Origin of the sequence: Spirilliplanes yamanashiensis (assembly GCF_016863475.1) — a bacterium.
Taxonomy (GTDB): Bacteria; Actinomycetota; Actinomycetes; order Mycobacteriales; family Micromonosporaceae; genus Spirilliplanes; species Spirilliplanes yamanashiensis.
Genome location: NZ_BOOY01000029.1, coordinates 1 through 111,094, shown reverse-complemented (window position 1 = coordinate 111,094; position 111,094 = coordinate 1). Strand labels below are relative to the sequence as shown.

The 111,094-nt window shown below is 75.4% G+C and carries 112 protein-coding genes (1 of these 112 cut by a window edge); 46 read left to right on the top strand and 66 right to left on the bottom strand.

From position 1 onward, the window contains the following. On the bottom strand, positions 1-251 hold the beginning of the coding sequence (locus Sya03_RS20485) for a hypothetical protein (protein ID WP_203939958.1). The gene continues 451 nt to the left of window position 1, outside the view; only the first 251 of its 702 coding nucleotides appear in the window; it begins with the start codon at positions 249-251; its stop codon lies off the left edge, out of view. Between the two features lie 257 nt (positions 252-508). Here Sya03_RS20485 and Sya03_RS20480 point away from each other — a divergent pair, with 257 nt between their 5' ends. The 5 genes from Sya03_RS20480 to Sya03_RS20460 all read left to right on the top strand — a co-directional run bounded on the left by Sya03_RS20480 (position 509) and on the right by Sya03_RS20460 (position 6,008). Then, positions 509-2,149, top strand: coding sequence for an ABC-F family ATP-binding cassette domain-containing protein (locus Sya03_RS20480; protein ID WP_239107712.1), 1,641 nt, complete (start codon positions 509-511; stop codon positions 2,147-2,149). Positions 2,150-2,154: 5 nt separating this feature from the next. Beyond that, on the top strand, positions 2,155-3,183 hold the full coding sequence (locus tag Sya03_RS20475; RefSeq protein WP_203939956.1) for a S66 family peptidase: 1,029 nt from the start codon (positions 2,155-2,157) through the stop codon (positions 3,181-3,183). A gap of 28 nt (positions 3,184-3,211) precedes the next feature. Then, positions 3,212-4,138, top strand: a complete 927-nt coding sequence (locus Sya03_RS20470; protein WP_370872166.1) for a tyrosine-type recombinase/integrase — start codon at positions 3,212-3,214, stop codon at positions 4,136-4,138. 62 nt (positions 4,139-4,200) lie between these two features. Continuing rightward, entirely contained in the window at positions 4,201-5,037 is an 837-nt protein-coding gene (locus Sya03_RS20465; protein WP_203939954.1) for an undecaprenyl-diphosphate phosphatase, read from the top strand. Further along, entirely contained in the window at positions 5,034-6,008 is a 975-nt protein-coding gene (locus tag Sya03_RS20460; protein WP_203939953.1) for a DUF3626 domain-containing protein, read from the top strand. The genes Sya03_RS20465 and Sya03_RS20460 overlap by 4 nt, the downstream gene beginning before the upstream one ends. Here the strand turns inward: Sya03_RS20460 and Sya03_RS20455 are convergent. The 5 genes from Sya03_RS20455 to Sya03_RS20435 all read right to left on the bottom strand — a co-directional run bounded on the left by Sya03_RS20455 (position 6,005) and on the right by Sya03_RS20435 (position 11,800). Continuing rightward, on the bottom strand, positions 6,005-6,370 hold the full coding sequence (locus tag Sya03_RS20455) for a GntR family transcriptional regulator (protein ID WP_203939952.1): 366 nt from the start codon (positions 6,368-6,370) through the stop codon (positions 6,005-6,007). The genes Sya03_RS20460 and Sya03_RS20455 overlap by 4 nt on opposite strands. Further along, positions 6,370-7,749 carry an MFS transporter gene (locus Sya03_RS20450; protein ID WP_203939951.1) on the bottom strand — a complete coding sequence of 460 codons (1,380 nt, stop codon included), beginning with the start codon at positions 7,747-7,749 and terminating at the stop codon, positions 6,370-6,372. The genes Sya03_RS20455 and Sya03_RS20450 overlap by 1 nt, the downstream gene beginning before the upstream one ends. A gap of 96 nt (positions 7,750-7,845) precedes the next feature. Then, positions 7,846-8,511, bottom strand: a complete 666-nt coding sequence (locus Sya03_RS20445) for a hypothetical protein (RefSeq protein WP_203939950.1) — start codon at positions 8,509-8,511, stop codon at positions 7,846-7,848. Then, complete coding sequence (locus Sya03_RS20440; protein ID WP_203939949.1) at positions 8,508-10,268, bottom strand: dynamin family protein; 1,761 nt, start codon at positions 10,266-10,268, stop codon at positions 8,508-8,510. Before Sya03_RS20440 ends, Sya03_RS20445 begins: the two co-directional genes overlap by 4 nt. Continuing rightward, positions 10,265-11,800, bottom strand: coding sequence for a dynamin family protein (locus Sya03_RS20435; RefSeq protein WP_203939948.1), 1,536 nt, complete (start codon positions 11,798-11,800; stop codon positions 10,265-10,267). The genes Sya03_RS20440 and Sya03_RS20435 overlap by 4 nt, the downstream gene beginning before the upstream one ends. A 195-nt stretch (positions 11,801-11,995) precedes the next feature. Between Sya03_RS20435 and Sya03_RS31605 the strand changes: the two genes are divergently transcribed. The 3 genes from Sya03_RS31605 to Sya03_RS20420 all read left to right on the top strand — a co-directional run bounded on the left by Sya03_RS31605 (position 11,996) and on the right by Sya03_RS20420 (position 15,313). Beyond that, positions 11,996-14,464: a helix-turn-helix transcriptional regulator gene (locus tag Sya03_RS31605; RefSeq protein ID WP_275411465.1), complete on the top strand. Its 2,469-nt coding sequence runs from the start codon at positions 11,996-11,998 to the stop codon at positions 14,462-14,464. Next, entirely contained in the window at positions 14,461-14,991 is a 531-nt protein-coding gene (locus tag Sya03_RS20425) for a LuxR family transcriptional regulator (RefSeq protein WP_203939946.1), read from the top strand. The genes Sya03_RS31605 and Sya03_RS20425 overlap by 4 nt, the downstream gene beginning before the upstream one ends. 127 nt (positions 14,992-15,118) lie before the next feature. After that, positions 15,119-15,313 carry a transcriptional regulator gene (locus Sya03_RS20420; RefSeq protein WP_203940046.1) on the top strand — a complete coding sequence of 65 codons (195 nt, stop codon included), beginning with the start codon at positions 15,119-15,121 and terminating at the stop codon, positions 15,311-15,313. A gap of 141 nt (positions 15,314-15,454) precedes the next feature. On the opposite strand, the gene Sya03_RS20415 is transcribed toward Sya03_RS20420, so the two are convergent. Next, complete coding sequence (locus Sya03_RS20415) at positions 15,455-16,339, bottom strand: EamA family transporter (protein WP_203939945.1); 885 nt, start codon at positions 16,337-16,339, stop codon at positions 15,455-15,457. A 69-nt stretch (positions 16,340-16,408) separates the two neighbouring features. Here Sya03_RS20415 and Sya03_RS20410 point away from each other — a divergent pair, with 69 nt between their 5' ends. Continuing rightward, positions 16,409-17,335, top strand: a complete 927-nt coding sequence (locus Sya03_RS20410; RefSeq protein WP_203939944.1) for a LysR family transcriptional regulator — start codon at positions 16,409-16,411, stop codon at positions 17,333-17,335. A gap of 21 nt (positions 17,336-17,356) precedes the next feature. Here Sya03_RS20410 and Sya03_RS20405 read toward each other — a convergent pair whose 3' ends face one another. Then, positions 17,357-18,175 carry a lysophospholipid acyltransferase family protein gene (locus Sya03_RS20405; RefSeq protein ID WP_239107711.1) on the bottom strand — a complete coding sequence of 273 codons (819 nt, stop codon included), beginning with the start codon at positions 18,173-18,175 and terminating at the stop codon, positions 17,357-17,359. A 64-nt stretch (positions 18,176-18,239) separates the two neighbouring features. Beyond that, on the bottom strand, positions 18,240-18,893 hold the full coding sequence (locus Sya03_RS20400) for a hypothetical protein (protein ID WP_370872039.1): 654 nt from the start codon (positions 18,891-18,893) through the stop codon (positions 18,240-18,242). Between the two features lie 377 nt (positions 18,894-19,270). Between Sya03_RS20400 and Sya03_RS20395 the strand changes: the two genes are divergently transcribed. From Sya03_RS20395 to Sya03_RS20385, 3 genes are all read left to right on the top strand, one after another. Continuing rightward, complete coding sequence (locus Sya03_RS20395) at positions 19,271-20,827, top strand: collagen-like domain-containing protein (RefSeq protein WP_203939942.1); 1,557 nt, start codon at positions 19,271-19,273, stop codon at positions 20,825-20,827. A gap of 185 nt (positions 20,828-21,012) precedes the next feature. Next, positions 21,013-21,411: a hypothetical protein gene (locus Sya03_RS20390; protein ID WP_203939941.1), complete on the top strand. Its 399-nt coding sequence runs from the start codon at positions 21,013-21,015 to the stop codon at positions 21,409-21,411. Positions 21,412-21,769: 358 nt separating this feature from the next. Beyond that, a complete protein-coding gene (locus tag Sya03_RS20385; RefSeq protein ID WP_203939940.1) occupies positions 21,770-22,750 on the top strand; it encodes a tyrosine-type recombinase/integrase in 981 nt (326 codons plus the stop codon). Positions 22,751-22,753: 3 nt separating this feature from the next. Here the strand turns inward: Sya03_RS20385 and Sya03_RS20380 are convergent, their stop codons facing one another. Next, on the bottom strand, positions 22,754-23,545 hold the full coding sequence (locus Sya03_RS20380; RefSeq protein ID WP_203939939.1) for an endonuclease/exonuclease/phosphatase family protein: 792 nt from the start codon (positions 23,543-23,545) through the stop codon (positions 22,754-22,756). 139 nt (positions 23,546-23,684) lie between these two features. On the opposite strand from Sya03_RS20380, the gene Sya03_RS20375 reads away from it, so the two are divergent. Together Sya03_RS20375 and Sya03_RS20370 are read left to right on the top strand one after the other, a co-directional pair. Beyond that, on the top strand, positions 23,685-24,449 hold the full coding sequence (locus Sya03_RS20375; RefSeq protein ID WP_203939938.1) for a sulfite exporter TauE/SafE family protein: 765 nt from the start codon (positions 23,685-23,687) through the stop codon (positions 24,447-24,449). A 19-nt stretch (positions 24,450-24,468) separates the two neighbouring features. Beyond that, a complete protein-coding gene (locus Sya03_RS20370) occupies positions 24,469-24,951 on the top strand; it encodes a heme-degrading domain-containing protein (protein ID WP_203939937.1) in 483 nt (160 codons plus the stop codon). A 52-nt stretch (positions 24,952-25,003) separates the two neighbouring features. Here the strand turns inward: Sya03_RS20370 and Sya03_RS20365 are convergent, their stop codons facing one another. The 6 genes from Sya03_RS20365 to Sya03_RS20340 form a co-directional block, all read right to left on the bottom strand. After that, complete coding sequence (locus Sya03_RS20365) at positions 25,004-25,882, bottom strand: sigma-70 family RNA polymerase sigma factor (protein WP_203939936.1); 879 nt, start codon at positions 25,880-25,882, stop codon at positions 25,004-25,006. Between the two features lie 139 nt (positions 25,883-26,021). Next, positions 26,022-26,819, bottom strand: coding sequence for an alpha/beta fold hydrolase (locus Sya03_RS20360; RefSeq protein ID WP_203939935.1), 798 nt, complete (start codon positions 26,817-26,819; stop codon positions 26,022-26,024). 2 nt (positions 26,820-26,821) lie between these two features. After that, positions 26,822-27,568, bottom strand: a complete 747-nt coding sequence (locus tag Sya03_RS20355) for an SRPBCC family protein (protein WP_203939934.1) — start codon at positions 27,566-27,568, stop codon at positions 26,822-26,824. Between the two features lie 3 nt (positions 27,569-27,571). Continuing rightward, complete coding sequence (locus Sya03_RS31600; protein ID WP_203939933.1) at positions 27,572-28,168, bottom strand: ArsR/SmtB family transcription factor; 597 nt, start codon at positions 28,166-28,168, stop codon at positions 27,572-27,574. A 31-nt stretch (positions 28,169-28,199) separates the two neighbouring features. Beyond that, entirely contained in the window at positions 28,200-30,824 is a 2,625-nt protein-coding gene (locus Sya03_RS20345; RefSeq protein ID WP_203939932.1) for a phage tail protein, read from the bottom strand. Between the two features lie 80 nt (positions 30,825-30,904). After that, a complete protein-coding gene (locus Sya03_RS20340; RefSeq protein WP_203939931.1) occupies positions 30,905-31,345 on the bottom strand; it encodes an endonuclease domain-containing protein in 441 nt (146 codons plus the stop codon). A gap of 233 nt (positions 31,346-31,578) precedes the next feature. Between Sya03_RS20340 and Sya03_RS20335 the strand changes: the two genes are divergently transcribed. Together Sya03_RS20335 and Sya03_RS20330 are read left to right on the top strand one after the other, a co-directional pair. Continuing rightward, positions 31,579-33,180 (top strand): SLC13 family permease, encoded by a 1,602-nt coding sequence (locus Sya03_RS20335; protein ID WP_203939930.1) that lies wholly within the window; start codon positions 31,579-31,581, stop codon positions 33,178-33,180. Positions 33,181-33,185: 5 nt separating this feature from the next. Next, positions 33,186-34,235, top strand: a complete 1,050-nt coding sequence (locus tag Sya03_RS20330) for a tartrate dehydrogenase (protein ID WP_203940044.1) — start codon at positions 33,186-33,188, stop codon at positions 34,233-34,235. Between the two features lie 14 nt (positions 34,236-34,249). Here the strand turns inward: Sya03_RS20330 and Sya03_RS20325 are convergent, their stop codons facing one another. Then, positions 34,250-34,636: a VOC family protein gene (locus Sya03_RS20325; RefSeq protein ID WP_203939929.1), complete on the bottom strand. Its 387-nt coding sequence runs from the start codon at positions 34,634-34,636 to the stop codon at positions 34,250-34,252. 66 nt (positions 34,637-34,702) lie between these two features. Here Sya03_RS20325 and Sya03_RS20320 point away from each other — a divergent pair, with 66 nt between their 5' ends. Both Sya03_RS20320 and Sya03_RS20315 read left to right on the top strand, forming a co-directional pair. Further along, a complete protein-coding gene (locus Sya03_RS20320) occupies positions 34,703-35,845 on the top strand; it encodes a hypothetical protein (RefSeq protein WP_203939928.1) in 1,143 nt (380 codons plus the stop codon). A 234-nt stretch (positions 35,846-36,079) separates the two neighbouring features. Beyond that, on the top strand, positions 36,080-36,418 hold the full coding sequence (locus Sya03_RS20315) for an RNA polymerase-binding protein RbpA (protein ID WP_203939927.1): 339 nt from the start codon (positions 36,080-36,082) through the stop codon (positions 36,416-36,418). Between the two features lie 72 nt (positions 36,419-36,490). Here Sya03_RS20315 and Sya03_RS20310 read toward each other — a convergent pair whose 3' ends face one another. The 9 genes from Sya03_RS20310 to kdd form a co-directional block, all read right to left on the bottom strand. After that, positions 36,491-37,021, bottom strand: a complete 531-nt coding sequence (locus Sya03_RS20310) for an FxsA family protein (RefSeq protein ID WP_203939926.1) — start codon at positions 37,019-37,021, stop codon at positions 36,491-36,493. Between the two features lie 91 nt (positions 37,022-37,112). Then, on the bottom strand, positions 37,113-37,910 hold the full coding sequence (locus Sya03_RS20305; protein WP_203939925.1) for a polyprenol monophosphomannose synthase: 798 nt from the start codon (positions 37,908-37,910) through the stop codon (positions 37,113-37,115). After that, on the bottom strand, positions 37,907-39,550 hold the full coding sequence (gene lnt / locus Sya03_RS20300) for an apolipoprotein N-acyltransferase (protein WP_239107722.1): 1,644 nt from the start codon (positions 39,548-39,550) through the stop codon (positions 37,907-37,909). The genes Sya03_RS20305 and lnt overlap by 4 nt, the downstream gene beginning before the upstream one ends. A gap of 474 nt (positions 39,551-40,024) precedes the next feature. After that, positions 40,025-41,344: a glutamate mutase L gene (locus Sya03_RS20295; protein WP_203939923.1), complete on the bottom strand. Its 1,320-nt coding sequence runs from the start codon at positions 41,342-41,344 to the stop codon at positions 40,025-40,027. Continuing rightward, positions 41,341-41,706, bottom strand: a complete 366-nt coding sequence (kal, locus tag Sya03_RS20290; protein ID WP_203939922.1) for a 3-aminobutyryl-CoA ammonia lyase — start codon at positions 41,704-41,706, stop codon at positions 41,341-41,343. The genes Sya03_RS20295 and kal overlap by 4 nt, the downstream gene beginning before the upstream one ends. Then, entirely contained in the window at positions 41,703-42,434 is a 732-nt protein-coding gene (kamE, locus tag Sya03_RS20285; protein ID WP_203939921.1) for a lysine 5,6-aminomutase subunit beta, read from the bottom strand. The genes kal and kamE overlap by 4 nt, the downstream gene beginning before the upstream one ends. Continuing rightward, on the bottom strand, positions 42,431-43,984 hold the full coding sequence (gene kamD / locus Sya03_RS20280; protein WP_203939920.1) for a lysine 5,6-aminomutase subunit alpha: 1,554 nt from the start codon (positions 43,982-43,984) through the stop codon (positions 42,431-42,433). The genes kamE and kamD overlap by 4 nt, the downstream gene beginning before the upstream one ends. 2 nt (positions 43,985-43,986) lie before the next feature. Then, positions 43,987-45,510, bottom strand: a complete 1,524-nt coding sequence (locus Sya03_RS20275) for an amidohydrolase (protein ID WP_203939919.1) — start codon at positions 45,508-45,510, stop codon at positions 43,987-43,989. A 5-nt stretch (positions 45,511-45,515) separates the two neighbouring features. After that, on the bottom strand, positions 45,516-46,565 hold the full coding sequence (gene kdd, locus Sya03_RS20270; RefSeq protein WP_203939918.1) for an L-erythro-3,5-diaminohexanoate dehydrogenase: 1,050 nt from the start codon (positions 46,563-46,565) through the stop codon (positions 45,516-45,518). Between the two features lie 141 nt (positions 46,566-46,706). Here kdd and Sya03_RS20265 point away from each other — a divergent pair, with 141 nt between their 5' ends. Continuing rightward, positions 46,707-48,065 (top strand): KamA family radical SAM protein, encoded by a 1,359-nt coding sequence (locus Sya03_RS20265; protein ID WP_370872038.1) that lies wholly within the window; start codon positions 46,707-46,709, stop codon positions 48,063-48,065. Positions 48,066-48,128: 63 nt separating this feature from the next. On the opposite strand, the gene Sya03_RS20260 is transcribed toward Sya03_RS20265, so the two are convergent. After that, positions 48,129-48,320 carry a CsbD family protein gene (locus Sya03_RS20260; protein ID WP_203939916.1) on the bottom strand — a complete coding sequence of 64 codons (192 nt, stop codon included), beginning with the start codon at positions 48,318-48,320 and terminating at the stop codon, positions 48,129-48,131. Positions 48,321-48,450: 130 nt separating this feature from the next. Between Sya03_RS20260 and Sya03_RS20255 the strand changes: the two genes are divergently transcribed. Then, positions 48,451-48,654: a hypothetical protein gene (locus Sya03_RS20255; RefSeq protein WP_203939915.1), complete on the top strand. Its 204-nt coding sequence runs from the start codon at positions 48,451-48,453 to the stop codon at positions 48,652-48,654. Between the two features lie 17 nt (positions 48,655-48,671). Here the strand turns inward: Sya03_RS20255 and Sya03_RS20250 are convergent, their stop codons facing one another. The 3 genes from Sya03_RS20250 to Sya03_RS20240 are packed head-to-tail and all read right to left on the bottom strand — an operon-like array spanning position 48,672 to position 51,329. Next, entirely contained in the window at positions 48,672-49,769 is a 1,098-nt protein-coding gene (locus tag Sya03_RS20250; RefSeq protein WP_203939914.1) for a baeRF3 domain-containing protein, read from the bottom strand. Between the two features lie 39 nt (positions 49,770-49,808). After that, positions 49,809-50,303: a hypothetical protein gene (locus Sya03_RS20245; protein ID WP_203939913.1), complete on the bottom strand. Its 495-nt coding sequence runs from the start codon at positions 50,301-50,303 to the stop codon at positions 49,809-49,811. A 42-nt stretch (positions 50,304-50,345) separates the two neighbouring features. After that, positions 50,346-51,329 carry a TerC family protein gene (locus tag Sya03_RS20240; RefSeq protein ID WP_239107710.1) on the bottom strand — a complete coding sequence of 328 codons (984 nt, stop codon included), beginning with the start codon at positions 51,327-51,329 and terminating at the stop codon, positions 50,346-50,348. Between the two features lie 293 nt (positions 51,330-51,622). On the opposite strand from Sya03_RS20240, the gene Sya03_RS20235 reads away from it, so the two are divergent. Further along, on the top strand, positions 51,623-51,928 hold the full coding sequence (locus Sya03_RS20235; RefSeq protein WP_239107709.1) for a helix-turn-helix transcriptional regulator: 306 nt from the start codon (positions 51,623-51,625) through the stop codon (positions 51,926-51,928). A gap of 42 nt (positions 51,929-51,970) precedes the next feature. Here the strand turns inward: Sya03_RS20235 and Sya03_RS20230 are convergent, their stop codons facing one another. From Sya03_RS20230 to Sya03_RS20210, 5 genes are read right to left on the bottom strand one after another with little or no spacing between them, the layout of a single operon-like run. After that, positions 51,971-52,900 (bottom strand): serine/threonine dehydratase, encoded by a 930-nt coding sequence (locus Sya03_RS20230; protein WP_203939911.1) that lies wholly within the window; start codon positions 52,898-52,900, stop codon positions 51,971-51,973. Positions 52,901-52,919: 19 nt separating this feature from the next. Beyond that, a complete protein-coding gene (locus Sya03_RS20225) occupies positions 52,920-53,075 on the bottom strand; it encodes a hypothetical protein (RefSeq protein ID WP_203939910.1) in 156 nt (51 codons plus the stop codon). A 43-nt stretch (positions 53,076-53,118) separates the two neighbouring features. Continuing rightward, positions 53,119-53,607 (bottom strand): Lrp/AsnC family transcriptional regulator, encoded by a 489-nt coding sequence (locus Sya03_RS20220; RefSeq protein WP_203939909.1) that lies wholly within the window; start codon positions 53,605-53,607, stop codon positions 53,119-53,121. A gap of 20 nt (positions 53,608-53,627) precedes the next feature. Next, positions 53,628-54,770: an acyl-CoA dehydrogenase family protein gene (locus tag Sya03_RS20215; protein ID WP_203939908.1), complete on the bottom strand. Its 1,143-nt coding sequence runs from the start codon at positions 54,768-54,770 to the stop codon at positions 53,628-53,630. 9 nt (positions 54,771-54,779) lie between these two features. Beyond that, entirely contained in the window at positions 54,780-55,805 is a 1,026-nt protein-coding gene (locus tag Sya03_RS20210) for a DUF4037 domain-containing protein (protein ID WP_203939907.1), read from the bottom strand. An 18-nt stretch (positions 55,806-55,823) separates the two neighbouring features. On the opposite strand from Sya03_RS20210, the gene Sya03_RS20205 reads away from it, so the two are divergent. Continuing rightward, on the top strand, positions 55,824-56,792 hold the full coding sequence (locus tag Sya03_RS20205) for an aldo/keto reductase (RefSeq protein WP_203939906.1): 969 nt from the start codon (positions 55,824-55,826) through the stop codon (positions 56,790-56,792). A 4-nt stretch (positions 56,793-56,796) separates the two neighbouring features. On the opposite strand, the gene Sya03_RS20200 is transcribed toward Sya03_RS20205, so the two are convergent. Then, a complete protein-coding gene (locus tag Sya03_RS20200; protein WP_203939905.1) occupies positions 56,797-58,032 on the bottom strand; it encodes a putative hexosyltransferase in 1,236 nt (411 codons plus the stop codon). 667 nt (positions 58,033-58,699) lie between these two features. Between Sya03_RS20200 and Sya03_RS20195 the strand changes: the two genes are divergently transcribed. Continuing rightward, a complete protein-coding gene (locus Sya03_RS20195) occupies positions 58,700-59,626 on the top strand; it encodes a 5'-3' exonuclease (RefSeq protein ID WP_203939904.1) in 927 nt (308 codons plus the stop codon). Here the strand turns inward: Sya03_RS20195 and Sya03_RS20190 are convergent. Further along, on the bottom strand, positions 59,623-60,396 hold the full coding sequence (locus Sya03_RS20190; protein ID WP_203939903.1) for a HEAT repeat domain-containing protein: 774 nt from the start codon (positions 60,394-60,396) through the stop codon (positions 59,623-59,625). The genes Sya03_RS20195 and Sya03_RS20190 overlap by 4 nt on opposite strands. After that, on the bottom strand, positions 60,397-63,168 hold the full coding sequence (locus Sya03_RS20185) for a DEAD/DEAH box helicase (protein WP_203939902.1): 2,772 nt from the start codon (positions 63,166-63,168) through the stop codon (positions 60,397-60,399). It lies immediately after the preceding gene. A 107-nt stretch (positions 63,169-63,275) separates the two neighbouring features. Here Sya03_RS20185 and Sya03_RS20180 point away from each other — a divergent pair, with 107 nt between their 5' ends. Then, positions 63,276-64,019: an HAD family hydrolase gene (locus Sya03_RS20180; protein ID WP_239107708.1), complete on the top strand. Its 744-nt coding sequence runs from the start codon at positions 63,276-63,278 to the stop codon at positions 64,017-64,019. Positions 64,020-64,058: 39 nt separating this feature from the next. Here Sya03_RS20180 and Sya03_RS20175 read toward each other — a convergent pair whose 3' ends face one another. The 3 genes from Sya03_RS20175 to tatA are packed head-to-tail and all read right to left on the bottom strand — an operon-like array spanning position 64,059 to position 66,315. Further along, positions 64,059-64,946, bottom strand: a complete 888-nt coding sequence (locus Sya03_RS20175) for a diacylglycerol/lipid kinase family protein (protein ID WP_203940042.1) — start codon at positions 64,944-64,946, stop codon at positions 64,059-64,061. Between the two features lie 40 nt (positions 64,947-64,986). Continuing rightward, complete coding sequence (gene tatC, locus Sya03_RS20170) at positions 64,987-65,922, bottom strand: twin-arginine translocase subunit TatC (protein WP_203939901.1); 936 nt, start codon at positions 65,920-65,922, stop codon at positions 64,987-64,989. 9 nt (positions 65,923-65,931) lie between these two features. Then, entirely contained in the window at positions 65,932-66,315 is a 384-nt protein-coding gene (gene tatA / locus Sya03_RS20165; RefSeq protein WP_203939900.1) for a Sec-independent protein translocase subunit TatA, read from the bottom strand. Positions 66,316-66,612: 297 nt separating this feature from the next. Between tatA and Sya03_RS20160 the strand changes: the two genes are divergently transcribed. Continuing rightward, positions 66,613-67,044, top strand: coding sequence for a hypothetical protein (locus tag Sya03_RS20160; RefSeq protein ID WP_203939899.1), 432 nt, complete (start codon positions 66,613-66,615; stop codon positions 67,042-67,044). Between the two features lie 494 nt (positions 67,045-67,538). Here Sya03_RS20160 and Sya03_RS20155 read toward each other — a convergent pair whose 3' ends face one another. The 4 genes from Sya03_RS20155 to Sya03_RS20140 all read right to left on the bottom strand — a co-directional run bounded on the left by Sya03_RS20155 (position 67,539) and on the right by Sya03_RS20140 (position 70,954). Continuing rightward, entirely contained in the window at positions 67,539-67,826 is a 288-nt protein-coding gene (locus tag Sya03_RS20155) for a hypothetical protein (RefSeq protein WP_203939898.1), read from the bottom strand. Positions 67,827-67,835: 9 nt separating this feature from the next. Then, positions 67,836-68,804, bottom strand: a complete 969-nt coding sequence (locus Sya03_RS20150) for a helix-turn-helix transcriptional regulator (protein ID WP_203939897.1) — start codon at positions 68,802-68,804, stop codon at positions 67,836-67,838. After that, positions 68,801-69,805: a helix-turn-helix transcriptional regulator gene (locus tag Sya03_RS20145; RefSeq protein ID WP_203939896.1), complete on the bottom strand. Its 1,005-nt coding sequence runs from the start codon at positions 69,803-69,805 to the stop codon at positions 68,801-68,803. The genes Sya03_RS20150 and Sya03_RS20145 overlap by 4 nt, the downstream gene beginning before the upstream one ends. A gap of 75 nt (positions 69,806-69,880) precedes the next feature. After that, positions 69,881-70,954 (bottom strand): hypothetical protein, encoded by a 1,074-nt coding sequence (locus tag Sya03_RS20140; protein ID WP_203939895.1) that lies wholly within the window; start codon positions 70,952-70,954, stop codon positions 69,881-69,883. A 70-nt stretch (positions 70,955-71,024) separates the two neighbouring features. Here Sya03_RS20140 and Sya03_RS20135 point away from each other — a divergent pair, with 70 nt between their 5' ends. Continuing rightward, positions 71,025-72,101, top strand: coding sequence for a DUF3866 family protein (locus Sya03_RS20135; protein WP_203939894.1), 1,077 nt, complete (start codon positions 71,025-71,027; stop codon positions 72,099-72,101). Here the strand turns inward: Sya03_RS20135 and Sya03_RS20130 are convergent. The 9 genes from Sya03_RS20130 to arc all read right to left on the bottom strand — a co-directional run bounded on the left by Sya03_RS20130 (position 72,094) and on the right by arc (position 81,607). Continuing rightward, positions 72,094-72,267: a hypothetical protein gene (locus tag Sya03_RS20130; protein ID WP_203939893.1), complete on the bottom strand. Its 174-nt coding sequence runs from the start codon at positions 72,265-72,267 to the stop codon at positions 72,094-72,096. The genes Sya03_RS20135 and Sya03_RS20130 overlap by 8 nt on opposite strands. Positions 72,268-72,282: 15 nt before the next feature. Beyond that, a complete protein-coding gene (pafA, locus tag Sya03_RS20125) occupies positions 72,283-73,641 on the bottom strand; it encodes a Pup--protein ligase (RefSeq protein ID WP_203939892.1) in 1,359 nt (452 codons plus the stop codon). Between the two features lie 320 nt (positions 73,642-73,961). After that, positions 73,962-74,783: a proteasome subunit alpha gene (gene prcA / locus Sya03_RS20120; RefSeq protein WP_203939891.1), complete on the bottom strand. Its 822-nt coding sequence runs from the start codon at positions 74,781-74,783 to the stop codon at positions 73,962-73,964. A 53-nt stretch (positions 74,784-74,836) separates the two neighbouring features. After that, a complete protein-coding gene (gene prcB / locus Sya03_RS20115) occupies positions 74,837-75,676 on the bottom strand; it encodes a proteasome subunit beta (RefSeq protein WP_203939890.1) in 840 nt (279 codons plus the stop codon). Continuing rightward, on the bottom strand, positions 75,595-76,278 hold the full coding sequence (locus Sya03_RS20110; RefSeq protein WP_203939889.1) for an endonuclease VII domain-containing protein: 684 nt from the start codon (positions 76,276-76,278) through the stop codon (positions 75,595-75,597). The genes prcB and Sya03_RS20110 overlap by 82 nt, the downstream gene beginning before the upstream one ends. Before the next feature lie 5 nt (positions 76,279-76,283). Next, positions 76,284-76,499 (bottom strand): ubiquitin-like protein Pup, encoded by a 216-nt coding sequence (locus Sya03_RS20105; RefSeq protein WP_203939888.1) that lies wholly within the window; start codon positions 76,497-76,499, stop codon positions 76,284-76,286. Between the two features lie 113 nt (positions 76,500-76,612). Beyond that, positions 76,613-78,130: a depupylase/deamidase Dop gene (gene dop / locus Sya03_RS20100; protein ID WP_343949910.1), complete on the bottom strand. Its 1,518-nt coding sequence runs from the start codon at positions 78,128-78,130 to the stop codon at positions 76,613-76,615. Positions 78,131-78,305: 175 nt separating this feature from the next. Then, positions 78,306-79,697 carry an acyltransferase family protein gene (locus tag Sya03_RS20095; protein ID WP_203939887.1) on the bottom strand — a complete coding sequence of 464 codons (1,392 nt, stop codon included), beginning with the start codon at positions 79,695-79,697 and terminating at the stop codon, positions 78,306-78,308. Positions 79,698-79,825: 128 nt separating this feature from the next. Continuing rightward, on the bottom strand, positions 79,826-81,607 hold the full coding sequence (gene arc, locus Sya03_RS20090; protein WP_203939886.1) for a proteasome ATPase: 1,782 nt from the start codon (positions 81,605-81,607) through the stop codon (positions 79,826-79,828). A gap of 220 nt (positions 81,608-81,827) precedes the next feature. On the opposite strand from arc, the gene Sya03_RS20085 reads away from it, so the two are divergent. Continuing rightward, positions 81,828-82,115, top strand: a complete 288-nt coding sequence (locus tag Sya03_RS20085) for a ferredoxin (protein ID WP_203940040.1) — start codon at positions 81,828-81,830, stop codon at positions 82,113-82,115. A 19-nt stretch (positions 82,116-82,134) separates the two neighbouring features. On the opposite strand, the gene Sya03_RS20080 is transcribed toward Sya03_RS20085, so the two are convergent. The 3 genes from Sya03_RS20080 to Sya03_RS20070 form a co-directional block, all read right to left on the bottom strand. Beyond that, a complete protein-coding gene (locus Sya03_RS20080; protein WP_203939885.1) occupies positions 82,135-82,722 on the bottom strand; it encodes a hypothetical protein in 588 nt (195 codons plus the stop codon). Positions 82,723-82,827: 105 nt separating this feature from the next. Continuing rightward, on the bottom strand, positions 82,828-83,814 hold the full coding sequence (locus tag Sya03_RS20075) for a tRNA (adenine-N1)-methyltransferase (protein WP_239107707.1): 987 nt from the start codon (positions 83,812-83,814) through the stop codon (positions 82,828-82,830). A gap of 30 nt (positions 83,815-83,844) precedes the next feature. Next, the gene (locus Sya03_RS20070; RefSeq protein ID WP_203940038.1) at positions 83,845-84,945 is read right to left on the bottom strand and encodes a M50 family metallopeptidase; all 1,101 of its coding nucleotides are present in this window, start codon (positions 84,943-84,945) and stop codon (positions 83,845-83,847) included. Positions 84,946-85,503: 558 nt separating this feature from the next. Between Sya03_RS20070 and Sya03_RS20065 the strand changes: the two genes are divergently transcribed. The 5 genes from Sya03_RS20065 to Sya03_RS20045 all read left to right on the top strand — a co-directional run bounded on the left by Sya03_RS20065 (position 85,504) and on the right by Sya03_RS20045 (position 92,149). Then, positions 85,504-86,613, top strand: a complete 1,110-nt coding sequence (locus Sya03_RS20065; protein WP_203940037.1) for a RecB family exonuclease — start codon at positions 85,504-85,506, stop codon at positions 86,611-86,613. Between the two features lie 85 nt (positions 86,614-86,698). Continuing rightward, positions 86,699-87,982 carry a sensor histidine kinase gene (locus Sya03_RS20060; RefSeq protein ID WP_239107706.1) on the top strand — a complete coding sequence of 428 codons (1,284 nt, stop codon included), beginning with the start codon at positions 86,699-86,701 and terminating at the stop codon, positions 87,980-87,982. 38 nt (positions 87,983-88,020) lie between these two features. Then, positions 88,021-88,692, top strand: coding sequence for a response regulator (locus tag Sya03_RS20055; RefSeq protein ID WP_239107705.1), 672 nt, complete (start codon positions 88,021-88,023; stop codon positions 88,690-88,692). A 161-nt stretch (positions 88,693-88,853) separates the two neighbouring features. Continuing rightward, positions 88,854-89,609 (top strand): ABC transporter ATP-binding protein, encoded by a 756-nt coding sequence (locus Sya03_RS20050; RefSeq protein WP_203939884.1) that lies wholly within the window; start codon positions 88,854-88,856, stop codon positions 89,607-89,609. Further along, entirely contained in the window at positions 89,609-92,149 is a 2,541-nt protein-coding gene (locus tag Sya03_RS20045; RefSeq protein ID WP_203939883.1) for an ABC transporter permease, read from the top strand. Before Sya03_RS20050 ends, Sya03_RS20045 begins: the two co-directional genes overlap by 1 nt. A 23-nt stretch (positions 92,150-92,172) precedes the next feature. Here the strand turns inward: Sya03_RS20045 and Sya03_RS20040 are convergent, their stop codons facing one another. The 3 genes from Sya03_RS20040 to Sya03_RS20030 all read right to left on the bottom strand — a co-directional run bounded on the left by Sya03_RS20040 (position 92,173) and on the right by Sya03_RS20030 (position 94,158). Next, a complete protein-coding gene (locus Sya03_RS20040; RefSeq protein WP_203940034.1) occupies positions 92,173-92,820 on the bottom strand; it encodes an HAD family hydrolase in 648 nt (215 codons plus the stop codon). Between the two features lie 105 nt (positions 92,821-92,925). Then, the gene (locus Sya03_RS20035) at positions 92,926-93,678 is read right to left on the bottom strand and encodes a neutral zinc metallopeptidase (RefSeq protein ID WP_203939882.1); all 753 of its coding nucleotides are present in this window, start codon (positions 93,676-93,678) and stop codon (positions 92,926-92,928) included. 75 nt (positions 93,679-93,753) lie between these two features. Beyond that, positions 93,754-94,158 carry a DUF3224 domain-containing protein gene (locus Sya03_RS20030; protein WP_203939881.1) on the bottom strand — a complete coding sequence of 135 codons (405 nt, stop codon included), beginning with the start codon at positions 94,156-94,158 and terminating at the stop codon, positions 93,754-93,756. Between the two features lie 103 nt (positions 94,159-94,261). Between Sya03_RS20030 and Sya03_RS20025 the strand changes: the two genes are divergently transcribed. Further along, complete coding sequence (locus Sya03_RS20025) at positions 94,262-95,242, top strand: aldo/keto reductase (protein WP_203939880.1); 981 nt, start codon at positions 94,262-94,264, stop codon at positions 95,240-95,242. A 23-nt stretch (positions 95,243-95,265) separates the two neighbouring features. Continuing rightward, positions 95,266-96,003 (top strand): YqjF family protein, encoded by a 738-nt coding sequence (locus Sya03_RS20020; protein ID WP_203939879.1) that lies wholly within the window; start codon positions 95,266-95,268, stop codon positions 96,001-96,003. A 4-nt stretch (positions 96,004-96,007) separates the two neighbouring features. On the opposite strand, the gene Sya03_RS20015 is transcribed toward Sya03_RS20020, so the two are convergent. Further along, complete coding sequence (locus Sya03_RS20015) at positions 96,008-96,907, bottom strand: serine hydrolase domain-containing protein (protein WP_203939878.1); 900 nt, start codon at positions 96,905-96,907, stop codon at positions 96,008-96,010. Positions 96,908-97,012: 105 nt separating this feature from the next. On the opposite strand from Sya03_RS20015, the gene Sya03_RS20010 reads away from it, so the two are divergent. Next, positions 97,013-97,474: a TIGR00725 family protein gene (locus Sya03_RS20010; RefSeq protein ID WP_203939877.1), complete on the top strand. Its 462-nt coding sequence runs from the start codon at positions 97,013-97,015 to the stop codon at positions 97,472-97,474. 3 nt (positions 97,475-97,477) lie between these two features. Here Sya03_RS20010 and Sya03_RS20005 read toward each other — a convergent pair whose 3' ends face one another. Further along, positions 97,478-98,371: an EamA family transporter gene (locus Sya03_RS20005; RefSeq protein WP_203939876.1), complete on the bottom strand. Its 894-nt coding sequence runs from the start codon at positions 98,369-98,371 to the stop codon at positions 97,478-97,480. Positions 98,372-98,456: 85 nt separating this feature from the next. On the opposite strand from Sya03_RS20005, the gene Sya03_RS20000 reads away from it, so the two are divergent. The 3 genes from Sya03_RS20000 to Sya03_RS19990 are packed head-to-tail and all read left to right on the top strand — an operon-like array spanning position 98,457 to position 99,991. Further along, entirely contained in the window at positions 98,457-99,344 is an 888-nt protein-coding gene (locus tag Sya03_RS20000) for a LysR family transcriptional regulator (protein ID WP_203939875.1), read from the top strand. A gap of 46 nt (positions 99,345-99,390) precedes the next feature. Beyond that, on the top strand, positions 99,391-99,666 hold the full coding sequence (locus Sya03_RS19995; RefSeq protein ID WP_203939874.1) for a hypothetical protein: 276 nt from the start codon (positions 99,391-99,393) through the stop codon (positions 99,664-99,666). Between the two features lies 1 nt (position 99,667). Then, positions 99,668-99,991 carry a hypothetical protein gene (locus tag Sya03_RS19990; RefSeq protein WP_203939873.1) on the top strand — a complete coding sequence of 108 codons (324 nt, stop codon included), beginning with the start codon at positions 99,668-99,670 and terminating at the stop codon, positions 99,989-99,991. Positions 99,992-100,009: 18 nt separating this feature from the next. Here Sya03_RS19990 and Sya03_RS19985 read toward each other — a convergent pair whose 3' ends face one another. Continuing rightward, positions 100,010-100,717 (bottom strand): hypothetical protein, encoded by a 708-nt coding sequence (locus tag Sya03_RS19985; RefSeq protein ID WP_203939872.1) that lies wholly within the window; start codon positions 100,715-100,717, stop codon positions 100,010-100,012. A 214-nt stretch (positions 100,718-100,931) separates the two neighbouring features. Further along, on the bottom strand, positions 100,932-102,944 hold the full coding sequence (locus tag Sya03_RS19980) for a hypothetical protein (protein WP_203939871.1): 2,013 nt from the start codon (positions 102,942-102,944) through the stop codon (positions 100,932-100,934). 69 nt (positions 102,945-103,013) lie between these two features. Here Sya03_RS19980 and Sya03_RS19975 point away from each other — a divergent pair, with 69 nt between their 5' ends. From Sya03_RS19975 to Sya03_RS19965, 3 genes are all read left to right on the top strand, one after another. Then, positions 103,014-103,943 (top strand): diacylglycerol/lipid kinase family protein, encoded by a 930-nt coding sequence (locus tag Sya03_RS19975; protein WP_203939870.1) that lies wholly within the window; start codon positions 103,014-103,016, stop codon positions 103,941-103,943. 94 nt (positions 103,944-104,037) lie between these two features. Then, positions 104,038-104,457 carry a YciI family protein gene (locus Sya03_RS19970; protein WP_203939869.1) on the top strand — a complete coding sequence of 140 codons (420 nt, stop codon included), beginning with the start codon at positions 104,038-104,040 and terminating at the stop codon, positions 104,455-104,457. Further along, complete coding sequence (locus Sya03_RS19965) at positions 104,457-105,761, top strand: RNA polymerase sigma factor (RefSeq protein ID WP_203939868.1); 1,305 nt, start codon at positions 104,457-104,459, stop codon at positions 105,759-105,761. The genes Sya03_RS19970 and Sya03_RS19965 overlap by 1 nt, the downstream gene beginning before the upstream one ends. A gap of 16 nt (positions 105,762-105,777) precedes the next feature. On the opposite strand, the gene Sya03_RS19960 is transcribed toward Sya03_RS19965, so the two are convergent. Continuing rightward, positions 105,778-106,341: a dihydrofolate reductase family protein gene (locus Sya03_RS19960; protein ID WP_203939867.1), complete on the bottom strand. Its 564-nt coding sequence runs from the start codon at positions 106,339-106,341 to the stop codon at positions 105,778-105,780. A 52-nt stretch (positions 106,342-106,393) separates the two neighbouring features. After that, on the bottom strand, positions 106,394-107,593 hold the full coding sequence (locus tag Sya03_RS19955; RefSeq protein WP_203939866.1) for an erythromycin esterase family protein: 1,200 nt from the start codon (positions 107,591-107,593) through the stop codon (positions 106,394-106,396). Between the two features lie 61 nt (positions 107,594-107,654). On the opposite strand from Sya03_RS19955, the gene Sya03_RS19950 reads away from it, so the two are divergent. The 5 genes from Sya03_RS19950 to Sya03_RS19930 all read left to right on the top strand — a co-directional run bounded on the left by Sya03_RS19950 (position 107,655) and on the right by Sya03_RS19930 (position 110,799). After that, on the top strand, positions 107,655-108,365 hold the full coding sequence (locus tag Sya03_RS19950; protein ID WP_203939865.1) for a TioE family transcriptional regulator: 711 nt from the start codon (positions 107,655-107,657) through the stop codon (positions 108,363-108,365). A 31-nt stretch (positions 108,366-108,396) separates the two neighbouring features. Then, positions 108,397-108,927 (top strand): VOC family protein, encoded by a 531-nt coding sequence (locus tag Sya03_RS19945; RefSeq protein WP_203939864.1) that lies wholly within the window; start codon positions 108,397-108,399, stop codon positions 108,925-108,927. Then, positions 108,882-109,715 (top strand): AraC family transcriptional regulator, encoded by an 834-nt coding sequence (locus Sya03_RS19940; RefSeq protein WP_239107704.1) that lies wholly within the window; start codon positions 108,882-108,884, stop codon positions 109,713-109,715. Before Sya03_RS19945 ends, Sya03_RS19940 begins: the two co-directional genes overlap by 46 nt. Positions 109,716-109,780: 65 nt before the next feature. Then, positions 109,781-110,362, top strand: a complete 582-nt coding sequence (locus Sya03_RS19935; RefSeq protein WP_203939863.1) for a dihydrofolate reductase family protein — start codon at positions 109,781-109,783, stop codon at positions 110,360-110,362. 8 nt (positions 110,363-110,370) lie between these two features. Then, positions 110,371-110,799: an NUDIX domain-containing protein gene (locus tag Sya03_RS19930; protein WP_203939862.1), complete on the top strand. Its 429-nt coding sequence runs from the start codon at positions 110,371-110,373 to the stop codon at positions 110,797-110,799. Positions 110,800-111,094: the final 295 nt, after the last annotated feature.

Here is a 111,094-nt window from a genome sequence, read left to right as displayed (position 1 = left end):
GCCGTGCTGAGCGGGAACCACAGCAGCCGCACCCGCCGGTCGTGGCGCAGGCGGCGGCGCACGACGGCGGCGGTGGCGGCGTCGTAGGGCAGCCGCAGGGTGGCTTCGCGGCTGTAGATGTAGGGCCCGGCGCAGGGGGTGTCGACCCATTCGGGGTCGGCGGTGCCGTCGGTGACGGCGAGGGCGGGCACGGTCAGGCCGGGCAGCGCGCCGGCGGGGATGAGCAGGTCGACGGCGCCTTCGGCCCTCACCGGGGGTGCCGTTTCGTGGTCATGGGACCAGTACAGCACCGGGCCGATCTTGGCTTGGTCGGCTGAAGGTCCGGGCGGGCCCGGTAATCGGGTTGCGGGGCCGGCCGGGGCGGGGGCAGGGTGGGATCCGTCGTCCACCGCAGGGAGTGATCGCGCAGCATGTGATGCCGCAGGCAACGCCGCGAGCGGACCGGTGTGCACCGGGGCCGCCGGCGTCGTGTCGTGGTCCGGTGTCTGTCCTGCCTGCGGAGGTTCCCGTGTTGAAAGCCGTCTCCCTGTCCGTCACCCACGACGGTGACCCGCTGGTCGAGGGCCTGGATCTGCTGCTGGGCCGCGGTGACCGGATCGGCCTGGTCGGCCCGAACGGGGCGGGCAAGACGAGCCTGTTGCGGGTGCTGGCGGGGCTGGCCGCGCCGGCGGCGGGGCACGTTGCGCGGGGCCCGGGCACCCGGGTGGGGTACGTGGCGCAGCAGGTGCCGGACCCGTCGAGCACGGTGGGGGCGTTCCTGGCCGGCGGGCTGGGTGAGGTGGGCGTGGTGACGGCCCGGATGCGGCAGCTGGAACGCGAGCTGGCCGATGGTGGCGGCGCCGGGGTGCTGGCCGACTACGGGCGGGTGCAGGACCGGTGGGCGCAGCTGGAGGGCTGGACGGCGCAGGCCCGGCTGGACGAGGTGCGCGACCGCCTGGACGTGGCGCACCTGGATCCGGCGGCGCCGCTGCACCGGGTGTCGGGCGGGGAGCAGGCGCGGCTGATGCTGGCGCGGGTGTTGCTGGACCGGCCGGACGTGTTGCTGCTGGACGAGCCGACGAATCACCTGGACGCGGACGGGGCGGCGTGGCTGGGGCGGTGGCTGGCGGGGTTCGGCGGGGCGGTGCTGACGGTGAGCCACGACCGGGCGTTCCTGGACGCGGCGGTGACCCGGGTGGTGGAGCTGGACGGGATCGTGCCGCGGGTGCACGACTACCCGGGCGGCGGCTGGACCCATTACCGGGCGGAGAAGGCGCGGCGCACGCAGCGGTTGCTGCTGGACTACGAGGCGCAGCAGAAGGCTCTGGCGCGGTGGCGGTCCGACATCGAGCGGACGAAGGGTCAGGCGCTGCACGTGGAGACGACGGTGCGTTCGGGGGTGGAGGCGCCGCACCTGCGGCGGATCGCGAAGAAGGTGGCGAAGAAGGCGAAGGTGCGGGAGCGGCGGCTGGAGCGGCAGATCCGGTCGTTGCGGTGGATCGCGGAGCCGCGGTCGCGGCCGGCGTTGACGCTGGCGTTCCCGGCGGACGCCGCCGCGGCGGAGGGCACCCTACTGGCGGGTGACGGGCTGACGGTGCGCCGGGGCGGGCGGGTGCTGCTGGACGGCGCGGACGTGCGGGTCGAGGCGGGTGACCGGATCCTGGTGACGGGCCGCAACGGGGCGGGCAAGTCGACGTTGCTGCACGTGCTGGCGGGCCGGTTGGCGCCGGACGCGGGGGTGCTGCGGGTGGGTGCGCCGGTGGAGTTGCTGCCGCAGACGTCGGACGGGTTGCGCACGGGCGTGCCGGTGCTGGAGTTCTTCCGGTCGCGGGTGGCGGTGTTCGCGGAGGACGCGGAGCGGTTGCTGGACGCGCACCTGTTCGGCCCGGAGTTCTGGGGTGCGCCGGTGCGGACGTTGTCGGCGGGTGAGTTGCGCCGGTTGCTGCTGGCGGTGCTGGTGAACCTGCCGGCGTCGGTGCTGCTGCTGGACGAGCCGACGAACCACCTGGACACCGACGCGCTGGACGTGGTGGAGGAGGCGTTGCGGGCGTTCCCGGGGACGCTGGTGACGGTGACCCACGACGCGTATTTCGCGGCGGCGGTGGGGCACACGCGGCGGTGGCGGGTGGAGAACGGGGTCGTGCGGGAGGCGGCCGGTGCGGTGAAATGAGCGGCATGCGTCCTGTGTTCGCGGAGTTGCCGCCGGTGCGTCCCGGCGACCGGGTGGCGGTGGTGTCGCCGTCGTACGCGGCGCCGGCGGATTTCCCGGCGGTGCACGAGCGGGGGCTGGCGGTGCTGCGGGGGCTGGGCCTGGTGCCGGTGGAGTATCCGACGACGCGCCGGCACAGCGGCCCGGCGCAGCGGGCGGCGGATCTGATGGCGGCGTTCGCGGACGACTCGGTGCGGGCGGTGCTGGCCACGATCGGCGGTGACGACCAGTTGACGGTGCTGCCGCACCTGGACCCGGCGGTGATCAGGCCGAAGCCGTTCGCCGGGTACAGCGACAACACGAACCTGCTGAACTGGTTGTGGAATCTGGGGGTGCCGGCGCTGCACGGCGGGTCCACGATGGTGCACCTGGGCCGGGCGGGTGGCCCGCACCCGGATTCGCTGGCGTCGTTGCGGGCGGCGTTGTTCCGCACCGGTGACGTGGTGCTGCGCCCGGCGGCGGTGTTCGCCGAGGAGGACACGGACTGGGCGGCGGCGGACCCGCGGCCGGCGCCGGTGGTGGCGCACCCGGGGTGGAGCTGGCATCAGCCGTCGCGGGTGGTGACGGGGCCGGTGTGGGGCGGCAACCTGGAGATCCTGCACTGGAATCTGGCGGCGGGCCGGTGGATCCGCCCGGCCGCCGACTACGCGGGGTGTGTGCTGCTGCTGGAGACGTCCGAGGAGACGCCGTCGGCGGCGGAGGTGTACCGGATGTTGCGCAACGCCGGGGAGCGGGGGTTGCTGGGGCGGTTCCCGGCGGTGCTGGTGGGGCTGGCGCGGGCGTGCCGGCTGTTCGCCCGCCCGCCGGCGCAGGAGCGGGCGGCGTACCGGGCGGATCAGCGGGCGGCGGTGCTGCGCGCGTTCGGTGAGTACGCCCCGGACGCGATGATCGTGTTCGACGTGGACGTGGGGCACACCGACCCGCAGTGGGTGCTGCCGTACGGGGGGCTGGTCACGGTGGACGGCCCGGCGCGGCGTGTCACCGCGCACTGGTGAGCGGGGCACGATGAACGCCGTGGAGACGATCACGGCGCTGGTGCCGCGGCAGGCGGGTGAGGTGGCCGCGGTGGGCGCCGCGGAGCAGGTCACGGAGGCGTGGCTGGCGAACCGGCGGTTGTCGGAGCACACCCGGGCGGCGTACCGGCGGGATGTGGCGGGCTGGCTGGCGTGGTGCGCGGAGCGGGACCTGGATCCGTTGCGGGCGTCGTTTCTGGACGTGAACGCGTACGCCCGGGGTCTGGAGCGGACGCTGACGGCGGCGACGGTGGCGCGCAAGCTGTCGGGGGTGTCGTCGTGGTACGCGTTCCTGGCGAAGCTGCGGGCGGTGGACGCGAACCCGGTGGGTGGCGCGGACCGGCCGCAGGTGTCGCGGGACCATTCGGCGACGGTGGGGCTGACCGGCCCGGAGGTGGCGGCGTTGCTGGCGGCGGCGGCCGTGCGCACGGGCCCGACGGCGGCGCGGGACCTGGCGGCGGTGACGCTGCTGGCGGACCTGGGGTTGCGGGTGGGTGAGCTGTGCTCGCTGGACGTGACGGACCTGGGGGTGGAGCGGGGGCACCGGGTGGTGCGGTTCACCGGCAAGGGTGGCCGGGCCCGCCGGCGGGTGCTGACGCCGGGTGCGGCGGCGGCGGTGGACGCGGTGCTGGCCGGCCGGGCGGCGGGGCCGCTGCTGGTGACGTCGGGTGGTGGGCGCCTGGACCGGCACGCGGTGTTCCGGCTGGTGCGCCGGTTGGCGCGGGACGCGGGCATCGCGGGGTGGGCGCGGTTGTCGCCGCACTCGCTGCGGCACGCGTTCGCGACGGCGGCCCGGGACGCGGGGGTGGCGCTGGAGGACGTGCAGGACGCGATGGGGCACGCGGATCCGCGCACGACCCGCCGGTACGACCGGGACCGGCACAACCTGGACCGGGACCCGGCGTACACGATCGCGGCGGCCCGCGCCCGGGGTTGAGGCGGGCGCCCCCTACTATTCGTCCGGTGCGCCCGGCCGATCACGAAACGGGGTAGTAGGGCTTGAACATCTTTGAGGCGATCCTGCTGGGCGCTGTCGAGGGCTTCACCGAGTTCCTTCCCGTGTCGTCGACGGGGCACCTGACGATCCTGGAGAAGCTGCTCGGCCACAAGATCGACGACCCGGACATCACCGCGTTCACGGCGATCATCCAGTCGGGTGCGGTGCTGGCCACGGTGATCTTCCTGCGCAAGGACCTGATCCGGATCGTGACGGCGGTGCTGCGGGGGCTGGTGCACCGGGACGAGCGGGCGAACCCGGACTGGCGGTTCGGCTGGGCGGTGGTGCTGGGGTCGATCCCGATCGGCATCGTCGGGTTGCTGTTCCAGGACGCGATCGAGACGACGCTGCGCACCCTGTGGTTCGTGGGGTCGTCGCTGATCCTGTTCAGCGGGGTGATGTGGTTCGCCGACCGGGCCGCCACCCAGGTGCGCCACGAGGCCGACGTCACCTGGAAGGACACCCTGATCATCGGGGTGACGCAGTGCCTGGCGCTGATCCCGGGCATCTCCCGGTCGGGGGCGACGATGTCGGCGGGGCTGCTGCGTGACCTGGACCGGGTGACGGTGACGAAGCTGTCGTTCTTCCTGTCCATCCCGGCGCTGCTGGGCGCCAGCGTGCTGCAGACCGCCACCGAGTACGACAACATCTCGGCCGGGGTCGGCTGGCCCGCCACGATCACCGCGACCGTGGTGAGTTTCGTCGTCGGGTACGCGGCGGTGGCGTGGCTGCTGAAGTTCATCGCCCGGCACTCCTACACGGTGTTCATCGTGTACCGGGTCATCCTGGGCACGATCGTGCTGGTGCTGGTCGGCACGAACACCATCTCGGCGACGTGATCCCGCCGGCGGTCGCGCACGTGCGGGCCGCCGCCCGGTCGGCCGGCGCCACCGCCCCAGCCGACCTGCTCGCGGCGGTGCGCGCCCACGCCCGGGTCACCGTGCACTTCCACCCCGACCGGGTCGCCGCCGACGGCGGCACCGTCGCCGAGGGGCTGGCCCGGGACGGCCGGTACCGGTCGCAGTTCGAGACCGGCATCTCCAACGGCGGCCTGACGGCGTATCCGGGCGGGGACCGGGACCGGTGGGAGCACCGCCTGTTCGGCGGGGCCTACACCGGCGGGCCCGCCGCGGACCGGCCCGTGTACGGGGCGCTCGACCTGGCCGGGCACCCCGACGGGGCGGCCCCCCGGTTCGGGTCCTGCCACCTGCGGCTGACCGCGGCCGCCCTTCACCGGTGCACGTTCGCCGCCGCCGACAGCGTCACCGAACCGGCCGAGCTGGGCACGATCGACGCGTTCGCGCCGGTCCTGGCGGCGCTGCTGGCCCGGCCGCGGGCGTGCGGGGTGGCGGACCTGGCGGCCGCGCTGCGTGCCCCCGGCCCGCGCCCGGACGCGGGGCGCTGCCTGGACGACTACGTGGAGGCGCACGTGCACGGCGGGCTGGACCTGGGCCGCGACGTGGCGGCGGTGGTGGCCGACCCGTCGCTGCGCGGCACCGCCGCCGGCGCCGCCCTGGCCGGCCTGGCCCGCCGGTACGGGGTGCCGCTGCGCTGCCACCCGGGTTTCGCGCTGCCCCCGGCGGACGTCCCGGCCGGGTTCCGGGACCCGCGGTCGCCGCGGCTGGCGGCGCACGTCTGCGACCGGGCGGGCAGCGGGCTGCTGACCGCGGCGGTGATCGGGGCGGCGGCCGCGTCGGCGGTGCGCGACCCGGGCGGCTGGGCGGCGTGGGGGCCGCCCGCGGAGGTGTTGCAGCAGCTGAAGTACCTGTGGCACGTGCTGGTGGCGTTCGGCCACCCGTACCCGGGCTAGGCGGGCAGGCCGAGGGCGCCGCGGGCCAGTTCCAGCGCGGTCGCCGGCGCCACCCCGAGGGCGGTGACCCGCTGGGCGTACTGCTCGGCGAGCCGGCGCGCCTCGGCGGGCACCCCGGCGGCGCGGGCGGTGACGACGGTGCCGCCGCGGCCGCGGGTCTCGACCAGCCCGGCCTGTTCCAGTTCGCGGTAGGCGCGGGCCACCGTGTTGGCGGCGAGCCCCAGCTCCGCGGCCAGGGCCCGCACCGGTGGCAGTTTCGCGCCGGCGGGCAGCCGGCCGTCGCCGGCCTGGTCGGCGATCTGCGCCCGGACCTGCTCGTACGGGGGTGCGGCGGCGGCCGGGTCGATGTGCAGGCGCAGCATCACAACACCCGGGGCGGGGTGTTGCCGGCGGCGACGATGGCGCGGCGCACCGGGACGGCGAGCAGCAGCAGCCCGCCCACGACGAAGAAGATCAGCAGCGAGACCAGGCCGACGCGGTAGCTGTTGGTCAGCTGGAACACCAGGCCGAACGCGAGCGGGCCGAGCCAGCTGGTGCCCTTGTCGCTGATCTCGTAGAAGCCGTAGTACTCGCCCTCCCGGCCCTCGGGGATCATCTGGCTGAACAGCGACCGGCTCAGCGCCTGCGACCCGCCGAGGACGAGCCCGATGGCCGCGCCGAGGATCATGAACGGGACGGGGGCGCCCTCGGGCAGCCGGAACGCGGCGATGATGACGCCGGTCCACAGCACCAGGCTGAGCAGCACCGTCTTCCACGCGCCGATGCGCCCGGCCAGGGCGCCGAGCAGCAGCGCCCCGCCGAACGCCAGGAACTGCACCAGCAGGATCGTCACGATCAACGTGGACTGCCCGAGCCCCAGCTCCTCGGTGCCGTACTGGCTGGCCAGGGCGATGACGGTCTGGATGCCGTCGTTGTAGACCAGGAACGCCAGCAGGAAGAACAACGTCAGCGGGTACGCCTTGAGGTCGCGCACGGTGCGGCCCAGCTGGCGGAACCCGTCGAGCAGCAGGTTGCCGCCGGGGGCGGCCTGTTCGGGGCGTGGGTACTCGCGCAGCCAGCGCAGCGGCAGCAGAGTGAACCCGGCCCACCACACGCCCGCCGACACGATCATCCAGCGGGCCAGGTCGAGGGTGCGCTGCGGGTTGCCGTCCTCGCTGAACAGCTGCACCACCACCAGGTTGAGCAGCAGCAGCAGGCCGCCGCCCAGGTAGCCGAGGGCCCAGCCGCGGCTGGAGATGCGGTCGCGGTCGTCGGGGCCGCCGAGCTGCGGCAGGAACGAGTTGTACACCACGACGGCGGCGCCGAACGCCACGTTGGCGACGATGAACAGCAGCCCGCCCAGCAGGTACCGGTCGCCGGTGACGAACGCCATCGCCACGGTGGCGCCGGCGCCGGTGAACGCGGTGGCCGCCAGCAGCGGTTTGCGCCGCGCGGCCCGGTCGGCGATGGCCCCGGTGACGGGCAGCGCGAACACGGTGAGGAACACCGACAGCGACACCAGGTACGGGAAGTACGACCCGGCGGCGACGGTGATGCCCAGCGGCCGCACCGTGCCGTCGCAGGTGTCGGCGCCCAGCTCGCAGCCAGCGGCCAGCTCGGCGACGCTGGTCAGGAACGGGCCGAGGAACACGGTGATGACGGTGGTGGAGAACGCCGACATCGCCCAGTCGTAGGCGTACCAGCCGGTCCGTTCGCGGCGCCCCGACGCGGGCTGTGCAGGTGCGGGGGAGGCGGTGGTCATGCGGCGTCCTCGCGGTGGCGTCCAGTGGTGGCGGCCGTCACTATGCCACCTGCGCGCCGCGGGCGGATCAAGCGCGCCGGTGGCGCACCCCGCCGGTCAGGACGACACCGGCGGGTCGGGCAGCGGGTCGGGGGCCCACCAGCGGGCCAGGGCGTGGGTGGCCGGGTCGTCGGAGGCGGCGAGCACCGCCCACGGGTCGGCGTCGCCGGGCAGGTCGACGCCGGCGTAGGCGGCCAGGTCGGCGGCCAGCCCGGCCGGGTCGGGCAGCTCCGCCGGGTCCGGCAGGGCCCCGATGGCGGCGCCGCCGAGCAGGTCGGGGTCGGTCCACGGGAACCCGTCGACCGGTTCGGGCAGCGGCCCGCCGAGCGGGTCGCCGATCAGGTCCGCCGGGTCGAACGGGGCGGCCTCGGCGACCGGGTCCGGGTCGGCGCCGACGGGCCAGTCCTGCAGCAGCAGCCCACCGGCCGGCTCGCCGGGGCCCTGCCAGCCGGCGCCGGTGTCGCCGGTGTCGCCGGCCAGGTCGCCCAGCTCCGCCAGGTCGGCCTCCGCGTACCCCGGCCCGTCCGGGCCCTCCGAACCCAGGTCGGCGCCCAGGTCGCCGGTGTCCCAGCCGGCCGGGTCGGCCGGGTCGGCCGGGTCGGCCGGCAGGTCGAACCCCAGCGGGTCGCCGGGCAGGTCGAACGGCTCGGCGGGCAGGTCGCCGGCGTCGCCGGCGTCGCCGGACTCCCACGGGTCCCACGGGTCGTCGTGGTGGTCGGTCACGGGGTGGCCTCCTGGGGTGCGGCGGGGGCGAGGGCGCGGGCGGCGGCGAGGGTCTCGTCGACCTTCTTCACCTGGGCGCGCAGCGCGTCGCGGCGGGTCTGCAGCTCGGCGCGCAGGCGGGTGCGGGCGGCGGCGTCGGTGGCGGCGGCCCGGTCGATGTCGGCGATGTGGGCGTCGAGCTGGGCGAGGCGTTTCTCGATGGCCTCGTCCAGGGCGACGGTCAGGGCGTACTGCAGGTCGGTGAAGCGCTGGGTGAGCTCGTCGGACAGGGCGGCGCGGGCCTCGGCGAGGACCTCGCGCAGCCACACCCGGGCCTGCTGGCGGTCGTTCTGGACCCGCCGCCGGTACAGCACGAACGCGCCGGCGGCCAGGCCCAGGCCGAGCCCGGCGAACGGGATGAGCAGCCCCCCGCCGACCAGGCCGCCCGCGCCGAGCGCGCCGAGCCCGGCGGCGGCGCCGCGGCCGGCCATGAACGCCATGCCGCCGGCGCTCATCGCGACCATCACGTTGTCGGCGCCGCTGCCGCCGCCGGTGCGCGGCTGCCCGGTGAGGGCGTGCCGCAGGGTGGCGTTCAGGCCGGACATGACGTGGCGCAGCTCGGCCGGGTCGTCGAACACCCCGGCCAGGGCGTTCTCGGCGACGGCGGCGAACCGGCCGCGCAGGTCCTGCGACAGGCGCACCGCGACGGCCTGCAGGGCGGTGTCGACGGTGGCGGGCAGCGCGGCCAGCTCGTCGCCGCGGGCGGAGTCGATGACGGCGAGGGTGTCCTCCTGCACGGTGTTCAGTTCGGCGCGCAGCCCGGCGACGGCGGCGACCCGGGCCCGCTGGGTCTCCGCGGTCAGGGTCAGCGACCACTGCCGCGACTGGGTGCGTTTGCGCCCGGCCAGTTCGGCGCGGCGGTGCTTGGCGGCCTCGGCGGCGGCCGGGTCGGGTTCGGTGGCGCGTAGCCGCTCGCCCAGCGCCGCGTCGAGGCGGACCAGCTCGGTGCGGGCGGCGCGCAGCACGTTGGCGACCTGCAGCAGGTGGCCGTGCCCGGCGAGCTGCACCAGGGCGTGCTGCAGCGGCGCGATCCGGGCCGCCTCGGCCAGTTCGGCGCCGACCTCCCCGCCGGTGGTGACGGCGGCCTCGGCCAGCGTCGACGACACCGGGTACCAGGGTGCGGCGGCGAAGCGGGGGGCGTGGGCGCGCAGCAGGCCCCGGTTGTCCTCGGCGATGGTGCGCCACCCCGGGTACGCGTCGACCTTGGTGAGGGCGAACACGACGGTGTTGACGCGCCGCCCGGCCAGCGCCAGGAAGTCCAGCTCGGGGCGGCTGAGCGGGGCGGACGCGTCGGCGACGAACAGCAGGGCGGTGGCGTGCGCGGCGGCGTCGGCGGCGACCTCGGCGTGCGCCGGGTCGAGCCCGCCCACCCCGGGGGTGTCGACGAGGGTCAGGTACTGCAGCAGCGGCGCCGGGTGGGTGACGGTGCGCTGCCGCGGCTCGTCGTGCACGGCGAGGGTGTCGCCGGTGCGGAACTCGACGTAGCGGTCGGTGGTCACCCCCACCCCCACCGGGGACAGGCCGGGCACCCCGAGCAGCGCGTTGACCAGGCTGCTCTTGCCGCGGTTGGTCTCGCCGACCACCACCACCGACGGGCGCACCAGCCGCTGCCGGCGGGCCGCCTCCACCTCGGCGGCGGCGTCGGCGTCGACGGTGCGCAGGTACGCCAGCACCTGCTGCATGCCGGTGGTGAGCCGCTGGGCCAGAGCGTCGGTCATGACACCGCCGCCCGCAGGTTCTGCGACAGCAGGTGGAACCCGCGGTGCACGACGTGCGCGACGCGGGCCTGGGCGGGGCTGGCGCCGCCGACGGCGTACACCCGCCACCGGGTGGCGGCCTGCACGGCGGCGTCGGCGAGCGCCCACGGCGGGGCCTGCGGCAGCTGCAGGATCGCCGCAGGGTCCTGCAGGGTGGCCAGCCGGGTCAGTTCGTGGCGCATCGGCTCGGGCAGCGGCACCGCCCCGGTGGCGACCTGCTGCGCCGCCTCCAGCACCCGCAGCCGGTGGTAGGCGGGTTCGCGCAGCAGCCGTTCGATGGCGTCGCGCAGCAGTTCCCGGTCGGCGGGGTCGGCGGCGTGCCCGGCGAGGCGTTCCAGCGCCGACAGCGCCCACCCGGCCTTGATGGCGTCGGACCGCCACCGGACCTGCTCGTCGAGGGTCTGGCGCAGCCGGGGCAGCCCGGACACCTGGCACAGCAGCCGCACCAGGTCGCCGCTGGCCAGGCGGGGCTGCGCGGCAAGCTGGGCGAGGGCGAACCCGGCCCCGTACAGGCCGAGCAGTTCCACCAGCCGGCGCCGGCGGTCGGTGGCGACGGGGGCGGCGCGGCCGGTGAACAGGTCGACGGAGCTGAGCATCAGCAGCTGCTGCGCGGCGGGCAGCTCGGCGATGGCGCGCAGCGCCTCCACGTCGGCGGCGGTGAGCCGGCCCGCCTCGGCGGTCTCGGCGAGCAGCCCCACGACCGGCACCACGTCGGAGACGCTGCGGCGCAGCACCTGCGCCTGGTCGGCGGCGAGCGGCCCGGCCACCGGCCACGGGTCGGCGGCGCCCGGCACCAGGGTGTCGACCTTGCTGAGCACGCCGAGGGCGTTGAGCGGGTTGCTGGCCAGCCGCGCCGACGCCGCCCGGAACGCCTCCAGGGCCTGCACGTCGTCGGCGCGCACCCCCTGGCTGAACACGTACACGACGGCCTCGGCGCCGCTGACCGCGGCGGCGGAGTCGTCGTCGATGCCGTCGTCGAACGGCGCCCCGGTGGCCTGGCCGGTCGCCTGAGCTGTGGCGGCGCCCAGCACGGCGCGGGCGCGGTCGCTGACGGCGGTGCTGGTGGACGACAGCCCGGGGGTGTCGACCACGGTGAGGTCGCGCAGCCGGTCGCTGGTGACGTGCACGTCGACGTGCGCGACCTGCGCCGGCGGGACCCCGAGGCGCTGCGGCACCATCCCGTCGGCGTCCAGCGGCAGGCTGGTGCGGGTGCCGTCGCGGCGCACCACGTCGACCCGGTCGGCGGTGCCGTACCGGAACACGGTCACCACCCGGGTGCACTCGCCGGCCTCGGTGGGGGCGATGCGCCGGCCGACGACCGCGTTCACCAGTGTCGACTTTCCGGCTTTCAGGCGACCGGCGATGGCCACCCGCAGCGGTTCGTCGAGGCGGCGCCGCACGTGTCGTACCTGCTCGGCGGCCTGCGGGCCGGCCGCGGCGGCGGCCGCGTCACACAGCTGGGCGACCTGCGCGGACAGGGGTCCCGCCGTCACGACTCGCCTGCCACGCGTGCTGTCGGCGACAATGGCATGACCACGACGGACGTCCTCTCCCGGTCCCCACGGGCAGGGCGGGGCCGCCTGCCGTGCCACCCACCCTACGAACAACTCGTCGGCGCAGGATCCCAGGTTCGTGCCACCGCACCCGGCGGGCGGCACCGTGACAGGCGACGGGGGAGGAGGTCCGCGGTGCCGACCGGCCCGTACGGTCCGCCGGCGACGGCGCCGGCCCTGCTGCCGTTGCTGCGCGGCCCCGGCCTGGTGGTGGTCGCCGGGCCGCCCGGCTGCGGGCGCAGCACCCTGCTGCGCGACACCGCGGGAGCGTTCCCGGGGCCGGTGTTCGCCGGTGGTGGCCTGGCCGCGCTGCGCGGGGTGCCGGCGGTGGCGCTGGCGCGGGCGGTGCGGGCCCGGCTGCCCGCCGGTGACCCGCCGCTGCTGGCCGAGGCGGTGCGGTCCCGGGTGCGCGGCGGCCTGCTCGTCGTCGACGACCTGCACCTGGCCGACGCCGACACCCTGGCGGCGCTGCCGCTGCTGGCCGCGCACTGCCGGATCCTGGCCGCGGTGCGCACCCCGCACCGGCAACCGCTGGTCGACGCGCTGCGCCCGGCCGCCGCGCTGTGGGCGGCGGTGCCGCCGCTGTCCGGCGCGGCCGCCGCCGACCTGGTCCGCGCCACCGCCCCGCGGCTGCCCGACGCCGCGGTCGCCGCCGTGGTGGCCCGCGCCGGCGGGCTGCCCGCCGCCGTGCTGGCCCTGGCCCGGCACGCCGCCACCCACGGCCCGGCCACCACCCTCGACGGCTTCGCGGGAACCGGTGACACCGGTGACACCGGTGACGGCGACGACGTGGCCCGGGCCGTCGCGGTGTCCCTGGCCGATCTGGACCGGCCCGCCCGCACCGCCCTGGCCGCGCTCGGCCTGCTCGGCCGCCCCGCCCCGGCGGCCGCGCTGGGCGGCGGCGCGTCGCTCGTCGACGCCGGCCTGGCCGCGATCGACGCGGCCGGACTGCTCACCCCCACCTCCGGGTACATCGCCGAGGTGGCCGCCCGCATCCTCGACTCCGACGCCCGCCGCGCCCTGCACGCGCGCCTCGCCCCGCTGCTGCCGCCGGCCGAGGCCGCCCGGCACCACGCCGCCGCCGGCGACACCGCCGCCGCGTACGCCGCGGCCATGACCGCCGCCGCGGCCGCCGCCACCGGCGGGGAACGCGCCGACGCGCTGCTGCTGGCCTGCGACCTGCCCGGCACCCCCGCCACCGTCGAGGTGCGGCTCGCCGCGGCCGCCGCCGCCCTGGCCGCCGGCCGGCCCGGCGCCGCCGCCCGCGCGGTCACCGCCCCCGGCACCCTCGGGGTGCTCGGCGTCGAGGCCGACACCGTGCGCGGGGAGGCGCTGCTGCAGGCCGGCGACGTGGCCGGGGCCCGCGCCGCCGTCCAGCCCGTCCCGGACGCCGCCCCGCCCGCGGTGGTGGCCGCCCGCGACCGGGTGCTGCTGCTGTGCGACCTGCACACCGACCCGCCCGCCGCGACCGCCCGCGCCGCCGCTGTCGAGGCCCGGCACCGCGCCGACGTGCCGCCCGGGCTGGCCGCCGCCCTGGCCGCGGTGCGCGCCGCCCGCCGCGCCCCCGGCTGGGAACACGACCTGCAAGCCGTTGCCGGCGACGCCCTGGCGGTGCGCTGGTCGGCGTGGCTGCTGGTCACCCACCTGATCACCGACGGCCGGCTCACCGACGCCGCCGGCGCCGCCCGCGCGGCCGCCGCGGCGTGCGCCGCCGACCTGGCGTACGCGTGGCAGACCCGGTTCGCGGCGGCGGCGCTGTTCTGCGACGCCCTGCACGCCGGCGCCCCGCTCGACGAGGTGCTGCGCCGCGCCGCCGACCTGGCCGACCGGTCCCTGCCGGGCGACGCCCGCGCCCACACCGCCGCCGCGGCCGCCCTGGTCGAGGCCGACACCGGCCAGCTCACCGCCGCCCGGGCCCGGCTCGCTGCCGCGGACCCGGCCGCGCCCGCCGTGGCGTGGGTGGCCCGCGAGGCCGCCTGGCTCGACGGCCAACCCGCCCAGGCCGGCACCCCACCCACCGCCACATCCACCGCATCCGGTCTGCTGGCCGGGCTGCTGCACATCACCGCCCGGTGGGCCCAGCACGACGGCGCCCCCGCCCCCGCCCACCCGGTCACCGCGCCGGACGGCCCGGAACCGGTGCGGCTCACCCTGCACGCCTGGCGCACAGGTTCCGGGTTCGCCGCCGCCGCGCACGCCTGGCCGGGCACCGCCCGCCGCGAACAGGTGCGCTGCCTGCTCGCCGAGGGCGACCACCAGGCCGACCCGGCGGCCGCCGTCGCCGCCCTGACCGCCGCCGAGTCGCTCGCCGAGACCGCCGGGCTGGTCGTGCTCGCCGGCCGGGCCCGGCGGGCGCTGCGCCGGCACCGGGTGCACCGCGACGTGCGCGGCGCCCGCACCGACGGGATGTCGCTGACCGACCGGGAACACGAGGTCCTGGCGCTGGTGGCGCAGGGCAACCCGACCCGGCGCATCGCCGGGCAGCTCGGGGTGTCCACCGAGACCGTCGAGACCCACATCCGGGCGGGCATGCGCAAGCTGGGCGCCCGCACCCGCACCGAGGCCGCCGCCCGCGCGGCGCTTCCTCTGGTGGTGCGGCCGTGACCCGGCTGCCGGACGCCCCCCGGCACGTGGTGCCCGGCACCGCCGAGGCGTCGGCGGTGCTGCGGGCGCTGGTGCGCGACGGCTGGCACACCCGGGAGGGCTTCGCGCTGCCCGACCCGGCGTGGGACGTCACCGGCGCCAAGCTGGTCCTGTACGGGCGGGTGGCCGACCTGGACACCGTCCAGCTGGCGGTGCTGGCCGCGGCCCGCGGCGCCGGGGTGGTGGCGGTGGCCGACCTGGACGGCGTGGTCGGCCGGGCCCTGCTCGACGACCTGCGCAGGCTGGGCCCGGTGGAGACCGGCGGCGGCGACACCGCCGACGACCCGGTGGCCCGGCTGGTGCCGGAGCAGCGGGCCCTGCTCGAACGCCTCGCCGCCGGCGACACCATCGCGGCGGCGGCCGCGGCGGAATTCCTGTCGCTGCGCACCGCGAACCGGCGCATCGCCGAGGCCCGCGCCCTGCTCGGGGTGCGCACCACCCGCGAGGCGGTGCTGGCGTACCTGCGGCAACGCCGCCCGTCCCCCTGAGCAACCTCCGGGAGGACAGCCCGCCGATGACCACCCCCGTCTCCCCGCAGGACGCCGCCCACGCCCTCGCCCAGGTCCGCGACCTCGTCGTCGGGTTCACCGCCGTCTTCGTCGCCGGGATCGCCGCCTGCGTGGTCACCGGCCGGGGCTCACCACCCTCGACGAGGCCGGCTACGTCGACATCCGCAAGGGCTTCGTCGGCAAACGCCCCCGCACCACCGTGCGGCTCAGCCGGGCCCGCTACGAGGCGTTCCACCGGCACGTCGCCGCGCTGCAGCAGATCGTCGCCCAGGCCGCCACGACTGTGCTGCCCACCGCCTGACCGGCGGGTGACGGAGTTCGCCTGCGGGCGGCTCAGGCGTTTCGCCGGCGGATGGCGGCACCCGCTCGCGGGCGGCTCAGGCGTTCGCCGGCGGATGGCGTGCCCGCTTGCGGCGGGCTCAGGCGTTCGCCGACGGGTGGTTCAGGCGTTGACCGGGGCCGGTGCCGGCGCGGGTGCGGCCTTCGCCGGGCGGGACGCCGCCGCCACCGTCACCGCGTTCACCGTCACCACGATCGCGATGCCCGCCCACTCGTGGGCGGCCAGCACCTGACCCAGCACCACCAGGCCCGCCACCGCCGCCAGCACCGGGTGCACGCTCATGAACACCCCGAACAGCCGCGGCGGCACCCACCGCAACGCCACCAGGTCCGCCGCGTACGGCACCACCGAGCTGAGCACCCCGGCCGCCACCGCGTAGCCCAGCGCCGCCCCGCCCAGCCGGCCCTGCGCCAGCAGCACCACCGCCACCGGCGTGTACAGCAGCGCCGACACCGCCGTCGCCGCCGCCGGCGCCTGCAACCCCGGCAGCCGCGCCCCGACCAGCCGGTTCAGCACGATGTACGCCGCCCAGCAGCCGCCCGCCAGCACCCCCGACGCCACCCCCGCCCAGTCGCTCGACGGGCCCGGCAGCACCAGCACGTACACCCCGGCGCACGCCCCCGCCGCGCACAGCAGGTCGAGCCGCGACCGCGACGCCGCCAGCGCCACCGCCAGGGGGCCCAGGAACTCCAGCGTCACCGCCAGCGCCAGCCCGATGCGGTCCACCGCCCAGTACAGGCTCAGGTTCATCGTCGCGAACACCACCCCGAGCAGCAGCGTCGGCCACCACTGCGCCCACGTGAACCGGCGCAGGTCCGGCCGCGCCACCGGCAGCAGCACCGCGGCGGCCACGAACTGCCGCACCGCCACCACCCCGGCCGGGCCGATCGCCGCGAACGCGTGCGCGCCCACCGCCGCACCCACCTGGTTGCTGGCGCCGCTGGCCAGCATCGTCGCCACCCCGCCGAGCAGGGACCGCTCCCTCATGCCGCCAGTGTTCGGCCCCGCCACCCCGGCACGGAAATACGCGGCCCGCCCCACTTATACGCTGCACGCATGGATGTGCAGCTGCGCCAGCTCCGCACCCTCGTCGCGGTCGCCGACACCGGCACCTTCACCGAGGCCGCCGCCGTGCTCGGTGTGAGCCAGGCCGCCGTGTCCCGCACCGTCGCCGCCCTGGAGACCACCCTCGGCGCCCGCCTCGTCGACCGCACCACCCGCCACGTCGCCCTGACCGCCCTCGGCCACCGGGCCGTCACCACCGCCCGGCGCATCCTCGACGACGTCGCCCACCTGCACCGGCTCACCGCCGCACCCCGCCCCGAACTGCGCGTCGGCTACCACTGGGCGGCCCTGGGCAAGCACACCCGCCCGGTGCAGCGCCGCTGGGCGGCCGCCCACCCGGGCGTCCCGCTGGTCTTCGTCCAGTCCGCCACCCCGACCGCGGGCCTGGCCGACGGCAGCGCCGACGTCGCCGTGCTGCGCCGCCCGCTGGACACCCCCGACCCGGACCCCCGCCCCGACCCTCGCACCGGCACTCGCACCGACTCTTGGCGGCAGCCGGGGCTCGACCCGCGGCTGGCCACCGCCGTCGTCGGGCACGAGGCCCGCCGCGCCGCCGTCGCCACCGACAACCCGCTCGCCCGCCGCCGCAGCGTGACCCTCGCCGACCTGGCCCGCTACACCGTCGCCATCGACTTCCGCACCGGCACCACCACCCCCGGCCTGTGGCCCGCCGACGCCGCCCCGACCACCCGGCACACCCGCGGCCTCGACGAGTGGCTCACCCTCATCGCCGCCGGCCAGGCCGTCGGCCTCACCGCCGAGGCCACCGCCAACCAGAACCCGCGCCCCGGCGTCGCCTACCGCACCGTCCGCGACACCCCGCCCATCCCGGTCCTGCTCGCCTGGTGGCGCGACGACCCGCCCGAGCACCTGCCGGAACTGCTGCACCTGATCCGGACCACGTACCTGCCGGCCTGACCCGGCCCGGTCAGGCGCGCGTCAGGCGACCGGGGGAGCCGGGCGCCGGACCCGCGACTCGTCCGGCGGGCGCGTCACGTCCACGTACCGGGGCAGCTCCGGCTCGTCCGGGCGCAACGGCGCCAGCGTCTCCGCGATCGCCGCCATGATCCGCTCCGTCGCCCGCACCGCGTCACCCGGCACCGCCGGGTCCAGACCGGACAGGTCCACCGGCGCACCGAACCGCACCCGCACCACGGGACGGCGCCACACCGCCCGTGCCAGCGCACTCGCCAGCCCGCGCGGCGCCGTGTACGGCAGCACCTCGTGCGCGCCCCACTGCGCCACCGGCACCACCGGGGCACCCGTGGTCAACGCCAGCCGCGCCGTGCCCGTCTTGCCGCGCTCCGGCCACATCCACGGGTCCAGGCCGATGCGGCCCTCCGGGTACACCAGCACCACCGACGACTCCCGCAGCGCCTGCGCCGCCGCCGGCAGCGCGTTCGCCACCTCCGCCGACCGCCGGTCCACCCGGATGTGCCCGGCCGTGCGCATCACCCAGCCCACCACCGGCGCCCGGAACAACCCGCCCGTCGCCATGAACCGGGCCGGCACCCGCCGCCGCCCGCACACCGCCGTCATGATCACCGGGTCGACGGGGCTGACGTGGTTTGCCGCCAGGATCAGCGGCCCGCCCCGCAACTGCTCCGGCACGTCACCCACCACGCGCAGCCGCGCCACCACCCCGGCCACCGGCCGCGCCAGCCACAACAGGAACCGCCACAGCCACGGCGCCGGCCACCCGGACCGCCCGGCGCGCCCCCGCACCCGCACCCGCATCCGCACAGAAGTCGTCCTCATCAGGCCGTCGATGATGGCACGCCGCCGCACCCGCACGGGCCCGCCCCGCGGGCACGAACCGCCGTCAGCCGGCCTCCCGCAGCTCCGCCAGCCGGGCCTCGATCTCCGCCAGCTCCGCCCGCAGGCGGCGCGCCTGCTCCTCCGCCTCCGCCCGCTCCGCCGCCAGGATCGCCTCCACCGCCTCCTGCACACCCGGCACGTCCACCAGGCCCACCATCCGCAACGCCTCCGCCGGACGCACCACGTACGGCTTCGCCAGCACCTTCGCGCCCTGCTGCGCGGCCACCGTCCACTCGCCCTCGGCGTACGCCAAAGTGACCGTGAGCCCCGACGGGCCCTTCGGCTTCGGCGCGGCCTTCTTCGCCCGCGCCGCCGGCGCGGGAGCCGGCGTGGCCGGCGGGGGAGCGGGACGCGGCGCCGGCACCGGCTTGTCGATCACGAACTCCGGCTCGGGCCGCGGCGGCTCCGGCGGCGGCTCGGCGGCCTTGCGCGGCGGCGCGCCCTTCGGCGCCACCGCCAGCTCACCGGGGGAGAAGGGCAGCTCGTCGCGCCCGAAGCGCACCACCACGAAGTCGTCCGACTCCGCCGGATCCGTCAGCCCGACCACCTGGCCGACCTGGCCCGCCACCTGGCCCGCCGCGTCCGTGAACACCACCTTGGGCTTGCGGCCCTGCGCCAGCGCACCCCGGAAACCGTCCAGCTCACCCGCCGACAACATGCCAGCCCCACCCACCTTCGAACGTCTGTGCCAAGCGTTCTACCAGACCCCACCGACACGGCCCCGCCGCCATGACGGTGACGCTGCGAATTGACGCCATTACTACCCACCGTGACGGTCGCGACTCGTCGGCGTGACGAGCGGTGGTCAGCTGCGACGTTGCCGCCCAAACGCCCGAATAAAACGGCTGAATGCCGCGAACCGGCCGGCCGGAACCGGGACTTATGGCTTCCAATCCGGGCCAATCATTACGTAGCGTTACTTCCTGTCGGAACGAGTCGTCGGCTGAGAACCTCCGAGCAGCCGCTGAGCCCCCTCCGCTACGGGCGTCACCCCCGCCGCCCGTAGCCGCTCCCTCCCACCGGAAGGCCTGGCTGATGAACCGTCCCAAGAAGCGCACCGTCCTCGCCGCCGCCTCGGCGTCCCTGGTCCTGCTCGGCGGCGGCACCGCCGTCGCCGCCGTCACCCGCACCGCGGGCACCACCTCGGGCATCATCTACGCCTGCGCCGCCTACAAGACCGGCGAGGTCCGCGTCATCGACTACGCCGGCGGCAAGCGCTGCACCTCCAAGGAGAACCTCTTCTCCTGGAACCGCGTCGGCCCGCAGGGCGCCACCGGCCCGCGCGGCCTCCAAGGCCTGCAGGGACTCCAGGGCGTCCCCGGCACCCAGGGCCTGCAGGGCATCGCCGGCCCCCAGGGTCTTGCCGGTCCGCAGGGCATCGCCGGCGGGACCGGCGCCACCGGGGCCACCGGGGCGACGGGCGCCACCGGGCCGCAGGGGGTCGCCGGCGTCGACGGGCTCTCCGCCTTCGCGCTCTGGCTGCAGGAGGGCAACGAGGGCACCGTCGGCGAGTTCCTCACCTCCCTGATCGGCGAGCGCGGCGCCGACGGCCTCTCCGCCTACCAGCTGTGGCTCGCCAACGGCCACACCGGCTCGGTCGAGGACTTCCTCAACTCGCTGGTCGGCCCCCAGGGCGAGACCGGCGCCACCGGTGCCACGGGCGCCACCGGCGAGACCGGGGCGACGGGTGCGGCCGGCTTCGACGGCAAGAGCGCCTACGAGCTGTGGGCGCAGACCCACACCGGCACCGTCGACGACTTCCTGCTGTCGCTGGTCGGCGCCCAGGGCGCCCAGGGCGCCCAGGGCGCCCAGGGCGAGACCGGCGCGGCCGGCAAGGACGGCCTGAACGGCCTCGACGGCAAGGACGGCGCCAAGGGCGACACGGGGGAGACGGGTGCGGCCGGCGCGTCGGCGTTCGAGGTGTGGCGGTCGCTGGACGGCAACGCCAGCGGCACCGTGACCGAGTTCCTCGCCAGCCTGGTCGGCGCGCAGGGCGCCGTCGGCCCGCAGGGTCCGGTCGGGCCGCAGGGTCAGCAGGGTCTGCCCGGCGACAAGGGCGAGAAGGGCGACGCCGGCCAGTCCGGTCAGGCCGGCGCCGACGGCGCCAAGGGTGACACCGGCGAGACCGGCGCCATGGGCCCGGCGGGCCCGGCCGGCGAGAAGGGTGAGACCGGCGCGGCCGGCCCCGAGGGTCCGGTTGGTCCGGCCGGCCCGGCGGGCCCGGCTGGTCCGCAGGGGGAGCAGGGCGAGAAGGGCGACACCGGGGCCAAGGGCGACACCGGCGAGAAGGGCGACACGGGCGCCAAGGGCGAGACCGGCGCCAAGGGTGACACCGGCCCGAAGGGCGACACCGGCGCGGCCGGCGCCAACGGGGTCAGCGGCCACGTCATCGTCACCGCCTCCGGCACCAACACGGCCGTCGCGACCTGCCCCAGCGGCAAGAAGGTCATCGGCGGCGGCGGCGACGCCACCGGCACCGCGACCGTCAGCGCCAGCTACCCGTCCTCGTCCACCGCGTGGACCGCGACCAAGGCCGGCGGCACGAACTCCAACACCGTGACCGCGTACGCCATTTGCGCCACCGTCAACTGACCCACAACGATCACCCACAGTGCGGCACCGGCCACCCGCCGGTGCCGCACTGTCGTCGCCCCGAGGAGATGGGCCGAACGGACGGTGCCGGGATCACCCTCCCGTCGTCCCGTCCGGCCGAATGGTCTAAATTGCGAGCGCCGCTCACATTGCGGCGTACGTCCATTCCCCTCCGAAGGGACACCATGAGAATCCGCATCATCGCCGCGGCCGCGCTCGCCGCCGCCGCAGCCGTCGCCGCCGTCCCGGCGGCGCCCGCCCAGGCCGCCGCACCCCCGGCGCCCGTCCAGACCGGCGCCACCGCCACCTGCAACACCGAGGCGGGCACCTGGGACGTCACCTGGACGATCCGCAACAACCTCGGCGGCCCGGCGCTGACCATCCTGCTCGCCTCCACACCCGAGGGCCTCGGCACGCTGCCGTCGCTGCCGGCCGCCGGCGCGGTGGAGGTCACGCAGAGCGTCGACGGGACGAGCGCGGGCGCGCACCTGGAGTTCATCGCCGTCTGGTACGCCCAGTGGCCCACGCAGAGCTGGAAGAGCACCGGCGACTGGGTGGCCCCGGGAACCTGCGCGAAGGCCTAGACAACACGGCGATGCGGTGCCCGGCGGAGCCGATCCGTCGGGCACCACATCGACCGTCTTGGCGGGTCGATAATTGACATTATGTCAACCGACCCGGGTCAGGGCGGGTCGCGGGAAGGGGCTCGGGGCCACATCCATCAGGTGGTCGCCCGTGGCACAGGCAGGCTCCGATGCCGAGCCCCCTCGGCCCGGACGCCCATCGAGCCCGCGGCGCCGGCGTGAGTCGACGCATGTGGAAGCCCGACGCGGGTGGCAGCTCGGCGCGCGCACGTACCCGTGCGCATGACCGCGGCGACCAGCCGTCACGCCAGTCGGTCGCCCCTGGCCCCACTTCCGGGAAACCTGCATAATGTTCCTTATGCAGGACGAACGGGACGTTCCGGTACAGCAGCTGTTTGCGGAGTTCCTCGCCGCCCGCGCCACCCGCAAACCGTCCCCGCACACCCTGGCGGCGTACCGGCGCGACCTGGACGCCGTGCTGGCCCTGGTCGCCGGCGGCGATGACGCCCCCACTCCCCTGCGCGCCCTGACACCGCGGGTCCTGCGGGCGGCTTTCGCCCGGTTCGCCGCGGACCGCTCCCCTGCGTCGGTGCAGCGGGCCTGGTCGACGTGGAACGGGTTCTTCACGTTCCTGGTGGCCGACGGGCGCACGGACGGCAACCCGATGCCGGCGGTGGACCGGCCGCGGCTGGCGCCGCCGGCGCCGAAGCCGTTGCGGGGTGAGGACACCCCGGAGCGGTTGCTGGCGGCGGTGGCGCGCGGTGAGGAGATGCGGCAGCGGGATCCGTGGCCGGAGCGGGACGTGGCGGTGCTGGCGTTGGCGTTGTGTGCGGGGTTGCGGCTGTCGGAGCTGCTGGGGTTGCGGGTGGGTGACGTGGCGGGGCGCCCGGGTGAGCGGCGGGTGGAGGTGGGCGGCAAGGGTGGGCGGCCGCGGTCGGTGCCGGTGGAGGACGAGCTGGACGCGGTGCTGGAGGGGTTCCTGGAGAGCCGGCGGCGGCGGTTCGGGGCGCGGTCGGTGGCGCCGGGCGGGGTGTTCTTCGTGGACCGGCAGGGGTCGCCGTTGCGGCGAGGCGGGTTGCAGTACCTGGTGGAGTCGTGTTTCCGGCGGGCGGGGGTGACGGATCGGGTGCCGCGGGGGGCGCAGCTGCATGCGTTGCGGCACACGTTCGCGACGCGGTTGGCGGAGGACGGGGCGAACGCGTCGGAGATCATGCGCCTGCTGGGGCATGCGAGTTTGACGACGTCGCAGGGTTACATCGAGGTGACGGGGGCGCAGCAGCGGGCGGCGGTGCGCTCGTTGCGGACGAACCGCGCGTTGCGGGACCTCCATCAGGGGTGAGCGCTATTGCGGCCGGGGTTCGAGCTGGACGAGCAGGGGCCGGTGGTCGCTGATGGTGCTGGCGGGGGTGTCGACGGCGGTGACGTGGCCGAGCCGGTGGGCGCCGCGGGGGTCGGCGAGGATGTGGTCGAGCTGGGTGCGGGGCTGCACGGCCGGGTAGGTGGGGCGGCGGGCGAGGATGCGCCAGCGGGACACGGCGCGGGCGAGGGCGGCGGGCAGGTTGAGGTCGCCGAGCAGGATGCGCGGGGCGGGCAGCTGGGCGAGGGCGCGCACGGCGGTGCGCAGCTGGCGCACGTTCCAGCCGGGGACGAACGACAGGTGGGTGCAGGCGACGGTCAGGGGCCCGGTGGGGGCGTCGATGACGGCGGCGAGCAGGACGCGGGGTTCGTCGCGCAGCAGGATGAGGCCGCCGCCGGGGCCGGGTGCCCAGATGGGTGAGCGGACGGGTGCGGCGGGCAGTGGGGTGGCCTGCCAGCGCAGGACGGGCCAGCGGCTGACGAGGGCGATGCCGTAGGTGGGGTCGGCGCGGGCTTCGTCGGCGGCGGTCCAGGGCCGCCAGGTCTCGCCGGGGGTGCCGAGGACGGCGGGGGCGAAGCGGTGGCTGTGGGCGCCGAGGGCGTCGGCGGCCAGGGCGGTGAGGTCGAGGTGGCCGGAGCGGGGTTGGCCGTGGTCGACCTCCTGCAGGCCGAGGATGTCGGCGTCGAGGGCGGCGACGGCGGCGGAGACGCGGTCGGCGTCGACGCGGCCGTCGGTGAGGGATCGTCCGTGGAGCAGGTTGAACGTGGCCAGGCGCACCTGTCCGACCCTAGCGGCATAGGGTGCGGGTCATGCTGAAGGCGCTGGTGTGCGTGATGGTGGTGCTGGCGGTGGCCGGTCTGGCCGGGGTGTGGGTGCGCCGGGGCCGCGGCTTGTGATCGGCGACGTCGATCCGGCGGTGCTGGCGGGTTTGCTGGTGGCGGCGGCCGCGGCGGGCTGGGTGGACGCGGTGGTGGGCGGCGGCGGGCTGTTGTTGTTGCCGGCGTTGCTGATCGCGGCGCCGTCGCTGGGGGTGCCGGTGGCGACGATGCTGGGCACGAACAAGGCGGCGGCGATCGCGGGGACGTCGACGGCGGCGCTGACGTATGCGCGGCGCACGTCGGTGGACTGGCGGGTGGCGGGTCCGGCGGCGGGGTGCGCGGTGCTGGCGTCGGGGGTGGGTGCGGCGTGGGCGGGTGCGGTGCCGCAGGACGCGTACCGGCCGGTGGTGCTGGGTGTGCTGGTGGCGGTGGCGGTGTTCGTGACGTTGCGCCCGGCGCTGGGAGCGGCGCCGGATCCGCGGCGGCGGACCCGGGCGCGGGTCGTGGCGGCGGTGGCGGTGGCGGGCGGGGTGATCGCCTGTTACGACGGCCTGGTGGGGCCGGGCACGGGCACGTTTTTGGTGCTGACGTTCACGACGCTGGTGGGCGCGGACTTCGTGCACGGTTCGGCGATGGCGAAGCTGGTGAACGCGGGCACGAACCTGGGTGCGCTGGCGGTGTTCGCGTCCGGTGGGCATGTGCTGTGGTGGCTGGGCGGGCTGTGCGCGGTGTGCAACGTGGCGGGTGCGGTGCTGGGGGCGCGCACGGCGTTGCGGCGGGGGTCGGGTTTCGTGCGGGTGGTGTTGCTGGTGGTGGTGCTGGCGTTGATCGGGAAGCTGGGTTACGACCAGTGGGCCGGGTGAGGCTTGCGAGGATGGTGCGATGACGGACAGCGAGCTGAACGATCTGATCGGCCGGGTGGAGCAGCAGGAGCGGCGGCTGGTGTTCGCCCGGTTCGACAACGCGGACGCGTGGCGGCTGGGGTGCCTGCTGGTGGAGCTGGCGACGCAGCGGGACCTGCCGATCGCGGTGGACATCCGGCGCGGGGCGCAGCAGTTGTTCCATGCGGCGCTGCCGGGCTCGTCGGCGGACAACGACGCGTGGATCGCCCGGAAGGTGCGGGTGGTGGAGCGGTTCGGGGCGTCGTCGTACCTGGTGGGGCGGCGGCTGGCGGCGAAGGGGCAGGCGCTGGACGCCGGCATGGGGGTGGATCCGGCGTTGTTCGCGGCGCACGGCGGGGCGTTCCCGGTGCGGGTGCGCGACGTGGGTGTGGTGGGGGCGGTGACGGTGTCGGGGTTGCCGCAGGCCGAGGACCATGCCCTGGTGGTGGAGGCGATCGAGGCGCACCTGGCGGAGGACAGCTGAAGGGCCCGGCCGCAGGGGTGCGGCCGGGCCCGTGTCAGCAGTGCGGGGTGGGTCAGGCGGCGGCGGCCACCTTGACGCCGTGGATGTTGGTGACGGCGAGCCGGGTGTGCAGGGAGCCGCGGGCGGCGACCTGGGCGGCGTAGGCGGCGCGGCGGCGGGCGACGCAGCCGTCGGTGCGGTCGGCGACGAGCTCCGGGTTGAGGTGGGTGTTCATGCCCTCGCGGAGCAGGCCGAGGGCCTCGGTGCGCAGCTGGGAGACGCGGGACTCGCTGACGCCGAGCTCGTCGGCGACCTCGGACAGGGGCCGCTCCTCCAGGAAGGTGGCGGTGACGACCCGGTTGAGGCGCTCCGGCAGGGCCTGGATGGCGTCGTGCAGGTAGCCGATGCGCTCGCGGAACAGCAGCATCTCCTCGGGGCCGGCGGAGGTCTCGGTGACCATGTCGTCGGCGGCGGCGAAGCCCTGCAGGGACAGCACGGCGGCGCGCTGCACGTCGTCGTCGACGGTGTTGAGGTCGGCGACGCCGACGCCGAGCAGGGCGGCCAGCTCCTCCTGGGTGGGGGTGCGGCCGAGGGTGCGGGTGAGTTCCTCGCGGGCGGCGTCGGCCTTGCGGGCGCGGGACCGGACGGTGCGCGACGCCCAGTCGAGCTGGCGCAGCTCGTCGAGGAGGGCGCCGCGGACGCGGACGGCGGCGAACCGGCCGAACGGGATGCCGCGCTCGGGGTCGAAGGCGCGGGCGGCGGTGACCAGGGCGGCCAGGCCGGCGGAGGTGAGGTCGTCGCGGTGCACGTGGCCGGGCACCCGGGACAGCATGTCGCGCACGATGTGACCGACGAGCGGCATGTGCGCCCGGATCATGTCCTCCTGCTCGCGGGCCGAGATCGCGGTGGTGGTCGCGGTGGTGGTGGCCGGTGCGGTGGCGGTGATGGTCATTTCGGTTCCCCCCTGTCGTCCTGCTGACTGGGGGAACTTTTGTCACCGGCGGGTGCAGGAAGGGGTCACGCTCGGTTGCCGACCGGTTGCACTGCGAAAAAGCCTCAAGTGGGGGCGGGAGCCCCGCTCACCGGTCCGCTCATCGCTCGGCGAGGAACTCGGTGAGCTGGGCCTTGACCTGGCGGGCCTTGAGCATGTGGGTGGCGCCGGGCACCTCGGCGTACCGGGCGCCGGGGACCCGGTCGGCGATCTGCCGGTTGGCGGTGCGCATGGTGACGGGGCTCTTGGCGCCGGCCAGCACCAGGGTGGGGACGGTGACGGCGGCGTACGCGTCGAGCGGCAGGGGGCGGCCGGAGCCGGCGTCGCCGAGCACGGTGAAGTCGTACGGCAGGGTGGGTGCGGCGGCGGTGAGTTTGCGCCACACCGGCGTCAGCCGCATCAGGGCGAGGGCGACGCGGGGCACGCCGACGAGGCGCATGAACGTGGCGACGGCGTCGCCCGGGCGGCCGGCGTCGACGGCGGCGCGCAGCCGGGCGGCGATGTCGGCGGGGTACGGGTCGCGGCTGTCGTCGACGACGAACGGGGCCTCGAAGGTGACCAGCCGGCGCATCGGCACCCCGGCGTGGGCGGCGGCCAGGGCGAGGGCGGCGCCGGACGACTGGGCGAACACGTACGCGGAGCCGCCGGCGGCCTCGATGACGGCGCGCAGGTCGTCGATCTCGCGGTCGACGGCGTAGGGGGCGGTGTCGCCGGATTCCCCGCGGCCGCGCCGGTCGTAGCTGTGCACGGTGAACGTGTCGGCGAGCTGGGCGGTGAAGTCGGCGGCGGGTCCCATGGCGCGGCTGCACAGGGCGCCGTCGACGAGCACGAGGGCGGGCCCGGTGCCGGTGGCGGAGTAGCCGATGGTGGTGCCGTCCTTGCTGGTGACGGTGGGCATTGTCAGCTCCTGGTCGCGGTGAGCCACGCCTGCCAGGCGGCGGCGTCGGCGGTGGTGTCGGCGTGGTCGGTGGGGTCGAAGAGGTGGTGGGCGGCGACGAGCCGGCCGTCGGCGCCGCGCAGGAACCGCAGCAGGGCGCCGGCGGTGCGCAGGCCGAGGGTGTGCGGGTCGGCGTGGTAGACGACCGCGTCGGTGCTCGCGCCGCCGGGGCCGGTGAGGTGGGCGCGGTCGCCGGCGGCGACGGGGGCGGTCAGGCCGAGCCGGTCGTGCAGGGCGGCCCAGGTGGCGGGCCAGTCGGTGACGGCGGGCCCGAACGCGGTGACGGGGCGGGCGGCGCGGCCGGTGAAGTGGGTCAGGTACGCCACCAGGGTGTCGAAGAACAGCGCCAGGCCGTACCCCATGGCCTCGTACTCGTCGGCCCAGTCGTCGCCGGGCAGGAACCCGGAGGTGACGGTGCGCAGCACGGCGCCGCCGCCGGAGCGCCCGGCGATGAGGAACTCGTACGCCACGAACCGCCCGGACGCCGGGTCGCGGTCCTCGTAGGCGAGCCGCTCCCCCGGCTCCCACGCCAGCACGGGGTGGGCGGCGCGGTAGCCGCCGAACGCGGTGGTGATCGTGCGTTCGGCGTCGACGCGGGTGTTGCCCATGAACCAGCTGTCGATGCCGGCGCCGGTGGCGATGGCGTCCCACACCTGCTCGGGGGTGGCGTCGACGGCGGCCTCGCGGGCGACCTGGAAGTCCTTGCCCACGGCTCAGCCCTCCCGCGTGGGGGCGGGCACGGCGGGGTGGACCGCGACGACGACCCGGTGGGCGCGGCCGCCCTCGGCGGTGTCGTCGTGGTACTTGCCGACCAGCGTCGCGACCGCGGTGGCGAGTTCCTCGGCGAACGCGGCCCGGTCGGCGGCGGTGGCGAACCGCACCTCGGCGTCGGCGGCGAAGGTGGCGACCCGCTTGCCGGCCTGGGTGGCGCCGGTGAGCAGGGCGCCGACGTCGCGGACCAGCCGGGCGGCGACGGCGAGCAGCCAGCGCGCCGACAGCCGGTCCGGGGCGCGCGCCGGGTCGGGGGCGACCGCGGCCAGGGCGGCCGGGGAGATCACGTACGAGGCGGCGGTGGCGCGCAGCAGCCGCTCGGTCATGTTGCCCTTGCGGCGCTCCTCGACCAGCTCGACGAGGCCGTGCTGCTCGAGCGTCTTCAGGTGGTAGTTGACCTTCTGGCGGGCCAGGCCGACGCGGGCGGCCAGCATGGTGGCGGAGCCCGGTTCGGCCAGCTCGGCGAGCAGCCGGGCCCGGACGGGGTCCAGGGACACCTCGGCGGCGGCCGGGTCCTCGATCACGGCGACGTCCTGCATACCGGCAGCGTCTCACCGACAAGACAATTCGTCAAGACAAGAAAGTTCGTCGGTGTGCCGCTCCCCCGGACGCCCGGCGGCGGCGCACGACCAGCAGGGCCGCTGCGGCCGCGGCGACGAGCAGGCCCGCACCGAGGAGCCAGGCCGCGTGCCGCCCGGTCCCGCCCGGCGGGCCGGCCGCCGCACGCGCCGGCGGGGACGGCGACGACGACGACGGTGACCGTCCCGGTACGGAGGCGGCGGCCGTCGCGGACTCGACCGCCGGTGCGGCGGCGCCGGCACGGGCCGGAGACGACGCGGGCCCGGTAGCCGACGCGGACGGCACGGAGGACGGCACGGAGCGCGGCACGGAGCGCGGCACCGTGCTCGGCGCCGTGCTCGGCGCGACCGGCGGCGCAACCGGCGGCGCCACCGGCGGCACCGCGGGGGCCGGCGCAGGGCCGCCACCGGTGGGGCGGTCGTGGTCGTCGAACCAGCCGTCGCGGTGCCACAGCAGGCCGGCGTTCTGGGTCAGCAGGGCGGCCCAGGCGGTGCCACCGACCGCCGGCCAGACGTTGAACTCGTACGGCAGCGCCGGGGTCGGCGTGGTCACCTGGACGAACCCGCCCTGCGGGTCGGCGTCCTGCAGCCGCTGCATGCTCTGCAGGTCGGCGGTGACGTCCTGACCCAGCCGTATCTTGAGCAGGATGACGCCGAGGGTGCCCTCCGCCCACACCAGGTCCGGCGGGTTGGGGTAGCCCCGGTCGTAGGGCTTGTAGCCGTCGATCGGGCCCGGGTGGGCGTAGGCGCGGGTGGACCCGCCGGCATCGGCCGGGCCCGCCACCGTGGTCGCGTCGACCCGGAACCGCTCGACGTACTGCGCCGACTGTTGCGCCTTGGCGCGTTCCCCGATCGCCAGCAGGAACAGCCCGCCCCAGGATCCGACGTCCAGGGCGTCCGAGTCGTCCGGCCCCGACTCGGCGACGCCCTGGCCGAACCGGCCCTCGGCGCTGTTCCAGTGGTTCGTCAGCAGGCTCTGCTTGATCAGCGACGACGCCGCGGTGTACCGGTCGTCGCCGGTGAAGTGCCCCAGGTCGCGCAGGAAGAAGTACGCGTCGACGTTGTGCTCCGTGCTGGCCCACCGCATCTGCCCGGGCACGAAGTCGTAGTTGCCGTCGTAGCTGCCGATGCCGCCGAGCACGCTGCCGTACCGGCGGTCCCCGGGGGTGTGACCGTTGGCGGTGCTCACCTGCTGGGTGAGCAGGAAGTCGCCGAGCCCGGCGGCGAACGCCCGGAACCGGGCGTCGCCGGTCACCTCCTCGTACGCCAGGGCGGCCGTGCCCACCCAGGCGAGCGCCCCGGACCGGACGTAGCGGTCGAACAGCTGCCCCCGGTAGACGTCGTAGGAGAAGGCGAGGGTGCCGTCCGGCTCCTGCAGCGCGGCGAGCTGCGCCAGGATCTGCCGGGCCCGGTCGGTCTGCCCGGCGGCGGTGAAGGCGAGCACCGCCAGGGCGTCGTCGTAGATCCAGGACCGCTGCTCCAGGCGGTACCCGGTGCGGCGTTCGGCGCCGCCCTCGTAGCCGTACGCCGGGTCGTCGAACGGGATGCCGAAGGACCGGACGAGCCCGTGGAAGCTCGGCACGTCCGCCCACTCCGTCGAGTTCAGCACCCGGTCCGTGGCGGTGTTCACCAGGCGGGCGATCAGGGTGCCGGTGGCGGCGCTGACGCCGTCCACGGCGAACGTGCCGTCCGCGGCGAGCGGCGCCGTCGCCAGCAGGTAGTCCACGTCGGCCCGGGTGTAGATCTCGACGCTGACGCCGGCGACGACGTCGGCCGGCCCGCCCGAGCGCGCGACCCGTTCGCCGTCGGAGACCCGCACGAGGTACGCCGACTTGACGCCGGCGCTGACGCTGTCCGGCCCGCTGGTCCAGGTGCCGTCGGGGCGCAGCGGGTAGGAGCCCTGCAGGTAGTCGGTGTCGGTCCGGGCGTAGACGTCGACCCGGTAGTCCCCCGCCGGCGCCACGCCCGCCCAGGTGCCGTCGACCGGGCCGGTGTGGCCGGCCGGGTACGCCTGGCCGAACGCCACGACGGGGACGCCGACCGCGGCGGGCAGCTCGTCCACGTCCGCGACGCGGCCCTGCACCCGCCCCGAGAACGGCGTCGGGTACTGCTGGTCGAACGTGGTGCGGAAGCCCTGCGCGGCCTCCTGCTGGCGGACCAGCCAGGCCAGCGCGTCGGCCCGGCTGGCGGCGGCGTCATCGGTGGTCGTGACCCCGACGGCCGGCGACGCGGCGCCGACGCCGCCGTCGGCACCCACGGCCCGGACCCGGTAGTACAGCGTCCGGCCCGGGGTCTGCCAGTCGTCGACGAGCGTGGCAGCCGGCGCCGACGCCAGGTAGGTCGCCGCGTCGGCGCGCATCGCCGGGCTCGCCGCGCGGTACACCCGGTAGCCCGCCGCCCCCGCGACCGGGTGCCAGGTCAGCGTGACCGCCAGGCCCTGCGACTGCGACAGCGCGGCCACCCCGGTGACCGCCGGCACGGCCACGGCGGCGGCGGCCCGGTCGGCGACGCCGGTCGGCAGCACCGCCACGAGGCACGCCAGCAGGCACGCCAGCAGGCACAGGAACGCCCGGCAGGGGCGGCCTCCGCGCCGAGGCGGCCGAACACACGTACGCACGGATGGTCCTGTCGGCCGCCGCGGCGGTCACCTCAGGGAGTGTGGTTGCGATAACAACTATACGAGCGGCCGGGGTCCGGTCAGCGCAGCCCGTGCCCGCGCAGGTAGTCGCGCACCCGGTCGAGCAGCGCCGGGTGTTCCGCGACGGCCCCGGTGATCAGGTTGCAGCGGTGGCACAGCAACTGCCGGACCGCGCCGGTCCGGCGGTCGTGGTCGACCGCCAGGCGGCGCGGCCGGCCGCCGCGGCCCCGGGCGGTCTCCGGCTCGCCGCAGATCGCGCAGCGGCCGTCCTGGGAGACGAGCATCGCGTCGTACTCGGCGGTGGTCAGCCGGTACTTCTCGCGCAGCACCTGGGCGTGGGAGACGCGGTCGCCGTCGGCGGTGGCGTAGCGGGTGCGCTTGTCCGCCAGGATGCACGCCTTGCACGGCCGCCGCGGCGCCGTGGTGTGGCGCAGGTCGTAGAACGCGCTGCGCGGTTTCGTCTCGTCGCATCGGTGGCAGTGCACCAGCTCTTCCGGCATGGTTGCACCATACTAGTTGTGTGTTGTCACCACATAACTGTCATTATGGTGTGCCGTTTTCGCGCCTCGTCCCGGACACCTCCGAGCCCTTTATCGGATTACCGTTAATGGCAATCCAGTAATTGCCGAGCGCGGAACGACCGCGTGGAGACCGGTGGTTCCGGGTAGGCCGCCGGCGCCCGATCGGCCCTATCATCAAGTGACGCACGTCACTCGATGAGGGATGGTGGGCCGTGACAGAAGCACCTTCGAGCCGGGTGGACGTCGACCAGGCACTGCTCGGCGGCGGCACCTACCGCAGCCTCGGCGAGCAACGGCTGTCCGACACCGAGGAACGCTTCGAACGCGGCCGGCGCACCACCGGCCTGTTCCTCGCCCCGATCGTCACGCTGATCTTCCTGGCCCTGCCGCTGGACCTGCCGCCCAGCCAGCAGACCCTCGGCGGGCTGCTGCTCGGCGTCATCGTCCTGTGGGTGACCGAGCCGGTGCCCATCCCCATCGGCGGGCTGATCGGGGTCAGCCTCATCGTCATCATGGGCGTGGCGCCCGCCGCCGACGTGCTCGCCCCGTTCGGCTCCTCGACGGTGTTCACCTTCATCGGGGCGTTCATCCTGGCCCAGGCCATGCTGCGGCACGGGCTGGCCCGCCGGTTCGCGTTCCGGGTGCTGTCGCTGCCCGGGGTGGGCCGCACCACCGCCCGGGTCATCGTCGCGTTCGGCGTCATCACCTGCCTGCTGTCGGCGTTCGTGTCGAACACCGCCACCGTCGCGATGCTGCTGCCCACCGCGCTCGGCATCCTCGCCGTCATCGCCAAGCTCATGCAGGACCGCGGCCTGGCCGGCGAGGGCTTCGACCCGACCCGGCTGCGGGTGGGCGCCGCGCTGATGCTGATGCTCGCCTACGGCGCCAGCGTCGGCGGCCTGCTCACCCCGGTGGGCAGCCCGCCCAACCTGATCGGCCGCGGCCTGATCGAGGAGGCCACCGGCACCCGCATCTCGTTCGCCCAGTGGATGGCCGTGGCCGCGCCCATCTGCCTCGGCATGTTCGTCATCCTGGCGCTGGTGCTGCTGCTGCTCAACAAGCCGGAGATCCGGCGCATCGAGGGCGTCGAGGAGTACGTGGCGGCGGAACGGGCCCGGCTGGGCAAGCTGTCGCGGGCTGAGCGCAACACCCTGGTGGCGTTCGCCGTCACCGTCACCCTGTGGATCGTGCCGGGCATCGTGGCGCTGGTCGCCGGCAACGACTCCGCCGTCTACGAGACGGTCAGCGGCCGGCTCAACGAGGGCGTGGTCGCGGTGTTCGGCGCGTCGCTGCTGTTCCTGCTGCCCACCGACTGGGGGCGGCGCGAGTTCACCCTGAACTGGAGCGACGCCGCCCGCATCGACTGGGGCACCATCGTGCTGTTCGGCACCGGCATCATCTTCGGCTCCCTGCTCGACGACACCGGGCTGGCCGAGACGATCGGCACCTCCAGCGCCGGCGCGCTGGGCCTGGCCGGCACGTTCGCCATCACCGCGTTCGCGGTGGTGCTGGCCATCGTCATCTCGGAGACCACCAGCAACACCGCCTCCGCCGCCGTGGTGGTGCCGATCATCATCCCGATCGCGGTGGCGGCCGGCATCGACCCGCTGGTGCCGGCCCTGGCGGCCACGTTCGCCGCGTCGTTCGGGTTCATGCTGCCGGTGTCCACCCCGCAGAACGCCGTCGTGTACGGCTCCGGCGTCGTGCCGATCACCACCATGATCCGGTCCGGGGTGTCGTTCGACGTGCTCGGCGCCATCCTGATCCTGCTGCTGCTGCCGCTGATGATCGCCCTCGTCGGGATCGGGGGGTGAGCGCCGTGCAGCGCATCGCGGTCATCCCGGGCGACGGCATCGGCCGGGAGGTCACCGCCGCGGCGCACACCGTGCTCGACGCCGTCGCCGCCCGGCACCGCCTCGACCTGGCCTACGACGAGTTCGACTGGTCGTGCGAGCGGTACACCACCGAGGGGGCGATGATGCCGCCGGACGGCGTCGACCGGCTGCGCCCGTACGACGCGATCCTGCTCGGCGCCGTCGGCTGGCCCGGCGTGCCCGACCACGTGTCGCTGTGGGGGCTGCTGATCCCGATCCGGCGGGCGTTCCGCCAGTACGTCAACCTGCGGCCGATCCGCACCTTCGCCGGCGTCGCCAGCCCGCTGCGCGACGCCGCGTCCGTCGACTTCGTGGTGGTGCGGGAGAACGTGGAGGGCGAGTACAGCGAGATCGGCGGGCGGCTCAACCGCGGCTTCCCGGACGAGTTCGCCGTGCAGGAGTCGGTGTTCACCCGCACCGGCGTGACCCGGATCGTGGACTACGCGCTGGAGCTGGCCCGCGCCCGCCGCGGCTACCTGACCTCGGCGACCAAGTCCAACGGCATCGTGCACACGCTGGTGTTCTGGGACGAGGTGGTGGCCGAGCGCGCCGCCCAGACCCCGGACGTGCGCTGGGACGCCGAGCACATCGACGCGCTGGCCGCCAAGCTGGTGCTGCAGCCGCAGCGCTTCGACGTCATAGTCGCGTCGAACCTGTTCGGCGACATCCTCAGCGACCTGGCCGCCGCGGTCGCCGGCAGCATCGGCATCGCCCCGTCGGCCAACCTGGACCCGACCCGCACCCACCCGTCGATGTTCGAACCGGTGCACGGCTCCGCCCCGGACATCGCCGGCCAGGGCGTCGCCAACCCGGTCGGCGCGGTGTGGTCGGCGGCAATGATGCTCGACCACCTGGGCCACCCGGCGGCGGCCGCCGACGTGCAGGCGGCCATCGAGGCGTGCCTGGCCGACCCGGGCACCCGCACCCGCGACCTGGGCGGCACCGCCGACACCGCCGGGGTGGTGCGGGCCCTGGTGGCGCACCTCGGCGGCTGAGACAGCGGAGGAGGTCAGCGGCCGCGTTCGGCGTCGGAGCGTTCCACGCAGAACTCGTTGCCCTCCGGGTCGGCCAGCACCACCCAGCCGGTGCCGTCGCCGCGGCGCCGGTCGTCGACCTCGGTGGCGCCCAGACCGAGCAGCCAGGCGACCTCCTCGTCGCGGGTGCGCCCGGTCGGCACCACGTCCAGGTGCACCCGGTTGCGGGCGGTCTTGGCGTCCGGCACCCGCACGAACAGCAGCGCCGGCGCGCCGGGCGGCCCCGCCAGGTACGCCTCGTCCTCGCCGGGCTCGTTGGGCCCGTCCGGGTGCGGGCCGTACCCGGTCATCTGCTGCCAGAACTGCGCCAGCCGGTACGGGTCCCGCGCGTTGATCGTGATGTGGCCCAGGCGAACGGTCATGCCGGGCATCCTGCCCGCGGCGCGGCGGCCCGGCCACCGGTTTCGCCGCCCCTACAATCCGCGACGATGACCGAGGCGATCACCGAACCGACGCTGGAATCGCGGCCCTGCGCCCACTGCGGCCGGCCGGTGCCGCAGCGCGCCTCGGCGGGCCGGCCGTTCCGGTACTGCCGCGACAACGACGGCGAGTGCCAGCGCGCCTCGCGCAACACCCGCATGCGCCACCGCGCCGCCCCCGGCCTGGCCGGGCAGGTGGCCCGCACCTGGGAGGTCGTCGACCGGCTCGACCAGCTGGTGCAGACGCTGACCGAGTCGCTGCACGACGAGCTGTCCCCGGCCGGGGTGGAACGCCAGCTCGCCGAGATCCGCGCCGAGGCCGCGCAGCAGGCCGCCGCCGCACACGCCGAACGCGACGAGGCCCGCCGCGACGCCGACACCGCCCGCCTCGCCGCCGCCGAGGCCCGCGAGGCCGCCGCCGCGGCCGACGCGCAGGCCGCGCAGGCCCGCGCGAGCGCCGACGCCGCCCAGGCCGCCGCCCGCCGCGACGCCGACGCCCGGGCCCGCGCCGACGCCGAACGCGACGCCGCCCAGCAGGCCGCCACCGCCGCGCAGGCGCTGCGCGAGCAGGCCGACGCCGACCGCGACGCCGCCCGCCGCGACGCCGCCGGGCTGCGCCGGGAACGCGACGACGCGCTGCGCCAGCTCGCCGACGCCACCGCCGCCGCGGCCGCCGCCCGCGCCGACGCCGAACGGGCCACCCGGTCCGCGGCCGACGCCATCGCCCAGGCCGACCGGTTCCGCGGCGAGGCCGGCCAGGCCCGCGCCGCCCAGCAGCACGCCGAGCAGCAGGCCGCCGCCCGCGCCGCCGAGACCGCCGACGCCCGCGAGCGGCTGGCCGCCGCGCACACCGCCCGGGAGGCCGCCGAGGCGGCCGCGGCCGCCGCCGCCCAGGACGCCCGCCGGGACGCGGCCGCCGCCGACCGGGCCCGCCGCGACGCCGACGCCGCGGCCGCCCGCGCCGGCGACCTGCAGGCCCGGCTGGACGCCGCCCGCGCCGACGCCGCCCACGCCGCCGACCGGGTGGCGCAGCTGTCGGCGCAGGTGAGTGACCTGGCCGGCGCCCTGGCTAGGCTCGCCCCACCGGCCCCAGCACCGGCGGCGGCACCGGCGGCGCCGGCCGCCCGCGGTGAGGCCGTCACCGCCCCGTAACGCACGATCGGTCCCGGGGTGACCGATCTCGCACCCACGGCCGCGAGAAAATTCGCGCACAAATAGGATCATCGGGCGTTGCGGGGACGCCGGGACCGGCCGGTTGCGTCGCGGGCCAGCTACGCTCGAAGACGGTTAACACCGCCGACACACGGACGACGGCAGGGAATCACCTGGCGGGCCCTGTCGTTACACCGTTTTGAGACTGCACCACGACCGAGGGGAAAGCCGATCATGGGCGAGCGCATGCTGCGCGGCAGCCGACTGGGCGCCGTCAGCTACGAGTCCGACCGCAACACCGAGCTGGCTCCCCGGCAGACCCGCGAGTACCTGTGCGTGAAGGGCCACCAGTTCGAGGTGCCGTTCGCCGTCGACGCCGAGGTCCCGATGACCTGGGAGTGCAAGTTCGACGGCAGCGTCGCCCGGCTGGTCGACGGCAACGAGCCGGAGCAGAAGAAGGCCAAGCCGCCGCGCACCCACTGGGACATGCTGCTCGAGCGCCGCTCCATCTCGGAGCTGGAGGACATCCTCAACGAGCGCCTGCAGGAGGTCCGCACCCGCCGGGGTCGCTGACCTGCCGAAAGCCCGTCACCGGCGCCCCGTCCCGCACACCGCGGCCGGGGCGTCGCCGCGTTCACCGCCCGGTCAGGGGCGCGGGCCGGTGTCGACGATCTCGCCCTCGATGGCCGCTCCCGGCGCCGCCGGGGGCCCGCTCGGGGGCGGGGTGGGGGCCGGGTCGTCGACGGGGTCGCCGCGGCGCACCCGCACCTTGCGCGGGCCGAACACGGTGCCGGCGGCGACGGTGGTCATGCGGCGCTCGGCGAGGGCCTGCACCCGGTGCCGGGCCAGGGCCCGCAGCGGCGGCAGGAGCAGCAGCAGCCCGGCCAGGGCGGTGACGAACCCGGGTACCGCGAGCAGCAGGGCGCCGCCGAGGCCGATCACCCCGTCGGACACCTGCGCGCCGGGCGGGCGGCCACTGTCGGCGGCGGCCCGGAACCGCCGCCACGCGCGCATGCCCTCGCGGCGCAGCAGCACCACACCGAGCAGGCTGAGCACGGCGCCGGCCAGGACCGCCCAGCCGGCCCCGACGGCCTGCGCGACGGCGATGAACGCGGCGACCTCGGCGACGGCGGTGAGCAGCAGGGCCGGCGGCAGCCAGGCGAGACGGGAACGCATACCTCCAGGATGGCACGCCGTGTCAGGGCCGCCATCGGGGCGAACCCCGAACCGGCCGGCGGTTCTCGCCGCGCCACCGGGGCAAGGCCGGTCAGGGCCAGGTCTGGCCGGGCTGGGGGCGGCGGCCCAGCTTCGCGGCGATCGCGTCGCGGCGGGCCCGCAGGCCCCACACGCCGACGCGCAGGAACGCCTCCCGCACGATGTTCGAGCTCATCTTGCTGGCCCCGTGCTCGCGTTCGGCGAACGTCACCGGCACCTCGGTGACCCGGAACCCGTGCTTGATGGACCGCCACCCGAGGTCGATCTGGAAGCAGTAGCCCTGCGACTCGACGGACTGCACGTCGATCTTGTCGAGGACGTTCATCCGGTACACGCGGTAGCCGGCGGTGGCGTCGCGCAGGTCCACGCCGAGCGCCAGCCGGGTGTACAGCGACCCGCCCTTGGACAGGATCTCGCGGTGCAGCGGCCAGTTGACGACCTTGCCGCCGGGCACCCAGCGTGAGCCGATGACGACGTCGGCGTCGCGGGCGGCGTCGAGCAGCCGGTGCAGTTCCTCGGGGGCGTGCGAGCCGTCGGCGTCCATCTCCACCACGGCGTCGTAGTCGTGCTCCTTGGCCCACCGGAACCCGTGCAGGTAGGCGGCGCCGAGGCCCTGCTTGCCGGGGCGGTGCAGCACGTGGATCCGCGGGTCGGCGGCGGCGAGCTCGTCGGCGATGGCGCCGGTGCCGTCCGGGGAGTTGTCGTCGGCGATCAGCACGTCCACGGCGGGCACGGCGGCGCGCAGCCGGCCGGTGATGAGCCGGATGTTGTCCGCCTCGTTGTATGTGGGGATGATGACGACGACGCGGCCGACGCCAGGGTAGCCGTCCGACGGGTTGACGTCGTTCACCGTGCCTCCGGGTGCTCCGATGTGGGGGGTGCGGCTGCCGTGCCCGCGCGGCGGCCGGCGCGGCGGCGCGCACCCGCCCAGGCCAGGGCGGCCAGCGCCAGGACGGCGAGCACGACTTCCGGCCACGGGCCGACGCGCGTGGCTAGCGTAGTCGGTCCGCCGAGGGTCATGTCACGCAGCTCCACGGCCGCGGTGTTGAACGTGGTGGCCTGGTGGACGGCGCCGTTCGCATCGACGAACGCGGACACCCCGACGGTGGACGCCATCAGCGCCTGCCGGCCGTGTTCGACGGCGCGCAGCCGCACCATGGCCAGCTGCTGGCGGGCCTCGGCGTCGTTGAAGGTGGCGTTGTTGGTCTGCACGGCGAGCAGCTGGGCGCCGCCGGTGACGGTGTCGCGGACCACCTCGTCGTAGGCGACCTCGAAGCAGATGACGTCGCCGACGACCGGCCCGCCGGTGCGCACGATGCCGGGGGCGTCGCCGGCGACGAAGTCGGCGGTGACCCGGTCGACCTGGGTGGACACCATGCGGGCGATGCGGCGCATCGGCACGTACTCGGCGAACGGGACGGGGTGGCGTTTGATGTAGGTCTGGGTGAGGTCGGCGCCGGTGCCGGGCAGCCACAGCAGGCCGGCGTTGCGGACCTGGCCGGGGCCGGGGCCGCGCAGCACGGCGCCGAGCAGCACGGGCGCGCCGATGGCGTCGGTGGCCTGGCTGATGCGGGCGGCGGCGTCGGCGTTGCGCAGCGGGTCGATGTCGGAGGCGTTCTCCGGCCACACCACCAGGTCGGGCTGGGTGGCGCGGCCGGCGGCGACGTCGGCGGCGAGCCGTTCGGTGGCGGTGGCGTGGTTGTCCAGCACCCGGCGGCGCTGGTCGTTGAACTCCAGCCCGAGGCGGGGCACGTTGCCCTGCACGATGGCGACGGTGGCGGTGGGCCGGCCGGCGGTGTCCGGGGCGGGGATCAGGGCGGGCCCGGCGATCGCGGCGGCCGCGGCGGCGGCGTACAGCGCGGCCGGGCGCAGCCCCGGGCGCGGCGCCGCCCGCGGGGTGAACCGGCGCCAGGCCAGGGCGACCAGGGCGCCGCCGGCGACGGCGACGGCGAACGTGACCAGCGGGGCGCCGCCGAGCGAGGCCAGCCGCAGGGCGGGCGCGTCGCCCTGGGCGAACGCGAGTCGCCCCCACGGGAACCCGCCGAACGGAGCCCGGTCGCGCAGCGCCTCCTGCGCCACCCACAGCACCCCGGTCAGCGCCGGCCACAGCGGCCGCCACCGGTCTACCAGGGGCGACACCCACGCCGACGCGGCGCCCAGCAGCCCGACGATCGCGGCCTCAGCCAACGACAGCAGCACCCACGGCAGCCAGCCGGTGTGCAGGTTCGTCCAGGACAGCAGCGGCAAAAACAGCACCGCCCCGGCGACGAACCCGAGGCCGAACCCGGCCCGCAGCCGGCGCCGGTGCACGGCGGCGGCCAGCGCGGCCACCGCCACCGGCGCGAGGAACCACAGGTCGTACGGGGGGAACGCGACCAGCTGGGCGAGCCCGGCGGCGACGGCCAGGGCGAACGCGACGGGCAGTCGCAGGGGGCGCGGCGCGGCGGCCGGGGCCGGCTGCGCGTCGGGGCCGGCCGGGGCGCTGGTCACTGTCACCACCCGCGGAAGGCTACCCCGGGCCGGTCACGCCGCGGCAACAGCGCGCGAGCACCCGTACCTGGGCTGGGATCGGGGTGCGGCTGCGGGCCGCACCCCGGTGTTCCCAGGTCCTTCCCGGCCGGGCGGCGGGCGATCCCCCCGGTGACCTTCGGACCGGCGCGGCGCGGGCCGGCTGCCGCGCGTCCTCGCCGTTGTCTACTGGCCCCCGTCAACCTCTCGCCGTGGACCGTCGCGGTCGTCCCGCAGCGCCCCGCCGACCCCCACCCGATGGACCTGGTCGACACGGGCGCTCCCCGGCAGGAGAGCCCGTGGGCGGCCGCCCCCGTGGTGGGGCCGGCGCGCGGCCAGCGGGCGGAGGGACGTTGTGGTGCGGCCGCTTCCGGTGGTCGGACCCTCCGACCGTACGGCGCACCCCCCGGCGTGTGTCAACAGCCGCCCGGGCGGCACCGGCGTGTCGTTCACCGGTCACCGCGAGATGCTTCCCGCCGGGGTGAGGTGGGTGGTGAGGAGCCGGGCGGCGGCGGCCGGGTGGTCGGCGGCGAGCAGGCCGCCCGCGGCCAGCACGTACGCGGCGTCGACGACGGTGGTGGCCGCGGTGGGCGGGGCCCAGCCGCCGCCGGTGTCGCCGAGCACGGCGGCCAGCACGGCGTCGCCGCCGCCGTGGCGCAGCACCCCGCCGGAGCCGACGACCAGGGCGGCGTCGCGCAGGTCGCGCCCGCCCGTGCGCGGCTGCCCGGCGCCGGGGCTGTGGCCGCGGGCGTGCCGGCGCACCGCGATCGTGGCGGCCAGGGCGGCGAGGTGACGGTCGGTGTCCGGTCCGAAGGGCGGCCCGGCGGTCACCGCGGCGGTGAGGGCATCGGCATTGTCGGTCAGCAGGCGTTCGGCGTGGGCGGCCGCGACCACCCCGGGGGCGCCGACGCCGACGCCGAGGTCGCCCTCGACGGTGCGGGACCGCCACAGGGTGCCGGCGGCGTCCCGCCGCGGCCCGGCCTCCCGTTCCGGGTCGGGGATCAGCGCCGAGTACACGTCGGTGGTGGCGCCGCCGACGTCGACGACGAGCAGCCCGGCGCCGGTGGCGTCGGCGAGGGTCTCCACGCCGGCCAGGACGGCGTCGGGGGTGGCGGCGCGCACCAGCGAGCCGAACCGGCGCCCCCGCGACAGCCGTTTGCCGCCGATGACGTGGCGCAGGAACACCTCCCGGATGGCGGCCCGCGCCGGGCCGGGGTCGAGCACCCCGATGCGGGGCAGCACGTTGCCGGCCACCGTCACCGGCACCCCGCGGCCGGTCAGGGCGGCTTCGGCGTCCGGGCGGGCGTCGGCGTTGCCGGCCACCACCACCGGCACCCGCAGCCGGTTCGCGGCCAGCCGGCGGGCGTTGTGCAGCAGCACCTCACCGTCGCCGCCGTCGGTGCCGCCGACCAGCAGCACCACGTCGGGCCGGGCCGCGCGCAGCGCCGCCACCCCCGCCCCGGTCAGTGGGCCGGCGGCGACGTGCACCACCCGGGCGCCCGCGGACAACCCGACCCGGTGGCCGGCCTCGGCGGTGATGAGCTGCTCGTAGCCGGCCACCGCCAGGCGCAGCCCGCCGCCCGCCGACGAGCACACGTACCACGGACTGCCCGGCGGCGCAGCGCACGCCGCGACCGCCGCGTCCAGGCCGTGCAGCACGTCGGTGGCGGACGTGGTGGGGTGCTCGGCGCGGGCCACCAGGGTGGCGGTGTCCAGGTCGACCAGGCACGCCTTGGTGTAGGTGGAGCCGACGTCGGCGCAGACCGCGTACGTCACGGCTGGGCGGGCACGACCACGGTGCCGGTGGCGGTGACCGCCACCACCGGCGGGTCGAGGACCTGCGCGGCGGACCCGCCGGTGCCGCGGCACACCACCTGGGCGGTGAAGTCGACGGTGCGCGACCGGGTGCCCATCCGGGTCACCGTGGCCGTCACCTCCAGCACGTCGCCGGCCTGCACCGGGGCGCGGAACTGCACGTCGGAGTACGACGCGAACAGGCCCTCGTCGCCGTCGAGGCGGATGCACACCTCGGTGGCGACGTCGCCGAACAGGCCGAGGGCGTACGCGCCGTCGACCAGGTTGCCGGCGTAGTGGGCGTGCGCGTACGGCACGTACCGGCGGTGCGTAACCGTGATCATGGCTGTCTCCCGATCAGGGCGTGGACGAGGTACGAGGCGACCTCGGCGGGGGTGGTGCCGCGGCCGAAGATCCGGTCGACGCCCAGCTCCGCCGCCATCGTCTCGTCGAAGCGGGGCCCGCCGACGATCAGCAGCGGACGCTTGCCGCGCGGCAGCGCCTCCCGGAACGCCGCCGCCATCTCCCGGGTGTTGTGCAGGTGCGCGTCGCGCTGGGTGACGACCTGCGACACCAGCACCGCGTCGGCCTTCGCCGCCCGGGCCGCCTCCACCAGGTCCGGCACCGACACCTGCGCGCCCAGGTTCGTCACCGCCAGCTCCCGGTAGTACTCCAGGCCCTTCTGCCCGGCGATGCCCTTGACGTTGAGGATGGCGTCGATGCCGACGGTGTGCGCGTCGGTGCCGATGCACGCCCCCACCACACTCAGCCGCCGCCGCAGCCCCCGCTTCACGGCGGCGTTGACCTCCTTGGCGCTCAGCAGCGGGAAGTCGCGCTCCACCACCTGCACCGTGTCGGTGTCGACCAGGTGACCGACCCGGCCGTACACGACGAAGAAGGTGAACCCGCCGCCCATCGGCTTGGCGTGCACCAGCATCGCCGGGTCCATGCCCATCTTCGCGGCCAGCTGCAGCGCGGCGCCCTCGGCGCGCTTGTCGTGCGGCACCGGCAGGGTGAACGACAGCTGCACCATGCCGTCGCCGGTGGTGTCGCCGTACGGGCGGACGATCACGACGCCTCCAGGGCCGCGGTCACCGGGTTGAAGTAGCCGCTCTCGTGCGCCGCCACCCCGGACAGGCCCTTGCCCCGGTCCGCCGGCCGCTTCATGATCCCGAACGTGCCGTCGGCGATCGCCGCCAGCAGGGTGTCGCCGACGATGCGTTCCAGCAGTTCGACCGCCTCGCCGAGCACCAGGTGCGCCCGGTTCTGGATGAACCCGCCCGGCGCCGGCACGAAGTCCTCGTGCAGCCGGCCCGCCCCGCCCAGCACGTACCGCACGTTCTGCAGGGCGATGTCGCGGTCGCTCAGCCACGGCGTCACCACCGCCTCGGTCATCATGCCGACCAGCAGGATGCCCTGCCCGGTCAGCGCCCCCGCCAGGTTGAAGAACCCGTCGAGCAGGTTGCCGCGGAACACGTCGCCGGTCATGTGCTTCGTCGGCGGCATCCACTTCAGCGGCGCGTCCGGGAACAGCTCCCGGGCCAGCAGCGCGTGCGCCAGCTCCAGCCGGAACGAGTCCGGCAGGTCCGGGTTGATCTCGAACGCGTGGCCCAGCCCCAGCTGCCAGTCCGCCAGGCCCGCCTCGTGGGCGAAGAACTCGTTCAGCAGCTGCGACACCGTCACCGTGTGCGCCGCCTCCACCGCGTCCGCCGTCGTCAGGTAGTTGTCCTCACCGGTGTTGATGATGATCCCGGCGCGGGCGTGCACCTGCCGGGAGAACCGCTGGTCGACGAACGTGCGGATCGGGTTGATGTCGCGGAACAGGATCCCGTACATCGAGTCGTTCAGCATCATGTCGAGGCGTTCCAGCCCGGCCAGGGTGGCGATCTCCGGCATGCACAGCCCCGACGCGTAGTTCGTCAGCCGGATGTAGCGGCCCAGCTCCCGCGACGTGGCGTCCAGCGCCGAGCGCATCAGCCGGAAGTTCTCCTGCGTGGCGTACGTGCCGGCGAAGCCCTCCCGGGTCGCGCCCTCCGGCACGTAGTCCAGCAGCGACTGCCCCGTCGACCGGATCACCGCGATCACGTCCGCGCCGGCCCGCGCCGCCGCCTGCGCCTGCGGGATGTCCTCCATGATGTCGCCGGTCGCCACGATCAGGTAGATCCACGGCCGCTGCTTCGGGTCGCCGTACCGGCGGATCAGCCGGTCCCGCTCGGCCCGGCGCCGGTCCACCACCTTCAGGCCCGCGCCGGTCGCCCGGGACGCCGCCCGCCGCGCCGCGGTGGCGTCACGACCGGTGGGTACGCGGAACCGCACCGAGCCCGCCGCCGCCTTCTGCGCCAGCACCGTCACGTCGCCCAGCCCCTCCCGGGCCAGCGCGTCGAACACCGGCAGCGCCACCCCGTGACCCAGCCCCACGTCCGCGACCACCGCGTCGACCAGCCGGTTCACCCACGGGATGCCGTCCGGGTCGGCGCCGGACACCCCGGCGAACCGCAGCACCGCCCGCTCCACCGACACCGTCGTGTGCGACCGCGCCAGATCCACCACCGGCTGCCCGGCGCGCGCCGCGAGCGCCCGCGCCCGCGCCACCACCGCCGGATCCAGGCCCAGCTTGCCCATCGCTACCCCTCGTAGATCGTTCGTCCGCGCAGCACCGTCGCGCGGCACCGCGGCAGCTCCGGCGGCGGCGCGTCCTCGGCCGCCACCACCACCGGCAGCCCGTTGTGCACACCCGCCGGGGTCTCCCACACCGCGAACGTGGCCGGCGCCCCCACCGCCAGCACCCCGTCGCCGTCGCGCAGCGCCGCCCGCCACCCGCCGCGGGTGTGCGCCGCGAACGCCGCCCGCGGGCTCATCCGCGACGCCGCGTTGCGGTGCCGCACCGCCGCCACCACCGTCCCCCACGGGTCCAGCGGCGTCACCGGCGAGTCCGACCCGAACGCCAGCGCCACCCCCACCCCGTGCAGCTGCCCCAGCGGGTTCGACGCCAGCGACCGCGGCAACCCCAGCCGCTGCTCGTACATGCGGCCCGCCCCGCCCCACAGCCGGTCGAACGCCGGCTGCACGCTGGCAAGCACCCCGAACTCCACCATCCGGGCGATCATCGCCCGGTCGATGAGCTCCACGTGCTCGATCCGGTGCCGGCCCGAGCGCACCCGGTCCACCCCCACCGCCGCCGCGGCCGCCGCGAACCCGTCCAGCACCGTGCCGATCGCCGCGTCACCGATCGCGTGGAAGCCGCCCTGCACCCCGGCCGCCAGGCAGTCCAGCAGGTGCCGCGACACCTGCTCCGATGTCAGGAACGCCTCCCCGCACGTGTCGCCGTCGGCGTAGGCGTGGCTCAGCGCCGCCGTGCGCGACCCCAGCGCCCCGTCCGCGTACAGGTCACCCGCCGCGCCCACCGCGCCCAGCTCCTTCGCCTTGGCGGCGCCGCCCAGCTCACCCCAGTAGCCGTACACCCCCGGCAGCTCACCGCCCGACAGCGCCAGCACCGACGCGAAGTCCGTCTCCGACGACGTGCCCGGGCCCGCGCACTCGTGCACCGCCGCGATGCCGCGGCTCGCCGCCGTCCGCAACGCCGTGCGCTGCGCCGCCGTGCGCTGCTGCGCCGTCAGCGACGACAACGCCACCGCCCGCACCGCGTGGTGCTCCGCCTCCCGCACCCACCCCGTCGCCGAGCTGATCTGCGGGGCCGCCGCCAGCATCGCCGTGGAGCACAGCGCCGAGTGCACCGACGCCTGCGACAGGTACACCCGCCGGCCCCCCGCCGCCCGGTCCAGCTCCGCCGCCGACGGCGGGGTCTGGTCGGCCCACGTCGACTCGTCCCAGCCGTGGCCGTGCACCACCGCGCCCGCCGGCCGGCCCGCCGCGAACGCCGCCACCGCGTCCAGCAGCTCACCCGGCGACCGCACCGCCGACAGGTCCAGGCCGTCCACCGCCAGGCCGGTGTCCGTCAGGTGCACGTGCGCGTCCACGAACGCCGGCGTCACCAGGTCCCCGTCCAGGTCCACCACCCGGTCCGGCCGCGGCGCGTCAGCCGCCGCCCCCAGCCAGGCGATCGACCCGTCCCGCACCAGCATCGCCGTCGCCGCCGGATCCGACGGGCAGAAGAACCGGCCACCGCGCCACAGCACTGATTCAGTCATGGACGTCAGTGTCCCAGCCGGGAACCCAGCCGGGCCTCGAACAGCCGCCGCACCGCGGGCTCCGCGCGCAGCAGATCCAGCGCGAACGCCGCGTGCCCCGGCACGTACCCGTTGCCCACCAGCATCGTCACGTCCGCCGCCAGGCCCTCCGCGCCCAGCGCCGCCGCCGCGAAACTCGTCGCCATCGAGAAGAACACCACCGTGCCGCCGTCCGCGGTCGCCAGGATCGCCCCGTGCTCGCAGCCCGGCACGTCCACGCACACCACCGTCACCGTCGCCGCAGCGCCCAGCGCGCCCGTCACCGCCGCCGCCACCGCCACCGGATCGCGGGCGTCGGCCAGCGCCACCGCGTCGGCCAGCCCGGCCGCCGCCAGCCGGTCGCGCTCCGCCTCCGTCGGCACCACCCCGACCGTCCGGGCGCCCGCCCGGCGCGCCGCCGCCAGCGCCAGCGACCCCGACTTGCCGGCCCCGCCGAGCACCGCCACCGACACCGGCCCCGGCGCCTGGCCGCGCACCACCCGGTCGGTCAGCGCCGGCGCCCCGCACACGTCGAACACCGCCAGGGCCAGCTCCGGGTCCAGGTCGTCCGGCAGCACCGCCACGATCGACCGGGCGAACAGGATCGCGTGGCCGTCGCACGGCACCTGCTCGGAGCGGCCGTCCCAGTCGCGCAGCCCGTCCGCGATCGCCAGCGGCGTCAGCGTCAGACTGACCAGCGTCGCCACCCGGTCGCCCGGCAACACCTTCAGCGGCGACTCCGGGCCCACCTCCTCGACCGTGCCGATCAGCATGCCGCCCGACCCGGTCACCGGGTTCTGCATCTTGCCGCGCGCCGCCACGATGCCCAGCACCTCGGCGCGCACCGCCGCGCCGTCGCCGCCGTGCCGCTGCGCCAGCTGGCGGAAGCTCGCCGCGTCCAGGTTCAGCCGCCGCACCCGCACCCGCACCTCGTCGGGGCCGATCGCCGGCGACGGGTCCAGGCGCAGGGCGGCCTGGGGCAGCACCCCGGCCGGCTCGATCACCCGGTGCAGACCCACGGAACGCGCAGCCGTCATGACCCAATCCTCACAGGAAACAACCGGAACAGCGAGAACTTTCGTTGCTTCGCCCTGAAACCGCAAATCCTCCGTTCGACGGGTTCGCTGACAGGAGGATATTCCGGTAGCGTGAGCGGACACCGAGGAAGGGAGGCCGTCGTGCCCCACGACACCACCGGCCAGCCGTACGCCTACCGGCGCACCCACCTGACCGAGCCCGACTGGACCCGCTTCCCCGGCTGGGCCGACGTCACCACCGAACAGTGGGAATCCGCCCAGTGGCAGCGCAGCCACTGCGTCAAGAACATCGCGCAGCTCAAGGCCGTCCTCGGCGACCTCGTCGACGACACCTTCTACGACGACCTCGCCACCGACCAGCAGCGCCTCGCCACCATGTCCATGCTGGTGCCGCCGCAGATGATCAACACCATGGTGCCGGACCGCGCACCCGACACCGCGTCGTTCTACGCCGACCCCGTGCGCCGCTACATGATCCCCGTCGCCACCGACCGCAACCTCGACTGGCCGTCACACCCCAACGCCAGCCGCGACAGCCTCCACGAGCACGACATGTGGGTCGCCGAAGGCCTCACCCACCGCTACCCCACCAAGGTCCTCGCCGAACTCGTCGCCACCTGCCCCCAGTACTGCGGCCACTGCACCCGCATGGACCTCGTCGGCAACAGCACCCCCACCGTCGACAAGCTGCGCCTCACCCTCAAGCCCGCCGACCGGTTCCACCAGCACCTCGACTACCTGCGCTCGCAGCCCGGCGTCCGCGACGTCGTGGTCTCCGGCGGCGACGTCGCCAACGTGCCCTGGCGCCAGCTCGAGCAGTACCTCATGGGCCTGCTCAGCATCGACACCGTCCGCGACATCCGGCTCGCCACCAAGGCCCTCATCGGCCTGCCCCAGCACTGGCTGCAGCCCGACGTCGTCGACGGCCTCGCCCGCGTCGCCAAGGCCGCCGCCGAGCGCGGCGTCAACGTCGCCATCCACACCCACGCCAACCACGCCCAGTCGATCACCCCGCTGGTCGCCAAGGCCGCCCAGACCGCGCTGGAGGTCGGCATCCGCGACGTGCGCAACCAGGGCGTGCTCATGCGCGGCGTCAACGCCACCTCCGGCGACCTGCTCGACCTGTGCTTCGCGCTGCAGGGCGAGGCCGGCATCCTGCCCTACTACTTCTACATGTGCGACATGATCCCCAACGCCGAGCACTGGCGGGTGCCCGTCTGGCACGCCCAGGCGCTCCAGCACGACATCATGGGCTACCTGCCCGGGTACGCCACGCCGCGCATCGTCTGCGACGTGCCGTTCGTCGGCAAGCGCTGGGTCCACATGGTCACCGAGTACGACCGCGAGCGCGGCATCTCGTACTGGACGAAGAACTACCGCACGTCCATCGAGGCCGACGACCCGGCCGCGCTGACCCGCACCTACGCCTACTACGACCCGATCGACACGCTGCCGCAGTCCGGCCAGGACTGGTGGAGCAAGCAGTCCGCCCAGGACTGACCACACGCGCGAAACGGCCCCCGGGAGCATCTCCCGGGGGCCGTCGCGTCGTGCGCGGCGGGCCTACTTGAAGGCGTCGCCGATGCTCTTGCCGGCGTCCTTGACGTGCTCGCCGGCCTGCTTGGTGTGCGCCGCCGTCTCGTCCGCCTGGCCCTCGGCGTAGAGGCGCTCGTTGTCGGTCGCCTCGCCGACGCCCTGCTTGGCCTTGCCGACCAGCTCTTCGGCCTTGTTCTTGACCTTGTCGGTGAAGCTCATCGTCGACCTCCGATTGGTCACCGTTCACAAGCGTTTTCGTCTTTCGATGAAAAGGTGCCCGAAGGGCTCGTTGTTGAAACAACTCCCCCGTGACCTGCGGCGCGGCGCACATCGCGTAGGGCATCCTAGGATGTTGGGATGGGAGGTGTGGGGCGCGCGGCTGCCGCTGAGCCGGGCCCGGCTCAGCGGCTTCCCCCACGTGCCGTTCGACACCCGGCGCAGCGACCGGCCGACCCCGGCCGACCACATCGGACACGTCTGCCCGCGCTGCCTGGCCGCCACCGGCCACCGCCGCGACGACAAGGGCCGGCGGCGCCACTCCCCCCGCCCCTGAGGCGCTCGCCGGGGCCGTCAGTACCGGGTGGCCAGGGCGACGCCGTGGTGGTGGTCGAGGGCGCCGGGATTCGTGAAGGCGATCCAGCCGCCGCGGGTGAGGACCAGTTCGATGAGCTCGTCGACCGCGTCGTCGATCACGTCGGGGTGGTCGACGTCGTGGGCCGGGATCAGGGTGTCGCCGTCGTCGGACAGCCGGGCCGGGTAGTACAGCGACTCGTCGACGGCGAGGACCTCCGGCCGGGCGGTGCGGGCGGCGAGCCAGGCGGCGGGCATGCCGGACGCGACCCGGCCCGCGGAGGCGCGCTGGTCGATCAGCGTGAGGGCCTCCTGCTGGCGGCGGTGCAGATAGGCGTCCAGGACCGTGCTGATGCGGGTGACGAGCAGCTGGCGGCCGGCGTGCGTCAGGTTGCCGTCGACGGTGCCGGCCAGCCGCGCGCAGTTCGTCGAGATCCGCCGGAACGCCGCGGTGGCGTGCTCGCTGCCGACCAGCACCAGCGGAGCCGGGTGCAGGCGCAGGTAGGTGCCGAGGGCGGCGTCGACGCGGCGGTAGAAGTCGGTGTCGTCGCCGCCGGTGGTGCGGGCCGGCCGGTCGGCGCGGCCCCGGCTGCGGGTGCCGGCCCGGACCGCGGTGAGCGGGAACGCGGTGGTCAGCGCCGGCAGCAGGGTGTCACCGGCGGCGTCGAACAGCCGGGCGTGGCCGGCGTTCAGGGCGAGGACCAGGTGCCGGGGCGTGCGGTGCAGGGCGCGGACGAGGTCCCGGGTGGCGAACGTCGGGTCGACGACGGCGCGGTCCCGCACGGCGATCGGCAGCCGGATCAGGGCGTCGGTGCTCGCGCTGGCGTACAGGGCGAGCGCCTGGGTGGCCGGGCCGCGGCGGGCCCGGTCGACCAGCACCCGCAGGCGCCGCACGGCGGGGGCCGCGGCGGCCGGTTGCAGCTCGGTGCGCAGCCGGTCGATCGCCCGGCCGGCGAGGGCGTCCAGGCGCAGGGCGTCGGCGTGGCCGAGCTGCGCGGCCGGGGTGGTGCTCAGCAGCACGCTGACGGCGGGGTACTCGTGGACCTGCTGCAGGGCGGTGATCTGGGCGGCGGCCGGGGCTGTCGCGGTCGCGGTCATGGGCATGATCGTTCCTCACGGGTCGGCGGGACGGCGGTCTCAGGAGATGGCGGGGCGGCCGGCGGCCGCGCTCGCCGGGTCGTCCGGGAGGCGCGGGGCGGGCTGCAGGACGCCGGTCGGGTCGCGCAGCGGCCGGGCGGTGACGACGGCGACGGCGCCGAACCGGTCGACGAGCTGCCGCACCGCGGCGACCGGCAGGGCGCGCAGCGCGTCGGTGCCGGCGGGCAGCAGCAGGGAGGAGCGCATCCAGGCGACGCCGGCCCGGTGCAGGACCGGGGCGACGCGGCCGACGATCGCGACGCTGTCGGCGTGCAGGCGCCGTTCGCGGGCGTGGTGCAGCAGCACGTTGAGGCTGGGCCCGGTGGTGTGCACGGCGGCCGCGGCGATGAGCAGGGTGCCCGAGCGGGCGGCGACGCCGGCGGCGTGGGCGGCCACCGCCAGGTCGGTGGGTCCGTCGGTGAGCACGGCGATCACCGGCCCGGAGGCGGGGGTGCGGCCGGCGACGTGGCAGAGGTACGGGCGGGTGGTGGTCATGACCGGCGCGGTCCTTTCGGTTCGTGGTGCGGGTGCGGGAGGTCAGCGCGCGGCGCTCGCGGCGGGGTCCGCCGCGGGGGCGGAGTCGCCGGGCGTGTCGCCGTCCGGGGTGGCGCCGCGGGTGCTGCGCAGGCTCCACACGATCGACACGGCGATCGTCACGACGATCACGCCGAGGGTGACCGGGATGGGCAGCTTGCCGACCGGCGTCTCGGACAGGATGAGCTTGACGCCGGCGAAGGCGAGCAGCACCGCGAGGCCGTAGTGCAGGTGCACGAAGCGGCGCAGCAGCCCGGCCAGGCAGAAGTACAGGCTGCGCAGGCCGAGGATGGCGAACGCGTTCGCGGTCCAGACGATGAACGTGCTGGTGGTGATCGCCAGGATCGCGGCGACGCTGTCCACGGCGAAGATCAGGTCGGTGGCCTCGACGGCGATCAGGACCACGAACAGCAGGGTCGCCACGCGCTTGCCGTCGATCCGGGTGAAGAACCGGTCGCCGTGGTACGCCGGGTCGGTCGGGATGACCCGGCGCACCAGGCGCACGACCGGGTTGCGGTCCGGCGGGGTCTGCTCGCCGTGGCGGAACGCCATCTTCCAGCCGGTCCAGATCAGGAAGGCGCCGAACAGGTACGCCGTCCAGAAGAACGTCTCGAGCAGTTCCGCGCCGACGAAGATGAACACCAGCCGGAACACCAGCGCCCCGATGACACCCCAGAACAGCACCTTGTGCTGGAACGCGGGCGGCACCGCGAAGTAGGTGAAGATCAGCGCGAAGACGAACACGTTGTCGATCGACAGGGCCTTCTCGATCAGGTAGCCGGCGTAGTAGGTGCCGGCGACGTCGCCGCCCTGCCACGCCCACAGGATCACGCCGAACAGCAGGCCGGCGGCGATCCAGACGCCCGACCAGAGCGCCGCCTCACGAAAGCCGATGACGTGGTTGTCGCGGTGCAGGAACAGGTCGACGGCGAGCATCGCCGCGACGGCCAGCATGAGCGCGGCCCAGACCCACCAGGACACAGACATGGTGACAGGGAGACCTTCCGTCCTGGCCGGCCGCCGCGACAGGGCGGGCCGGCAGATGGACGAAGGTCTCCCCGGGCCACCCTTCCGGTGGCTGCACCGCCGGGATCCGGATGGGCCGGCCCGTACTGACGGCGGTGCGTGGAGCGTCGGGTACTCCCCCTCGAACTACGATGAAGTATTCACGAAGTGTGCTTCATATGTCAAGGGCTGGAGGCGGGTCGGCTGGCGGCCGGCGGCGCCGAAATATACGATCCGTGCTTCATGTGTCGCGCCAGCACGGGAGGCCGGACACGGTGACGGCCGCAGCGCACCAGCCGCAGACCCCGACCCGGGGCTGGACGTTCCTGACCAACCACGCCCACGTGCTGCTCGCCATCGCCCGCGACCCGCAGGCCCGGCTCCGCGACGTCGCCGACACCATCGGCATTACCGAACGCGCCGCGCAGGCCATCGTCGCCGACCTCGAAGCCGCCGGATACCTCACCCGCGAACGCGTCGGACGCCGCAACCACTACACCGTCAACCCGGCCGGGCGCTTCCGCCACCCCGCCGAGGCCGACCGGCGCATCGGCGATCTCCTGGACCTGTTCACCGGGTGAGGCCGGGTCCCCGCCAGGACGCCACCCCGGCCGTCACCGGGCTCAGCGCCTGAGGTCCAGGCCGGCCGGGTCCGTGTTGGCGCCGCACAGCAGCACCGCCACCCGCTCCCCCGCCGCCGGCACGTACGCGCCGGTCAGCAGCGCCGCCCACGCCGCCGCCGCGCCGTGCTCCACCACGATCCGCCACCGCCGCCACAGGTCTCGCCGGGCCGCCACCAGGTCGTCGTCGGACACCAGCACGGAGCGCACCCCCGTACGGACCGCCACGGCGAAGGCGACCGCCCCGGCCCGGCGGGCGCCCAGCGAGTCGGCGGCCACACCGGACACCGGCACATCCACCGGCTCCCCCGCGGCCAGCGCGGCGTGCAGCGTCGGGCAGCCGGCCGGCTCCACCGCCACCACCGCGGCGGCGCCCTCGACGGCGGCGGCCACCCCGGCCATCAGGCCGCCGCCACCCACCGCCACCAGCACCGTGCCGACCGCGCCGCCGGTCTGCTCCAGCAGCTCCCGGCCGGCCGTGCCCGCACCGGCCGCGATCTCCGGCTGGTCGTAGGCGTGGCAGTACACCGCCCCGGTGCGCGCCACGTGCGCGACGGCCGCGTCGTGCGCCGCGGCGTACTCGGCGCCGCCCTGCACCACCGTCGCGCCGTACGCGCGCAGCAGGTCCACCTTGACCTGTGGCGCCGCCGCCGGCACGAACACGGTGGCGGGGACGCCGAGCTCGGCGGCGGCCCACGCGTTGGCCAGGCCGGCGTTGCCGCCGGAGGCCACCACGACGCCGACGGCCGGGTCGAGCTCGCCGCGCTCGCGGGCGCCCAGCAGCCGGTTCATCGCGCCGCGGGCCTTGAACGTACCGGTGTGCTGCAGGAACTCCAGCTTCAGCCAGGTGTCGCCGGCCTCCAGCACGGGGGTACGGCGCAGCCGCCCGGCGGTGCGGGCGGCTGCGGCGTCGACGTCGGCGCGGGTGATCACGGGGCCGGCGGCGTCCGGGTCACGAGTACAGCAGCATCAGCCGGGTCTCGACGTCGAAGCGGCCGGCCGGTTCCATCGGCGGCTTGTCGGCGCCCGGCTGCGACTCGACCATCTGCTCGGGGCGGATGCGCGGGGGCAGCTTCCGGTAGTCGGGCCTCTCCTGCTGCTTCTCCATGGCGTTGATCGTAGGCGTCGCGGGCCACACCGCCTAGGCCGTCCTAGGATACTGGTGTGGAGCGTCGGTCGACGGCGCCGCCGTCCGGGCGCGTCAGCCGCGGCGGGCGGTTCTCGTACGGGGTGGACAGCACCACCGTGGTGCGCGTGGTGACGTTCGCGGCGGTGCGGATCTCCTGCAGCAGCCGCTCCAGGTCGGCCGGGCCGGCCACCCGTACCAGCAGCAGGTAGAAGTCCTCCCCCGCCACCGAGTAGCAGGAGTCGATCTCGGGCAGGTGCGCCAGGCGGTCCGGGGCGTCGTCGGGCTGCGACGGGTCGAACGGGCGGATCGCCACGAACGCCGTCATCGGCAGCTCGAGGGCGTCGTACGACACGCGCGCCCCGTACCCCTTGATCACCCCGCGCTGCTCCAGCCGGCGCACCCGCTGGTGCACGGCGGACACGCTCAGCCCGACCCGCTCGGCCAGGTCGGTGTACGACAGCCGGCCGTCCGCGGTCAGCGCCACCACGATGGCGCGGTCGATCTCTTCCACGACGCGAACCTTACCCAGCGTCAGCCCCGGGCGAGCGCGCGGCTGATCACCAGGCGCTGGATCTGGTTGGTGCCCTCGACGATCTGCAGCACCTTCGCCTCGCGCATGTAGCGCTCGACGGGGTGGTCGGCGCTGTAGCCGTACCCGCCGAGGACCTGCACCGCGTCGGTGGTGACCCGCATGGCGGCGTCCGTGGCGAACAGCTTGGCCTGCGCGGCCTGCGTCGCGTACGGCCGGCCGGCGTCGCGCAGCCGCGCCGCGGACAGGTACAGCGCGCGGGCGGCCGACACCTGGGTGGCCATGTCGGCCAGCAGGAACCCCAGGCCCTGGTGGTCGATGATCGGCGCGCCGAACTGCCGGCGCTCGCGGGCGTAGGCCACGGCGTAGTCGAGGGCGGCCTGGGCCAGGCCGACCGCGCAGGCGGCGATGCCGAGCCGGCCGCCGTCGAGCGCGGCCATCGCGATGGCGAAGCCCTGGCCCTCGGCGCCGACCAGCCGGTCCGCCGGGACGCGGGCGTCGTCGAACGCGACCTGCGCGGGGGCCGAGGAGCGCAGGCCCATCAGCCGCTCGGGGGCCTGCGGCTCCAGGCCGGGGGTACGGGCATCGGCGAGCAGGCAGGAGATGCCGCGCGGGCCGGGCCCGCCGGTGCGGCAGAAGACGTTGTAGAAGTCGGCGTGCCCGGCGTGGGTGATCCACGCCTTGGTGCCGGACACCACGTAGTCGTCGCCGTCGCGGGTGGCCCGGGTGGTCAGCGCAGCCGCGTCGGAGCCGCCCTGCGGCTCGGACAGGCAGTACGCGCCGAGCAGGTCGCCGCCGAGCATGTCGGGCAGGAGCTTGCGCTGCTGCTCCGAGCCGTACGCGGCGACCGGGAAGCAGGACAGGGTGTGCACGCTGACGGCCTCGGCGATCGCCAGCCATCGGCTCGCCAGGATCTCGATGACCTGCAGGTACACCTCGTACGGCTGGGCGGCGCCGCCGCACTCCTCGGGGTAGGGCAGGCCGAGCAGCCCGGCCCGGCCCAGGGTGCGCAGCACGTCGCGCGGGAACTCGCCGCGTGCCTCACAGTCGGCGGCCTTCGGCGCGAGCTCGCGGTCGGCGAGCTCGGTCGTCAGGTCCAGCAGGTCTCGCGCGTCATCGGTCGGAAGCAGGCGCTCGACGGTCATGCCATGAGCTTAACGGTCGTTTGGGAAAAGGCCCCGTGTCCGCGCCGGGTGGCCGAGGGCGTCCACGTTGTCGACCACCTGGTCCACCGCCCCCACCAGCGGCAGCGCCCGCACCTCGGGATCGGTGACCGCGGCCCGCAGCGCCTCGGCGAACCGGTCCGCCGCCAGCACCGGGAACGGCCGGTCGTGGAACGGCCGCAGCGCCGCGTCCAGCGGCGCGTGCAGGCCCGAGGCGTTGCTGCGCCCCGCCACCAGCACGCTCGCCGTGCCGACGTCGCCGGCCAGCAGCGCGTCGCGCACCGGACCGATGCACGGCAGCGCCGCGAACGCGCTGCCCAGCCACTTCGAGTACGGCGGCCAGCGGCGCGCCAGCAGCAGGCACAGCCGCATCAGGTCCCGGGCCAGGCGCGCCTCCACCACCCGCGCCCCCAGCTCGTCGCCCACCTCGCGGCACCGGCCCGGGAACGGCTCCTCCTGGTCGACGCGGTGCCACTGGCACGCCAGCACGTGACGCCACACGTCGTCCGGGTACCAGGCCAGCCGCCGGCGCACCGCCGTCAGGCCGCCGTCGGTGTCGGCGTACACCGCGCCGCCGGTCAGCTCCGCCAGCCGCTGCGTCGGCGTCGCCAGCCAGTCCGTCACCGTCCACCCGTCGCGCGGGTCGCGGCCCAGCCGCGCGGTCATGAAGTCGGCCAGCGGCAGCACCGTCAGGCCGTGCCGGTCACCGGCCGCGTCCATGACGCCCAGCGCACCGAACGCCCGGAACCGGGCCGGGTGGCCCGCCACCGAGTCCGGCAGCTCCGCCTCGAGGGCGCGGGCCACCGCCGGCGCCGCCTCCCGGCGCGGCACGAAGACCTGCAGCCGCGCGCCCCAGTCGTGGTCCGCCGACCGCGGCGAGTCGAAGCCCAGCAGCTCCGAGCCGCTGTCCACCCGGGCCGCCGCGTACCGCAGGCCCGGGAAGCGCCGCGCCAGCACCGGCGCCACCACCTCGTCGTGCAGTCGGCGGGACAGCTCCAGGCCGGGCAGGAAGGTCACGCCACTAGTGTGACGGTCATGGAGTACGTCCGGCTCGGCGCGACCGGCCTCAAGGTGTCCCGCATCTGCCTCGGCATGATGACCTACGGCTCCCCCGCCTGGCGGCCGTGGGCCCTCGACGAGGCGGCCGCCGAGCCGATCGTCCGGCAGGCCGTCGAACGCGGCATCACCTTCTTCGACACCGCCGACGTGTACTCGCAGGGCGCCAGCGAGAAGATCACCGGCCGGCTGCTCGCCAAGCTGTTCGGCCGGCGCGACTACTACGTGCTGGCCACCAAGGTGCACGGCGCCATGGGCGGCGGCCCCAACGACCGCGGCCTGTCCCGCAAGCACATCCTCAGCGGCATCGACGACTCCCTGCGCCGCCTCGGCACCGACCACGTCGACCTGTACCAGATCCACCGCTGGGACCCGGAGACCCCGATCGAGGAGACGATGGAGGCGCTGCACGACGTCGTGCGCGCCGGCAAGGCCCGCTACATCGGCGCCTCCAGCATGTGGACGTGGCAGTTCGCCAAGGCCCAGCACGTCGCCGAGCGGCACGGCTGGACCCGGTTCGTGTCCATGCAACCGCACTACAACCTCGCCTACCGCGAGGAGGAACGCGAGATGCTGCCCTACTGCCTCGACTCCGGCGTCGGCGTCATCCCATGGAGCCCGCTCGCCCGCGGCCTGCTCGCCGGGTCGCGCGCCGCCGGCACCACCCGGTCGCGCACCGACGACTTCGCCAAGCAGCTGTACGGCGACGACGACCTCGCCGTCGCCGAGGTCGTGCGCAAGGTCGCCGGCGACCGCGGGGTGCCCGCCGCCCAGGTCGCGCTCGCCTGGCTGCTGCACCAGGACGCCGTCACCGCCCCGATCATCGGCGCGTCCAAGACCGGCCACATCGACGACGCCGTCGCCGCCGTGGACCTGCGGCTCAGTGACGACGAACTGGCCGCCCTCGCCGAGCCGTACCGGCCGCACCCGGTGACCGGCCACTCCTGAGCGGTCAGGGGCTGCGGTTCCAGATCGTCAGCAGGTACACCCCGTACCAGGCGGAGAACAGCGCCAGCACGCCCAGCGTCACCACCACCGTGCGCAGGCGCGCCTTCGCCAGCCCCAGCGCGACCGGCAGCAGCAGCGGGAACGCGGGCAGCAGCAGCCGCGCCTTCGCGTGGTAGAACCCGTCGCCGCCCACCGCCAGCACCAGCACCACCGCCGCGTACACCACCAGCGGCCACGGCATGGCCCGGCCCGGCAGCAGGGCCAGCAGGGCCAGCCCCGCCAGCAGCACGATCGACACCACCACCAGCTGCAGGTCCGCGGGCTGCGTCAGCACCTGACCGAGCCGGGCCAGCGTGTACGCCCCGCCGTCGAACGCCATCCCCCAGGCGTCGCCCTGCACGTGCAGGTAGCCGTCCCAGCGGCCCAGCCGCACCCCCACCCAGCCGGCGAAGCCGAGGAACCCCAGCGGCGCCAGCGCCCCGCCCAGCCACGCCCGCCAGTCCCGCGGCCGCCGGCACACCGCCACCAGCGCCGCCAGCCCCACGGCCACCACCAGCGCCCCACCGGTCGGCCGGGTCAGCCCGCCCAGGCTGCACAGCACCCCGGCGAGCACCCAGTGCCGCCGCAGCACCGCCCACAACGCCCACGCCGCGAACGCCGTGAACACCGTCTCCGTGTACGCCATCGACTCGACCACGGCGTGCGGCACCACCGCGAACACCAGCGCCAGCGCCACCCCGGCCCGCCGCCCGCCGACCGCGTCACCGACGGCGAACAACCCCCACGCCGCCGCCAGCGACGCCACCCACGACACCACGATCTGCGCGACCGCCACCCCACCCGGCACCGCCGGGTCGACCGCGCCGACCAGCCACGGATACAACGGGAAGAACGCCAGGTTCGTCGGCTGCAGCACCCCGTCGACCCCGACCGGGATCGCCTGGTGATACCCCGCCTCGACGATCTGCCGGTACCACCGGCCGTCCCACCGGGCGAGCATCCCCCAGAAGTCCCGGCCCTGCGCATCGGCCGCCCACCACAACGCCACCAGCCCGACGGCTCGCAGCGCGGCGTAGCCGACGAGAGCGGGCGCGGCGTGCACGGTCGCCCGGGCGGCCCGCCGCCCCCATTGCCGCAGCGTCGCCGCCGGGGTTGCCCGCGTAGCGGGCGCCTTGGTGGCGGGGGCGGCGGGCGGCGTGGGCTCGGGGGCCGGGGCGGCCGGGGCCGCGGGCTCGGCCATGCTGCCTGCCGGCGGTGCCGAGGTCGGATCGTCTTCGACGGCGCCGCCGGGGAGGTCGGGCACGGCGGCTTGGTCAGGGCCTGCGGCCTCGGCAGGGCACGCGGCCTGGCCCACGACCCGGGCAGGGCCCGCGACCTGGCCCACGACCTGGGCAGTGTCCCCGGTCCGGGTAGGGCCCGCGACCTGTGCAGAGCCCACGACCTCGGCAGGGCCCGCAGCCTGGCCGCCATCCCCGCCTGCGGCGGCGTCCCCAACCGCGGCGGCCGCGCCATCGTCCGCGGCCTCGCCATGGGCGGCCTTCGCGGGCGCGGCCGCGGCCGCGGCGCCCTGCGCCCCTGGCGCGGTCGCCGACGAAACCACCGGGGCGGCCGGCGGGGAAGCCACCGGGGTGCCCGGCGAGGTGGTCGGCACAGCGGCCGGGGTGGGTGCCGGCGCGGCCGTCGGGTCAAGGTCCGCATCAGCCGGCGCGGCGGCCGAGCCGGCCGGGCCGATCGGGGCGGTCGGAGCGGCAGGCGGGGCCGGCGGGGCGGTGGCCGGGTGAGGGCCGGGCGCCGCCGCCGGGGTGTCCGCGGCCTTCGTGTCCGTCACCGCGCTCCTTCACCGATCACGCCCGGCCCAGTCTAGTGATCGGGGCGGCAGGTTCGGCCCGGGCTGGGGATGTGCCAGGGTGTTCGGTGTGACCACGCGCCCGCTGCTCGCCGTCGATGCTCCCAGCCTGTACTTCCGCGCCTTCCACGGCATCCCGGAGTCCGCCGCCCGCACCGACGCGGGTGAGCCCGTCAACGCCGTGCGCGGGTTCCTCGACATGGTGTCCACGCTGATCCGCACCCGGCGGCCCGGGCGGCTGGTGTGCGCGCTCGACGCGGACTGGCGGCCGGCGTGGCGGGTGGAGCTGGTGCCGTCGTACAAGCGGCACCGGCTGGCGCCCAACGGCGGCGAGGAGGTGCCGTCGGCGCTGGTGCCGCAGATCGACGTGATTCTGCAGGTGCTGGAGGCGGTGGGCATCGCCGCGTTCGGGGTCAAGAACTACGAGGCGGACGACGTGCTGGGCACGCTGGCCACCACGCAGCCCGCCCCGGTCGAGGTGGTGTCCGGCGACCGGGACCTGTTCCAGCTGGTCGACGACGAGCGCGGGGTGCGCCTGCTGTACTGCGGCCGCGGCGTCGCCAAGCTCGAGGACGCCGACAACGCGCTGGTGGAGAGCAAGTACGGGGTGCCGGCGAAGTGGTACGCGGACTTCGCGGCGCTGCGCGGCGACCCCAGTGACGGCCTGCCGGGGGTGCCGGGGGTGGGTGAGAAGACCGCGGCGCGGCTGGTGACCCGGTACGGCGGCGCGGAGGAGATCCTGGCGGCGCTGGACGACCCGGCGGCGGGGTTCGCGCCGGGGCTGCGGGCGAAGCTGGCCGCCGCCACGGACTACCTGGTGGCGGCGGTGCCGGTGTGCCGGGTGGCGCGGGACGTGCCGCTGCCGGACTTCGACCCGGAGCTGCCGTCGGCGCCGGTGGACGGCGACCGCCTGATGGAGCTGGCGCAGCGGTGGAACATCGCGAGCCCGTGCCGGCGCCTGGTCGACGCCCTGGCGGGGCACGCCTAGCCGAGGTCGGCGAGGGACTCCTCGGCGGCCTCGCGCACGTCGGGGTCGGGGTCGGCGGCCAGGGCAGTGAGCAGCGCGACGGTGAGCGGGTCGCGCCAGGCGGGGGCGACGTCGGCGAGGACGCGGCGCACCTCCGGGTCGGGATGGGCGGCGAGCGGGGCCACGTCGGCGAGGCGGCCGCGGCCGCGCAGCCGCCCGTAGCTCCAGTTGCCAAGTTCGGCGAGGGCGTCGGTGACCCGGTCCGGGTCGCCGGCGCGCAGTTCGGCCAGCAGCACCGGGTACGGGCGGCGGGCGCCGCGCCGGGACTCGCCGAGCCGGGCGCGCAGCCGCTCGGCGCCGTAGCCGCCGCGCGGCAGGCAGGCGGGGCAGGCGCAGGGCCGCCGCCCGTGCTCGCCGGGGCGGTACCGCCAGCCGACGGTGCCGGGGACCCGGCGGACGCGGCGCAGGTCGCCGGGCGGGACGGGGCGGTGCAGCACCACCTCGTACCCGAGGGGGTCGTCGAGGCCGCGGACGAGCCCGGCGGCGGCCGACGCGGGCAGGGTCTGCTTCGGGCCGTGGTAGTGGCCGACCTCGACGGGTTCGGTGTCGGGGACGGTGAAGGTGACCGCGACGGTGGTGCGGTGGCCGCGGCGGCGCAGCTCGCGGGCCCACTGGTGGGTGACGGGGTACACGGGCAGCACCGGGAAGCAGTGCGTGCGCGCGGTGGTGAGCCCGGCCCGGCGGATGCGGCGCGCCAGCGGTTCCGGCGCGCAGTGCACGAACAGCGCCACCTACAGGCCCGTCTGGTACGCCAGCACGCCCCGCTTCACCACGCTCATCGCCTGCCGGGCGGTGGCGCGCAGCGACTCGGACGCGCCCGCGGCGTCGGTGAGCTGGCCGAGCAGGTCGAGCACCTGGCGGGCCCAGCGCACGAAGTCGCCGGCGGGCATGTCCTGGTCGAGCTGGGTGCCGCTGGCCAGCACGCGGGCCAGCGGCTCGCCGCGCGCCCACCGGTACATGGGCCACACGAAGCCGAGGTCGGGCTCGCGGGTCAGCGACAGCTCGTGGTCCTGCTCCTCGGCCTGGATGCCGGCCCACAGCTTGCCGGTGGCGTCGATGGCGTCGGCGACGGGCCCGCGCGGGATGCTGGCGCGTTCCTCGCCGTCGCGGCGCGACTCGTACAGCACGACGGACACGGCGGCGGCCAGCTCCTCGGGGCTGAGGCCGTCCCACACGCCGCGGCGCAGGCACTCGGCGACGAGCAGGTCGGTCTCGGCCCAGATGCGGGCGAGCATCCGCCCGGCGTCGGTGACCTCGCCGTCGGCGGACAGGTAGCCGCGGCCGGCGAGCACGGCGCAGACCTGGTCGAACGTGCGGGCCAGCGAGCCGGTGCGGCCGGACACCTTGTCGCGCAGGGCCTCGGTGTCGCGTTCCAGGCGGTGCCGGCGTTCGGCCCAGCGGGCGTGCGCCTCGCGGTCGGGGCAGGCGTGGCAGGGGTGCTGCCGCATCTGGATCTTCAGCAGGGCGATCTCGGCGTCCTCGCCGCGGTCGCGGCCCTTGCCGGAGCCGCGGGCGGCCCGGTCGGCGCGGCCGGGGTGCCGGTCGTGGCCGGTGGCGGCGACCGTGGCGGCCAGGTCGCGGCGGGCGCCCGGCGAGCGCGGGTTGAAGTGCTTGGGCACCCGCACCCGGTCGAGCACGTCGACGGGACCGGCGAAGTCGGCGGTGCTGACCCGGCCGGCCCACCGGTCCTGGGTGAGCACCATGGGCCGCGGCTCGCCGAAGCCGCCGACACCCGGGTCGAGCACGACGGCCAGCCCGGCCCGGCGGCCCTGGGCGACGCGGATGACGTCGCCGACGCGCAGCCGCTCCAGCGACGCCACGGACGCGGCGCGCTGCTGGTGGCGGCCCTGCCGGGCGATGTCGCGCTCGCGGTCGGCGATGGCGACCCGGATGGCGAAGTACTCGGCGAAGTCGCCGTGGTGGCACTCCGCCTCGGCCTCGTAGGAGGCCATGGTGTCCACGTTGCGCTGCACCTGGCGGGCCAGGCCGACGACGGAGCGGTCGGCCTGGAACTGCGCGAACGACGACTCCAGCAGCGTGCGGGCCCGCTCGGCGCCGACGGTGGCGACCAGGTTGACCGCCATGTTGTACGACGGCCGGAAGCTGGACCGCAGCGGGTAGGTGCGGGTGGACGCCAGCCCGGCGACGTGCCGCGGGTCGACCTCGGGGCTCCACACCACGACGGCGTGGCCCTCGACGTCGATGCCGCGCCGCCCGGCCCGGCCGGTGAGCTGGGTGTACTCCCCCGGGGTCAGGTCGACGTGCGCCTCGCCGTTGAACTTGACCAGCCGCTCCAGCACCACGCAGCGGGCCGGCATGTTGATGCCCAGCGCCAGGGTCTCGGTGGCGAACACCGCCTTGACCAGGCCGCGGACGAAGCACTCCTCGACCGCCTCCTTGAAGGCGGGCAGCATGCCGGCGTGGTGGGCGGCGACGCCGCGCTCGAGGCCGTCGAGCCACTCCCAGTAGCCCAGCACGGTGAGGTCCTCCGGCGGGATCGCCGCGACCTTCTCGGTGGCGATGGCGCGAATCGCGGCCCGCTCGTCGGGGTCGGTGAGGCGCAGCCCGGCGGCCAGGCACTGCTGCACGGCGGCGTCGCAGCCGGCCCGGCTGAAGATGAACAGGATGGCGGGCAGCAGCGACGCCCGGTCGAGGCGTTCGACGACGTCGGCGCGCAGCGGCGGCTGCCAGCGGCGCGGCCGGGCGCCCGGGCGGCCGCGGTCGGCGCCGGTGGTCATCTCCAGCCGGCGCAGCATCTCCCGCGAGTAGCGCAGCAGCTCGGGGTGCACGTCGTGCTTGCGGGCGGCGTCGGCGTCGTGGAACAGGTCGAACATGCGCCGGCCGACGAGCATGTGCTGCCACAGCGGCACGGGCCGGTCCTCGCTGACCACCACCTCCGTCTGGCCGCGGACGGTGACCAGCCAGTCGGCGAACTCCTCGTAGTTGCTGACGGTGGCCGACAGCGAGACCAGGGTGACCGACGCCGGCAGGTGGATGATCACCTCCTCCCAGACCGCGCCGCGGAACCGGTCGGCCAGGTAGTGCACCTCGTCCATCACCACGTACGCGAGGCCGCGCAGCGTGTCGGAGCCCGCGTAGAGCATGTTGCGCAGCACCTCGGTGGTCATGACCACCACGGGCGCGTCGCCGTTGATCGCGTTGTCGCCGGTGAGCAGGCCGACGTTCGCCGCGCCGTGCCGCTCGACCAGGTCGTGGTACTTCTGGTTGGACAGCGCCTTGATCGGCGTGGTGTAGAAGCACTTGCGGCCGGGCGCGCCGGTCAGCGCCAGGTGCACCGCGAACTCGCCGACGACCGTCTTGCCCGCCCCGGTCGGCGCGCAGACGAGCACGCCGGAGCCGCGCTCGAGGGACTCGCAGGCGGCGCGCTGGAAGTCGTCGAGGTCGAAGCTCAGGCCGTCCATGAACGCGGTCAGCGCAGGGTGCTGCGCCGCCGCAGCGGCCCGGCGCCGGGACGCCGCGTACCGCTCCGCGGGGCTGGTCATGGTCCCCAGGCTAGTGGGCACCGCCGACAGGATCTCGCCGCGGTGCGGCGCGGCCGGTCGCGAGCCGCCCGCCGGGAGTGTCCGGACCGGTCGGTATCGTGCACCCCGTGCCGGACAGTCCGAACCCTGCCCCGCGGTGCTCCGACGCCACGCCGCCCCGCCGGCCGGTCGAGGGGGTCCTGTTCGACTTCCACGGCACCCTCGCCCAGGTCGAGGACGCCGTGGCCTGGGTGCTCGCCGCCGCCGCCAGCTGCGGCGTCGAGCTGGAACGCGCCCGCGCGACCGCCCTGGCCGACCGGCTCGTGATGGCCGGGCGGGCCGGCGGGCCGCTGCCGCACCGGGTGCCGCCGCACCTGGCCGACGTGTGGGCCGACCGCGACCTGTACGAGCATTGCCACCGCGCCGCCTACACCGGACTGGCCGCCACCGTCGGCTCCGACGTGGACGGCCTCGCCGACGCGCTGTACGACCGCCTGCTCAGCCCCGACGGCTGGGCCCCGTACGCGGACACCGCCGGCACGCTGCGGGCGCTGCGCGACGCGGGGGTGCCGGTGGCGGTGGTCAGCAACGTCGGCTTCGACATCCGCCCGCTGTTCGCCGCGTGGGGCCTGGCCGACCTGGTCGGGGCGTACGCGCTGTCGTACGAGGTGGGCCGCTGCAAGCCCGACCCGGCGATCTTCCTGCGCGCCTGCGGCATGATCGGCGTCGACCCGGAGCGGGCGCTGATGGTGGGCGACTCCCCCGCCGACGCGGGCGCGGTGCGGGCGGGCTGCGCCGCGCTGGTGCTGCCGGCGGGCGAGGCGGGCGCCGTCAACGGCCTGGGCGCGAGCCTGGCGCTGGCGGGCTGCTGAGCCGGCGCGGCCGTCGGCCGCCCTCGTCCGGCCGCCGGGTCACACCAGCAGGCGCAGCGCGCCGGGCACGCAGGTGACCGTGAGCGGCAGGGCGGCCAGGCGCTCGCCGTCGGCGTACCCGACGATGCCGTCCGCGGCGACGGTGACCTCGCGGGCCCGGTGCACGGTGACCAGCGGGTCGCCGACGTGGGTGCCGCGGTGCACGTGCGGGGTGAGCCGGGCCAGCGTCCGCCGGCTCATCGGGGCGCCGACGACCACGTCGAGCAGCCCGTCGGCCGGGTCGGCGCCGGGCCCGATCCGGATGCCGCCGCCGTAGCTGGCGGTGTTGCACACCGCGACCAGCACGGCCGGCAGCCGGTGCTCGGCGCCGTCGAGGGTCAGGGTGTACGCGCGGGGGCGCAGCCGGGCCAGCTCGACGGCGATGGCCAGGTCGTAGCGGCGCGGGCCGCGGGGCCAGCGCAGCCGGTTGGCGCGCTCGTTGACGACGGCGTCGAAGCCCGCGGCGAGCACGCCGCCGAACCAGCGCGTCCCGCCGTGCGCGGTGGTCACGCGGGCAAGGTCGAGCGGGTGGGTGCGGCCGTCGCGCAGCGCCTCGGCCAGCGCGGACGCCGCGCTCAGCGGGTCCGGCGGCAGGCCGGCGGCGGCCGCGATGTCGTTGCCGGTGCCGGCCGGCACGATGCCGAACGCGACGTCCGACCCGGCGACGGCCTGCAGGGCGCGGTGGACGGTGCCGTCGCCGCCGACGGCCACCACGGCGCGGGCGCCGCCGCGGACGGCGGCGTGGCACGCCGCCTCGGCCTCGCCGGCGCTGGCGGCGGTGAGCAGCTCGACGGTGGCGCCGGCGGCGCCGAGCCGGTCGAGGACGCCGGGCAGCAGGCCGCGGTGCCGGCCCCGGCCCGCCGCCGGGTTGGCCAGCACCGCGATCATGTCGGTCACAGCCGGGAGGGTACCGGCTGGGCGGCGGGTGCTACGTCGACTCGTCGTAGCGTCGTTCGAGCGGCATCGGGCGGGCCACCGGCTCGGGCGCCGGGACGGGTTCCGGGGCGTCGATCCGGTCGGTGACCGACACCGGGTGCCGGTCGTCCTCCAGCGGCGACAGCTCGTCGTCGTCGAGGCCGGCGTACAGCTCCTTGCCGCGGCCCTTGCGCCGGTCGTTGATGAACGCCACGCCCAGCGCCATGAAGTACAGCAGCGACAGCGCGCCCGCCAGGGTCAGCATGCCGAACACGCCCGGGTCGGGGGTGACGATGGCGGCGAACAGGGTGCAGATGAAGATGACCGCCCGCCACCAGCTGGCCAGCCGCCGCGCGGTGACCACGCCGGTGAAGTTGAGCATGAGCAGCAGCAGCGGGAACTCGAACGCGACGCCGAACAGCAGCAGCATCGTGGTGACGAAGTCGATGTAGCGTTTCGCCTCGAACGACGTGGTCAGGCCGCCGATACCCGCATCAATGAGAAAGAAAAGACTCTTGTCGACGACGAACCAGGCAAGCACCGCACCAGCGAAGAACAGCGGCACTGCCAGCGCCACGAAGACGTAGGCCCACTTGCGTTCGTGGCGGTGCAGGCCGGGCGCGACGAACGCCCACATCTGATACATCCAGACCGGTGAGCCGACCAGCAAGCCGATCCACATGGCCAGCTGAAGCTTGACGGTAAAAGGATCAGTAGGACCGAGAGCCACCAGTCCGACCGCACCGGGCAGTTCCTCGTACGGCCTCTTCAACAGTTCGAAGACCGGCTGGGCGAGGAACAGGCCGGCGATCAGGCCGGCCACGACGGCGAGGGCCGCCTTGAAGAGCCGCGAACGGAGCTCGATCAGGTGCTCCATGAGCGTCATGGAGCCGTCCGAGGCCTGCTCGAACTTCGACGGGCCCTTCTTACGGCGAAGCGTCAGCGCCACGGCCGCGGATCAGCGGTCCTGGGTGCGCTGCACCGGGTCGACGAAGGGCTGCTGCGGCTGACCCGGCTGCGCGTACGGCTGCTGGGGCTGCTGGTACGGCTGCTGGCCCTGGTACGGCTGCTGCTGGTAGGGCTGCTGGCCCTGGTACGGGGGCTGCTGGCCGGGGTGCTGGATCTCGGTCGGGTGCAGCGGCTGGCGCCCGTGCTGGGCGTCCGCCTTCTCCGACAGGTCGCCCCTGTCCTTGTCGTCATCGATCAGGCCCTTGGTCTCGGACTTGATGATGCGCAGCGACCGGCCGAGCGACCGGGCCGCATCCGGGAGCCGCTTCGCGCCGAACAGCAGGATCAGCACGACGACCAGGACGATGATGTGCCACGGCTTAACCAGGCCCATGAGAATCTCCAGATGATCCGGTCCGGCGCCCGGGGGCACCGAGGGGTGTCAGGCCCATCGTACGTGGCGGTTCCGCTCGTGGCACCGGCGGATGATCGGGCCGGACCGTGAAGACTGCGCCAACCATGGGCGGCGTTCGACATGTCAGGCAGGTGACAGCCAGGCACCGAGTCGTCCAGACCGCCCGCCGCTCAGGCACAGCCAAGGCGGTCGTGGACCGGAAACGCCCGCCCAGTGCCTGGACACCGGCCCTGCTCTGCATTCGCACCACTTGGGTCGACGCATTCAACATGGTGTATGGTGCTGACGCCCCATGATCAAGACAAGGACTTGCGAATGAATTCGAGAAATGCCAAGATGCGCCGCCACTTCGGCCGCGCGTTCGCGAGCGGTGTTGTGATCGCAGCATCGCTGACAGTTCCAGCCACTCCCGCCTTCGCCGATGGTGAGACCTGCTGGAAGGGGCGAATCGACTGTGAAGCCTCAACCATCATCACGAACAACAACACTCGCATCTTCGCATGCGACCGCGAAGCCGATGGAAGAGGCGCTCGCGCCTGGTACATCGACAACCACAACGTGCACCGCTACGTGTCGGACGCCAACGGATCGCGCGGAGTTTGCAGCTACTACAAGGAGGTGCCTCCCGGAGACCGGATCACCGCATACCGGATGTGCCTCGTACGCGGCACCACGGAAGACTGCGAGAATTGGAACCGCATCAGCTAAGTAACTGAGTCATCATTACATAACGGGGCTGAGGCTCTCGGTCAGGGCCAGGCGTTGACCGAGAGCCAAATTTGGAATTACGCAATGACGAGCTGCCTATCAGTTGATTCGGTCAGCGACGATCAGACGCCGCTCATCGCGTCTCGCCCGAACCTACGTCTAGGACCTCGCCCCGATAGGTACGCCTTGCCGCGATGGCGATGTCTCCGAAATCCAACTCAGCGGTCTCCACTAGACGTTCCGGCATGCGGCACGGAGTCGACATAGCGTTGGCAACACTTCCACTGCTGGCCCTGAGGCGCTACGCCTAACGCTAACCCAAGCGGACAGTGTTCACAGCCGGCCGGTGGAAATCGGGCACGCTCCCAGCGCAAGAACAGGGCTCGGCGCCTGTGCCAGTAGGACTCATTCGCGTAATGGCTGTCGCAATCCCGGGGCCGCTCCGGCGGTTGATCGGGCCGGATCGTGAAGACTGCGCCAACCGCCGGCGGCGCTCAGCCCGCCCGGCGGGTGATGAACTCCGGGGTGGCGTCCTGCTTCCCGCGGGCCGCTCTGATCACGGTGAGGCGGTCCTGCACCGTCTCGGCGCGCTCGCCGAGCCGCTGCACGCCGGCCGCCAGCGACTCGGCCCGCGCCTGCAGCGCCAGCACCGCCGTGCGGTGCCGCTGGAGGCGCTCCGCGGCGGTGAGCAGGCCGTCGACGCGGCCGAGCACGGGACGGACGGCCAGCCCGAGAACCAGCACGGCCAGGACACAGATGCCCACCACGATCCAGATCACCACGGGACCACCCTAACCGGCCGGGGTGGCGTACGCGTCGAGCGCCATGGCCGCCTGCGCCCGGATCCGGTCGACGAGCTCCGGCGGGCCCAGGACGGTGACGTCCGGGCCGAGGCTGAGCAGGAACCGCTGCGCCCAGCCCAGGTCGGCGACGCGCAGCGTGGCCACCCAGTCGTCGCCGGCGCCGCGGCGCACCTCCTCGCACGGGTAGTACTCGGTGACCCAGCGGCTGGAGCGGCCCAGCCGCACGGTGACCAGCGGCAGGTCGTCGGTCGGCCGGAACACCCCGGCGCTGACGTCGTGCGGCCGGGCGGCGGCCGGCGGCGCGGCCGGCTCGGCCAGCTCGGTGAACGCGTCGATGCGGTCGACCCGGAACAGCCGGACCGCCTCGACCCGGCGGCACCACGCCTCCAGGTAGCCGCGCCCGGCGACCATCAGCACCCGCATCGGGTCGACGACCCGCTCGGTGGTCTCGTCGCGGGCGGCGGTGTAGTAGGTCAGGCGCAGGGCGCGGCCGCGCTCGACGGCGGCGCGGATCTCGGCGAGCCGGGCGTCGTCGCCGGGCAGCCGCACCGCCACCGGGGCGCCGGCCAGGTCGCCCGCCGCGTTCTCGATCTTGGCCAGGGCCCGCTCGACGGCGTCGCGGCCGCCGACGCCGGGCATCTCGGCCAGCATCCGCAGCGCCACCACCAGGGCGAGCGCCTCGTCGGGGGTGAGCCGCAGCGGCCGGTCGATGCCCGCGTCGTAGGTGATGGTGACCCGGTCGCCGTCGAACGCCATGTCGATGAGGTCGCCCGGGCCGTACCCGGGCAGGCCGCACACCCACAGCAGTTCCAGGTCCTCGCGCAGCTGCCGCTCGGTGACGCCCAGGTCGGCGGCGGCCTCGGACACGGCGATGCCGGGCCGGGCCAGCAGGTACGGCACCAGGTTGAGCAGCCGCGCCAGCCGGTCGGCGGAGGCGCGGCCGGCCGTGGTGCTCACGACGCGACCTCAGCCGGGGTGTCGGCGCGGGTGTCGTAGCGGGCCACGACCTCCTTCAGCGCCTGGATGACGGCGTCGCGCAGCTCCGGCGGGTCGAGGGCGGTCACGTCGGCGCCGTAGCCGACCAGAGTGCCGGCGAGGCGCTCGACGTCGCCGTACGGCAGCACCAGGCGGTCGCCGTCGGGGCCGGGCAGGGTCTCGGTGGCCCAGCGGCGCAGCCCGGCCGCCCGGCCCGGGGCGACCACGACGGTGGCCCGGCCGACCGTCGGGACCGGCCCGGAGTAGTGCGCGACGTGGCTGATGAGGTCGACCTGCTCGGGCGGGGTGAACGCGCCCGGCCGCCCGGTGGCCTTGACCGCGCCGACCATGCGCGACAGCCGGAAGCAACGGGTGGCGCCGCGGTCACGGTCGTGGCCCACCACGTACCACCGGCCCTGCCAGCACACCACGCCCCACGGCTCCAGGTGCCGGGCGACCGGCTCGTCGCCCTCCGGGGTGCGGTACTGGAACGTGACGGCGCGGCGTTCCCGGGCGGCGGCGGTGAGCGGCGCGAACGCCGGGTCGACCGTGACGACGGGCTCCACGCCGAGGGTGGCGGACGGGTCGACGTCGACGCCCGCGGCGCGCAGCTTCGCCAGGCCGGACGACGCGGCGGCGGCCAGCCCGGCGTGCTGCCACAGCCGGGCGGCGATGCCGACGGCGGCCGCCTCGTCGGGCTTGAGCGGGATGTCGGGCAGCGCGTACTCGCGGTGGGCGATGCGGTAGCCGGGCTCGCTGTCGAACACGCTGGCGGTGCCGGTCTCCAGCGGGACGCCCAGCTCGCGCAGCTCGGCCTTGTCCCGCTCGAACTTGCGCTGGAACGCCTCGTGGTCCTTCGGGTCGTCGGGGTCGTGCTCGTAGCCGGGCACGGTCGCGGCGATCTGCGCGGCGGTCAGGAACCGTCGCGTCGACAGCAGGCAGATCACCAGATTGACCAGGCGCTCGGTGCGGATGCGCGACACGCCCACGACAATAGCCCTGCACGGGCCCCCGGCACCCGCACGGGTGAGCCCGCGCCGGGGTTCCGGACCGGGGCGTCAGCCGCCCGCCCGCAGGCCCGCCACGATCCGGTCGAGCAGCCGGTCGGCGGCGGCCACGCCGAGGTCCCGGCCGCGGGCCCGGATCGTCACGGTCGCCGCGCCGCCGACGCTCGCCAGCCCGACCGCCAGGCCCGCCGGGCCGCTCGGCTGCGGGTAGAACGCCAGCGCCGACACGGCCCCGCCGGCGTCGACGGCGCCCAGGTTGGACACCAGCGCGGTGGCGCCCAGCCGGCCGGCGAGGGCGCGCCGGGCCAGGGCCACCGCCCGGCTGCGCGACGGCGGGAAGTCCGGCTCGGGCCGCGCCGCGGCGAGCAGCCGGCGCGCCGCCGCCCGGTCGGCGCCGGCCGGGACGCGCAGCCGCAGGTACACCGACCGCAGCTCCGGCGCCGGGTCGCTGCCCGGCCGCCGGGACGCCCCGACCGCCACGACGGCGCGGCGCGGCGGCGCGCCGTTCCACCAGGCGACCGCGGCCGTCGTCGCGGCGACCAGCGCGGCGGTGTCCAGCCGGGCCGCCGCGACCGCCCGCTCGGCCAGGGTCTCGCCGCCGCCGGCGCCGTCCGGGCACACCCGCAGCCGGGTCGGCGGGGCCACCAGCGCCTCGGCGGCGCGGCGCACCGCCCCGGCGGCGAACGACCGGACGGCGGGCCGGGCGCGCAGCCCGGCGGCGCCGCTGGTCACCGGCCGGTCGAGGGCGGCGCCGAGCACCCCCAGCAGGCCGAGGCCGTCGACGGCGCCGTGGTGCGCGGCGAGCAGCAGCGTCCGGCCGCCGTCGGCGACCGCGGCCCGGATCAGCGGACGGTCCGGGGTGTACGCCCGGGCGGCGAACGCGGCGAGGGGGCCGGCCGGGTCGCCGTCGACCTCGGCGACGTCCGGCGCCGCCCCCAGGTGCGGGTGCCGCCCGGTCAGCGCGGCCAGCCGGGCGGCGACCGCGCCGGCGGCGACCGGCTCGGCCAGCGTGGCGCGCACGACGATGCTCCACGGCACGGCCGGGTCGCCGTACAGGCCGACGGCGGCGTCGGCGGCGCGCCAGGCCCGCGCGGCGCCCCCGCCGGACGCCCGGTCACTCGGCATGCGGGCACCCTAGCGGCAGCCGCGTGTCCGCGCGCCGCGGTGCGCCGGGTCCCCGCTAGCCTTCCCGACCATGGTGCGATGGCGGTCCGGCACGGTGACGGCGATCCGGGCCCGGTGGGCCGGGGCGGTGCAGCTCGACGTGGCCGTCGGCGCGGACACGGTGCGCGCCCTCGCGTACCCCGCCCTGGTGGGCGAGCCGGAGCCGGGCGACCGGGTCCTGCTCAACGTGGGCGCGCAGGTCATGGGCCTGGGCACCGGCGGGTACGCGCTGGTGGTGGCCTTGCCCGACCGGCTGCCCGCCGACCCGCCCGACGCGGGCGACACCCGCGACCACGGGCACATGGTGAAGGCCCGGTACACGCCGCTGCAGGCCATCGTGCTGGGCGTGGACGAGGAGGCGTCGCCGCACCGCGCCGTGCTGGCGTCCGCCACCTCGCTGGACGGCATGCCCGTGGTGACCGCCGACCTGCACTCGGCGCTGCCCGCCGTCGTGGCCGGGGTGCACGCCGACCGGCCGGCCGCCCGCGTCGCGTACGTGATGACCGACGGCGGCGCGCTGCCGGCCTGGTTCTCCCGCACCCTCGACGGCCTGGCGCCGGTGCTGGCCGGCACGGTCACCGTGGGGCAGGCGTTCGGCGGCGACCTGGAGGCGTCCACCGTGCACACCGCGCTGCTCGCCGCCCGGCACGTGCTGCGCGCCGACGTCGCCGTCGTGGCGCAGGGCCCCGGCAACCTCGGCACCGGCACGGCGTGGGGGTTCACCGGGGTCGCCGCCGGCGAGGCCGTCAACGCGGCCGCCGTGCTGGGCGGGCGGCCGGTCGGGTCGCTGCGGCTGTCCGGGGCGGACGCCCGCGACCGGCACCGCGGGGTGTCGCACCACAGCCTCACCGCGTACGGCCGGGTGGCGCTGGCCGCCGCGGACCTGCCGGTGCCCGCGGGCCTGGACCCGGCGCTGGCCGAGGCCCTGCGGCCGCTCGCCGAGCGGCACCGGATCGTCGCGGTGGACACCGCCGGGCTGGACGCCGCGCTGCGGGCCAGCCCGGTGCGCCTGTCGACGATGGGCCGCGGCCTGGACGCCGACCACCTGTACTTCCTCGCGGCCGCCGCGGCCGGGCGGCACGCGGCGGCGCTGCTGACGGTCAGCTGACGACGATCAGGGCGACCCAGCCGGCCAGGATCAGCCCGAGGATCGTCGCCAGCACCCAGGTGGGCACCCGGTGGTTGCCCTCGCGGTTGCGGCGGATCTCCGCCGCGATCTTCTGCCGGCGGCGCTCGTGGCGGGGCAGCCGCTCCTCCGGGCGATCGAGACTCACGACCGGAACCCTATGTCACATGCTCGCGATGAGCCGCTCCACCCGCTCGTCGTAGGCGCGGAACGGGTCCTTGCACAGCACGGTGCGCTGCGCCTGGTCGTTCAGCTTCAGGTGCACCCAGTCGACGGTGAAGTCGCGGCGCTTCTCCTGGGCGTGCCGGATGAACTCGCCGCGCAGCCGCGCCCGGGTGGTCTGCGGCGGCGTCTCCTTCGCCTCGAAGATCTGCAGGTCGTTGGCGATGCGGTCGACCTGCTTGCGCTTCTCCATCAGCGCGTACAGGCCGCGGCCGCGGCGCACGTCGTGGTACGCCAGGTCGAGCTGGGCGATGCGCGGGTGCGACAGGCTCATGTCGTGCTTGGCCTGGTACCGCTCGATCAGCTTCAGCTTCGACACCCAGTCGATCTCGCGGGACACCGGGTCCAGGTCGCCGCTCTCGACGGCCGCGAGGACCCGCCCCCACAGCTCCACGACCCGCTTCGCCGTCGGGTCGGCGCCGCGCCGCTCGACGAACTCGGTCGCCTTCGCCAGGTACTCCTGCTGGATCTCCAGCGCGGAGATCTCCTTGTTGTTCGCCAGCCGGATCTTGCGCCGCCCGGTGACGTCGTGCGACACCTCGCGGATCGCCCGGATCGGGTTCTCCAGCGTCAGGTCCCGCATGACCACGCCGGCCTCGATCATCCGCAGCACGATGTCGGCCGAGCCGACCTTCAGCAGCGTGGTGACCTCGTTCATGTTGGAGTCGCCGACGATGACGTGCAGCCGGCGGTAGCGCTCCGCGTCGGCGTGCGGCTCGTCGCGCGTGTTGATGATCGGGCGGCTGCGCGTCGTCGCGCTGGAGACGCCCTCCCAGATGTGCTCGGCGCGCTGCGACAGGCAGAACACCGCGCCGCGCGGGGTCTGCAGCACCTTGCCCGCCCCGCAGATCAGCTGCCGGGTGACCAGGAACGGGATCAGCACGTCGGCCAGCCGGCCGAACTCGCCGTGCCGGCTCACCAGGTAGTTCTCGTGGCAGCCGTAGGAGTTGCCGGCCGAGTCGGTGTTGTTCTTGAACAGGTAGATCTCGCCCGCGATGCCCTCGTCGTGCAGGCGCTTCTCAGCGTCGACGAGCAGGCCCTCGAGGATGCGCTCGCCGGCGCGGTCGTGGGCCACCAGGTCGGCGACGTTGTCGCACTCGGGGGTCGCGTACTCGGGGTGGGAACCGACGTCCAGGTACAGCCGGGCCCCGTTGCGCAGGAAGACGTTGCTGGACCGTCCCCATGACACCACGCGGCGGAACAGGTAGCGGGCCACCTCGTCCGGCGACAGCCGCCGCTGACCGCGGTAGGTGCATGTGACGCCGTACTCGGTCTCGAGACCGAAGATTCGCCGTTCCATGACGAAACACTAGCCGCCCGGAAGGGGTCAGCGGCAGTCACAGAGCCGCATGATCGCTTACAGGAGTGTCATTTTCTCCGCACGCTGCGTGGCGGCCGCGGCGCGCCGCCGGGTCGGTTGCCCCTCGACAACGACCGTGAGCAGCCAGGACTCCGCCCGGCAGGCGTCCCGCACACGCCCCGGGCCGCCGCCGGCCGCCGGCCGCCGGTGCCCACCTGGCGGAACGCCGTCCCGGACGCGCGACGGCCCGCGGCGCCGGGGTCCGTCGATCCCCCGGCCGCCGCGGGCCGCCCGCCCGTCGCCCGGTCAGCTCTACGGGGTCAGCTCTTCGGGAAGTCCTCGTTCGCCTGGTCCTCCAGGTCCGCCGAGGCCGCCGACACCGTCGGCTTGCCCTCCGGCGGCGCCGGGGTCTTCGCCGGCTCGTCCGGGGCCTCCGCCGCCGTCGCGTCGCCGCCCAGCAGGCTCGTCAGCGCCGCCCCGCTGATGCGGCGGAACGTGCGCCCGGTGCGCTTGCGGTCGAGGAACGCCACCTCGAGCTGGTCCGGGCCCAGCGTGCGGGTGGCGCCGTTCTCGCCGCCGACGCTGCCCAGCGCCTCCACGGCCAGCCGCAGCGCGTCCGCCAGCGACGCCGACTCGGAGTGCCGGGAGCGCAGCACGCCCGAGATGGCCTCGGCCTGCCCGCCCATCGCCATGAAGCCCGGCTCGTCCTGCACGGAACCGTCGTAGGTGATCCGGTACAGCTCGTCCGTGCCGACCGCCGGGCCCACCTGGGCCACGCAGATCTCCACCTCGTACGGCTTCTGCGTCTCGGTGAAGATCGCGCCCAGCGTCTGCGTGTACGCGTTGGCCAGGCCGCGGCCGGTCACGTCGCGCCGGTCGTAGCTGTAGCCGTTCAGGTCGGCCATCCGCACGCCGGCCCGGCGCAGGTTCTCGAACTCGTTGTACCGGCCGACGGCGGCGAAGCCGATGCGGTCGTAGATCTCGCTGATCTTGCGCAGCGTGGTGAGGTTCTCGGCGACGAACAGCACGCCGCCCTCGTAGGTGAGCACCACGGCGCTGCGGCCGCGGGCGATGCCCTTGCGGGCGTACTCCGAGCGGTCCCGCTGGACCTGCTCGGGCGATGCGTAGAACTGCATGGCCACGGTGGGCTACTCCTTCGACGACGACGACCGGCGGGGCGACAACGGCACGGAACTCAGCCGCCCGGGTTCTCCATGCGGGCGGCCACGACGGCCTCGGCGACGGCCGTCACCTCCGCGTCGGTCAGCCGGTGGGTGCCCTCGGCGGTGGCCGACATGACCACCGGGTAGATCTTGCGGGTCAGGTCCGGGCCGCCCGTCGCGGTGTCGTCGTCGGCGGCGTCGTACAGCGCCTCGACGGCCAGCCGGATCGCGTCCGCCGTGGACAGCCCCGCCCGGTACCGCTTCTTCAGCGCCGACTTCGCGAACAGCGAACCCGAGCCGATCGCGTCGTAGCCGGTCTCCTCGTAGAGCCCACCCGCCACGTCGAAGCTGAAGATGCGGCCCGTCTTCGCCGGGTCGGCCGCCGCCAGGTCGAAGCCCGCGAACAGCGGCACCACCGCGAGCCCCTGCATGGCCGCGCCGAGGTTGCCGCGCACCATGCCAGCCAGGCGGTTCGCCTTGCCGTCCAGCGACAGCGCGATGCCCTCGATCTTCTCGTAGTGCTCCAGCTCGACCTGGAACAGCCGCATCAGCTCGATGCCGATGCCGGCCGTTCCGGCGATGCCGATGAGCGAGTGCGCGTCGGCGGGGTGCACCTTCTCGATGTCCCGGCTGGCGATGAGGTTGCCCATGGTGGCCCGCCGGTCGCCGGCCATCACCACGCCCTCCGCGGTGACGATCGCGACGATCGTCGTGGCGTGCGGCGCCAGGTCGGCCGACATGCCCACCGGCAGGGGGCGCCGCCCGGGCAGCAGCTCGGGCATGGCCTGGGTCAGGAACTGCGTGAAGGAGGACGTCCCCGCATTGGTGAACACATCTGGAAGACGCCCGGATGGATCAAAACCCGCTGCCACGTGGTTCCCTTCAGATATGTGAGCGCCTCGCCGAGCAGGCCGGGGTCGTCCCGGAACTGGCCGAGGCCGCCGTTGCAGTTGAAGCACAGTATCCCGCGCACCCACCCGGTGCGATGATCGTGATCGACGTGTTCCGGGTCCGGCCGGCCGCAGATCGCGCAGCGCCCGCCCTGGGCCTCCAGGAGCTCGTCGACCTCGACCTGGCCGATGCCGTAGCGGCGGCGCAGGTGGTACTCCCGCGACCCGCCGTGCAGCCGTTGCTTGGACTCACGGCCCCGGGCGTTGTGGCACGGCAGGCAGTAGGTGTGGATGCCGCTCGCCCGGGCCTTCGTCCGGGCCTTCGTCCGGGCGAACTCGGACAGCGGCTTGGTCGTGCGGCAGTCCGGGCACCATTTCGTGCCCTCCCCCGCCGGCTCCGGCCGGCGGGGCCGCGGCGCGATGCCGCGGCGCCGACGGCTGGCCTCCGACCGCTCAGCCGCGCAGGCCTTGCAGTAGAAGGCCAGCCCGTCGGGTCGGCGGGCGTTGCGGTGGAACGCGGTGGCCGGCAGCGCGCGGCCACACTGGGGGCAGAGCTTGACGTCCGATCCCCGCGAAACGGACATATGCCCTACTGACCCCCTTTCTGTACATAGCCCCTCACGAACTCTTCGGCGTTCTCCTCGAGGACGGAGTCGATCTCGTCGAGCAGGTCGTCGACATCCTCGGTGATCTCGGCGTGCCGCTCGGCCACCTCGGGGTTCGCCTCGGTGGTGACGTCCTCGACCTCTTCGCTGCTGCGCGACTTTCCGGACTGCGACTGGCCGCCGGTGTCTCGGGTTGCCATCCCTGCCCCCTCCTCCAACATCGGGTTGGGGAAAACCTACCTCGCGGTTACGACGAAACGACCCGCCGCGACGGTGATTTCGCGCGGCGGGTCGCACGGACCGTCGTCGTGGATCACCCGGCGGTGATGACCTCGAGGAGGTCCTTGGCGCTCGGGCACTTGTCGAACAGGGCGCCGACGTGCTTCTTCGTGCCCCGCTCGGGCTCCATCATCGGCACCCGGACCAGCGACTCGCGGCCGACGTCGAAGATGACCGAGTCCCAGCTGGCGGCGACGACCTCGCTGGCGTACTGGGCGAGGCAGCGGCCGCGGAAGTAGGCGCGGGTGTCCTCCGGCGGCTCCGTCATGGCGCGGCGGGTCTCGTCGTCGGTCAGCAGCGTCTTCATGGAGCCGCGGCTGACCAGGCGGTGGTAGAGGCCCTTCTCCTTGCGCACGTCGGAGTACTGCAGGTCGACGAGCTGCAGCTTGTGCGAGCCCCAGCCCAGGTTCTCCCGGTCCCGGTAGCCCTCCAGCAGGCGCAGCTTGGCGACCCAGTCGAGCTCGTCGGCGCAGGAGAACGGGTCGTCGCCGAGCTTGGTGAGGATCGTCTCCCAGCGCTGGAGCACGTCCGCGGTCTGGTCGTCGGTGTCGGCGCCGTAGCGCTGCTCGACGAACTCGCGGGCCCGCTCGTAGTACGCCCACTGCAGGTCGAGGGCGGTGAGCTTGCGGCCGTCGCGCAGCCGCATGAGGTGCTTGAGCGACGGGTCGTGGCTGACGTTCTTGAGCTCGCTGACCGGGTCGGCGATGCCGAGCTCGCCGGTGAGCACCTTCTCCTCGATCATGGCGAGCACGAGGGCGGTGGTGCCGACCTTGAGGTACGTGGAGATCTCGGACAGGTTGGCGTCGCCGATGATGACGTGCAGCCGGCGGTACTTGTCGGCGTCGGCGTGCGGCTCGTCGCGGGTGTTGATGATCGGGCGCTTGAGGGTCGTCTCGAGGCCGACCTCGACCTCGAAGAAGTCCGCGCGCTGGCTGATCTGGAAGCCGCTGCCCGAGCCGTCCTGGCCGATGCCGACGCGGCCGGCGCCGCAGACGATCTGGCGGGTCACGAAGAACGGCGTGAGGTGCGCGACGATGTCCGCGAACGGGGTCTGGCGGCGCATCAGGTAGTTCTCGTGCGCGCCGTAGCTGGCGCCCTTGTTGTCGGTGTTGTTCTTGTACAGGTGGATCGGGTGCGTGCCGGGGATCGTGGCGGCGCGCCGGGACGCCTCGGCCATGATCAGCTCGCCGGCCTTGTCCCAGCGCACGATGTCCATCGGCGTGGTGACCTCGGGCGTCGAGTACTCGGGGTGGGCGTGGTCGACGTAGAGCCGCGCGCCGTTGGTGAGGATGACGTTGGCCAGGCCGAGGTCCTCGTCGGCCAGGGCCTCGGCGGGGTCGTAGGCGGCGCCCGAGTAGGTGAAGCCGCGCGCGTCGCGCAGCGGCGACTCCTCCTCGTAGTCCCAGCGCGCCCGTCCGCCGCGGTTGAGCTCGGGCCGGGCGCCGTAGGCGTTGACGACCTGAGACGAGGTCACCATCGGGTTGGCACCGGCCTGGCCGGGCACCGAGATGCCGTACTCGACTTCGGTCCCCATGATCCGTCGTACGCTCATGCCGCCGCTCCGCTGCGCTCCGCGGCGCCATGAGGCACCGCCGCGCTGAGTCCCCTGATTCGCTCGCTGCGCTCGCTCATGCTTCTTAGCCTCCGCTCGCCGGTACGTCGAGCCTAGTCCGGATCGCGGGGCGATTTCGCGCGGGCCGTGGCGGCCGTGCCACGGTGCGTGCCGGTCAGACCCGGCTACGCAGGTCGCGGGGCTGCGCCTCGGTGCGCGCCGTCGGCACCTCGGGGGCCGCCGGCCCGGCGGGGGTACGCACGCAGCGGTCGGCGGGCAGCCGCGCGTCGAGCCACACCGACACCCGCTTGCCGAGGCGCTGGCCGGGGCGCTCGACGAGGTGGTAGGCCGCCCACGCGGCCAGCAGGGTGGCGGCGAGGTAGACGGCGCCGACGGCGAGCTGGCCGGCGAACGGGTAGTCGTCGGCGCCCGGCCACAGCTCCGGCAGGGTCACCCGGACGAGCGGGTGCAGCAGGTAGATCGAGTAGCTGACCCGGCCCAGCCACGCCAGCCAGGTTGGCACACGCCGGTGCCGCAGGGCGAAACCGAGCGCGAACGTGGCGACGACGGCGAGCAGGGTGGTGCAGGTGATCAGGCGCAGCCCCATGGCCTGCTCGGCGGTCTGCCACTGCTGCGGGGTGTGCACCCAGTCGACGGCGAGCTGCACGGCCAGCACGGTGCCGAGCACGGCGGCGGCGGCGCGGCGGCTCATCCGGCCGTGATGGGCGGCGTAGACGACGGTGCCGGCCAGCATGACGGTGAGGAACGACAGGGCCCGCCAGGAGCCGGCGGGGGCGTGGCTGTCGGGGGCGGCGGCGCCGTTGAGGGCGGGCAGCAGCAGCATCCCGACGCCGGCCGCGGCGGCGGCCACGGCGGCGGAGCGGCGACCGCTGACGTACGCGGCGACGGAGCCGGCCAGCACGAGCGTGACGGCGACGGCGGCGGCGGTGACGTGCTGCAGGTCGTCCCCGCTGAGCAGGTCCCGCGGCAGGAACCGGCCGGCGACGAGGCAGAACACGGCCAGGCCGATGGCCCACCAGGCGATGCGGCGGTGCCAGCCGAGCACGAACAGCCCGGAGATGACCAGGTAGAACACCATCTCGTAGGACAGCGTCCAGAACACGTTGACGAGGCTGGGGACGCCGAGCAGCTCCTGCAGCATGGTGGCGTGGCCGAGGACGGCGGCGACCGGCTCGTCGCGGAAGTAGCGGCTGAGCGGGCGGACGCCGGCGGCGATGACGACCAGCATGAGCACGGCGGTGAGCAGCAGCGCCGGGTAGATGCGGAAGATCCGGCCGACCCAGAAGCGGCGCAGGCTGCCGTAGCGCTCCAGCGACATCATGATCACGTAGCCGCTGACGAGGAAGAACAGCAGCACGCCGTAGCGGCCGAGGTCGAGTCGGCCGGCGAAGACCAGGTCGTACGGCTTGTCCAGCACGTACGTCTGCAGGTGGAAGTAGGCCACGACGAGGGCGGCGAAGCCGCGCAGGGCGTCGAGCCACGCCATCCGGGCGACGGGGCGGGCGGGTGCGGCGGCGGCCGTGTCCTGGGCGGTGGCGGAGGTCATGGCGTCCCTACTGTGTCAGCAGTTCGGCCGTTTCGGCCGGTACGCCCCCCTTAACCGCGTATCGGCGTGTTCCGTTACGTGAAACGGGGCGGCGTGCCGCAGCACACCGCCCCGCCTCGCTCGGTCTGTTACAGGTACTGGCCCGTGTTGCTGGCCGTCTCGATGGACCGGCCGGCCTCGGTGCCCTTGCCGCCGGAGACCAGCGTGCGGATGTAGACGATCCGCTCGCCCTTCTTGCCGGAGATGCGGGCCCAGTCGTCCGGGTTGGTGGTGTTCGGCAGGTCCTCGTTCTCGCGGAACTCGTCGACGCACGAGTCCAGCAGGTGCTGGAGCCGCAGGCCCTTGCGTCCTGAGGTGAGGAACTCCTTGATGGCCATCTTCTTGCCGCGGTCGACGATGTTCTGGATCATCGCGCCGGAGTTGAAGTCCTTGAAGTACATGACTTCCTTGTCACCGTTGGCGTAGGTGACCTCGAGGAAGCGGTTCTCCTCGATCTCCGAGTACATGCGCAGGACCACGGCCTCGATCATGGCCGCCACCGTGGCGTCCTTGTCGCCGCCGTGCTCGGCCACGTCGTCCTCGGAGAGCGGCAGGCCGGCCAGGATGTACTTGGCGAAGATGTCCTTGGCCGCCTCGGCGTCCGGACGCTCGATCTTGATCTTGACGTCGAGCCGGCCCGGCCGCAGGATCGCCGGGTCGATCATGTCCTCGCGGTTCGAGGCGCCGATGACGATGACGTTCTCCAGACCCTCGACGCCGTCGATCTCGCTGAGGAGCTGGGGGACGATCGTGTTCTCCACGTCCGAGCTGACGCCCGAGCCGCGGGTGCGGAAGATCGAGTCCATCTCGTCGAAGAACACGATGACCGGCGTGCCCTCGCCGGCCTTCTCGCGCGCCCGCTGGAAGACCAGGCGGATGTGCCGCTCGGTCTCACCCACGTACTTGTTGAGCAGCTCCGGGCCCTTGATGTTCAGGAAGAAGCTGGTGTGCTTCTCCTTGCCCTGCCGCTCGGCGATCTTCTTGGCCAGCGAGTTCGCCACCGCCTTGGCGATGAGCGTCTTGCCGCAGCCGGGCGGGCCGTAGAGCAGGATGCCCTTCGGCGGGCGGAGCTGGTGCTCACGGAACAGGTCGGCGTGCAGGAACGGCAGCTCCACCGCGTCGCGGATCTGCTCGATCTGCGAGTGCAGGCCACCGATGTCGGAGTAGTCGACGTCCGGCACCTCTTCGAGGACGAGCTCCTCGACCTCGCTCTTCGGGATGCGCTCGTACGCGTACGCCGACCGCGACTCGATCATGAGCGAGTCGCCGGCCCGCAGCACCGAGCCGATGAGGCTCTCGGCGAGGTGCACGATGCGCTCCTCGTCGGCGTGCGAGACGACCAGGGCGCGGTCACCGGGACCGCCGTCCGGGTTCTCGAGGATCTCCTTCAGCAGGACGACCTCGCCGACCCGCTCGTAACCGAACGCGTCGACCACGTTGAGCGCGTCGTTGAGCAGGACTTCCTGCCCACGCTGCAGCTCGTCGACCTCGAGCGACGGGGACACCGCCACCCTCAGCTTGCGGCCGCCCGTGAAGACGTCGACACTGCCGTCCTCGTGCTTGGCCAGGAAGACGCCGTAGCCGCTGGGCGGCTGGGCGAGGCGGTCAATCTCTTCCTTGAGAGTGACGATCTGCGTCCGGGCCTCTTTCAAGGTGGCCACGAGACGCTCGTTGTTCTCGGACAGCCGCGCCAGCTGCGCCTGCGTCGCCGCGAGCCGCTCCTCGAGCTGCCGGACGTGTCGGGGGCTTTCGGTCAGCTTGCGCCGCACCAGTGCGAGTTCCTCCTGGAGGAACGCCACCTGGCTGGAGAGATCGTTGGCTTCCTTCTCCCAACGTGCGGCTCGTGAATCCGCCTCGTCGTTGCGTGCCACGTCCCACCTCCCCGGGGGCTCGAACGTTCTTCTGACAACCCTAACCGCTGTGACGGCGTTTTCATCCGTCGCAACGCCCTCGTCATCGACTCTTGATCGTTGCGGGCCGCCGGAACCGGCCGTGTGCCGGACGGCACAGGCCGCCCGGCCGATGGCGTCCGGTACCGTCGTGGGCGGGGAACGACCGTGATCGCGCAGCGTATGGAGGTGGGCCGTGACGATCTCGACCGAAACGGACGAACTCTCGGTCTGGGTGGATCAGGACCTGTGCACCGGTGACGGTCTGTGCGTGCAGTACGCGCCCGAGGTCTTCGAGTTCGACATCGACGGGCTGGCCTACGTCAAGGGCCCCGACGGCGAGCTGCGGCAGCTGCCCGGCGAGCGCGTCGACGTGCCGGTGCACCTGCGGCTCGAGGTCATCGACGCGGCCAAGGAGTGCCCCGGCGAGTGCATCCACGTGCGGCGCAACGCCGACGACGCGCCCGTCGCCGGCCCCGGCGCCGACTGACCCGCCGTGCCGGCCCGGCCTACAGGGTCGGCCGGCCCACCAGCGACGCCACCACCCGGGAGAAGTCCTCCAGCCGGGCGATCTGGCCCGCTCCCCCGTCGTCGAGCGTCTTGCCGAAGCGCAGCGCGTCGTGGCGCAGCACCGACCGCGACTCGTCCTCGCCCACGCCGGGCGGCACCGGCGCGTCGTCGACCGAGCTGAGCAGCAGGTAGACGTCGATGCTGTCGACCTGGACCTTGCCGCCCGGGGTGCGCGACAGCCGGCGGCGGCAGCCCACCTCGGTGACCGTGGACAGCGGCACCACCCGCAGCGACGACGTCATCGCCCCGACCGGGCCGTCGCCGGGCGCCACGTCCTCGCCGTGCCACAGCACCAGCCGGCTGCCGTCGCACACGACGACCTCCTGCCAGACGCCGTTGACCTCGTTGACGAAGCGCTCCAGCGTGAACGTCAGCACGGCCGCGCCGCGCAGCACCCCGAACAGCGAGTCCAGGGCGACCTCGGGGTCGCGCAGGTACGCCCGGGCGGCGGAGTCCAGGTCCTGGTACGGCGACCAGTCCGGGAACACCGCCGGCATGTCGCCACCGCCGAACGGCGGTGAGCTCATCGCGCCCACACTCGTCCCTTCGCTGTGGGAGTCGCCCGCCACCCCAGCGGAACGACACCCGTCGAACACCCGGCTCCGGACGCTACCGGATGGTACGTACCCCGGTCATTCCGCCGGGGCGGCCGAATCGACGCTCGTGGTGCCGGAACCGGGCAGACCGGACGCCGCGTCCGCCGCGTCCGGCGCCCCGGCCGCCAGCGCCGCACGGGCCGCGCGCTGCAGTTTGTACGCCTCGGCGCCCTTCGACGGCTTGCGCCGGCGCGGCGGCGCCACCACACCCGGCGCCAGCTTGCGCGCCGAGACCAGGAACGCGGTGTGGGCGATCATCCGGTGGTCCGGGCGCACCGCCAGGCCGTCGGCGTGCCAGTCGCGCACCAGCGACTCCCACGCCCGCGGCTCGGTCCATCCGCCGCGCTCGCGCAGCGCCTCCACCAGCTCCGACAGCTGCGGGGTGGTGGCCACGTACCCGATGAAGACGCCGCCCGGCACCAGCGCCCGCTCCACCATGCCGAGCGCCTCCCACGGCGTCAGCATGTCCAGCACGATCCGGTCGAAGCCGGTGCCGGTGGCGTCCGCGACGTCGCCCACGTGCAGGTGCCACGCCGGGTGCGGGCCGCCGAAGAACGCCTCGACGTTCTTGCGCGCGATCGCCGCGAAGTCCTCGCGCAGCTCGTAGCTGTGCAGCTCGCCGCCCGCGCCGACCGCCCGCAGCAGCGAGCAGGTCAGCGCGCCCGACCCGACGCCCGCCTCCAGCACCTTCGCGCCGGGGAACACGTCGCCCATCGCGACGATCTGCGCCGCGTCCTTCGGATAGATCACCTGCGCGCCGCGCGGCATGGACAGCACGTAGTCCGACAGCAGCGGCCGCAGCGCCAGGTACGCGGTGCCGCCGCTGGACGTCACGACGCTGCCGTCCGGCAGCCCGATCAGCGCGTCGTGCGCCAGCGCGCCGCGGTGCGTGTGGAACTCCTTGCCCGGTTCCAGCACGACCGTGTGCATCCGGCCCTTCGGGTCGGTCAGCTGCACCCGGTCGCCGGTGCGGAACGGCCCCCGGTGGGCGGGCACGGCGGTCTCGGGCAGGGTGTCGGTCACGGAGCTCACTTCCGGGTTCGGGGGTACGGGTCAGCGGGCGCGGCGGCCGGGCTCCAGGACCTCGGCGAGGTCGGCCACGTGCAGCACGCCCACGACATCCTCGCCTGCCGTCACCAGGTACTGCGCACCCGGGTGCGCCTGCACCGCCTTGACCACCTGCTCACCGCTCAGCCCCGCCGGCAGCGCGGGCAGCCCGGCCACGCTGCGGGCGACGCTGTCCACGCTCACCCACGGGCGCCGGTCCGCCGGCACCGCGGCCGCCGCCGCCCGGTCGACCAGGGCGACCAGCCGGCCGGACGCGTCCGCGATGCCCAGCGCCGGCCCCGCCGGCACGGCGCCGCGCGGCCGCCGGCCGCGCCGGGCCTCCGGCGGCGGGGCGGCGTCGGCGTGCCGGCGCTGCGCCTCCGCCAGCGGGGTGCCCGACGGCACGCTCAGCACCGGCCGGGCCAGCTCGTCCACCTTCACCAGCGGGAACCGGCTGCTCATCCGGCCGAGCCGGATCGACTGCGTCGCCCCCTGGTACAGCGTGAACGTCACCAGCAGCAGGAACACCAGCCCGAACACCGTCAGGTAGCCGTGCGCGGTCGCTAGCACCACCGAGAACGCGGTGCCCGCGGCGAGCACCCGGCCCGCCCAGCCCGCCACCACGGTGGCCCGGTGCCGGTCCTTCGTCGCCGCCCACACCGCCGCCCGCAACGCCCGCCCGCCGTCCAGCGGCAACCCCGGCAGCACGTTGAACACCGCCACCACGATGTTGCCCAGCGCCAGCTGGAACGCCAGCTGATCGGCCAGCGTCCGGTCCGGCAGCACCGCAGCCGCGACCGCCGCGAACCCGCCCAGCACCGCCGACACCGCCGGGCCCGCCAGCGACACCAGCAGGTCCACCCGGGCGCTGGGGGCGTCACGATCCATCTCCGTGTACCCGCCGAGCAGCTCCAGCGTGATGCCCCGCACCCCGATGCCGTACCGGCGGGCGGTCAGCGCGTGCCCCAGCTCGTGCAGCAGCACCGACCCCAGCAGCAGGACGACGAACAGCAGGCCCAGCGCGTAGCCCACCGCCGGGGCCAGGTCGAGGGTGCGCTGCGCGAACTGGCCGTAGATCAGCGTCACCACACCGGCCAGCAGCAGCATCGAGGCCCGCGCGAACACCGGGATGCCGAGGACGCGCGCCAGGGGCCGCGGCCCGCGGCGCGTCGGGGGCGCCGGCGGCGCGCTCTCGCTCACGGCGTCGATGCTACTGATCGCACCTGAGCGGACCGTGCGCACGTTTTGTCGGACCCCTGCCCTACGGTGGTCGCCATGACGGCACCCGCAGTGACTGAGCCCGACCCGGCCGCCGCAGCCGCCGCCCCGGTCGCCGCCCCTCGCGGCGCGCCTGTCGGAGTGGCCGGCGGGGAGCTGGACAGGGCTGCCGGCGGCGAGCCGGGTGGGGCTGCCGGCGGGGAGCCGGTTCGATCCGGCGGCGGGGAGCCGGGCGCGGAGCCCGGCGGGGAGCCGGGCGGGGAGCCGGGCGGGGCTGCCGGCGGCGAGCCGGTTCCATCCGGCGGTGGGGAGCCGGGCGCGACCGTCGGCGGCGAGCCGGGTGCGACCGTCGGCGGCGAGCCGGGTGGGGTCGCCGGAAGCGAGCCGGTTCACGGGGCCGGCGGCGAGGCCGGCGAGGCCGCGGGTGAGCGGCCGCGGGGGCCGTCGCTGTCGCCGTCGCGGGCCGCCGACTTCAAGACGTGCCCGCTGCTCTACCGCTTCCGCAGCATCGACCGGCTGCCCGAGCGGCCGACCGCCGACCAGCTGCGCGGCACCCTCGTCCACGCGGTCCTGGAGCGGTTGTTCGACCTGCCCGCGGCCGAGCGCACCCCCGAGGCGGCGGCCGCGCTGGTCGCGCCGCAGTGGGCGGAGCTGCTGGAGCGCGAGCCCGCCCTGGCGCAGATCTTCGAGCCGGCCCCGGCGGGCCGCCCGGCCGGCGAGCTGGCCGAGGCCGGCCCCACCGGCGAGGCCGGGCGGCCGGGCGGCGAGACCGGGCGGCCGGGCGGCGAGCCCGCGGTGGCGGGCGTGGGCGGCAAGGCCGCGGCAGCCGGCCCCGGCGGCGGGGCCGCCCAAGCCACCCAGGCCGCCCAAGCCGGCGCGGCCGGCGCGGCCGGCGCGGCCGGCGGTGTGCCGGTGCAGACCGCCATCGACGTCGAGATCACCGGGGCCGGCGAGGACCGGGTCGGGGCGTTCCTCGCCTCGGCGAGCGGCCTGCTCGGCGGGTACTTCCGGGTGGAGGACCCGACGCGGCTGGAGCCCGCGGAGCGGGAGAGCCTGGTGTCCACCTTGGTCGACGACGAGCTGACGATCCGGGGCTACATCGACCGGCTCGACGTCTCCCCCGCGGGCGACCTGCGGGTGGTCGACTACAAGACGGGCGGGGCGCCGCGGGAGGCGTTCGAGGCGCGGGCGTTGTTCCAGCTGAAGTTCTACGCGCTGGTGCTGTGGCGGACCCGCGGGGTGGTGCCGCGGGTGCTGCGGCTGCTGTACCTGAAGGACGCCGAGGTGTGCGACTACTCCCCCGACGCCGAGGAGCTGGAGCGGTTCGAGCGCACGGTCGTCGCGCTGTGGCGGGCCATCGAGCAGGCGACGGCGGCGCAGGACTTCCGGCCGAAGCCGAGCCGGTTGTGCGGGTGGTGCAGTCACCAGGCGCTGTGCCCGGCGTACGGGGGCACGCCGCCGCCGTTCCCGCAGCGGCCGGCGCCGTCGGACAGCCCGGCGGACGCGGCGGCCGACGCGGCGGAGACGGTCGGCGCGGGGGCGCGGGAGATGACCTGAGGGGGTGCGTCCTCCTCCTCGCGGACGAGGCGTTCTCCGCGCCGGTGACGAATCCGCGCCGCGCGGGCCGGGTTAGCGTCGTGGGATGAGCGTCCCGCTGATCGTGCCCGGCACCGCCGAGGCGGCCGGGGCCGCCGGCGAGGCGCCGCGCGGCCGGGCCGGCGCGGTGTGGGCGTGGCTGGTGGCGCGGCGGCGGGCGCTGGCGTTCGACGGGGCGTTGTTCGCGGGCGTCGTGGTGGTCGAGATGCTGTTGAACGCCGTGATGCCGCGCAGCATGTGGGTCGGCGGGTTCTGGAGCATGACGCTGTTCAGCGCGGTGTGCGCGCTGCCGGTGCTGATCCGCCGGGTGGCGATGCGCACGGCGGCGGCGGGCTGCCTGGCGGTGCTGGTGGCGGCGGTGTGGCTGGACCACTACCCGCTCAGCCACGTGATCAGTTTCGTGGTGGTGACGTACACGGTGGCGGCCGGGTCGCTGCTGTGGCCGGCGGTGGCGACCACGGCGGCGCTGTGGGTGCCGGTGCTGATCCTCAACCTGCTGTCGCCGCCGGGCGAGACGATCGGCGACATGACGCCCGAGGTGCAGCGGGTGTACGTGGTGCTGAACAACGTGTTCGCGGGGCTGGTCCCGTTCTTCCTGGGGCGGTTCGTGGGGCACCGGCGGGACACGGCGCTGGGCGCCGAGCGGCGGGCCCGGGCGGCGGAGATCAACCAGGCGGCTCTGGCGGCGCAGGCGGTGGCGGACGAGCGGCGGCGCATCGCGCGGGAGCTGCACGACGTGGTGGCGCACCACATGAGCGTCATCGGGGTGCTGGCGACCGGGGCGCGGCGGGTGCTGGACCGCGACCCGGCGGCGGCGGACGAGGCGCTGCACACGATCGAGGACACGAGCCGCAGCACGTTGCGGGAGATGCGCCGGCTGCTGAGCGTGCTGCGCACCGACGAGGAGCCGGGCGCGGACCTGACCCCGCAGCCGGGCCTGGCGGGCATCGAGCAGCTGGTGGAGCAGGTGCGCGAGGCGGGCCTGCCGGTGCGGCTCAGCGTGGACGGCCCGCCGGTGGACCTGGACCAGGGGGTGGCGCTGACGGTGTACCGGATCGTGCAGGAGGCGCTGACGAACACCCTGAAGCACGCCGGGGTGGCGGTGGCGTCGGTGGAGCTGCGGTTCCGGCCGGACGGGCTGACCGTCGAGGTGGGCGACAACGGCCGCGGCCCGGTGAAGGGCGCCGACCGCGGGGTGGGGCACGGCCTGGTGGGCATGCGGGAGCGGATCGCCCTGTACGGGGGTTCGCTGCGCACCGGCCCGCGCCCCGGCGGCGGGTACTGCGTGCACGCCACGATCCCGGCCGACCAGCTGACGGCCGCGCCCTGACTAAGCTGGCGCCGACCGCCGACACATCTGGAGTTTTCGTGACCGAACGGCCCGTGCGCATCCTGCTCGCCGACGACCAGCCCCTGCTGCGCACCGGCTTCCGGATGGTGCTGGGCGGCGAGCCCGACCTCGACATCGTCGGCGAGGCGGGCGACGGCGCGGAGGCGGTGGAGCTGGCCCGGCGGCTGCTGCCGGACGTGGTGCTGATGGACATCCGGATGCCCCGGCTGGACGGGGTGGCGGCGACCCGGGCGATCGTGGACGCCCGGCTGCCGGTGCGGGTGCTGATCCTGACGACGTTCGACCTGGACGAGTACGTGGTGGGGGCGTTGCGCGCCGGGGCGAGCGGCTTCCTGGCCAAGGACGTGCCGGCCGACGACCTGGTGACCGCCATCCGCACGGTGGCCGCGGGCGAGGCGGTGGTGGCGCCGCGCATCCTGAAGCGGCTGCTGGACCGGTTCGCCGACACCCTGCCCGACCTGGACGCGACGCCGCCGCGCGCCCTGGACACCCTGACCGAGCGGGAGCGCGAGGTGCTGGTGCAGGTGGCGCGCGGGTTGTCCAACGCGGAGATCGCCAAGGCGCTGACGGTGAGCGAGACGACGGTGAAGACGCACGTCGGGCACGTGCTGGGCAAGCTGGGTCTGCGCGACCGGGTGCAGGCGGTGGTGCTGGCGTACGAGAGCGGGCTGGTGCGGCCGGGCAGCTGATCGGGGGCAACCCTGAGAGGACGCCCGGGGTCACCCGCAGCGCGAATTCCGCCTCGGCTCCGCCCTCGGGCGGACGTGCCGGGCGCGTCGCGCCCCGACGATGAGACGGCCGGCCGGAGAGTGCTCCGCGCCGGACCATTTCTCGCGAGGGGGAGCTCGACGTGACGGCACAATCGCAGGCGGCCGCGGCACGCGCCGACGACGTCTGGAAGGTCTACGGGACGGGCGAGGCGGGGGTCACCGCGCTGCGCGGCGTCAGCCTGAGCGTCGGGCGGGGGCGGTTCACCGCGATCATGGGCCCGTCGGGCAGCGGGAAGTCGACGCTGATGCACTGCCTGGCCGGCCTGGACACGGTGACCCGCGGCGAGGTGTTCGTCGGCGACACCCGGGTGAGCGGGCTGGGCGACAAGGCGCTGACCCGGCTGCGCCGCGACAAGATCGGCTTCATCTTCCAGCAGTTCAACCTGCTGCCGACACTGACCGCCGAGGAGAACATCCGGCTGCCGCTGGACATCGCCGGGCGCAAGGCGGACCCGCAGTGGTGGGACACCGTCATCGCCACCGTCGGGCTGGCGGACCGGCTGCGGCACCGGCCGGCGCAGCTGTCCGGCGGCCAGCAGCAGCGCGTCGCGTGCGCGCGGGCGCTGGTCGGCCGCCCCGAGGTGATCTTCGCCGACGAGCCGACCGGCAACCTGGACTCGCGCTCGGGCGCGGAGGTGCTGGGCTTCCTGCGCGACAGCGTCCGCGCGCACGGCCAGACCATCGTGATGGTCACGCACGACCCGGTCGCGGCGAGCTACGCGGACCGGGTGGTGTTCCTCGCCGACGGCGCGCTCGTGTCCGAGCTGGACGACCCGACCGCCGAGGACGTGCTGGACACGATGAAGCACCTCGACGTCCTGGTGGGGGCGGCCTGATGTTGCGGGCGACCCTGAAGAGCCTGCTGGCCCGCAAGCTGCGGCTGGTGCTGTCCGGCCTGGCGGTGGTGCTGGGCGTGATGTTCGTGTCGGGTTCGTTCGTGCTGACGGACACGCTGAGCCGCTCGTTCGACAAGGTGTTCGGCGACGTGTACGCGCTGACCGACGTCGGCGTGTCCGCGGCGCCCAAGCTGGACGTCGGCGAGATGGACGGCGAGACGGCCCCGGCGACGCTGCCCGCGGCAGTGGTGGAGCGGGTCCGGGCGGTGCCGGGGGTGGCGTCGGCGACCGGGCTGGTCGCCGCCGACGGCGCCCGGGTCATCGGCGCCGACGGCAAGGTGCTGCAGTCGTTCGGGCCGCCGCGCCTGGGCGAGAACTGGACCGGCGAGAACGAGCTGCTGCAGCTGCGCAGCGGGCGCGGCCCGCAGGCCGACGACGAGATCGCCCTGAACGCCGACGCGGCCGCCCGGGCGGGACTCGCGGTCGGCGACTCCGTGGGCGTGCTGACGCTGGCGCCCAAGCAGCAGTTCACGCTGGTCGGCACGTTCGGCTACAGCGGCGGGCGGGACAGCCTGGGCGGCTCGCAGGAGGTCATGTTCACCACGCCGGTGGCGCAGCGGCTGATGCTCGGCGAGCCGGGGGTGTTCACCGAGATCACGGTGACGGCCGCGGACGGGGTGGCGCCGGCGGAGCTGCGCGACGACATCGCGGCGGCGCTGGGCGCCGGCTTCCAGGTGCGCACCGGCGAGCAGCTCGCCGAGGACTCCGCGGCCGGGCTGCAGGAGGGGCTGTCGTTCTTCACCCGGATCCTGCTCGGCTTCGCCGCCGTCGCCCTGTTCGTCGGCATCTTCCTCATCCTCAACACGTTCTCGATCATCGTGGCGCAGCGGACCCGCGAGCTGGCGCTGCTGCGCGCGCTCGGCGCGAACCGCCGCCAGGTGATCGGGTCGGTGCTGGTGGAGGCGCTGGTCATCGGATTCGTCGCGGCGATCCTGGGGCTGGCGGCCGGCGTGGGCGCGGGCGCCGCGCTGGCGTGGGCGTTCGGCACGTTCGGCGCGGGCGGCCTGCAGCTGGCGGGCGTCGGCCTGCCGATGAGCGCCGTCGTCAGCGCGTTCGCCGTCGGCGTGGTCGTCACCGTGGTGGCGGCGGTGCTGCCGGCGATCCGCGCCTCCCGCATCCCGCCGGTGGCGGCGCTGCAGGAGGTGGCGACGCCCGACCGGCCGCTCACCGCGATCAGTGTGGCGGGCGCGCTCGTCACGGCCGCCGGCGGCGCCGGGCTCGCGCTGGGCATGGCGCAGGAGTCGCTGACGCTGCTGTTCGGCGGCGTGCTGACCGTGTTCATCGGGGTGGCGCTGCTGACGCCGCTGGTCAGCCGGCCGGTCGTGGGCGCGCTCGGGCGCCTGTTCGCCTGGTCGGTGCCGGGCCGGCTGGGCCGGCTCAACTCCGGCCGCAACCCGCGCCGGACCGCGATCACCGCCGCCGCCCTGATGGTCGGCATCGCGCTGGTCACCGGCGTCACCGTCGTCATGGACTCGGCCAAGAGCAGCCTGGCCGCGCAGGCCGAGGACGCCATCAAGGCGGAGGTCATGATCTCCGGGGAGCAGACCGGGCCGCGGCCGCCGACGTTCGACGCGGCCGTGCTGGAGCGGGCGGCGGCGGTCCCGGGCGTGCGGGCGGTGGCCGGCGTCTGGAACGACGTGGCGGAGGTCGGCGGCGAGCTGCAGTACGTCAACGCCGCCGACGACCTGGCCCGCCTGGCCGACGTGTACGGGGCGACCGCCGCCACCGGCTCACTGGCCACGCTGCGGCCCGACCAGGCGGTGCTGAGCACCGACGAGGCCGCCGAGCGCGGGCTGGCCGTGGGCGCGACGATGACGGTGCAGCTGGCGAAGGGCGAGGAGCGCACGTACACGGTGGCGGGCACGTACGCCGACGGTGACCTGCCGGGGTCGATCCTGCTGCCCGCGGCGGCGGCGGCCGACTTCGGCATCGCGCAGCCGGTGCTCGGCTTCGTGCGGCTGGCCGACGGCGCGACGGTGGCCTCGGTGCTGCCGGCGGTGTCGGCGCTGGTCGCGGACAGCCCGGAGGTGTCGGCGATCGACCGCAGCGCGTTCATCGAGCAGCAGACCGCCGGCTTCGACCAGGTCATCACGATGATCCAGATCCTGCTGGGGCTGGCCATCCTCATCGCCGTGCTGGGCGTGGTCAACACGCTGGCGCTGTCGGTGCTGGAACGCACCCGGGAGCTGGGCCTGCTGCGGGCCGTCGGCCTGGGCCGGGCGCAGACCATGCGGATGATCACCGTCGAGGCGGTCGTCATCGCGGTGTTCGGGGCGCTGCTGGGCGTCGTCGTCGGCGCGGGTCTCGGCTGGGCGATGGTCGAGGGCCTGTCGTCGGAGGGCATCGACAAGCTGGTGCTGCCGTGGCAGCAGATGGGCGTCTACCTGGGGCTCGCCGCCCTGGTCGGCGTGGTGGCGGCGGTCGTGCCGTCGATCCGGGCGGCCCGGCTCAACGTGCTCGGGGCCATCGCCCACGAGTGACGGGCGGCGCGCGGCGGCGGCCCTCAGGCGGGGGCCGTCGCCGCCAGCCGCGCCAGGAACGCCAGGTCGACGCCGCGCAGGGAGTCGCGCTGGGTGACGCCGTCCAGCGGCGCCAGCGGCAGCTCGCACGGCACGGCCAGCACGGCGGCGCCGGAGGCGTGCGCGGACGCCACGCCGGTCGGCGAGTCCTCGATGGCGACGCAGCCGGCAATCGGCACGCCGAGCAGCTCGGCCGCGGTCAGGTACGGCGCCGGGTCGGGCTTGGCCCGGCTGACCTCGTCGCCGCACACCGTCACGTCGAAGCTGTCCCGGCCGAGGGTCTCCAGGGCCACCTCCACGAGCCGGCGGCCGGTGGAGGTGACCAGGGCGGCCGGCACGCCGGCGGCGCGCACCTCGGCGAGCAGCTCGCGGGCGCCTGGGCGCCACACCAGGCCGCTGCCGAACAGCTCGTACACCCGCTGCTCGATCCACACCACGTCGGGGCCGGGGTCGCGGTCCGGCTGGCCGAGGTCCTCGCGCAGGATGCGCATCGACTGGTCCATGCTGCTGCCGATCATGGCGAGCCGGGCCGGATGGGACAGCCGCCCGCCGGCGAGCGCCGCCAGCTCGTGCAGCGCCACGTCCCACACCTTCTCGCTGTCGACCAGCGTGCCGTCCATGTCGAACAGCACCGCCGCCGGCTGCCGGTCCACCCGTGTACCGCCCCTCATCGCTGTCGTGACGTCCTCCATCCTGCCCCGGCCCGGCGGGCCGGGCGGCAGGTTGTGACGCACGCGTCAGGTCAGGCCGCAGGGCTGCAGGCTGTCGTTGTAGCCGTTGGCGAACGCGGTGGTGCGCTGCTGGGCCGAGCCGTGCGAGCCCTCGGCGAACCACGGCTGGCCGGGCGCGTCCGCGACCGCGCGCAGCCCGGCGCGCAGTTCGTCGATGTCGCCGTCGGCCAGGCGCAGCGCCGGCCGCTCGCCGCGGGTGGAGTCACCGATGTACGCGCCGGCCATGCAGTCGGCCTGCAGCTCCTGCTGGATGGTGAACTCGGCGCGGATGCCCAGGCGGATCTGGATGGCGTGCGCGTACTCGTGGCCGAGCAGGTAGAACAGGAACGCGTCGCCGATCTCGCGGAACTGCGCGAACGCCCAGTTCTGGTCGTAGGCGATGAAGTCGCCCGCGGAGCAGTAGGCGGCGTTGTTGCGGCCCAGCGCCTGGCCGCCGCAGGCGATCTCGCCGTCCTCGCTGTACGGCACGACGGTCTCGACCGGCTGGAAGGCGATGCCGGACGCCTCCAGCTGCGCCCGCCAGTACTGCTCGGCGATGGCGGTGGCGGCGTCGATGTCCTCGCGGAACTCCTCGACCGTGTCGGTGCCGTCGACGTCGACGGTGCCGGTCGGCCGGGGCTGCGCGGTGGTGGGCAGGCGCCCGGCGGGACGGTCGGCGCCCTCGGTCTGCTCACCGGCGGGGGCGAGGAAGCACCCCGCGGTGACCAGGGCGGTGACGGCGCCGAGGACTCCGGCGGTGCGGCGGGCGCGCGCGGGCATGGGGGGACCCTCCCGGGGTTCGGCGGCACCGGGGCCGTGCCGCGCTCGCCCGTACGTTCCCCAACTTCCGGCGACTCACTCCGACGGGGCGAGCTCGTAGCGCAGGACGACGCGGGCGCCGGCGTCGTCGTGCCGGAACTCCACCGTGCCGGTGAGGCCGGCCAGCTCGCCGGTGCCGGTGCCGGGCACGACGACGCCGGGCGAGAAGTCCGCCGGCCCGGAGCCGGTGACCGCGCCGTGCGCCAGCACGAACGTGCCGGTGCGCCCGCCGAGCCGGCCGGTGACCCGCTCGACGGCGCTGTAGGCGATCTCCCCGGCCATGACCAGGTGCGCGACGGACGTGCCGGCGAGGTCGCCGGTGTAGGTCTTGTCCACCTGGGCGCGGGCGAGCGCCGGGCCGGCGACCGGGCCGTCGGCGGGGTTGTCGGCGGGGGTCTGGTCCCAGCGGGTGATCTGGAAGGCTGCGGTGATCTCGGGCATGGGCCCACCATCGCACCGGAGGCTGACAGGGTGCGTCAGGAATTGCCGGTGGGGCGGCATAGCGTAAGCGGGAGATTCGGACCCGCGAAGGGATCAACGGAGCATGAAGCACGTCAGGCTCGCCGGACTGGACGTCTCCCGCCTCGGCCTCGGCTGCATGGGCATGTCGGCCTTCTACTCGGGGGCGAACACGGACGACGCCGAGTCCGTCCGCACCATCCACCGCGCCCTCGACCTCGGCGTCACGTTCCTCGACACCGCCGAGATCTACGGCCCGTTCCGCAACGAGGAGCTGGTCGGGCGGGCCGTCCGGGGCCGCCGCGACGAGGTGGTGCTGGCCACCAAGTTCGGCCTGCTGTCGCACCCGGCCGGCGGCGCGGGCGCCGGCCGGCGCATCGACGGCAGCCCGGCCAACGTGCGCGCCGCGCTCGACGGCTCGCTGCGCCGGCTCGGCGTCGACCACGTCGACCTGTACTACCAGCACCGGATGGACCCGGCCGTGCCCGTGGAGGAGACGATGGGCGCGCTGGCCGAGCAGGTCGCCGCCGGCAAGATCCGGCACATCGGCCTGTCCGAGGCGTCCGCCGCCACGATCCGGCGCGCGCACGCCGTGCACCCCGTCACGGCCGTGCAGTCGGAGTACTCGCTGTGGACCCGCGACCCCGAGGCCGAGGTTCTGCCCGCGCTGCGCGAGCTGGGCATCGGGTTCGTGCCGTACTCCCCGCTGGGCCGCGGCTTCCTCACCGGGCAGCTGCGCTCGCTCGACCAGCTCGACGCCGACGACTTCCGGCGGCAGAACCCGCGCTTCGCCGAGGAGAACCTGGCGCACAACATCCGCATCGTCGAGGTGGTCGACGCGGTCGCCGCCGAGGCCGGGGCCACCCCGGCGCAGGTGGCGCTGGCCTGGCTGCTGTCCCGCGGCGACGACCTGGCCCCCATCCCCGGCACCAAGCGGGTCGCCCGGCTGGAGGAGAACGCCGCCGCCGACGCGCTGACGCTCACCGCGGAGCAGCTGGCCCGGCTGGACGCTGTGGAGGCGCCGAAGGGCGACCGCTACCCCGACATGTCCCAGGTCAACCGGTAGCGGGCGGCGCGCATGATGGTCGGGTGGAGATCGAGGCGGTCAGCGAGCTCACCACCCGGCCGGTGCGCCGGCCGTGGCTGGTGCAGCGCTGGGAGGATCTGGCGTTCCTGCACTGGCCCGTCGACCCGGCGCGGGTGGCGCCGCTGCTGCCGCCGGGCGTGCGGCCGGACACCCTGGACGGGGTCACCTACGCGGGGCTGATCGGCTTCCGGATGGTGGGGCTCGGCCCGCTGCGCGGGCCGGGCCTGCCGTACCTGGGCACGTTCTGCGAGACGAACGTCCGGCTGTACTCCGTGGACGACGCCGGGCGGCGGGCCGTGGTGTTCCGGTCGCTCGACGCGGCGCGGCTGCTGCCGGTGCTGGCCGCGCGGGCGCTGCTGCGGCTGCCGTACCTGTGGTCGCGGATGCGGCTGGACCGCGACGGCGACCGGATCACCTACGTCAACCGGCGGCGGTGGCCGGGCCCGCGCGGCGCGTTCAGCCGGATGACGATCCAGGTCGGCGCGCCGATCGAGCGGCCCACCGCGCTGGAGCACTTCCTGACCGCCCGGTGGGGCCTGCACACCCGGGCGTGGGGCCGCACCCTGCACCTGCCGAACGAGCACCCGCGCTGGCCGTTGCACCGGGCCACGCTGCTGCACCTCGACGACGAGCTGGTCGAGGCGGCCGGCCTGCCCGCGCCGGCCGGGCCGCCGGTGAGCGTGCTGTACTCCCCCGGCGTGCCGGTGACGTTCGGCGCCCCGTCGGTGGCGGCCCGCTGACCGGTCAGGCCAGCACCGGGATCAGCCGCTCGACGACCAGGTCGCGGGCCGAGCGCCAGCCGTCGCGCAGGGCGTCGGTCGGCGGCGGCCCGGGGTCGAAGCGGGGGTCGCCCGTCGTCACGACGACCGCGCGGGCGGCGGGCACGACCGTGATGGACTGCCCGGCCCAGCCGCCGGCGAAGTAGCCGTAGGAGTCGACCCACAGCAGGTAGCCGTAGGGCACGTTCTCGGGCGGGCCGCCCGGGTTCTGGGCGGTGGTCATCGCCCGCGCGAACGCCGGGTCCATGATCCCCTCGCCGCCGCGCAGCCACAGCTCGCCCAGCTCGGCCAGGTCGGCGGCGCCCAGGCGCAGGTGCCCGAAGCCGAGGTGGACGCCGTCGGAGTCGGCGGGCCAGTCCCACGCGGTGATGCCGAGCGGGTCGAACAGCCGGGTGGCCGCGTACCGCTCGACGGGCATGCGGGTGGCCTCGCGCAGGGCGGCGGCGAGCAGGTGCGCGGCGCCGTTGTCGTAGCGGAAGGTGACGCCCGGCTCGTCGAGGCGGGGCGCGGAGCGGATCCGGTCGAGCCGGCCCGACGACAGCGCCATCACCGCGTCGATCTCCCACGGGCCGTCGACGGCGCGGCCGCGGGTCATCGTCAGCAGCTGCCGCCAGGTGCAGTCGGCGCCGGGGGCGGCCGCGTCGAGGTCGGGCACGTAACCCTCGCGGACGGCGGCCCCGACCAGCGTGGCGATCACCGACTTCGTCAGCGAGAACGTGTCGGCGACGCGGGGCCCGCGGTAGTGCGCGTCGTGCACCACCCGGCCGCCCACCCGCACGAGCAGGTGCGACACGTGCGCGAAGGCGGGGTCGCCGTGCAGCTGCTCCTCGATGCCGGCGATGGCGGCGCGCAGGCGGGCGGTCACGGCCGGGCCGGCCCGCGCGCGGCAGTGGTCTGCGTCACGTCAGCATGATGGCACCCGGTTGCGACCCGCCGCGTCCCCCGCACCCGATCGGTACGCTCACCGGCCATGACGTACGTCGCGGTAGCCGGTCCCGGCGACGCCCCGCCGGCGGTGTGCGCGGTGGCGGAGGAGGTCGGCGCGCTGCTCGCCCGGCGCGGCGCGATCGTGGTCTGCGGCGGCCTGGGCGGGGTGATGGCGGCGGCCTGCCGGGGCGCGGCGGCGCACGGCGGCACCACCGTCGGCCTGCTGCCGGGCGACACCCGCGCGGGCGCGAACCCGCACCTCACCGTCGCCCTGCCCACCGGCCTGGGGCAGCTGCGCAACGGCCTGGTGGTGGCCGCCGCCGACGCGCTGATCGCGGTCGGCGGCAACTGGGGGACGCTCAGCGAGGTGGCGCTGGCGGCGCGGGCCGGCAAGCCCGTCGCCGCGGTGGGCGGCTGGACGGTGTCCGGGCCGGACGGTCCGGTGGACGCGGCCGTCACCCGGTGCGCGACGGCGGCCGAGGCGGTCGCCGCCGTCCTGCCCTGACGGTCAGCCGGGCCCGGGCAGCGCGCCCGCCAGCTCGTGGGCGGGGCTCGGCGGCGCGGCGCCGGGGCGGGCGCCCTGCCGGGTGGCGCCGACGCCGGCCGCCACCACGCAGGCGATGCCCGCCACCGCCGCCCAGCCCGGCACCTGGCGCAGCGCGACCAGCCCGACGACCAGCGCGATCGCCGGCTCCAGGCTCATCAGGGTGCCGAACGCGGCGGCGGTGAGCCGGCGCAGCGCGTACAGCTCCAGCACGAACGGCACCGCCGGCAGCAGCACGGCCAGCCCCAGGCCGACGGCGAGCAGCTCCGGGGTGAGCAGCGGGAACGTCGACGGCCCGGCGACGGCGGTGGCGACCAGCGCGGCCACCGGCATGGACACGGCCAGGCCCTGCACGCCGGACACCTCGTCGCCGACGCGCTGGGTGAGCAGGATGTACGCCGCCCAGCAGACCGCGGCGCCCAGCGCGTACGCCACGCCGGCCGGGTCGGCGCCGCCGTGCCACGGCTCGGTGAGCAGCAGGACCCCGGCCCCGGCGAGCAGCGGCCACCCGGCCCGGCCGCCGCGCCCGCGGGCGACGGCGACGCCGAGCGGGCCGAGGAACTCCAGGGCGCTGGCCGTGCCGAGCGGCAGCCGGGCGACGGCGGCCATGAACAGCATGGTGATGCCCGCCGTCACCACGCCGAGCGCGACGCAGGCCAGCAGCGCGCGCCGGGTGAAGCGGGACGGGCGCGGCCGGACGACGGCGGCGAACAGCAGGCCCGCCCACGCCAGCCGCAGCCACGCCGCGCCCTGGGCGCCGACGGTGTCGATGAGCGTGACGGACAGGGCGAGGCCGAGCTGCACGCACACCATGGCGACGACGGCCAGCGCGGCGCCGGAGCGGGACGACGGGGTCATGCGGACCAGTACACGCGACGGCAACCGTTCACGTCCACGTGACTTTGCTGGACACACCGTTCAGTCTCACTGAATAATAAGGCGGATGGAGACCCGCCGGCTGGAGCTGCTGCTGGAGCTGTCGCGGCTGGGGTCCATGCGCGCCGTCGCCGACGAGCTGGGCGTCACCACCTCGACGGTGTCGCAGCAGATCGCCGCGCTGGCCCGGGAGGCCGGCACCGGCCTGATCGAGCCGCAGGGCCGCCGGGTGCGGCTCACCCCGGCCGGACGGCGGCTCGCCGAGCACGCGGTGACGATCCTCGCCGCCGTCGACGCCGCCCGGCTCGACCTCGACCCGGGCGCCGAACCGGCCGGCACGCTGCGGATCACCGGGTTCGCCACGGCGATCCGGCGCAGCCTGCTGCCGGTGGTCGCCACGCTCGCCCGCAGCCACCCGCGGGTGCGGCCGCTGCTGCACGAGCACGAGCCGCCCGAGGCGCTGACGCTGCTCGCCGCCGACGCCATCGACCTGGCGCTGACCTACGACTACGACCTGGCGCCGGCCGGCGTCGACCGCACGCTGGAGGCGCTGCCCCTGTGGTCCGTGCCGTGGGGGCTGGGCGTGCCGGCCGCCGACACCGGCGTCCCCGCCGGCGACACCCCGGCCGCGTTCCGCCGCTACCGCGACCACGACTGGATGGTGAACTCGCGGCACACCGCCGACGAGGAGGTGGTCCGGACGGTGGCGTCCATGGCGGGCTTCGAGCCGCGGATCGCGCACCGCTCCGACAGCCTCGACCTGTTCCAGGACCTCATCGTGGCCGGGCTCGGCGTGGGCCTGCTGCCGCAGCCGATGCGCACCACGCCGGGCATCCGCATCGTGCCGCTCGCCGGGCCGGGGGTGACGCTGCGCGCGTACGCGGTGGTGCGGCGCGGCCGGGCGGCCTGGCCGCCGCTGGCGCTGGTGCTGGACCTGCTGCGCGCCCAGGCGTGACGCTGGTCGAAGCCGTTTACATTCGTATACACTGCGGCGCAGAGTGATGAACGACAACTACATCTGGGACGACGACAGCTACGACCGTCTCGCCGCGAGCCACGTGCCCTGGCAGGACGCCCAGTACGTGATCCGGCACAGCAGCCCGGTCATCCGCCGGCACCTGGGCCGGGTGCTGCTGCTGACCGGCCGCGCCGCCGACGGTTCCTGGCTGACCGTCGTGGCCGTCGAGACCCACGACGACACGTACCACGTCCACGACGCCCGCCGCCTCGACGCCGAGGAGTCCGCGGTCGCCGACGCCGCCACCGGAGGTGTGTGACATGACCAGCAAGGACGACATCGCCGCGGCCAAGGCCGCCCTGGCCCTGCCGTTCGACCCGGCCGCCGGCCGGATCGTCGAGCGGCCCGGCGCCCGCGCGAGCGAACGCCGGCCCACCGTGGTCCACTCCACCCGGCTGCCCGCCGAGTTCTCGGAGGAGCTGGAGGCCGAGGCCGGCCGCCTCGGCACCAACCCGAGCAAGCTGATGCAGGACATCGTCGTGCGCTGGCTGACCGCGCGCCGCCAGTCCCCCACCGTCACCGTCAACGTGGCCGACCTGCACCGCGCCCTGGACTCGGTGCTGGGGCACCAGCCCGCCGCCTGAGCCGCGGCGGGCCGCCGCTCAGCCGTTGTCGCGCACCGCGGCGAGGATCTCGTCGGCGCGCGCGTCGATGCGCCGGGTGATCGTGGTCGTCTGCTGGTCGCGGCGCTGGTTCTGGGTGCGGATGGCGCCGCCCCAGCGCAGGTTCTCCTCGCCCGTGGCCGGGTCCTTCTCCACGATGGACCGCATCACCTCGTGCAGGGCGTCCCGGCCGGCGCGGCTGCGCGCCCACGAGGTCATCAGCTTGTCGAAGTCGTCCTGCTTCATGGGGAGGTCCTCCGTCTCGCGCAGCAGCGCGTCGGTGCGGGGCATGGGCCACGGGCGGTCGTCGTGCTCGCGGTTCTGCCGGCTCTGGAAGTGGATGTGCTTGTCGTGCGGGCTGTCGCCGGTGTACTCGCGTTCGCGCCAGTCGTCGACGGTGGCGTTCGCGATGACCCGCTGATGGATCCACAGGATCGACCGGCCGTGCGGGTCGTTCTCGAAGTCGAGCTTGAGCGCCTCGCAGATGCGCCGCTCCTCCGGCGTGCCCTGCGGGCGGTTCGAGCCGAGGAAGTTGACGTCGCAGTCGAAGGCGTCGACGGTGCCGTCGGCGTCCGGCTGGTGGCGCGATGACGGGGAGTGGAACTCGTCGGCGACCGCGCCGTCGGAGGCCAGGCCGCGGTCCGGGAACCGGGCGTTGATGGCGTTGCGCCAGACGGTCAGCGCGGGATTCAGGCCGCCCCAGCTCATCGCGGGCTCCGCGATCGGGGCGGGCGGGCGGCGGGACGACGGGTGCAGGATCGGTCCATGGCGTGCCTTTCCGCTCAAGGGCGGGTGTGCCCTCGTCCCGTCATCGTCACGCCGGGTCGCGGCGGCGCACATCGCGCGCGGGCCGCGTCCCCCGCGTCGATCAGCGGGCGCCCGCGTCCGATCATGCGGGCGGGCCGTCGGCCGGACGGCACGCTCAGTCGGGTCGGTGACCGGGCCGCTGTCCGGTGCCGGACAGCGTCGCCAGCAGCACCCGGCCGGGGCGCACGACGAGCACCCGCCCGTCCGGGCCGACCGCCATCAGCTCGGGGCCGGCCGGGCCGCCGAACACGTCCAGCGGGTGCCGGTCGCAGCGCACACCGGTGCAGCGCCACACGGTCTGCCGCCAGAACGACGGCGCCGCGCCCACGGTGACGTGCGGGCCGCCCGGGCGGGTGGTCCGCACCGCCGACGTGACGTACGTGTGGCCGCCGGCCGCGGCGAGCGCGCCGGAGCCGGGCGCGATGCCGTTGGACAGTGCCACCGCCCCGCCGCCGCCGAGCCGGAGCCGGCCCGGCTTCAGCGACACGGCCTCGCCGCCCAGCCGCTCCGGGGTGAGCAACAGCGCGTCGGGCGGCCCGGCCGAAGCCGCCGCGCGGCGGGGCGCGGTGCAGGCGGGCGGGTCGCAGGTGACCTGCTGCAGCGACTGCCCGATGTGGAACGTCGCCACCGGGCGCCCGTCGGCGCCGACCGCCAGCCGGGCGCGGCGCTCGTCGGGGAAACCGTCCTCGGGGACGCGTTCCAGGGTCGCGACCCGGTGCCGCCGCGGGGCGGCGCAGGTGGCGTCGGCGCAGCGCACGAGCGTGACGCCGTAGGTGGGTGCGCCGGCCGCGCCGTCCGGCGACGGCATCGCCAGCGCGAACCAGAGGGCGCCGTCGGGCGCGGCCGCCGCCGCCAGCAGCGGCCACCCGAACGGCTCGCGGGCCGAGCCGCGCACCGGCAGCCAGCCCTCGCGGCAGCCGTCGCGGGTGCAGCGCGCATAGTGGACGAACGGGCCGCCGCCGTCCGCCGACCCGCTGACGACGGCCGTGACCACGGCGCCGTCCGGGCCGACGGCGACGGCGCCGCGGCCGTCCATCACCGCCGGGCCGCCGTGCCGGGTGACGTAGCGGTCGCACGGGTCGTTGTCGCAGAACCGCACCTCGGCGGTGCCCACGATGACCGGGTGCCGCCCGGCCGGCCAGGCCACGGCCACCGCGCCGATGGGGGCGTCGCCGTGCGAGCGCACCGACGGCGCCCCGGTGGGCAGCACGGCGACGGCGGCGGTGAGCAGCACGGGCGCGCAGATCGCCGCGACGCCGGGCCAGACCCGCCGCGGCTCGGCGGCGGCCAGCGGTGCCAGCCGGGCGTCGGCGGCGGCCAGGTCGGCCGACTCCTGCCCGGTCGAGCGCAGCACGTCGCGCTGCAGCAGGTAGGTGTGGGCCAGGATGCCCGCCTGGGCGGCCACCACGGCGGTCAGCAGCGCCGCGTCGGCCAGCCCGCCCAGCACCGGCCGGTCCAGGGCCGGCCGCGCGAGGTCGCGCACGTACACCAGGACCAGCGGGACCACCACGCCGCCCAGCAGGAGGGCCCCGGCCGTGCCCGCCACCCGGCCCTTCGTCAGGCCCCACGCGGACCCGCCCAGCGGCCGCGCGAGGACCCCGGGCAGCAGCCGCGCCGCCACCACCGCGACCGCCGCCAGGGCCCCGAGGACCAGCAGCACGCCGGCGCGGCCGGTGGCGCCCGCGACGCCCCCGACCACCCACACCGCGGCGACCGCGGCGGCGGCCGCCGCGCACAGGCCGACGGCCAGTCGCGGGACCTGCCGGGCCGCGACGGCCAGCGCCGCGCCGGGCCGCACCGTGTGCCCACGGGCCGCGCCGGCCAGCGCCAGCGCGCCCGCGGGGAGCGCGACCAGCCACGCCGCGACGGCCGGCGCGGGCCGCGCCCAGGCGAGGGCGCCGTCGCCGGCGCCGGGGAACACCGGCACCCCGTCGACGACGGCCAGCCCGTCGCGGCCGAGCAGCAGGTCCAGCGCCAGGCCGCCCAGCAGGGCCACGGCCAGCACCGGCAGCACGACGGGCAGCACCCGGCCGCGGTGGGCCCACGCCAGCCGGTAGCCGGCCAGGGCGTTGCCCAGGAGGCCGGCCAGCGGTCCGCGGGACGCCGGTGGCGGCAGGGGGGACGACATCGCGCCAGGATAGGGCGGACGATCTTGTCCGTGTGTCCCGTCGGCGGCACTTCGGTAGGGTCTGGGCCGATGCGGACCAAAGATCGGCTCAGCGAGGACATCCGGCGGGACCGGCGCGCGGCGCTCGTGGTCAACACCGGCTCCCGCCGGGGGCGCCGGCTGTACGCGGGCGCCCGCGCGCGGCTGCTCGCGGCCGGGTTCACCCTCCTCGCCGACGAGCGCGTCGACCGCCCCGGCGAGCTGGAGGACCGGCTGGCCGCCGCCGTCGCCGCCGGGCCCGACCTGCTCGTCGCCGGGGGCGGCGACGGCACGATCAGCACCGCCGCGCGGCTGCTCGCCCACCGCGACATCGCCCTGGGGCTGCTGCCGCTGGGCACCACCAACAACTTCGCCCGCACCGTCGGCATGCCGCTGGACCTGGACGCCGCCGTCGCCACCCTGGCCGGCGGCACCGTCGTCGACGTCGACCTCGGGCGGGCCGGGGACCTGCTGTTCACCAACCACGTCGGCGTGGGGCTGTCCGCCGAGGTGATGCTGTCCGCGCCGCGCGCGCTCAAGCGGGTCGCCGGGCGGCTGGCGTACCCGGCCACCGCGCTGGCCCTGCTGGCCCGGCACCGGCCGCTGCGCGCCGTCGTGCACGCCGCCGGCCGCCGGCACGAGTTCGTCACCCACCAGCTGTACGTGGCCAACGGCGGCTTCCACGCCGGCCGGCCCATCACGGCCGACGCGCACGCCGACGACCGGCTGCTGGTGGCGTACCCCGTGGGCGGCCCGGCGCGGCGCGACCTGCTGCGCGAGACGGCGCGCAACGCGGCGCACGGCCACCGCCGCACCGTGGCCGACGAGCCGTTCCTGGCCGTCGGCGAGCTGCGGCTGGAGACCGACCGGCCCGCCCGCGTCGAGGTCGACGGCGAACCCTGCGGGCGGACCCCGCTGACCGTCGCCGTGGAGCCCAACGCGCTGCGCGTGATGGCCCCGCCGGGAACTCCGGACAACTGATCGCGGCGCGGTGTCGATCCGCGCCCGCCCCGTTCGACCCTGGGGTGAGAAGGTCGGACCGCGACCTCGCAACCGGGAAACAGGGAGATCCACCATGGCGAAGTACATGCTCATCATGCGCGGCACCGACGAGTCGATGGCCCGGATGATGCAGACGCCGTTCGAGGAGATGCTGGAGCACGTCGGCCGGTTCAACGACGAGCTGATCCGCGCGGGCGTGCTGGTCGCGGCCGAGGGCCTCGACGACGCGGCGCAGGGCGTCGTCGTCGACTACGGCGCCGAGGCTCCGGTCGTCACCGACGGCCCGTACGGCGAGACCAAGGAGCTGTTCGGCGGCTTCTACATCCTCGACGTGGCCTCCAAGGAGGAGGCGGTCGAGTGGGCCAAGCGGATGCCCGCGTTCCCCGGCTCGAAGTGCGAGATCCGCCGGGTGCCCGGCATCGACGAGTTCCCGCAGGACAACGAGTGGATCAAGGTCGAGCGGGCCTGGCGCGAGCGGACCGGTCAGCTCTGATGTCCGGCGCCCACGACGGCCCGCCGCTCACCGAGCCGGCGCGGCGGGCCGTCGAGGCCGTGTGGCGCATCGAGAGCGCCCGCATCGTCGGCGCGCTCGCCCGCTACACCGGCGACTTCGCCCTCGCCGAGGACGTCGCGCAGGAGGCGCTGGCCGAGGCGCTGGTGACCTGGTCGCGCGACGGCGCCCCGGCGAGCCCGGTGGGCTGGCTGCTCGCCACCGCCCGGCGGCGCGCCATCGACGCGTTCCGCCGCCGGTCGGCCCGCGACGAGCGGTACGCGCTGCTGGCCGGCCAGCTGGCCGAGGGCGAGGCCAGCTCGGGCGCCGTGCCGGCCCGCCCCGGCCCGGACGAGCTGCCCTGGGACCCCGACCGCATCGAGGACGACGTCCTGGCGCTGATGTTCGTCGCCTGCCACCCGGTGCTGCCGCCGGAGGCGCGGGTGGCGCTGACCCTGCGCACCGTCGGCGGCCTCACCAGCGAGGAGATCGCCCGGGCGTTCCTGGTGCCGGTGCCGACGATCCAGGCCCGGATCACCCGCGCGAAGAAGACCATCGCCGCGGCCCGGGTGCCGTTCGAGCTGCCGCCGCCCGAGCAGCGGCCGGACCGGCTCGGCGGCGTCCTCAGCGTCCTCTACGTGATCTTCACCGAGGGATCGACCGCGACGGCCGGCGACGACCTGCTGCGCCCCGACCTGGCCTACGAGGCGATCCGGCTGGCCCGCACGCTGACCGCGCTGCTGCCCGGCGAGCCGGAGGCGCACGGCCTGCTGGCGCTGTGCGAGCTGACCGCCGCCCGGTTCCCGGCCCGCACCGGCCCCGACGGCGAGCCGGTGCTGCTGGAGGACCAGGACCGCCGCCGCTGGGACACCTCGGCGATCCGCCGCGGCCTGGCCGCGCTGGACCGGGCGACCGCCGCCGGGCGCGGCCTCGGCCCGTACGGCCTGCAGGCCGCCATCGCCGCCTGCCACGCCACCGCCGCGTCGGTGCCCGAGACCGACTGGGACCGCGTCGTGCTGCTGTACGAGGCGCTGGGGCGCATCGCCCCCTCCCCCGTCGTCGACCTCAACCGGGCCGTCGCCGTCGCCATGGCGCACGGCCCGGCCGCGGGCCTGTCCATCGTGGACGACCTGGTCGCCGCCGACCGGTTGCCCGGCTCGCATCTGCTGCCCGGCGTCCGCGGTGAGCTGCTGACCCGGCTGGGCCGCACCACCGAGGCCCGCGCCGAGCTGGAGCTGGCCGCCCGGCTGTGCCGCAACGCCCGCGAACGCTCCGTCCTGCTGCGCAAGGCCGCCGCGCTCGGCTGACCGGGCGCCCGGCCGCTCAGCGCCGGGTCGCGTACCGGGTCAGCAGCACGCCGCCGGGGAACGTCCGGGTCTCCGCCAGGGTCAGGTCCACCCGCCGGTCGAGGGTGGGGAAGAACGGCGTGCCGCCGCCCACCAGGACCGGGTGAGTGACGAGCACGTACTCGTCGATCAGATCGGCCCGCATCGCCGCCGCGGCGAGGGTGGCGCCGCCGATGTCCATGGGCCCGCCGTCGCCGGCCTTCAGCCGGGTGATCTCGGCGACCGCGTCGCCGGTGACCAGGCGGGCGTTGCCGTCGACCGTGCTCAGCGTCGAGGAGAACACCACCTTCGGCATGTCCCGCCAGCGGCGGGCGTAGGTGATGTGCGCCGGGGTGGCGCCGGGCTGCCGGTCGGCGGTCGGCCAGTGGGCGTTCATCCCCGCCCAGATCCGGCGGCCGTACAGGGCCAGGCCGGTCGAGCCCACCCGGTCGGACCAGAACTGGAACAGCTCGTCGCTCGGCACGCCCCAGCCGAGGTCGTCGCCGGGCCCGGCGACGTAGCCGTCCAGGCTGACGTTCATGGCCAGGGTCAGTGTCCGCATGGGCATCAGCCTTCCGCAGGCCGGGCTCCGGTGTACAACCGGGCCCCGGTGGTCACGCGGACGGCGCGCTCCGGGCGTCCCGGGCGTCGCGGGCGTCCCGGAGGAAGACGATGCCGTCGTAGTTCGGCAGGTGCGCCGGGTCCAGCGGGGCGTAGCCGTACCAGGGCGACACCCGCGCGTCGCGTCCCGCGGCCGCGGCCAGCCCGCGCGGGTCGGCCAGGCGGCGGTCCCCGGGCTGCGCGTACAGCAGCCCTTCGACGGTGTCCGGTGGCGGGACGCCGACGCCGCGGTGGTGGATGGTGCCGACGGCGGTCGCCAGGACCGCGTAGTCGTCGCCCAGGTAGGTGCCGGCGATCGCGCCGGCGCTCCACCACCGCACCGGCTCCCCGCCCATCCGCATCGAGCTGGGGTCGCGCTGCAGGTGGCTGTTGTGGGCGTGCACCAGCACCGGGCCGCGGCCGGCGAGGGCGAGCAGGTTCGCGGCCATCATCGCGTCGCGCACGCCCAGCAGCATCGCCAGCCGTTCCGGCCCGGCGCCGGCCATCGCCCAGTGGTAGCGCAGCAGCCCGACGGCGGTGCGCGCGTACAGCCGGGCCCGGTGCCAGTCCTCGGCCGGCGCGGGCCCGGCCAGCTGCGGTGCCTGCGCGTCGAGCAGGCCCGCCAGGTCGTCGGCGAGCAGCCGCAGCTCGCGCGCGTCGGCGGTGCGGCCCACGGACCGCGCCGGGTCGCGCATGGCGGCCGGCTCGGTCCACCGGTCGTCGGCGCCGAGCAGGTCGTCCAGGGTCCCCGCGGTGCAGGGCAGCAGGCCGGGGTCCACCCGCGCGGCCAGGTGGGCGTGCAGCCCGAGCAGCGCCTGCCGGGGGCTGGCGGCGGCCGTGATCTCCAGCGGGCCGTCGAACCCGGCGAAGCGCACCCGCTCGGCCGGGGGCCGGCCGTCGTTGTGCGCGCGCAGCCACCGCACCAGCTCCCGGTTGCCCGCCAAGGCGCCCCACCCGTGGCTGAAGCCGCGCGCCATCACCTCGTCGAGGTCGCCGGCGCCCGCGGTGACGTACGCGTCGACGACCAGGCCCATCAGGCAGTCGCTCTCGACGGCGATCGTCCGGTACCCCGCCCGCTCCACCAGCTGCCGGAACAGGTCGTTGCGCAGGCCCAGCAGATCCTCCTCGCCGTGGGTGGGCTCGCCGAGGGCGAGCACCCGCGGCCGGGCCGCGAGCAGGTCCAGGACGGCGTCGGCGTTCACACCAGCACTCATACCTCCACGCTATCGTTGAACTTCCGGTTGAAACTTTGCGGCGACGGCGAGCTGTGCGCGGATGCGAAACCTTCAAACCGGTGATCACCTGCGGCCGGTCGACCTGGCCCGGGAGCACGGCCTGTCCACCCAGGCGGTGCGCAACTACGAGGCCGCCGGCATCCTGCCCCCGGCCACGCGCACCCCGCACGGCTACCGCACCTACACCGCGCGGCACGCCGCCGCCCTGCGCGCCTTCCTCGCCCTCATCCCGGGCCACGGCCACCGGGCCGCCGCGTCGATCATGCGGGCCGTGCACCGGGACGCCGTCGAGGAGGCGCTGCACCTCGTCGACACCGGCCACGCCCAGCTGCTGGACGACCGCCGCACCCTGCACGCCGTCGAGGCCGCCGTCCGCGACCTCGCCCCGGCGCCGCCGGACCGCGGCGGCACGTTCGTCGGCCCGCTGGCCCACCGCCTCGGCATCCGCCCGGCCACCCTGCGCGCGTGGGAACGCGCCGGCCTGGTCCGGCCGCCCCGCGACCCCCGGACCGGCTACCGGGTGTACGGCGCGGCCGACGTGCGCGACGCCCGGCTCGCCCACCAGCTGCGGCGTGGCGGCTACCCGCTGGAGCGCATCGCGGTGGTGATCGCCCAGGTCCGCTCCGCCGGCGGCGTCGAACCGCTGGAGACCGTGCTGCGCGACTGGCGCGCCCGGCTGTCGGCCCGCGGCCGCTCCATGCTCGCCGGCGCCGCCGCCCTGCACGCCTACCTCGACGACCGCCCCGGGTGACGGTCGCCGCGGCACGCACTAACCTGCCGGCATGCGCATGCTGCACCTGGGGCTGCGGGTCACCGACCTGCAGCGGTCGCTCGCGTTCTACACGGCCGTCGGGTACACCACGATCGGCACCGTCCCGGAAGTCCGCCGGGCGCCCGGCGAGCCGCCGTTCGAACAGGCTGATGAACGCCGGGAAGTTCCGGGACCCGCCGCAGAAGAACGTCACCGGCGCGCTCCGGTCGGCCACCAGCGCGTGCGCGGCGGTGTCCGTCGGCTCGCCGGTGACCGAGTCGCCCTGGTACGCCGGCTCGCGGTCGCCGTGCACGGCGTGGTGGCCGCGGCGCTGCAGTTCGTCGCAGACCGTCGTCTTGCCGGTGCCGGAGACGCCCTCGACCAGATCGTTCCGGACGCCCATCAGCGGGCGGTCACGGCGTCGCCACGGTGTCGCCACGGATCACCGCCCGAGGGTACCGAACGGGCAGGCCGACCGGCGTGCGGCGCCGGGCGGGCATCGGCGATGCTGGGGGCGTGGAGTACGTGTCCAGAGTGCCGCGGCCGCCGCTGGACGCCCTGATCGACGACGTCTACTACCTGGCCGGTGCGGCGCCGTACGCCCGGCTGACGCTGCCGCCGATGCCGGCGGCGCTGCTTATCGTCAACCTCGGGGCGCCGTTCCGCATCCGCACGGGCGCCGAGGCGGCCGAGTTCGCCGACGGCTGCGTCATCACCACGCCCACCCGCGCGCTGGAGTTCGGCTACCCGCCCCGGACCCGGTCCGTCGGCGTGCACGTCAAGCCGTGGGGGCTGGCGCCGTTCCTGCCGATGCCCGCGGCCGAGCTGCGGGACCGGCCGGTGCCGGTGGAGCAGGTCTGGGGCCGGGCCGCCGTCGCGGAGCTGCGCGACCGGCTGGCCGCGGCGGCCGGGCCGCGGGAGATGCTGACGATGCTCGAGGACGAGCTGATGCGCCGGCTGCGCTCGACCGCCGGCCTGGGCCTGGTCCGCCACACGAGCGGGCTCATCGCGGCCACCCGCGGGGCGGCGCCGATCGGCGGCCTGAGCGAGGCGGCCGGGGTCAGCAGCACGCTCATGGCGCGGCGGTTCAAGGAGACGATCGGGGTCACGCCGAAGCGGCTGGCCCGCACGTACCGCTTCGCCGCCGCCGTGTTCGCGCTCGACCCGGCCGGGCCGGTCGACTGGGGCGACCTCGCCGCCCGCGCGGGCTACTTCGACCAGGCCCACTTCGGCCACGAGTTCCGGGAGTTCACCGGGCTCACGCCGACCCGGTACGTCGACGTCCGGCGGCGGTTCCTGCGCGAGCATCCCGGCCACGCGCTGGACGGCTGGCCGCTGCCGGCCGATTGATTTCGTACAAGAACCCCCGCTCAGGACACGCTAGCTTGGGGGCCCGGACAGCAGAGGAGAGCCCCGTGGGCACGGTCGTGATGTACAGCTCGGTGTCGGTGGACGGCTTCATCGCCGACGCCGGCGACCAGCCCGGCCCGCTGTTCGAGTGGCTGGTCAGCGGCGACGTGCCGCTGGACGCCGACGGCGGGGTCCGGGTGTCGCAGACGTCGTACGACTACGTCCGGCCGTACTGGGACCGGATCGGGGTGACGATCTGCGGCCGGCGCGTCTTCGACCTGACGGACGGCTGGGACGGCAAGCCCCCGGGCGGGATCGCCCACGTGGTCGTCGTGACGCACCGGCCGCCGCCCGACGGCTGGGACCCGGCGGCACCGTTCCACTTCGTCGACGGCGTCGAGGCGGCCGTCGCCCGGGCGCAGGAGCTGGCGGGCGACCGCCTGGTCGAGGTCGCCGCCGGCGACGTCGGCGGCCAGGTGCTGGCCGCGGGCCTGGTCGACGAGGTGCGCATGGACGTCGCGCCCGTCGTGTTCGGCTCCGGCAAGCGCTACTTCGGGTCGATCGACGCGCAGCACCTGCTGGAGGACCCCGACGTGGTGATCCGGGGCGACCGGGTGCTGCACCTGCGCTACCGGGTGCGCCGCTGACCGCGGTCGTGCCCGCCGTCGTCACGGGCGTCCTGGTGCAGGGCGGCGCGGTCCTGCTGGTGCACCGCAGGCCGGACAAGCGGGTGTACCCCGACGTCTGGGACCTGCCGGGCGGGCAGGTCGAGGCGGGCGAGTCGGAGCTCCAGGCCCTCGCCCGCGAGATGCACGAGGAGCTGGGCGTGCACATCGTGGCGGAGTCCGCCGCGCGGCTGGGCGTCCTGCGGGCCGGCCGTGGGGCGGACGCCGTCCGCGTGGGGGTGTGGCTGATCGGCGCGTGGGCCGGCTCGCCGGCCAACCGGGCCCCCGACGAGCACGACGACATCGCCTGGGTCGGGATCGGCGCGCTGGGCGGCCTCTCGCTCCCCCACGGCGTGCTGGCGGCGGCGCGTCACCTGCCGGCGTTCGAGCGCCTGGCGGTCATTTCGGCGTTGCAGTAGGGCACCGCCCTGGACGTCGAGGGTCACGTCGGACCGGGCCGGCGCAGGAGTGCAAAGACGCCTACCGTTCGCACCCCTGGCGGCGGTCTGGCTTCCCTCTGGGCAGGCAGACAGGGTGGATCCGCACACATCCTGGAGCCTGCCCGTGCGGCGAGGACCGGCTCTCGCAGCCAAGAATCCGGAAGCCACCGACCTACCTCTGATCGAGGCGGGTCGAGGGCTTCTTCGCATCTTCACGCCTGCCGCTGGGCTGGAACCGACGACGTCGCCGCGAAGCAGAGGCGTCGGCGGCGGG

Coding starts and splice junctions, on each gene's coding strand:
- Sya03_RS20475 (WP_203939956.1), top strand. CDS start 2,155: ATGCGTCCTGTGTTCGCGGAGTTGCCGCCGGTGCGTCCCGGCGACCGG.
- Sya03_RS20455 (WP_203939952.1), bottom strand. CDS start 6,370: ATGCTGCGCCTGCACATCGACCCGGCCGCCGCCGCACCCCCGTACGAG.
- Sya03_RS20450 (WP_203939951.1), bottom strand. CDS start 7,749: ATGACCACCGCCTCCCCCGCACCTGCACAGCCCGCGTCGGGGCGCCGC.
- Sya03_RS20440 (WP_203939949.1), bottom strand. CDS start 10,268: ATGACCGACGCTCTGGCCCAGCGGCTCACCACCGGCATGCAGCAGGTG.
- Sya03_RS20415 (WP_203939945.1), bottom strand. CDS start 16,339: ATGAGGGAGCGGTCCCTGCTCGGCGGGGTGGCGACGATGCTGGCCAGC.
- Sya03_RS20410 (WP_203939944.1), top strand. CDS start 16,409: ATGGATGTGCAGCTGCGCCAGCTCCGCACCCTCGTCGCGGTCGCCGAC.
- Sya03_RS20405 (WP_239107711.1), bottom strand. CDS start 18,175: ATGAGGACGACTTCTGTGCGGATGCGGGTGCGGGTGCGGGGGCGCGCC.
- Sya03_RS20400 (WP_370872039.1), bottom strand. CDS start 18,893: ATGTTGTCGGCGGGTGAGCTGGACGGTTTCCGGGGTGCGCTGGCGCAG.
- Sya03_RS20395 (WP_203939942.1), top strand. CDS start 19,271: ATGAACCGTCCCAAGAAGCGCACCGTCCTCGCCGCCGCCTCGGCGTCC.
- Sya03_RS20390 (WP_203939941.1), top strand. CDS start 21,013: ATGAGAATCCGCATCATCGCCGCGGCCGCGCTCGCCGCCGCCGCAGCC.
- Sya03_RS20385 (WP_203939940.1), top strand. CDS start 21,770: ATGCAGGACGAACGGGACGTTCCGGTACAGCAGCTGTTTGCGGAGTTC.
- Sya03_RS20370 (WP_203939937.1), top strand. CDS start 24,469: ATGACGGACAGCGAGCTGAACGATCTGATCGGCCGGGTGGAGCAGCAG.
- Sya03_RS20365 (WP_203939936.1), bottom strand. CDS start 25,882: ATGACCATCACCGCCACCGCACCGGCCACCACCACCGCGACCACCACC.
- Sya03_RS20360 (WP_203939935.1), bottom strand. CDS start 26,819: ATGCCCACCGTCACCAGCAAGGACGGCACCACCATCGGCTACTCCGCC.
- Sya03_RS31600 (WP_203939933.1), bottom strand. CDS start 28,168: ATGCAGGACGTCGCCGTGATCGAGGACCCGGCCGCCGCCGAGGTGTCC.
- Sya03_RS20340 (WP_203939931.1), bottom strand. CDS start 31,345: ATGCCGGAAGAGCTGGTGCACTGCCACCGATGCGACGAGACGAAACCG.
- Sya03_RS20325 (WP_203939929.1), bottom strand. CDS start 34,636: ATGACCGTTCGCCTGGGCCACATCACGATCAACGCGCGGGACCCGTAC.
- Sya03_RS20320 (WP_203939928.1), top strand. CDS start 34,703: ATGACCGAGGCGATCACCGAACCGACGCTGGAATCGCGGCCCTGCGCC.
- Sya03_RS20315 (WP_203939927.1), top strand. CDS start 36,080: ATGGGCGAGCGCATGCTGCGCGGCAGCCGACTGGGCGCCGTCAGCTAC.
- Sya03_RS20310 (WP_203939926.1), bottom strand. CDS start 37,021: ATGCGTTCCCGTCTCGCCTGGCTGCCGCCGGCCCTGCTGCTCACCGCC.
- kal (WP_203939922.1), bottom strand. CDS start 41,706: ATGATCACGGTTACGCACCGCCGGTACGTGCCGTACGCGCACGCCCAC.
- kamD (WP_203939920.1), bottom strand. CDS start 43,984: ATGGGCAAGCTGGGCCTGGATCCGGCGGTGGTGGCGCGGGCGCGGGCG.
- Sya03_RS20275 (WP_203939919.1), bottom strand. CDS start 45,510: ATGACTGAATCAGTGCTGTGGCGCGGTGGCCGGTTCTTCTGCCCGTCG.
- kdd (WP_203939918.1), bottom strand. CDS start 46,565: ATGACGGCTGCGCGTTCCGTGGGTCTGCACCGGGTGATCGAGCCGGCC.
- Sya03_RS20260 (WP_203939916.1), bottom strand. CDS start 48,320: ATGAGCTTCACCGACAAGGTCAAGAACAAGGCCGAAGAGCTGGTCGGC.
- Sya03_RS20255 (WP_203939915.1), top strand. CDS start 48,451: ATGTTGGGATGGGAGGTGTGGGGCGCGCGGCTGCCGCTGAGCCGGGCC.
- Sya03_RS20250 (WP_203939914.1), bottom strand. CDS start 49,769: ATGACCGCGACCGCGACAGCCCCGGCCGCCGCCCAGATCACCGCCCTG.
- Sya03_RS20245 (WP_203939913.1), bottom strand. CDS start 50,303: ATGACCACCACCCGCCCGTACCTCTGCCACGTCGCCGGCCGCACCCCC.
- Sya03_RS20240 (WP_239107710.1), bottom strand. CDS start 51,329: ATGTCTGTGTCCTGGTGGGTCTGGGCCGCGCTCATGCTGGCCGTCGCG.
- Sya03_RS20225 (WP_203939910.1), bottom strand. CDS start 53,075: ATGGAGAAGCAGCAGGAGAGGCCCGACTACCGGAAGCTGCCCCCGCGC.
- Sya03_RS20215 (WP_203939908.1), bottom strand. CDS start 54,770: ATGACCGTCGAGCGCCTGCTTCCGACCGATGACGCGCGAGACCTGCTG.
- Sya03_RS20205 (WP_203939906.1), top strand. CDS start 55,824: ATGGAGTACGTCCGGCTCGGCGCGACCGGCCTCAAGGTGTCCCGCATC.
- Sya03_RS20200 (WP_203939905.1), bottom strand. CDS start 58,032: ATGGCCGAGCCCGCGGCCCCGGCCGCCCCGGCCCCCGAGCCCACGCCG.
- Sya03_RS20185 (WP_203939902.1), bottom strand. CDS start 63,168: ATGACCAGCCCCGCGGAGCGGTACGCGGCGTCCCGGCGCCGGGCCGCT.
- Sya03_RS20175 (WP_203940042.1), bottom strand. CDS start 64,946: ATGATCGCGGTGCTGGCCAACCCGGCGGCGGGCCGGGGCCGGCACCGC.
- tatA (WP_203939900.1), bottom strand. CDS start 66,315: ATGGGCCTGGTTAAGCCGTGGCACATCATCGTCCTGGTCGTCGTGCTG.
- Sya03_RS20160 (WP_203939899.1), top strand. CDS start 66,613: ATGGTGCTGACGCCCCATGATCAAGACAAGGACTTGCGAATGAATTCG.
- Sya03_RS20140 (WP_203939895.1), bottom strand. CDS start 70,954: ATGCCGAGTGACCGGGCGTCCGGCGGGGGCGCCGCGCGGGCCTGGCGC.
- Sya03_RS20135 (WP_203939894.1), top strand. CDS start 71,025: ATGGTGCGATGGCGGTCCGGCACGGTGACGGCGATCCGGGCCCGGTGG.
- pafA (WP_203939892.1), bottom strand. CDS start 73,641: ATGGAACGGCGAATCTTCGGTCTCGAGACCGAGTACGGCGTCACATGC.
- Sya03_RS20110 (WP_203939889.1), bottom strand. CDS start 76,278: ATGTCCGTTTCGCGGGGATCGGACGTCAAGCTCTGCCCCCAGTGTGGC.
- Sya03_RS20105 (WP_203939888.1), bottom strand. CDS start 76,499: ATGGCAACCCGAGACACCGGCGGCCAGTCGCAGTCCGGAAAGTCGCGC.
- dop (WP_343949910.1), bottom strand. CDS start 78,130: ATGAGCGTACGACGGATCATGGGGACCGAAGTCGAGTACGGCATCTCG.
- Sya03_RS20095 (WP_203939887.1), bottom strand. CDS start 79,697: ATGACCTCCGCCACCGCCCAGGACACGGCCGCCGCCGCACCCGCCCGC.
- Sya03_RS20080 (WP_203939885.1), bottom strand. CDS start 82,722: ATGAGCTCACCGCCGTTCGGCGGTGGCGACATGCCGGCGGTGTTCCCG.
- Sya03_RS20070 (WP_203940038.1), bottom strand. CDS start 84,945: ATGCTGCTGCTGGCCGGTGTGGTGACGCTGATCTACGGCCAGTTCGCG.
- Sya03_RS20060 (WP_239107706.1), top strand. CDS start 86,699: ATGAGCGTCCCGCTGATCGTGCCCGGCACCGCCGAGGCGGCCGGGGCC.
- Sya03_RS20045 (WP_203939883.1), top strand. CDS start 89,609: ATGTTGCGGGCGACCCTGAAGAGCCTGCTGGCCCGCAAGCTGCGGCTG.
- Sya03_RS20035 (WP_203939882.1), bottom strand. CDS start 93,678: ATGCCCGCGCGCGCCCGCCGCACCGCCGGAGTCCTCGGCGCCGTCACC.
- Sya03_RS20030 (WP_203939881.1), bottom strand. CDS start 94,158: ATGCCCGAGATCACCGCAGCCTTCCAGATCACCCGCTGGGACCAGACC.
- Sya03_RS20025 (WP_203939880.1), top strand. CDS start 94,262: ATGAAGCACGTCAGGCTCGCCGGACTGGACGTCTCCCGCCTCGGCCTC.
- Sya03_RS20010 (WP_203939877.1), top strand. CDS start 97,013: ATGACGTACGTCGCGGTAGCCGGTCCCGGCGACGCCCCGCCGGCGGTG.
- Sya03_RS20005 (WP_203939876.1), bottom strand. CDS start 98,371: ATGACCCCGTCGTCCCGCTCCGGCGCCGCGCTGGCCGTCGTCGCCATG.
- Sya03_RS20000 (WP_203939875.1), top strand. CDS start 98,457: ATGGAGACCCGCCGGCTGGAGCTGCTGCTGGAGCTGTCGCGGCTGGGG.
- Sya03_RS19995 (WP_203939874.1), top strand. CDS start 99,391: ATGAACGACAACTACATCTGGGACGACGACAGCTACGACCGTCTCGCC.
- Sya03_RS19990 (WP_203939873.1), top strand. CDS start 99,668: ATGACCAGCAAGGACGACATCGCCGCGGCCAAGGCCGCCCTGGCCCTG.
- Sya03_RS19985 (WP_203939872.1), bottom strand. CDS start 100,717: ATGAGCTGGGGCGGCCTGAATCCCGCGCTGACCGTCTGGCGCAACGCC.
- Sya03_RS19980 (WP_203939871.1), bottom strand. CDS start 102,944: ATGTCGTCCCCCCTGCCGCCACCGGCGTCCCGCGGACCGCTGGCCGGC.
- Sya03_RS19975 (WP_203939870.1), top strand. CDS start 103,014: ATGCGGACCAAAGATCGGCTCAGCGAGGACATCCGGCGGGACCGGCGC.
- Sya03_RS19970 (WP_203939869.1), top strand. CDS start 104,038: ATGGCGAAGTACATGCTCATCATGCGCGGCACCGACGAGTCGATGGCC.
- Sya03_RS19965 (WP_203939868.1), top strand. CDS start 104,457: ATGTCCGGCGCCCACGACGGCCCGCCGCTCACCGAGCCGGCGCGGCGG.
- Sya03_RS19960 (WP_203939867.1), bottom strand. CDS start 106,341: ATGCGGACACTGACCCTGGCCATGAACGTCAGCCTGGACGGCTACGTC.
- Sya03_RS19955 (WP_203939866.1), bottom strand. CDS start 107,593: ATGAGTGCTGGTGTGAACGCCGACGCCGTCCTGGACCTGCTCGCGGCC.
- Sya03_RS19950 (WP_203939865.1), top strand. CDS start 107,655: ATGCGAAACCTTCAAACCGGTGATCACCTGCGGCCGGTCGACCTGGCC.
- Sya03_RS19945 (WP_203939864.1), top strand. CDS start 108,397: ATGCGCATGCTGCACCTGGGGCTGCGGGTCACCGACCTGCAGCGGTCG.